The organism is Methylomonas rapida (genome assembly GCF_024360925.2).
Classification (GTDB): domain Bacteria; phylum Pseudomonadota; class Gammaproteobacteria; order Methylococcales; family Methylomonadaceae; genus Methylomonas; species Methylomonas rapida.
The window spans coordinates 1,551,406-1,666,748 of the sequence record NZ_CP113517.1; the positions used below are offsets into that span (position 1 = coordinate 1,551,406).

The window sequence follows — 115,343 nt, forward strand, 5'->3', positions numbered from 1 at the left end:
AACATTTGTATCAAATTTTTCTTGTATTTTTGCTGCTAACTCTTTTTTGCTTTTTATTACCGGAACAAATATCAATGTGTTCGTAAGGGTTACAACAATACTAAAAAAGGCCAGATGAGCAGACATATCATATTTAAACCACAATAAATCGCTGTTTGTTAGATAAGCGACTATGGAGAATACGGCTATAAAAATTACATTAAAAAACACCTGCCATTTCATATAAAACTTAGCATTGCTGTATAAGTAACGCATTGCCGCCAGACAATCTAAGTTTTCCGCTCTATTCTGCTTAAGTATTATTTCATTATCCATAAATTTTTTTATCCGTAAGTTGGGAACTCAGGGCCGAAAATTTCTCTCCATTTATTTATCGATTCTTTGTGTTTATTTTCATCTTCAAGTCTTCTCGCTTCATAAGACCTTTGGTAGTCTAAATTTGCCCTATTTTGTATTTTTATCCTATCTTCATAGCTTAATGTATTTATATTCCCTTGTATGCCTTTTGGGTCATTAACAGAATAATGAATATTATTACTTATATAAAGAAACACTTCAGGCAGGTTCACATCAACATATTGACTTGCGTCTGTTTTGTATTCGTAATGGTTCAATATCATGTTTTCAATAAGATAAGATGACATAGAAGGCATTGTTGGCCTTTTATTCCAATACTTCATAATCCTTATAACATTAAGAACATTTCCATTGTTTTTTTGATTAATATCTGATGTTCTTTTTCTATCTATTCTTGGATCTGTTTTTTTCCAGTTACCACTACCATCAGGGATCAAGTAATATGATTTTCCTAAAATATTTTCAGTTGTAAAAAAGCAAGGAACAATATCATAATTCCAGTCATAACTTGTTAAGTTTAAAACGGCGGCTTCTTGCCTTCTATTTATTTCGGCTTTTTTGTACATTGGAACATTGCTCAATCCACTTACAAACTTATTTACTACTTTTACTGAATTGAGTGTATCTGTTGACAGATTACACAATGCCTTTAGGTTCTTAGCATCAGGATTTACCGTGATTTCTATTCTATCTGAGTATTCATAATAAGTTGATCCTTTTGCATTCAAGCAAATCATCATATCAATATCATCAAGAGGCCTTTTTTTTGTTTTCCTTTCGAAAGAGCCAAAGTTTATATCCTTGTCAGAATACAAGTCTGGAAATGAGGAATCTTTTGACGGAAGTTTATGTATTTCATCTATAAGGCTATTCCTACTACTCCGTGCTGTTGAAACTTTATTGCTATCTAGATTTACTTTGTCTTTCAAAAACTCATTAAATGCTGCTGTTACAGTAGTTGCCATGTTTCCCTTGCTTAGTTAGTCGATAAAAGTTAGCGTCTTCTGTCCCTATTACTTTCTTCGTATCCATTTTTTATGACAATGTTGAACATCAAGGCAAATCTATCCCTTTTTTATTTTTGATTGCCGCAAACCCGAAATATGGAGTCTGAGGACTAGTATTCAAGAGGGCTTTGTTGCATAAAAACTCAATAAAAACCAAACACCCCCTAAGGAACCTCTGATTAATGCAGTTTTTCAAGAAAAATCGATGCGCAACCTATTGATTTAATTGATGCTGAAGTTTGGGATAACGAATTAATCAGAGGTTCCCTAACCCTAAATCTGTTAAACGTATTTAGTGCCGTAGACTGGATAGCGCAACGCGAAACCCAGAAAATACCTTGAAATAAAGTGGGCGTTGTATTCAATAAATGATTTCTGGATGACAAAACATATGAGCTTCTAAGCTGGGTTTTATAATCATTAAACCCCAACCTACTTCCACAAACGAACATTTAGCTTATTATCCATAAGCGGTCAATTGGATGTTCAACCAACTGTCGCCTTTGGGTCGTTGTTGCACTTTCATAAAACTTAACGATCAACCAGCAGCCGCCCACAACGCGTGATTCTATCGAAACTAAACACATGCTCTCGAGGACTTTCATAGCATCGACCTACCAACCTTCGCCGATAATCTGGTTCGCCTTTTTCAAGATAAACGGTGGCGCCACAAATTGGGCATGCCGCTGAATACCGAACTAACCGCACCACTCGTAAATCGCCATCCCTGAGTAATTCGAACTGTGCAGATTGTTCATAAAAATTTGTGAATAATTCATGGGCTACGACGATTCGATCGTCCAACAATAATATCCATGGCTTGATGATAGTGACCCAGGCACCATAAGGAATCACAAAAATACTTACAAGCAATGTCAGATCGCGCGTCGTAACGGGCCTTGGTTCGGATAAGGATAGCCATCCGGCATAGGCAATTAACACTGCAAGTCCGCCGATTGTCGCTAGCCAGCCCAGTAGGCACCAGACATGCCATTGGCGCAATTTGATTTGTCCATCTCTAAATAACCAACTCGCGATCCAACTCGGTTTAACCTCACCCAATTCAGTCATTTGGTAATTGGCTTTCAGTTCAGCTGTGTTGCGTATGGCCACTTGAGGCTCATCAATGGCTTGTTCATCCTCGATGATCTCTGGTACCCGCTCGGCTTTGATATAAAACGTGGTGAGTTTTCCCGGACCGCCCTTTGTACTTTTTCGTTCCGGTTTCGGGTAATCAGGTAGGCCGTGTTTACGAGCAAACTCTATAATTTGCCCCTCGCGAGTTTCGCAATATTTTTTCAAGAACCCCGGCCAATCGATCCACTTTTTCGGATCCGCACTTCCTATCGAGTCTCCAACGGCAGCGACGATTTCTTCGGCTGTGAACCGTCGCTTCGACTCATCGAAATCCGCTTTCTTTAACGATTCCTGAGCTAACGCGCGCAATATGCGGTGACCTTTTTCATCGCTTGTTTCGCTGTCCAACCAATCAATCAGGCATTGGATTACCTCACGCATAAACCACCCCAAACCAGGTAATCGGTCGTTGCAGTCTGGTTTGCGCTTTGTCGATTCATAACAATGTCCTCCATAACAATTCAAGGTTTGGGTAATACCGAAATGATTTTTAACTATGTGAATTTAGTTGGCGCACCAGAAAAAGCTTGTTCTGCAACAGCAAGTAACGCTGGAAGCAGAAGCGAGAGCAGAGAAATATCGAAATCATGCAATGGATTCATGTACGCGTTTCGCGTTTCCGCATTCATCCAGCGGTCAAAGTCCAAGAGAAGAACGTTACGACCATTAATCAATAGCAGCTCCAATGCAGAGCTATCAAGGCTTCCAGAGGTTTGTGACCCAAAACAGGTCACCTTGCGAACGGGACTTTTCTGCTTTGACCTCCTAGCATACCGACAACAGCCATTAATCAACTATGAGGCGTCTATGTCAACACTGGATGAAGATCTTAGCCGTTTGAATTTCGAATATCTCATGCTAGCCAGGGAATGTGCTCGCAGCAACCCAGCAGAAACAGCATGGCGATTTGGCTTGGACAAAAACCATATAGAAAAACTTGCAGACATGACGCTGGAGCAACTTCGGGATCAAGCTGAAAGTAGCAGAGCGGTTATTCGGCTATTGCCGATCTTCGTTCCAAGTGGCGTTTCCATGGGCACCTACGTGGATTTACTTCAACCCTTGGTTTCGGAACGGACCGATGAAAACAGTGCCATTTAAAAGAGCCTCAAATTTTGCCAACCACTGGGTTTTAGCTGAGCAATTGATCCAGCTTGGCGCTCGTCCACCTATCGTCAGTCAACTTTGTCGATTGTCACGGCAACAAAGTATCGACTTGTACAAATCAGTAAAAGGATGCTCACCCAAACAAGGCATGCTACCTCATGATCACCAATGGGTCATTCAGTCCGCGGGCCGCAATATTCACGCGTCGATATTTTTGGGCATTCTCGATGATATTCGGCGGCGATTATCTATTCAACATGCTACAGCTCAGGTATTAGTTGATGCCTTTAGCCTTTATAAAAACATCGCATCACAAATATTCATCGGGCCTAAAGCAATACCCCCTGTAACAAGACAGTTCACGTTAGACATCAATAGGGCGTGGTCTTTAAGCAGCATGCTCTTAGCCGGTGATTTGATCTTCACTGTTTGCGCACGTTGCAAAGCACGTTTTCTCAGCGTGATTCACCCGAATGCAACCTTTAGCCGATGCCCAATCTGCGATGTTTGGACCGATCGCTCGGGACGACGACGCTGGGCCTCTGCAAAATCCAAAAAACCAAATTAATTACATCACTCAGCCTGGAGATCATCCATCCGCTACTAAGGAGAAGTCGCATGCATATTGCTGTCATTACAGCCACTGATTCCCAAATACCGCAGCCCTTACATGGCAAAAACCTAGCTAGGCTCGCACGCGAGTGCTTTGCCAATCAGCAAATATTGACCATTGATTTTAAGGACGTCAGCACCATTACCCAAGGATTTTTTCAGGAATTATTTTTTCCTTTGATTGCTGAGTTTGGCGCCGATTATTTGAAATCGAAACTTATAGTCATTAACTTGAGTGACGCCAATGAAATTCGGCTGCAATCTGCATTCAAAAGCTTGGACGACTATTTCGACAAACTGACAGCGATCAATCACCAAGGGTGCGACGAAGAGATATACACCATGAATCAAACTTGGTTGATCAAGGCCAGAGAGATCGCGCGGGAAAATCCAGTATTGACGGAATTAGTGCTGGGAATTACGGATGACACCATGCGAACAGCACTCGGTCATTTGTCCTTGGAAGACATTCAGTTCATCGCTCGCTCCAATTGGCTTTGCTTCACTCCACGGTTTTCCAGTCAGTTCCTGATGAACATCAATAAAGAACAGCCGCCGATAGTGGAAGCCATGCTCGGTTTAACCGGCTCGATCTGCTGAGGGGGGGGCAATGCTGAAAAAGTATCAACAGCAAACACTCGCCATTGAATTGCTCAAACGCCATGCCAGGGTAAAAATCGTGCATCAAGTGACTGGCATTCCCATCAAGCCGTTAAGACAGACTTATCGACAATTGCATGGTCGTTCGCCCAGTCCAGGCTCAATCAAGTTTTCAACACTCGGGTTGACTGGAAGTCGGCGGAAATACAAGGACGTTACGCTGTTTGCGGTGTGCTATCGGGTGGCAGCGAGTAAGTCGGCCGATGATCAAATCCAAGCAGTGATAACCGCCTTTGATGCCTATAAGCATTCCTACCCATTCGGAAACCTTGATTTTTCAGCGGCATGGGTTATCTCTGAAGACCTCAAGGATAAAAAAGTGCAGGTTTCAACATGCCCGCATTGTCGTGCCTGGGTGCTGTTGAACGCAAGAGAAGACCAGGTGGAACGCTGCGGCGTTTGCAACAACTCATTGTAATCAGGTTATCCAGTGAACATTGAATCCGAGCAAAATACAACGGCAAAAGAAAAGGAATTTCTGAAAATTAACGACATGGTTGAAAAATTGGGCGTGACTCGGACTCAGTTTTGGCGAATGAGGAAGGCAGGCGAGGTTCCTCCACCGGTAATTCGAAATCCACAAATGTGGCTTGCAAGCCAGATCAAAGAATTTTATGAAAGGAGGGTAAAAAAAGAAGATGTCGGAACACTTTGATGACTTACAACTGCATTCAAACCTTATTTTTCGTTTGGTGCCTTATCTTTTTCGATCAAGTACGAAATTTTTTTCGGATTTGAGTGAAAAACAAAGTGACCATAAAAGTGACCACGCAATAAAAAAGGGCTTAGACATTTCTGCCTAAGCCCTTGATTTATTTGGCTCCCCCGGACGGGCTCGAACCGCCGACCTAGTGATTAACAGTCACCCGCTCTACCGACTGAGCTACAGGGGATTAATTCGGTAAGATTATCAATGGCGCGCCCGGAGAGATTCGAACTCCCGACCGCACGGTTCGTAGCCGTGTACTCTATCCAGCTGAGCTACGGGCGCCTAATTGATTTGAGCATTCTAAATGCTATTTACTTCCTTGTCAACTAATTTTTTCCTAACTGTTGGTGGCAGCAAGAGAGGGATTCAAGCCCTGGATGCGCTTTTGGCGCATTTTTTCTTGGAAGTGGCTGTCTTCGGTCACTCGTAAAAAACTGAAATCAATCAGTATTTACTTTCCTTGAATCGGTCGTCTCTATTGCTATGGACCTCAGTCAATAGCACCAACGAGGCCATATTGTGTTACACATTGGCTTTGCAAGCAAATATTTTTTACACGCTCATTTGTTACGAAGAGCCTTGTGGAGCATGAATTCAACGCTGATTAATAATGGGCGAGCAATATACCTCAGGCTTCGGCGGTCGTCGTGAAGTTCCCTCGCACGTGGGTCGGGGCTAATCAAGTTGTTTTTCCTTCGCCTTTGCCGGTGGGCAGCGATTGAACGCAAACCAGGGGTGATCGATTCGAAACTTGTTTCAACTTGCGAGCAAGTTTTTTGGTTGGCGTCAAGACAAGGATTCGAGGCGTCGTTTCATGTCTGCCAGGTTAAACACTCCGACTTTTTCCATGATGATGTTGCCGGCTTTGTCGATCAGAAACGTGGTCGGCGTCAGTTGCACGTTGCCGAAGGCTTGCGCCAATTCGCCGCTGGGGTCCAGGGCTATGGCGTAAGGCAGTTTTTTGGATTCGGCCATTTCCCGCACATGATTGGGCGGGTCGTAATGCATCGCAACCGCGATGATGTTAAGGCCTTGTTGGCTATATTGCTGATATAGGCTTACCAGCTGCGGAATTTCTTCGATGCAGCCGGGGCAATCGGTGGCCCAAAAGGTTACGATGACCGGTTTACCTTTTAAGGTCGGCAGAGACAGATTTTCGCCTTTGATGGTGGTAAAGCTCACGGCTGGCGCGACGCGTACCGTTTGGGTTTGCCAATACCAAACGGCCGCGGCTAACAGGCCGATAAACAGGAAAATGCCGGTTGCTTGTTTGATGTTCATGGGATAGTCGTACGATGGCAGATTGTTGCTGATCTGGATTACGGCGGAAATGGTAAAACTGTTAAGATGGGCATCTTATCCAATTATCCCAAGTCATGACGATGAAAAAGATACTGATCTCCGACAAGCTGGCAGACGACGGCATCAATTTTCTGAATGAGCAGGAAGGCATTCAAATACATATCCAGACCGGACTGGCCGAAGAGGCTCTGTGTGAAATCATTCCCGAGTACGACGCGCTACTGATTCGTAGCGACACTCAGGTAAGCACCAAGGTCTTGCAAGCTGCGAAGAAGTTGAAAGTAGTCGGCCGGGCCGGCATCGGGGTCGACAATGTCGATCTGGCGGCGGCGATGGAGCAGGGCGTCATCGTGATGAACACCCCCGATGCCAATGCCACTACGACCGCGGAATTGGCGATCGCGCATATGTTTTCGTTGAGCCGGAATCTGCCGCTGGCGAATCAGTCCGTGCGCGAAGGCAAATGGGAACGTGCCAAATTGATGGGTGCCGAAATCGCACATAAGACGCTGGCGATCCTGGGCTTCGGCACTATCGGTCGCATCGTGGCCCAGCGCGGCGTCGGCCTGGGCATGCGCGTGATTGCGCATGATCCTTTCGTGGCACCGGAAATCTTTGAAAAATACGGCGCCGAAATGGTCGATCTGGACACCTTGGTCAAGCAGGCCGATTATCTGACGCTGCATTGCCCGTTGCTGGAAAAAACCCGCAATATCATTGGTGCCGAACAATTGGCGATGATGAAAAAATCCGCGCGGTTGATCAACTGCGCGCGTGGCGGCTTGGTCGATGAGGCGGCGTTGTATCAAGCCCTGAAGGACGGCCGCATCGCCGGTGCGGCGCTGGACGTATATGCGCAGGAGCCTCCCAAGGATTCGCCTTTATTGGCTTTGGATAATGTCGTGTTTACCCCGCATCTGGGGGCTTCCACGAAAGAGGCTCAGGTCGCGGTCAGCGTGGAAATCGCCCGCCAGGTGGTCAAATACCTGCAAACCGGCGAAGCCGTCAATGCGTTGAATTTGCCGCGCTTGTCCGCGGAAGAATTGAAACAGGCGCAACCCTTCATGAATCTGGCACATATCTTGGGCAAGGTCATGTTCGGTTTGCTCGATCAACCTATCCAAAGGCTGGAAGTTGCGGCTTACGGAAAAGCGGCGCTGGGCAATATTCGACCCATTTCCAGCGAGGCTCTGGTCGGCTTGCTGGCCGGGCAGTTTTCGACGCCGGTGAATCGGGTCAATGTCGAGAATATCGCCAAGCGTCAAGGCATTGCCTTGGTCGAATCGCAAACCGAAGAGGCGGAAGGTTATCAATCCTTGATCGAAATTACCGGGCATTGTATCGATCAGACCATTTCGCTGACCGGAACCTTGTTGGGAGATCATCATCCCCGCTTGGTCAGCATCAATCATTTCGAAATCGAAGTGGTGCCCGAAGGAACCTTGCTGATTACACGGCATGAGGACAAGCCGGGTGTGATCGCGGCAATCAGTTCCAAGTTGGGGCAGGCCAATATCAACATCACGCGCATGCAGGTCAGCATCGCGGACGAAAATCAATTGGCGATGATGGTGATCAGCGTGTCCGATCCTTTGAGTGATGAGGTTTTGAAGGCGGTTTGTGACGTGCCGGCCGTTCAGACGGCGAGGCAGATCGTGCTATGAGTTTCGAGGTCGTTTGTTTCGATTGCGACAGCACCTTGAGTCGCGTCGAAGGTATCGATGAACTGGCCCGACGTGGCGGTTTGTTCGAAGAGGTTGCGGCCTTGACCAATGCGGCGATGAACGGCGAGCTGGCGCTGGAAGCGGTTTACGGTCATCGCCTGGATTTGATCAAGCCCGACAAGGCCGCGATCGATTGGCTGGCCGATCTGTACATCGCTGAAATGGTCGAAGGCGTTGCCGAAACCGTCAAGACGCTGCTGGATAACGGCAAACAGATTCACATCATCAGCGGCGGTTTGCGACAGGCGATTTTGCCGCTGGCGGCGTTGCTGGGCATTGCCGAAGATCATGTGCATGCGGTGGATGTGCTGTTCGATGATGCAGGGCATTATGTCGATTTTGCCCGGCAGTCGCCATTGGCGGTCAGTGGTGGCAAGGCCCGGGTCTGCCGCCGCCTCAGAATGCATCATGCTTCTTTGGTGATGATAGGTGATGGCAAGACCGATCTCGAAGCCAAGCAGGCAGGGGCTTATATGATCGGTTTTGGCGGCGTGGTCGCGCGCGCCCTGGTGCAGGAACAGGCCGATGTATTCGTGGCCGATAGCTCGTTGACGGCCATTTTGCCGCATGTGTTGTAACCGGGGTCGATAAGTCGCCATGACGATGATAAAATGCCATGTTTTTTAACGCGTTAGAGAGAGAAAATGGCAGGGCATAGTAAGTGGGCCAATATCAAGCACCGTAAAGGCGCGCAGGACGCCAAACGCGGCAAGATATTCACCAAACTGATTCGCGAGATTACCGTGGCGGCAAAAGGCTCGGGCGGCGGTGACCCGGCGAACAATCCCAGTTTGCGTTCGGCGATCGACAAGGCGCTGGGCGCCAACATGAAGCGCGATACCATCGACAATACCATCAAGAAAGCCACCGGCGCGATTGATGGCGTGGTTTATGAAGAAGTGCGCTACGAAGGTTATGGACCCGGCGGCACGGCGGTGATGGTCAATTGCTTGACCGACAATCGCAACCGTACCGTGGCCGATGTGCGTCACGCCTTCTCCAAGCACGGCGGCAATCTGGGTACCGACGGTTCGGTGGCCTATCTGTTTCGCAAAGTCGGCATCATCAGCTTTTCCAATGAGGCCGATGAAGATGTGGTGATGGAAGCGGCGATGGAAGCCGGTGCCGAGGACGTCGTCACCAATGACGACGGTTCGATCGATGTGTTCACGAGTCCGGAAGATTACCTGAACGTCAAGGAAGCCATGGTTGCCGCGGGCTTGCAGCCCGAAAACGCCGAAGTGACGATGCATGCCGACGTCAAGACCGAGCTCGATGCCGAGGCGGCGGAAAAGATGCTGAAACTGATCGATAGATTGGAAGATCTGGACGACGTGCAGGATGTCTATACCAACGCCGACATCAGCGACGACATCATGGATGCCGTTGGCGCCGGCTAAACCGTTTAATTATCGCAAACACATTGACTAGGATACTCGGAATCGATCCCGGTTCGCGCATCACCGGCTACGGCGTGTTGGAAATCACGCCACGCGGTGTACGTTATGTCGCCAGCGGCTGCATCCGGGTGCGAGCGGAGGACTTTCCGGCGCGCCTGAAGCAAATCTTCGACGGTGTCACCGAAATCATCGCCTTGTATCAACCCGGCCAGATGGCCATAGAACAGGTATTCATGCATAAAAACGCGGATTCGGCCTTGAAATTGGGCCAGGCGCGCGGCGCGGCCATTTGCGCGACCTTGAACCAGGATTTGCCGGTGTTCGAATACGCGGCGCGCCAGGTCAAGCAAGCCCTGGTCGGCAAGGGTAACGCCGATAAGGCTCAAGTTCAGCACATGGTCAAAATTCTGTTGAGCATCCAAGGCGAGATGCAGATCGACGCCAGCGATGCGCTGGCGATTGGCTTGTGCCACCATCATTACCAGCAAACCGCGTTGCGCTTGCAAAAGGCTTTGGCATGATCGGATTCTTGCGCGGCACATTGATGCAAAAGTCGCCACCCCAATTGTTGTTGGACGTCCATGGCGTGGGCTATGAAATAGAAGCGCCGATGACGACGTTTTACGATCTGCCGGCGCTGGGCGAAGAGGTCAAGTTGTACACGCATTTGGTGGTGCGGGAAGACGCGCATATCCTGTTCGGGTTTGCCAGCGAGACCGAACGCATGTTGTTTCGGACCTTGATCAAGGTCAACGGCGTCGGACCCAAGCTGGCGCTGACGATTCTGTCCGGTCAGAGCGTGGAAGAGTTTTATCGCTGCGTCAACGACAACGATACCAAGGCTCTGGTGCGTTTGCCCGGCGTCGGGCAAAAAACCGCGGAGCGCTTGATCGTGGAAATGCGCGGGCGTTTGCCGGAATTGAATACCGCGGGCGCGTCTTCGGAGCGTTCGCACGTGCCGGCGCCGCTGGGGAATAGCCCCAGGCAGGAAGCCATTGCCGCCTTGTGTGCGTTGGGTTACAAGCCGCAAGACGCATCGAGAATGGTGCAGGCCGTGGCAGCGGACGACAAAAGCTGCGAAGACATCATTCGCTTGGCGCTGCGGGGCGCGGTTAAATGATAGAAAGCGACAGGTTGATCACCGCGCAGGGCAGTAACGACGAGGAGCGTCTGGATCGGGCGATTCGGCCCAAGCGGCTGAAGGATTATGTCGGACAAAAGGAATTGCGCCAGCAGATGGAAATCTTCATCCAGGCGGCGGTCAGTCGTGCCGAGGCGTTGGATCATGTATTGATTTTCGGCCCACCTGGCCTTGGCAAAACCACGCTGGCCAACATCGTCGCCGCGGAGATGAATGTCAATATTCGCCAGACTTCCGGTCCGGTGCTGGATAAGGCTGGGGATTTGGCGGCTTTGCTGACCAATTTGCAGGCGCATGACGTCTTGTTCATCGACGAAATCCATAGACTCAGTCCGGCGGTCGAAGAAGTACTATATCCGGCTATGGAAGACTACCAGATTGATATTATAATAGGCGAAGGTCCCGCCGCCCGTTCGATCAAGCTGGATTTGCCGCCTTTTACCTTGATAGGCGCCACGACGCGGGCCGGCTTATTGACATCGCCGTTGCGCGACCGCTTCGGCATCGTCCAGCGTCTGGAGTTTTACAGCATCGAAGAATTGTCCAGCATCGTCAGGCGTTCCGCGCTGATGCTGGGTATAGGCATGGATGGCGGCGGGGCCGATGAGATCGCGCATCGATCCAGAGGCACGCCGCGTATCGCCAATCGTTTGCTGCGCCGTGTGCGAGATTTCGCCGAAGTGAAGGGCAATGGCACCGTAACCCGCGAGATTGCCCAGCAGGCGCTGGAAATGTTGAAAATCGATCAGCAAGGTTTCGACATGCTGGATAGAAAATTATTGCTGGCGATGATGGAACATTTCCAGGGCGGCCCGGTTGGACTGGATACCTTGGCGGCTGCAATCAGCGAGGAACGCGGAACGGTCGAGGATGTGCTGGAACCCTATTTGCTGCAACAAGGTTTTATCATGCGCACGCCGCGCGGGCGGGTAGTAACGCACAAAGCCTACAGCCATTTTGGCTTGCAGCCGCCCCGGCAACAAGCCAGTACCGACGATATTTTTGAACTTTGAATGATTTGCCGTTGCGGATGAAAGAATTTAGCTGGCCGGTTCGGGTCTATTACGAAGATACCGATGCCGGCGGTGTGGTGTTTTACGCCAATTATTTGAAGTTTTTCGAACGTGCGCGCACCGAAATGCTGCGCAGCGCGGGCTTCGAACAAGACCGCTTGCTCAGCGAGGAAAGCGTCATTTTCGTCGTGCGTTCGATCAGCGTCGATTATTTGAAACCGGCTCGTTTCAACGAGCAGATAGAGGTTAGCGCTAAAATCATTGAAAGCAAAAAAGCCAGTCTGGTTTTTGAGCAGTCCATCACTCGCGAGCAAGATGTGTTATGTAACGGAACGATACGTATAGCCTGTCTCGATGCGCAAAGCATGAAACCCAAACCCATTCCCATTGCCATGTTGGAGCAATTAACCTAAATGAATACCGATTTGTCCATCCTGCATCTGGTTAAAGAAGCCAGTTTTGTCGTTCAGTTTGTGATGTTTATCTTGCTTGCGGCATCCCTCGCCTCATGGACGTTCATCTTCAGCAAACGTAAGGAACTCAATCAGGCCATTTCGATTACCGACGATTTTGAAGACGAGTTTTGGTCTGGGCTTGGCTTGGCCGAGCTGTATAAAAAAATGTCCAGCGATCGCTTCGATCCGGAAGGCATAGAAAAAATTTTCCTGGCCGGCTACCGCGAGTTTGCCCGGATGCGGCAAAAAGGCGAGGTCGAGCCCGTGGTGCAAGTCGAAAGCGCGCAACGGGCCATGCGCATCGAGCTGCAACGGGAATTGGATAGATTGGATGAAACCTTGCCGTTTTTGGCAACCGTGGGCTCCACCAGCCCCTATATCGGTCTGTTTGGTACCGTGTGGGGTATCATGAATTCTTTCAGGGCGTTAGGGGAAATCAAAAACGCCACGCTGGCCAACGTGGCGCCCGGCATTTCCGAGGCCTTGATCGCTACCGCGATCGGCTTGTTCGCGGCGATCCCGGCGGTTATCGCCTACAACCGCTTTTCCACCCGCCTGGATAGGCTGGCCGGCCGTTACGAGTTGTTCATCGACGAATTCGTCGTGTTGTTACAAAGACAGGCGCACAGCAAATGAATGTCAGTGGCGGAAGCAATCGCAGGTCGCGTAAAAAGCGCGGGCCGATGGCGGAAATCAACGTCGTACCTTACATCGACGTCACATTCGTATTGTTGATGATCTTCATGATCACGGCGCCCTTGGTGCAAACCGGCGTCGATGTTGATTTGCCGCAGGCCGAGGCCGAGTCTGTCGATTTGCAAGACCAAACGCCGGTGATCGTATCGATCAAGAAAGACGGCAGCTTATATGTTGATGTGGGTAATGGCGATGAAGAAGCCGAAACGCCCGTTGACGCAGAAACGGTAAAAACCCGCGTGGCGGCGGTATTTAGAAATAATCCTAAAGCGCAGTTGTATGTCAGGGGGGATCACGAAGTCGATTACGGCAGTATCGTCAAAGTGATGGTCGAACTGAAAAAAACCGGTGCGCCCAAGATCGGTTTGATGACAGCCCCGCCACCGGAGAAATAGGTTCCTATTTGACATGAGGAAATTTGGACCTTCATTTTTTTTGGCGTTAGCGCTTCATCTCGCTATCGTTTTATTGTTTGGCTTCAGTTTCAGCAGTTCCCCGGAGCAGACGAAACCTAGCCCACAGGCCGACATTATCGAAGCCACCGTATTGGATGGTGCGGAAATCGATGCCGAGGCCGAGCGGCTGAAACAAGTCGAAGAGCGCAAGCACCAAGCCGAGGTGGATCATCAGCAGCAGTTGGAAGCTGCCAGAAAGGCCGAAGAACAAGCCCTGAAGCAAGCCAGGGAGCAACGGCAACTGGAAGAAAAAAAGGCGTTGGAAATCGCGGAAAAACGCAAACAAGAGGCACAGGAGGAGCAAAAGAAACAAAAGCAACTCGAAGCCAAACGTCTGGAAGAAGAGCGCAAGCTGCAGGAAACCAAGGAGAAACGCCTGCAGGAAGAGAAGCAAGCCAGGGAGGCGGCGGAAAAGCAAAAAAAGCTGGAAGCGGAAAAGCAGGCACAGGAACAAAAACTGCAGGAGCAAAAAGCGGCTGAAGCCAAGGCCGAAAAAGAAAAACAGCTAGCCGTCGAAAAAGCCAAGGCCGAAGCGGCCGCCAAAACTAAGGCGGAAGCCGAAGCGAAAGCCTCCGAACAGAAAACCAGGGCTGAAGCAGAAAAAAAGGCCGCCGAGCAAAAGGTAAAAGCCGAGGCCGAGAAAAAGGCGGCTGAAGAAAAAGCCAGGATAGCGGCGGAAGCCGAAGCCGAGGCAGAAAGAGCTGAAAAAATACGGGTGGCCAAATTGGCGGCCGAAAAAGCCGAAAAGCAACGTCAAGCGGCCGAAGCGCAAGCCAAAGCCGAGCAACAAAAGCAGGCCGCTGAAAAAGCCAAGGCCGACGCCGACGCCAAGGCAAAATCCGAAGCGGCGTCCAAGGCTAAAGCTGAAGCCGATGCAAAAGCCAAGGCTGAGTCAGCTGCCAAGGCCGAAGCCGAAGCCAAGGCTAAAGCCGAGAAAGCAGAAAAAGAAAGGCAAGCGGCTGAAGTGGCCGCGAAAGCCAAGGCCGACGCAGAGGCCAAAGCGAAAGCCGAGGCGGCAAAGGCAAAAGCAGAGGCCGAAGCAAAAGCCAAGGCGGAGGCCGCCGCCAAAGCTAAGGCTGATGCCGATGCGAAAGCAAAAGCCGAAGCAGCCGCCAAGGCTAAAGCGGAAGCTGAAGCCAAGGCCAGGGCAGAAGCGGAGGCAAAAGCCAAAGCGGAAGCAGATGCCAAGGCGAAGGCAGCTGCCGAGGCTAAAGCCAAGGCCGAAGCGGAGGCGAAAGCCAGAGCAGAAGCCGAAGCCGCCGCAGCGGCGAAGGCTGAACAAGAACGACAAGCGGCGGCTGCGGCAGCAGCAGAGTCCGAAAAAGCGCGTGTTGCTGAATTGATCAAAAACAAGGTCAATGGTGCCTGGACCAGACCGATGTCAGCCACGCAGGGTTTGAAATGTACAATTCAGGTAAAATTGCTGCCCAGTGGTGAAGTGATGGATGCCGTGGTCGTCAGCAGCAGCGGCGACCCGATTTTCGATCGTTCGGCGGAAAATGCAGTCAGAAAGGCCGCGCCGTTGCCCGTGCCTCAGGATAGGGCTTTGTTCAATCAGAGCTTTAGAGTGTTTACGTTCGTGTTTAAACCGGAATAACCCAAGCGGAAAAAATAGAATGAAGTTAACAAGCAAAATTTTCATCATCGGTTTGCTGATGTCTTTGGTAGGCACGGCGCGGGCAGAAGGCTTGACCATCGAAATCACCAAGGGCGCGCAAACGGCGGTGCCGATTGCGGTCGTGCCGTTTGCGCAGAAAGGTTCGGTAGGTAATGTAAAACTGTCCGATGTGATCGATTCAGATTTGGCGGGTAGCGGTTTTTTCAAGACCTTGCCGGAAGAGGACATGCTGACCAAGCCGAGCGATCCCGCGCAGGTCAATTTTCGCGATTTTCAGGCATTGGGTCAGGACTACATGGTCATCGGTCAGGTGCTTGGCAATGGCGGTAGCTTCAATATTCAGTTTCATTTGTTCAACGTACATAACGGCCAGTTGCTGATGGGCTACCGTTTGACGGCGGGCGCCAACGAATTGCGCCGCGCGGCTCATCATATCAGCGACTTGATCTATGAAAAACTCACCGGACGCAAGGGCGCTTTCAATACCCGCATCGCCTATGTGACCAGCGCTGCGCGTGGCAACGGCAAGCAATACATGCTGCAGGTCGCCGATGCCGACGGTTACAACCCGCGCACGATAGCCGAGTCGCCCGAACCCATCATGGCGCCGGCCTGGTCGCCCGATGGCTCGAAAATCGCCTACGTGTCCTTCCATACCAAACGCTCGGAAATTTGGGTGCAAACCCTGGCGACCGGTCAGCGCGAAAGCGTGGCAGCGTATCCAGGCATCAACGGTGCTCCGGCGTTTTCACCCGATGGCAGCCGCCTGGCGATTACCTTGTCCAAGGACGGCAGCCCGGATGTTTATGTGCTGAATCTGGCCAACAAAGGCTTGACCCGTTTGACCTCGGGCTTGTCCATCGATACCGAGCCGACCTGGTCGCCCGATGGCAGCACCATCGTATTTACCTCGGACCAAGGCGGCAAACCACAGCTGTACACGATTCCGAGTTCGGGTGGCCGGGCGACGCGCTTGACGTTCCAGGGCGATTACAACGCCAGGGGGCGTTTTTCACCCGACGGCAGAAGCTTGGCGATGGTCAATGGCAGCGGCGGTAGCTATCGCATCGCCGTGATGGATGTAGCCTCCCGCACCGTGAATGTACTGAGTGAAGGTGGACTGGATGAGTCACCGAGCTTTGCGCCGAATGGCAGCATGATTTTGTTTGCGGCGAACAAAGGCGGACACTCGGTGCTGTCCGTGGTGTCCACCGATGGCGCGATGCAGCAGAAATTGGATTTTCAAAGTGGCAGCGTCAGAGAGCCGGCTTGGGCGCCATAAACCGATTGAACCTATTTTTTCGTTTTGATTTTAAATTTTGGAGATGATGTATGAAATTGAATAAAACCTTTTTGGCCTTGGCAATGATGGCGATATTGGCAACGGGTTGTAGCTCCACCGAAGAGGAAGATAGCTTGACCGAATCGGCGCAAGGCACCGACGCTTCAACCAGCGGCTATAACGACGGTTCCATGTCAGGCAGCCAGTTCGGTTCCGGTAGCGGCTACAATGCCGGCGCCGGCTATGGTTCCGGTTCCGGCGCGCATTTGGGGCCAGAATTCAGCGATCCGAGCAATCCGTTGTCCAAACAAGTCATTTACTTCGAATTGGATAGCAGTCAGGTCAGACAGGAGTTCGTGCCTGTCATCGCGGCTCATGCCCAATATCTGTCCTCGCATCCGCAACAACGCGTGATCTTGGCGGGTCATGCCGACGAACGCGGCTCTAGCGAATACAACATTGCGTTGGGCGAGCAACGGGCAAAATCCGTCGAAAGAATGATGCGCGCTCAAGGTGTCAGCGCCAGCCAATTGGAAATCGTCAGCTATGGTGAAGAAAAGCCCGCGGTTTCAGGCAGTGGTGAATCGGCCTGGCAAATGAACCGCCGCGTGGAAGTGGGCTATCAATGAGAAAAACCGCGCTCTTGATGCTATGCGCGGGCCTGGGTGTCGGTACCCAGGCCCGAGCGCTGCCGGTCAATGATTCCGGCTATCAAGGAAATGCGGCTTACGGCGCGCCCGCAGCGGGTGCTTCCGATAGCGCGATTTACGAGATACTCGGCAGACTGGAGCAGTTGCAGACGGAAGTGCAGCAGTTGAGAGGGATGGTCGAAGAACAGGCGCAAACCATAGCCGATTTGGAGCGCAAGCAGGGCAACATGTACTCCGACCTGGATGAAAGAATACAGATGCTGACCAGCAATCCGGCAGCATCCGCGCAAGCGGCCCCGACACCTGCCGCGGGGGCGGAAGCCGGTCAAGCCGCAGCGCCGGCGACACCGGCAACGCCCGCGCCGCAGGCTGCGACGGCAACTCCAGCAACAGCAACAGCTGTACCGGCCGCCACGGCAGCGCAAGCGGCCGCCGAGGCCAAACCGGTTGACGCGCCGGCATCAACCGCAAACAAAGCCGGCGAGAAGGAGCGCTATCAAGAAGCCTACGATACCTTGCGTAACGGCCACAATGCGCAAGCAATCAAATTGTTCGAGGCCTTGCAAACGGATTTTCCGAACGGGGAATACGGCGATAACTCGCTATATTGGCTGGGAGAGGCTTACAAAATCAACCGCGACTTCGACAAGGCGCGCACGGCTTTCGGCAAGGTGGTCAGCCAGTACCCCAATAGCACCAAAGTGCCAGATGCCTTGTTGAAATTGGGTTACATCGAGTTCGATCAGCAGAACATGGCCAAGGCGCGCGATTACCTGACCCGCGTTACCACCAGCTATCCAAGCAGTACGGCCGCGCATCTGGCGGCGAAAAAATTGGCGCAAATGCCGCAATAGACGTGACTACAGTTGTGTCGCTGCGTATCAGCGAAATTTTTTATTCCCTGCAAGGTGAAACCAGCACGGTCGGATTGCCGACCGTGTTCATTCGCTTGACTGGGTGCCCTCTGCGTTGCAACTATTGCGACACTGAGTACGCTTTTAGTGGTGGCGAAAAGTGGACGCTGGCGGACATCATTCAAGAGGTACAACGCTACGATACCGCTTATGTGACGGTAACCGGTGGCGAACCGCTGGCGCAGCCGGCTTGTCTGCCATTGCTGGTTGAATTGCTGGATAAAGGTTATACCGTCTCGCTGGAAACCAGTGGCGCGTTGGATGTTTCGGCTGTCGATCCCCGCGTCGTCAAAGTGCTCGATCTAAAAACACCCAGTTCTGGCGAGATGCAGCGTAATCTATATGGCAACATTCAATATTTGACCGGGCAAGACCAGGTCAAATTCGTGATTGCTACCGAAGCTGATTATGCCTGGTCCAAACAGCAGTTGCTGGAACATGGATTGGCGCAACGTTGCCAAGTGTTGTTTTCGCCGGTGATGGGGGTGATGTCGCCCACCGAATTGGCTGACAGTATCCTGCGGGATCAATTGCCCGTTCGTTTTCAAATTCAATTACATAAATATCTTTGGGATGATGCGCGAGGAAAATGACCGCGAGGTCATGCATAGTGGCATGGGTAAGAATGCCATCATTTTGCTGTCGGGCGGCCTGGATTCCATTACGGTGCTGGCTTATGCAAAACAGCAAGGTTATGCTTGTTACGCCTTGAGTTTCGATTATGGCCAGCGCCATAACGCCGAATTGGCAGCAGCCAAGCAGATCGCGCGGCATTACCAGGTGCTGGACCACAAGATCATACACTTAGGCTTGGATAGCATAGGCGGTTCGGCATTGACCGATGCGCATATCGACGTGCCCATGTCGCCGCAGCAGGGCATACCGGTGACTTATGTGCCGGCCCGTAACACGATTTTTTTGTCGTTTGCGCTGGGTTGGGCCGAGGTGTTGAACGCGCATGACGTATTCATCGGGGTCAATTCGGTCGATTTTTCCGGCTATCCGGATTGTCGTCCAGAGTTCATCAAGGCCTTTCAAGATATGGCCAATCTGGCCACCAAGGCCGGCGTCGAAGGGCAGACCATCACGATTCATACGCCATTGATCGATTTGAGCAAGGCGCAAATCATCGAGCAAGGTTTGCGGCTCGGCGTGGATTATGCCGGCACGGTATCCTGTTATGCCGCGGATAGGGAAGGGCGAGCCTGTGGGCGTTGCGATGCCTGCCGCTTACGCAAGGCCGGATTCGATGCGTTGGGCGTGGCCGACCCTACCCGCTATCAAGCAGACAGCTAATGGGTGCGGACGCTTGTAATGTGGATTATGCTAATGCGCTTGCCGCTGCCTTTGTTGAGTGAAAAACCATGAATACGCCTGTCAATCAGCATAAATCGCAGTTCGTCGCGGTGGCGTCGATCGCGGCCGAATTGAGCGCCGTGATGGAAGTGGCCAAGGAAATATCGCTGGCTGCCGCCAATGCGAAGGCCATTGCGTTCAGGGCCGGCGAAAAGGCCAAGGGCTTTCAGCCGATCACGGACTTCATCAATGAATTGGCCAAAGAGACCATAGAATTGGTCAATGACATCAATGAACATGCATTGAAACTCTACCGGTTGACGGTCAAAGAGCATCGTATGTCGGAAGCCTGTCTGCGATTTGAAAAAGTGGCCGTTAACGCCGCCGGCGCGCCGTATGCCGAATCCCTAAGACATTCCCTGCAGCAGGCTCGGCAACGGCGAGAGGATTGCCGGCGGCAGTTTGGTCGGCACGTGTCCGAATTATTGGCGCAATTGGCCGATGTGATGCATCCGGCACGGGCGGCGAGGGTGATCGCCGCCAATTCCCGCATCGAAGCCTCGCAGGCGGGCGAATACCTGCAAAGCCTGCAAGCGGTGGCGGAAAGCGTCGATCATGCCGCGCAGATCATCCACGACAAAGTGCATAAATGCCGCAGCGCATTGAGTATCATCAATACCGATGACTAAAATCCGCTCAACTCGAATCCTGGCCAAGAGGTGTTGCCATCCATGAAAATGACCAAAATTTACGAAGGCGCTTACCAGTGGATCATGTATGGCCGCGACCCGTATAAGCCGGAAAAAATCATAGACACCAATCAGTATGTGGTGCGTACCCCGAACCGGTGCCTGTTGATCGATCCCGGCGGCATCGAATTGTTCGCGCCGATGCTGGCGGCCGTGCTGCACCATGCGCCGGTCGACGAAATCACCGATTTGTTCGCCTCGCATCAAGACCCGGATATCATCTCCTCGTTGGGCTTGTGGGATCAGGCCCTGCCGCATGCCAGACTGCATGCGGCAGGGTTGTGGGAAGGCTTTTTACGCCATTTTGGTTGCGAAAGCATTCAATATGTCGCGATTCCGGATAACGGCGGCGTGATCAATCTGGGGGCTGTCGAGTTGCAAATCATCCCGGCGCATTATCTGCATTCGTCAGCCAACTTCAATCTTTACGATCCGCAAGCCAAGATTTTGTTTTCCGGGGACATCGGCGCCGCGCTGGAAACGCCCAATACGCCGGTATTCGTTGATAACTTCGATGCGCATGTCGAGAAAATGCGCTTCTTTCACCAACGCTGGATGCCATCCAATCAGGCCAAACGGGCCTGGATAGAGCGGGTCAGGAGTCTGGACATCGACATCCTCGCACCCCAGCACGGGCGCATGTTCAAAGGCGATGACGTCAAGCGTTTCCTGGATTGGTTCGAGGCCTTGCAGGTCGGGATTGCCGTATAAAACAAACATTTGCCGTGAATTGGGTTTATAATCCCGCCGTTTTGAGCCCCCGTTGTGACGGGGGTTTTTCGTTGGAGAGGCGCTAGCCCGCGTTTTTCCGGAGATTGTAGTTTTGGAGTATCTCATCAAGCATGGCGCAAAAACTTTACATACAGACTAACGGCTGTCAGATGAACGAGTACGATTCCGACAAGATGCGGGACGTGCTGATGGCCTCGCATGGCATGGAATTGACCGACATCCCGGAACAAGCGGATGTGTTGCTGCTGAATACCTGCTCGATCCGGGAAAAGGCCCAGGAAAAAGTCTTTTCGGCGGTCGGACGCTGGAAAAAAATCAAGGACAAGCGCCCCGATGTGATCATCGGTGTTGGCGGCTGCGTCGCCAGCCAGGAAGGTGATGCGATACAAAAACGTGCGCCTTATGTCGACATCGTATTCGGTCCGCAAACCCTGCACCGCTTGCCGGAATTGCTGAACAAGGCCCGTAGCGGCGACAAGCATGTCGTCGACATCTCGTTCCCGGAAATCGAGAAATTCGACAACCTGCCGGAGCCGCGCGCCGTAGGCCCGAAAGCCTTCGTCTCGGTGATGGAAGGTTGCAGCAAATACTGCACCTATTGCGTCGTGCCTTATACCCGCGGCGAGGAAGTCAGCCGGCCGCTGAAAGACGTGATCGCCGAAATCGAAACCCTGGCGGCGCAAGGCGTGCGCGAGATCAATTTATTGGGTCAGAACGTCAATGCCTATCGCGGTGAAATGGAAGACGGCGACATCGCCAGTTTTGCCTTGTTGTTGCATTATGTCGCGGCCGTCGACGGCATAGACAGGATACGTTTCACGACTTCGCATCCCCTGGAATTCACCGACGACATCATCGAGGCTTTCGCCGAAATCCCGCAGTTGGTCAATCATCTGCACTTGCCGGTACAAAGCGGCAGCAACCGCATCCTGGCCGAAATGAAACGCGGCCACCAGCGCGAGGATTATCTGGAAATCATGCGCAAGATCAAGGCCGTGCGTCCCGGTATTTCCTTGTCGTCCGATTTCATCATCGGCTTTCCGGGCGAAACCGAGCAGGATTTCGAGGATACCATGGCCTTGATCGAGGAAGTGGGTTACGACTTTTCCTACAGCTTTATTTTCAGTCCGCGTCCCGGCACGCCGGCGGCCAATTTTCCGGACGATGTCAGCATGGACGTCAAGGAACAGCGTCTGCAGCGTTTGAAGCAGCGTTTGAATGAGATGTTCATGGCCATTTCGGAGTCCATGGTCGGTTCGGTGCAAAGCGTGTTGGTCGAAGGCAAATCCAAGAAAAACCCATTACATCTGACCGGGCGCACCGAAAACAACCGTGTGGTCAATTTCGCCGCGCATCCGCGCCTGATCGGGCAATTCGTCGACGTGTTGATCACCGAGGCGCTGCCGAACTCGCTGCGCGGCCGCGTGGTGGAATCGTCCATCGATAAAATTTTGCAAAAGGCCGCCAGTTGACAGTCGCCGAGTTTTCCCAAGAAATCACCCTGTTACCTGCTGATAATCAGCGTTTGTCGAATTTTTGTGGTCAGCTCGATGCGCATTTGCGCCAAATCGAGCAGCGCCTGCAGGTCGATATCGCCAACCGTAGCAATCATTTCAAGGTCACTGGGGTCGATGCCGCAGTCAAAGCCGCGTGTGCGGTGATGCAGAAACTGTTCGAAATGGCGGGACAGGAAGAAATCACCCCGGAGCAGGTACATTTGAGCTTGCAGGACGCCAGCGTCGATCAGTTGCTGCAGCCGGAGGCGACGGTCAGACTGGAGCCGGTGGCGATCAAGACCAAGCGCGGCGTGATCAAGGGCAGGGGACCGAATCAGCAGGACTATCTGCGCAAGATTCTGACGCACGACATCAATTTCGGCGTCGGCCCCGCCGGCACCGGCAAGACTTATCTGGCGGTGGCCTGCGCGGTGGAAGCGCTGCAAACCGAACGCGTCAGACGCATCATTCTGGTGCGGCCGGCGGTGGAAGCGGGCGAGAAGCTGGGCTTCCTGCCGGGTGACATGGCGCAGAAGGTCGATCCTTACTTGCGGCCCTTATACGATGCCCTTTACGACATGCTGGGCTTCGAGCGGGTCGAGAAATTCCTGGAAAAAAACGTCATCGAAGTGGCGCCGTTGGCGTTCATGCGTGGCCGCACCCTGAACGATTCCTTCATTATCCTCGACGAAGCGCAAAACACCACCACCGAACAAATCAAGATGTTTCTGACCCGGGTCGGCTTTGGTTCGACGGCGGTAATCACCGGCGACGTCACCCAGATTGACTTGCCCAACGAAAAAATGTCCGGCTTGATCCATGTCTTGAAAGTGCTGAAAGACGTCGAAGGCATCAGTTTTACCTTTTTTGGCGTGCGTGATGTGGTCAGGCATCCCTTGGTGCAGCGCATCGTCGCCGCCTATGACCGCTATGAACAGGCGCAATCCTAGCCGCGTATGAATTATCTGGATATTCAAATCGCCACCCAAAGTAGCGATTACCCCACCGAGCAGCAGTTTCAGTGCTGGGTGGACACGGTGTTGCGCGATCCGGCGCAAGACAGCGAAATCGTGATCCGCCTGGTCGATGACGAAGAAAGCGCTGCCCTGAATCAGCAATACCGGCATAAGTCAGGCCCGACCAATATCTTGAGTTTTCCGTTCGAAGCGCCCGAGGGCATCGAAATGGATTTGCTCGGCGATTTGGTGATTTGTGTGCCGCTGATTGATAAAGAAGCCGAGCAACAACGCAAATTGCCCGAACATCATTGGGCGCATATCACGATACATGGTGTCCTGCATTTACTCGGTTACGACCATATCGAAGAAAGCGAGGCCGAGGAAATGGAAGCACTGGAAATCAAGCTGCTGAATATGTTAAATATAACCAACCCATACCAGGAAGAGAGTACGCAATGAGCGACGGTAACCCCCCGAGTAGTCAGCCCCATCAGAGAAGTTTGCTGGAACGCATCAGCCATTTTCTGACCGGGGAGCCGCAAGACCAGGAAGATTTACTGGAGATTCTCAGAGAATCGGAAGAAAAGCATTTGCTGGATGCCGATTCGTTAAGGATGATAGAAGGCGTCATGCAAGTCTCGGAGCTGCGCGTCAGAGACATCATGATACCCCGTTCGCAAATGGTGGTCGTGCCCAGGGACGCCGAGCTGGAAACCATTTTTCCGCTGGTGATCGAATTCGCCCATTCCCGCTTTCCCGTCATCGAAGAAGACAAAAGCAAGGTTGTCGGCATTCTGCTGGCCAAGGACTTGCTGGCTCACGCCCTGCGCGATAAAACCATCAAAGTGGAAGCCGTCATGCGCCCCGCCAGCGTGGTGCCGGAAAGCAAACGCTTGAACGTGCTGTTGAAGGAATTTCGCACCGAGCGCAATCACATGGCCATCGTCGTGGACGAATACGGCAATGCTGCGGGATTGGTCACCATTGAAGACGTGTTAGAGCAAATCGTCGGTAAAATAGAAGACGAGCACGACGATGACGAAAACAAGGAATACATTTCCCAGCGCAGCGAACGCGAGTTCATCGTCAATGCGTTGACGCCCATCAGCGAATTCAACGACTATTTCTCCGCCGATCTGGAAGACACCGACTGCGATACGGTAGGCGGCCTGATCTTGCAGCGTCTGGAGCATTTCCCGAAAAAAGGCGAGAAAGTCGAACTGGATGATTTCTGTTTCGAAGTGCTGCGCGCGGACAATCGCCGCGTGCATCTGTTGAAGTTAAAGATTCGCTGAGGATTGGACCACGCATAGCCGCCCTTTCCGTTCCCAAACGAGGTCGTAAAATTCCCCTCTCCTCGCGGGAGAGGGGAGATTAATAATGTAAACGACCGATTTATATTCCTCATCCTAACTTTCTCCCGGCGGGAGAGCGAAGCGTAGATTGACTTTTACAATGGCCTCAAGGCGAAGGCGTTGTTTTGCGTTGGATGCCAACGCGTCAGCCCATGCGGCTGTTTATTGACCTGAAAAAAAGGCTTCCTCCTTCCCCTCCGATGCCGGCGGGATTTGAGTTGGCTGAATGGGCAGCGAGGCAGGATCGATCGTTTTGGCGTGGGCCAAAATGCTTTTTAATTCCGGTAAACACGAACCACAACCCGTTCCCGCATGCAGGCAGTTGCCTATATCTGTTACACAGTTCAAATGTCGGGTTTGAATGGCTTGCACGATGGTTTTTTCGCCGACGTTGAAGCAGGAGCAGATCGTTTTGCCGCTATCGATTTCCCCTTGAGGCGGCACGCCGCTGAGCAGGTTGAAGCGTTCCTTGCGGGTCAATCTCGGTTTGCCGAATAGGCTGGCCAGCCAGCCAGGGTCCGGCAACTCCCCATTATGAGTAATGAACATGCAGGCATGAAGGGTTTGATCCCGCATCTCGGCAAAGCGGTAATCGCCGGCGGCCAGGTCGAGATATTCCACGCAATCGTTGGGTTTGACCGACCCCCTGCCGACAATGCCGCGGCCCCACGCCGGCAAGTCTGGCCGCTGGGATTGATCCGCCAAATGATAGCGCCAAAAGCCATGGCCCCTTATTTTGACGTGGTATTCGCAATCGTCGATGTCCAATGGCATTTTCGTCAATACCATCGCTTGCCAGCAAGGTGCCCAAGCCGCGATGCGCACCGGGGTTTGCTTGCTTTCCGGTTGCCCGGACAAAGGGTCCACGACAGGGTTGACCACGGCGCCGACTCGGCCATGACTGCTGAGCTGGGCGGTCCAGTGCATGGGCACGAACACGCTGCCGGGTTGCTGAGCCTCGCTGACGTCGACCCGCGCCAACATGCCGCCCCAACGGCTTTCGATCCGGGCCAGGGCGTTTGCTTTGAGCCCCCAACGCAACGCATCCTGCGGATGAATCTCCACGAACGGTTCCGGCTTGTGTTGATTGAGCTTCGCGGACAGCGCGGTGCGGGTCATCGTGTGCCATTGATCGCGGATGCGGCCGGTATTCAAGACCAGCGGATAATCCGGTGTGGGGGCGTGCATTGGCGCGCGCGGCTCGAGTGCAATGAATCTGGCCTTGCCGGTGTCGGTAAAAAAACGACCGTCTTCGAACAGGCGCGCCGTTCCGCCTTGAGTCTTGCTTGTGACAGGCCATTGTATCGGCACTAAGGCGTCAAACTGGGCCTGATCCAGCGTTGCCAGGCCTGAAATATCAAAATCCCTGCCCCCCTGCGCTGCATCATTTTCAAAACCGGACAAGGCCGCGTGTTCCTTGAAGATTTCGGCGCTGTTTCGATAATCGAAGCCGGCAAACCCCATGCGCTTAGCAACCTGGCTGACGATCCACCAATCCGGTTTCGCCTCGCCCGAAGGCTGGAATAATGGCCGCTGCCGCGAGATGCGACGTTCCAGATTGGTGACGGTGCCGTCCTTTTCGCTCCAGCCGGTGGCCGGCAGTTTGACATGCGCCAGCTCCACGGTGTCGGTGTTGGCGATGCAATCCGATACCAGCAAAAATTCGCATTGCTTAAGTGCTTCGATTACCTTGGCGGCATCCGGCATCGATACCACGGGGTTGGTCGCCATGATCCATAAGGCCTTGATGCGGCCGTCAGCGATGGCGTCGAAAATTTCTACCGCTTTCAGGCCTGGTTTGCGGGCGACGCTGTCGGTTTGCCAAAACCGCGCGACTCTATCGACATGCGCTGGATTTTCCAAATCCATGTGCGCGGCCAGCATGTTCGCCAGCCCACCGACCTCGCGCCCGCCCATCGCGTTGGGCTGGCCGGTAAACGAGAACGGCCCGCAGCCCGGTTTGCCGATTTTGCCGCTGGCCAGATGGCAATTGATGATGGCGTTGCATTTATCCGAGCCGGAACTGGATTGGTTGATGCCTTGCGAATAAACGGTCACGACCTTGTCCAAACCGGCAAACCAGGCAAACAGTTGCGCCAGATCGTGCGCCGCCACGCCGCAACGGTTGGCCAGAACGGTAAAATCGGCGGCGCTCGCTCGCGCCGTCGCCAAGGCCTCGGCAAAACCTTCACAGTGTCGTTCGATGTAATCCTGATCCAACGCGCCGGTGTCGGCCAGATAAACCAGCAAGCCATTGAACAACAAGCCGTCCATGCCGGGCTTGATGGCCAGATGCCGATCGGCGATATCGCAGCTGCTGGTTTGACGCGGGTCTATTAGTACGATTTTCAGCGCCGGATTGTCTATCTTGGCCTGACGCATGCGCTGAAACGCAATCGGATGGCACCAGGCCGCGTTGGAACCGACCAGCACGATCAAGTCTGCCCGTTCCAGATCCTCGAAATTACAGGGCACCGCATCGGCGCCGAACGCACGCTTGTAACCGACTACCGCCGACGACATGCACAGCCTGGAATTGGTATCGATATTCGCCGACCCGATGAAGCCCTTCATTAATTTGTTGGCGACATAATAATCCTCGGTCAACAACTGTCCGGACACATAAAACGCCACCGCGTCCGGGCCGTGCTCGGCAATGATCGCATTGAATTTAGCCGCGATCCGGTCCAGCGCCGTGGGCCAATCCACGCGCCGGCCATCGATTTCCGGGTATAAAAGGCGGCCTTCCAGACCGACGGTATCACCCAGCGCCGCGCCCTTGGAGCACAGTCGGCCGAAATTGGACGGATGCTGTGGATCGCCGGCAATATTGACGACATGGTTTTCGGCATCGAGTACCCTGGCTTCGATACCGCAGCCGACGCCGCAATAAGGGCAAGTCGTCTTGATGGCAGTTTTAGACATACGCGCCCCTCAGGCCGCCAGCGCCGGCTGATTGAAAATCAGGCTGTCGCGGAACGCGGCGATATTGGTTCGATTCTTGATCAAGTTCAGATACCAGGCGCTGTCGCTGGTATCACCATAAAGAATCATGCCGACGATGACATCGTTTTTTAAGACGATTTTGCGATATATCCCTAAAGCATGATCGATCAGCACTTGCTGCTGGCATTCGGCGTCGCCGTCGAAATCACCGACCGAAAACAGATCGATGCCGGTGACTTTCAGCATGGTCGCCGCCAGCAAGGCTTGGTAGGCAACATTCGATTCGCCGGCCAGATGCCGGGCGCAGACCTTGGCCTGTTCGTAGACCGGCGCCACCAGGCCAAAGACTTCGCCGCGATGCTGCACACATTCGCCAACCGCATAAATGTGTGGATCGCTGGTTTGCAGCACATCATTCACCACGATGCCGCGTTCGCAGGTCAGGCCCATCGTCTGAGCCAGCGCGATGTTCGGTTGAATGCCGGTGGCCATCACCAGCATATCGGCTGGCAACAGACTGTTGTCGCTGAGTCTGACTTTCTGGATGTGCTGGTCACGGCCGATGATTTCGGCAATCGTCGCGCCGAGCCGAAAGCTGATGCCCTTGTTTTCCAATTGCCGTTGCAAGAAACTGGCTGCTTGTTGGTCCAGTTGACGGTTCAACAAATGCCCGGCGCGATTGACCACGGTGACCTCCATACCGCGATGGCTCAAACCGTTAGCGGCTTCCAGGCCCAACAAACCACCGCCCAGGATCACGGCATGCTGCTTGGTCTTGGCGGTTTCTATCATGGTCTCCACGTCGGCAATGTCGCGAAAACCCATCACCCCGGCCAAATCACGTCCCGGAATATCCAGCATCAGCGGTAACGAGCCGGTGGCAATCAACAGACGGTCGTATTCTGCCGTGGTGCCGTCCCTGGCGATGACCAAGCGTTTGGCCCTGTCCACAGCGACGACGGCTTTAGCGGCGCCGCAATGCAAGGTGATGCGATTACGCCGATACCAGTCGAAATCATGGATCATGATGTCTGACACACTTTTGGCGCCGAACAATACCGGCGTCAGCATGATGCGGTTGTAATTGCCGTGCGGCTCGGCGCCGAACACGGTGATGTGATATTTTTCCGGCGCACATTGAAGCAATTCGTCAACGGTACGCATGCCGGCCATGCCATTGCCGATGACCACGAGTTTCTGTTTCATCGTCTGTTACCTCTGCGGGTCTAGGCTTTGATTAAAAATATTTCGATATGGCTAAAAACTCACATTCGCCTGTAGCCAAATCTTTTGCGTATCGGTGCCAAAACCATCGGCGTTGTAATTGGCGTATTTCGCCAGCAGCGAGTAATGCTTGCCAAACTTCTTCAACAGCGAAAAATCCCATTCCTTGCCGTATTGCATGGAACCGGTATCGTCGGAAAAGTCGTGATAGACGCCGGTGACGATCAAGCTGTCGTTCATCAGCTTGTAACTGGTGGTGGCGAACACGTCGCGGATGCCGTGGCCCAAGGTATTGTTGTTCAACGGATTGATGAACAAATCGGCCCAGCCCTGGAAGGCATGGTTGGTGCCGAGCGGCGTGTTGAAGGTCTTGTTGCGGCCATAACCGTTGAGCTGTTCCACCGCGCCGGACACGGTCAGGTTATAGGCGCTCAGCCCCGCCATCAGGTTGATGCGGTCGGCCTGGTAATGGTTGGGGTTATCGGCGTAATCCGATTGCTTGCCCCATTCGGCGGTGTAAACGGCGCTGACGGTGTCGAAAAACTGCGGCGATTTGCCGTCGAAACGCAGGCCGTAAGTTTGCGAGGACTTATAAAAATTTTCCGGCTCGCGGTAGTCCAGCCAATAACCGTAACCGACCAGGTTGCCCCAGTCCCCAGCCTTGTAATTAACGTTCAAGATAGGCGCATTCAGCTTTTCCTTGGTCGAAAACATCGTCCGCGTACTGTCGAGATAACCCGCGTTGACGGTCAAACCAAACAAGGTCTGGTTGTTGTGGGTTATCAGAATCGAATCGTAGGTCGATTCCATTTGCCGCCAGCCGACATTGCCGATGAAGCGGTCGTCGTCGAATTTGATCCGTTGCCGGCCGACCTTGATCAAGGTGTCCTGTATGCCTTTGTAACTGAGCCAGGCTTGGTTCAACTCACTAAGATCCGGATCGGCGACGATGGAATACGCGGTGCGGCCATTGCGGGTGCTGTTGTAATCTTCCTGCATGGCATAGTTGCCTTCGTATTCGGCATAAGCCTGCAAGTCGTAAAACGTCGGCGACAACAAGCCCAGCCTTAGCCGCGCAGTATTGGCATTGGCGGTGTGCGGCTGACCAGCACCTTGATCCTGATCGACGTTTTCCCAGCGATAGTTCAAATCCATTTTCACCGCGCCGTTGTTACCGTAGTGGTAAAAGTTCAGCGCGTCCTCGATGTCCTTGGTCATGTCGGCCTGGACGGGACAGCCGGCTGTCGTCATTGCCAGAAAGCCGGCGGGAAGGATTCGGTTCGTTTTCGACATAATGCCCCCAATATTTGTGTAGGGTACGCATCGCGTACCCGCTTGAATTTTTAAGGCATGCGCCGCATGCCCTACCTTGCTAATGCGTGTGCTCGCACTCGGACAAAAATGTCAGCAGGCTTTCCCGATAGCGGTAATAATCCGGGTGCTCCAATAAAGCTTTTCTGCTGCGTGGCCGAGGCAGATCGATGTCCTGAATCTTGCCGATTTTGGCGTGCGGTCCGTTGGTCATCATCACCACGCGATCGGCCAACAGAATCGCTTCATCGACGTCATGGGTGACGACGATCGCGGTGACATGGGTGCGTTCCCAGACTTCCATCAACACTTCCTGCAATTCCCAACGGGTCAGGGAATCGAGCATGCCGAAGGGTTCGTCCAGCAGCAGCAGTTTCGGCGACAAGGCAAAGGCGCGGGCGATGCCGACCCGCTGGCGCATGCCGTTGGACAGGTCGGCGGCTTTCTTGAACATGGAGTCGACCAGGCCGACGCGGGTTAGGTAGTATTCGACGATGTCGTCGCGCTCGTCCTGGCTGGCGTGCGGATAGACCTTATCGACGCCGAGCATGACGTTGTCGAACGCGGTCAACCACGGAAACAAGCTGGGCGCCTGAAACACCACGCCCCTATCCGGGCCGGCGCCGTCGATTTCACGGTTATCCAGGATGATGCCGCCCTCGGAGATGTCATTCAGCCCGGCGGTCATCGACAATACCGTGGATTTGCCGCAGCCGGAATGGCCGATGATGGAAATGAATTCGCCCTTCTTCATTTTTAAATCAAAGCCGTCCACCACCTTGACGGCGCCGTTGCCGTCCGGGGTCGGGTAGATTTTCGACAGTTTGGCGAATTCCAGGTAACGCGCCTTTCCCAAGTCGCTTTGGCGCGGTTTCAACGCCGAGGTATCCAGCTTCCAGTCGTTGCTGGTGTTGGGCCGCACATCGGGCAGTTTGACCTTGTCACCGGCTTCGGCCTGAGACTTTTGCATGCCGATGTCCATCAGATAACGGGTGATGTCTGCGCGCAGGCGCTTGAATTTGGGATCGTGGTTCAATGCAGTGCGATCCCGTGGCCGCTGCAAATCGATGACGAAATCCGGACCGAAAGTCGCGTCCGGACCCGGCTTTAGCGGAATCACGCGGTCTGCCATGTAGATCGCTTCGTCGACGTCGTTGGTGATCAGAATCACCGTCTTCTTGTCCTGCTCCCAGATTTGCAGGATTTCGTCCTGCAAGTTGCCGCGCGTCAACGCATCCAGCGCACTGAGCGGTTCGTCCAGCAGCAGGATGTCGGGATTGGCGGCCAGCGCCCTGGCGACGTTGACGCGCTGACGCATGCCGCCGGACAATTCGGCCGGCTTTTTGTCCATGGCCCGGCCCAGATTCACCATGTTGACGTATTTCTCGGTGTGAGCGCGGCGCTGTTGCGGCGTCCAGTCCTTGAAGATCGCATCCACCGCCAACGCGACATTTTCGTAAACGGTCAACCAGGGCATCAGGGAATAATTCTGGAACACCACCCCTCGGTCTGGACCGGGTTCTGTGATCGATTGGCCGTTTTTCAACAGTTCGCCGCTGTCGGCATCGATCAAGCCGGCGATCAAAGATACCAGCGTGGTTTTGCCGCTACCGGAAAAGCCGACGATGGCGATGAATTCACCTGCCTCGATGTCCAGGTTGATGTCCTTCAGGATCGAGGTAAAACTATTGCCCTCGCCGTAGGATTTACAAACGTTTTTCAGTTCCAGCAGCGGTTTTGCAGCATCGTTGGCGGGTAACGGGGTCGATGATTTTTGCAGGGATAATTCAACGATCTTGGCGGCGGCGTTCATGGCGGTGTCCTTAAACTTTTTGAAACGAGAACAGGGTTTGCAGGGATTGCATGATGCGGTCCAGCACGAAGCCGATCAGGCCGATCGTGAACACCGCCACCATGATCCGGCTCAACGAATTGGAGCTACCGTTTTGAAACTCGTCCCAGACGAACTTGCCCAAACCCGGATTCTGCGCCAGCATCTCGGCGGCAATCAGCACCATCCAGCCCACGCCCAGCGACAGCCGCATGCCGGTGAAAATGAACGGCAGCGCCGACGGCAGAATGATGCGTTTGATCTGCGTCGCCCAATCCAATCGCAACACCTTGCCCACGTTGACCAAATCACGGTCTATCGACGACACGCCGACGGCGGTATTGATCAGGGTCGGCCACAGCGAGCACAAGGTGACCGTGATCGCCGAGGTGATGAAGGATTTCTCGAACCAGGAATCCTCGCTGGTCACGTAAACCGCACTGACCACCAAGGTCACGATCGGCAGCCAGGCCAGCGGCGATACGGGTTTGAAGATCTGGATCAGCGGGTTGCAGGCGGTGTTGATCACGGGGCTCATGCCGCAGAGAATGCCGACAGGCACAGCGATCAGCGTGGCAATGACGAAGCCGGCAAACACGGTGCGCAAACTGGTCAGGATTTTGTCCAGATAGGTCGGTTTGCCGGTATAGGGGCGGATTTTGATCTCGGCCTTGGGGTCTTCGGCCAATTTCTCCTTGTTGCGTTGCGCCTGGCGTTGGTAGAACTCGGCTTTCTTGGTTTGTTCGGCGGCATGCTCGGCTATCAAACCGCCGACTTCGTCCCAGACCGCCACCGGCCCCGGAATAGCGCCCAGGCTAGTGCTGACGCCGGATGCCGATACACTCCACAACCCCAAAAACAATACAAAGGCAATGATAGGCACACCCATGACCAGAAACAGCTGCCGCATTTGTTGCGTCGGGTTCTCGCCGGCGGCGATTCTGACCAGCGGCACGAACCAGGTTAAACCTGTGATGGTGAAGAATTTGATCAATTTACTGCTCATAACGTATTCCTCTCGAGTCGTAGGGTAGGCGATGCGTACTACTTACTGTCTTTGGTAGTGTCGCTATCGCGACGTCAATTCAAATGCCGGTTCGCGGACCGGCGACCGCGATACTTTTCTTTGCTTGTCCAAAGAAAAGTACCCAAAAGAAACGACACCCCGATGCCGCTTCTCCCCTGCGCTCCGAAGGCTTTGAACGGGGTTTTCCGAAGGGGCTTCCCAGCCCCTGCGTAAAACGCGATGCATCCTTGCATCGCCCCTAACGGGCTAAACCGTTCAAACCCTCCGGTGCTCGGCGCGGCATAGGGGATATATCTAAGCTCGCAACGCGCATTCATTTTTTAAAAAAGATGCGTCCCTGCACCAAACCACATCCTGTAAGAGCACCCACCAGAGTTCGTTTAATCCACGACCTTGCCGCCGGCCACGGTTTGCTTGCCTTTCAATCCGATGGCAAATTTCGCCAGGTAATCGTTGGGCTTGTTGGCATCGAACGGCACTTTGTCGATGAAGAAATTCTGCGACGGCTTGATCGAGGTATCGGCAGGGAAGTCTTCGGCCTTGGCCTTGCCTTCTGCGACCAGTTCCTTGGCTGCGGCGAGATAGATGTCCGGGCGGTAGACGTTCTTGGCGGTCTCCAGATACCAGTTGTCCGGTTTGAATTCATTGATCATGCCCCAGCGCCTTAGCTGGGTCAGATACCAGACCGCGCTGGCGTAGGACGGATAGCTGGCGCCGTGGCGGAAGAAGGTGTTGAAGTCCGGTAGCGCGCGTTTATCGCCTTTTTCGTATTCGAAGGTGCCGTTCATGCTGGCCGCCAATACCTCGACGTCCGCGCCGACGTATTGTTTTTGCGCCAGCATTTCGATGGCTTCCTTGCGGTTCTTGTTGTTGTCGGCGTCCAGCCAGATCGCGGCCCGAATCAGCGCCTTGGTCACCGCCAGATAGGTGTTGGGGTATTTCTCCGCCCATTGTTTGGTCACGCCGAAGACTTTTTCCGGCGTGTCCTTCCAGAGTTCTTCATCGGTGATCACCGGCACGCCTATGCCCTTGAACACGGCCTGCTGGTTCCACGGCTCGCCGACGCAATAACCGAAAATGGTGCCGGCTTCCAGCGTGGACGGCATTTGCGGTGGCGGCGTCACCGACAACAAGGCGTCTGCGCCGATTTGGCCGGAAATGTCCTGCGGCGGCGAATAGTAGCCGGGATTGATGCCGCCAGCCGACAGCCAGTAACGCAGTTTGATGTTGTGAGAACCGGCCGGGAAGGTCATCGCCATGTTGAACGGCTTGCCTTCGGCTTTGTATTTTTCGACGACCGGTTTTAGATAATCTGCCTTGATCGGATGCACCGGTTTACCGCCTTCCAGCGGTATGTTCGGCTTCATCTGATGCCAGATTTCATTGGACAGCGTAATCGCGTTGCCGTTGAAGCCCATGCTGAACGGCACCTCGATATCGGCCTTGGTGCCGAAGCCAACGCTGGCCGCCAATGGCGCCGGCGCCAGCATGTGCGAGCCGTCCAGTTCGCCATTCACGACCCTATCCATCACCACCTTCCAGTTGGCCTGCGCTTCCAGTTGCACGAACAGACCTTCGTCCTCGAAGAAGCCTTTTTCGGCGGCCACAGCCAGCGGCGCCATGTCGGTGAGTTTGATAAATCCAAATTTCAAATCTTCCTTTTCCAGCTTGCCAACTGCCCCGGCATCGGGCGCAATCGTCAAACCCCAAACGGCTAGCGAAGCCGATAACGTCAATAACAATTTCTTCGAGCTCGATCTAATGATGGTTTTCATGACTAGTTCCAAACAAAAACGGCGGAAAATAAAAAAGGCGTCCGCGTGTCATTGCCAAAAGCAATGCACGACAGACGCCTTCGTCCGATTTGCTCACCCGTGAGCGAAAATTCAGACTCCTACGATGGAGTGCTGATTGATACTAATAATTCAGTCAAAAATAACTTCCGCATTGTGCGTCCTCATCCTCTGTTGGATGAGTCAAAACAGTGCCTTCTCCCTCCACACCCGCGGGGAGAGGGGGATTACGACCGCCTTCTCTGGGAAAGGAGATACACAGGGAAGTTATTTCTGACATATCCCAAGCAATCGCAATGCCAAACTCGTATCTTGGAGCTAATGAATTTTATTTCAATATTTAAATCATAGGTTTATGAGTAAATTGGGCGTGGTTCGCTTGAGCGTGTCCGCCCGCCAAGCCATTTCCGATGCACTTCATTGAATCAATCCGCCCCATCAAATGCACGATACTGGTGCAAGTCGATTTGATTCTGAAAACATCATTAGTCCACGAAAAGCACGACAGACACCAAATAAAACAGAGGGTTACGTCACGTGATTTAGTATCTGCAAGGTGTCGGCTTTTTGAGCAATAACTTTTTATCGTTCCCACGCTCCGTGTGGGAATGCAGCCTGAACCGCTCTGCGGTTCGGGGGACGCTAGCGCGTCCCTGAGCAGGTTCCCGGGGAATGGGAACCATAAGTGGAAGTCGATTCGAGCCGCCCGAGCAATGCCTTGCTAACCTGCTGCTGGAGGGGCTCAGGCTATCAGCGGAATGATGCTGTCGTATAGCTGCTGGGCTTCACCGGCCAGGTTCTCGAGCATTTCGCTTTTGAATTCGAGCCGGGTCCAGGCTTCCATGGCCAGCGTTTCCGCCTTGTCTTGCTTGATGTGTCCGGCATCCAATGCATGGGCAAACAAGTTGGCGATATACACCACGTCAGCCAAGGTTCTTTCCTGGATTACTCCGGCATGGGTATGATGCAAGCCGATCGCCTGCTGTATCGCTACTGGAAAATGCCAGCGTTTTGCCACCTCGCCGCCCAGCGTCGCATGATCGAAGCCGAGCGCTGCCTGTTCCCGCTGCAACGATGCCATCGTGCAAGTGTCATCGAGCTGAAACAGCCGGGGGAAATAGACCCCTATCGCAAGCTTGCCGATGTCATGCAGCAGGCCGGCGGTGAAGGCTGTTTCCGGGTTGAGTCCTGCGTGCTTTGCCAATACCTTGGCGCAGACCGCGGTAGCGATACTGTGTCGCCAGAATGTGGTCCAGTCGAGACTTTTTTCCTGATGCGGCAACACATTGATAATCGAGGCAGCCATCACCAGGCCGCGCAAACTGTTGAAACCCAGTATGGAAATCGCTCTGGAAATCGAGTCGATTTTTCCGGACAAACCGTAAAAGGGCGAGTTGGCTACCCGCAGTATTCTCGCCACAATGGCTTGATCGTTCGCAATCTTCATGGATAGCTGGGCAATGTCGGCATCGTCATTGTTGATGCTTTCCAGGATTTCCATCACGATGCCGGGTAATGAAGGCAGCTTCTGAATCCGGTCCAGCACTTCGCTGATATTGGCGGGAGTTTTATGTTCGCTCGGTTGCATTGTTGTTATCTCAATCTGGACGATTTTATTCGCGTCTTCATGTTGGAGGTCGTCGTAAGAACCCACTCTTCGCGCGGGAGGGCGGGTGAGGAGGAATTATTTCGATGTTTGCGACAAGCCACCGGAGGGCGAGGGGGCTTGACGACCTGATGCCGGCTCGGTGGCCAAATAGCCATGTATCATTCGCCATCGATCGGCGAAATCATTAATATGTGACCTCTGGATTTGCAGGTTTCACCCATGCGACGCCAGATGACCTTTACATGACGGTCATCGGCCAGTACCGTTCCAAAGGTGACGCCAGTGGTGTTGCCTAGGCACTCCGTCAATGCCGCGGGTAGTCTGGCATGCATGTCGTAGCCCAGTAGCGACTCGCCGTCGCCGCCAACGAACAGGGATTCCGCCTGTCGGTTGGCCAGGACGATCAGGCCGTCTTCATCAATGCCGATAACCGCAATAGGCAAGTTCTCGAGCACTTCCTGCGAAACCTGTAATACCGTGATGTTGTGGCCAAGATCTTCGGTATTTTCGGCGACCCGGCGCTGTAGATCACGATTGATGTTTTGCAGTTCGCGGTTGGCGCGATTGACTTCGTGTTCGAGGCGGATGTTTTCCTGCTTTAATTCATAGCGGTGAAAGGCTTCACGCACCTGTTCGCGCAATTGATCGTCTTCCCAGGGTTTGGCGAGAAATTTGTAGATGGCGCCTTCGTTGATGGCATCCGTAATGGTTTGAATATCGGCATAGCCGGACAGTACGATGCGTAGGGTTTCGGGATAAAGTTCCTTGACCCGCCGCAGAAATTCGACGCCGGTCATTTCCGGCATGCGCTGGTCTGAAATGATGACGCCGACCTGGTGGGTGGCGAGTAATTCTAGCCCCGCCAGGCCGTTATCCGCCGTGAGAATCTGGTAGCCTTCCTTGCGAAATAAGCGTTTGAGAGCATTGAGGATGTTCACCTCATCGTCCACCAGCAGCATCGTGTGTTCCGCGGCTATCCTGCCGTATGCCCGTGGCGGGCGGCTTTGTTGCAGAAATTTCGCGCATTCTTCTTCCGGCAGCGGGCGGCTGAAATGGTAGCCCTGGATTTCTTCACAATGCTGATCGGCAAAAAAGGCCAGTTGCCCTTCGGTTTCCACGCCTTCGACGGACACGCGCAGGCGCAGGCTTTGCGCCATGGCGATGATGGCCTTGGCCAGTGCCGCGTCTTCAGGGTGGGTTGTAACATTGTTCACAAACGAGCGGTCGATCTTGAGCGTATTGACCGGCAGATGTTTCAGGTACCCCAGGCAGGAGTAGCCGGTGCCAAAATCGTCCAGCGCCAATTGAATGCCGATGTCCTTCAGTGCCTTGAGAGTGGTCATGGTTCTCTCGGTATCCTGTATCAGCAGGTTTTCAGTCACTTCCAGTTGCAAAAAGCTGGGATCAAGCTGTGTTTCGAGAAGAATGCGCTTTACGATGGCCACAAAGCCAGGGTCTCTGAAATGGGCCGCCGATAAGTTGACCGCAAGGCGTAGCGAGGACAGACCGGCGTCTTGCCACGCGCGCACTTGGCTGCATGCGGTCTTGATCACCCATTCGCCGATGGGAACGATGAGTCCCGTGTCCTCGGCCAATGGAATGAACTGGGCGGGCTGCAGCAAGCCCAGTTCTGGGTGCGCCCAGCGCACCAGCGCCTCGACGCCGACGGTTTTGTTCCGCTCTATATCGAGTTGTGGCTGGTAGTGCAGGACAAATTGATTGGCCGCGAGCGCATGCCGCAGTCCAGTTTCCAGATTGGTTTTTTCGACGGCGGCAATGTTCATGTCGGTACTGTAGAAGTGGAAACACGCGCTATAGTCATATCAACAAATTTTTGACGCTGACAATGTGGCGGGGAATGATTTTTGCCTGTAACAGACTTTGCGTTCCGTGGGCTCAATGACGGCCTCCAGGGTACATTCATGGCGAGTGCTGAATAATGCCGTGACATTCGCGGTTCCATGATAGGCCGGCGTTGATGATAAGCGCTAACGATGTTCACTAGATATTGGTTGTTCCAGGTTGGAAGACGCATATACGCAAGGGTGTTTGGTCGGAGCCGCCCGCCGATGGATGCCTCGATTCGAATTATGGCACAATGAGCTGACCCATAAACCCCCAAGTCAGCATGACACGCGAAGACGATTTATGGTTGCAGATAAAAATTTTATTTCCGCCAAACCTGAATATCCCCAGCCGTGGCAAGCTCACACGGTCGTTCGAAACGCCCCCTGTCCTGATTTTTGTGGGGCCATCGCATGCTCGGCGTCGAGTTATTCTTCGTCGTAAGAAGTCCTGTCATGTATCATCGGCAAAAACCTTATGCCGCGCGCGTATTCGATCCCTATCGGATTTTCCTTACCATCAATAGAATTGATCATTATGCACAACCGCCTCAACCAGGCAATGGATAAGACCGGCAATACCATTCTGATCGTCGATGATACGGCGGAGAACCTGGCCATTCTCAGCGAATTGCTGCTGCCGAGCTATCAGGTTCTGGCGGCCAACTCCGGTAGACGTGCTCTGGAGCTGGCCCTGGCCGATCCCAGCCCGGACCTGATTCTGCTCGACGTAATGATGCCGGAGATGGACGGTTATACGGTTTTGTCCCACCTGAAACAGAATCCGAAGACACAGGACATTCCAGTTATTTTCGTTACGGCGATGGATTCCGACGAAGACGAGCAGCGCGGCCTCGATCTCGGCGCGGCGGATTATCTGACCAAGCCCTTGCGGCCGCCGATTGTCTTGACCAGGGTGCGCATCCAGCTCGAACTCAAGGAGGCACGCGACAGATTGAGGGATCAGAATGCTTGTCTCGAAGCCGAAGTAGCGCGCCGTGCCGCCGATAACGAGCTGATTCTGGCAAGTGCCGGAGAAGGGATTTACGGCATGGATGCAAATGGAAAAATCATCTTCATCAATCCGGCCGCCGTCGCCATGTTGGGATACGAAAATGCCGAATTGGTTGGGCGGGAGGCCTGTACCAGCCTTCATCGATCCAGGACGGACGGCAGCCCTTATCTTGCCGAGGATTGTCCCTTGCACACGGTTCTCATGGCCAGGCTGGCGATCCGGAACAAGGAATGTTTGCTATGGCGCAAGGATGGCAGCCCATTGCCGGTAGAGCTTTCCTGCATGCCCATGCACAGAGAGGGCAAACTATTTGGCGCGGTGGTAACCTTTATGGACATCACCGAGCGTAAATCCTATATGGCGCAACTGGAACGGCAGTCCAACTACGATGAACTGACCGGCCTGCCGAACCGTAACCTGTTACGTGACCGACTGGCGCATGCCATCGCGCGCGGCAGGCAGAATGACTCCACGCTGGCGGTGTTGGTGCTCGATCTGGATCGATTCAAGGAGGTCAACGACACGCTCGGGCGCGCCGCTGGCGACCAGGCCTTGCAATGGGTAGCCAACCGCCTGCAGGAAATCTCGCAAGCGGTGGACACGCTGGCGCGCGTGACCAGCGACGAGTTTGTCATATTGGTGTCCAATGGAGAATCGGCGGCGCAGCCGGTAACCCGGCTTGCCCAAACGATGCTGGAAATCCTGTTGCGGCCCCAATCGATCAACGAACACGAATTTGTCCTCTCCGCCAGCATCGGCATCGCCGTGTTTCCAAAAGATGGCGACGACGGCGAAACCCTGCTGCAGAACGCTACCGCGGCCATGTATAGGGTCAAGGCGGCGGGTGGCGGCAACTTTCGTTTTTATGCCGCGGAAATGAACGCCAGCTCGCTGGATCGTCTCGATATGACCAACGACCTGCGCCGGGCTCTGGAGCGGGATGAACTCGTGCTTTATTATCAACCCCAGCTGAGCCTGAGAAACGGCGATATCATCGGCTGCGAGGCTCTGGTGCGCTGGCGACATCCGCGGCGAGGCCTGTTACCACCAGGTCAGTTCATTCCGCTGGCCGAAGATACGGGGCTGATCGTGGCCGTCGGCGAATGGGTGTTGCGTAGCGCCTGCCTCCAGAACAAGGCATGGCAAAACGCCGGGCTTCCCATCGTTACCATGTCAGTGAATGTGTCGGCGCATCAGTTTGCCAGCAAGAACTTGGTGGAAAGGGTGGCAGCCATATTGCAGGAATCCCGCATTGACCCCAACACATTGGAACTGGAATTGACCGAAAGTGCCGTGATGTCCGATGCTGATGAATTCGTGCAGGCCACAGACAGTCTGAAAGGATTGCACATCAGTCTGGCCATAGACGATTTCGGCACTGGCTTTTCCTCTCTGAGCTACCTCAAGCGCTTCGCTATCGATAGGCTGAAGATCGACATCTCCTTTGTGCGTGACATTACGCAGGACCCCAACAGTGCTTCGATCGCCCAGGCCATCATCTCGATGGCGCACAGCCTGAAGCTGTCGGTGATTGCGGAAGGCGTGGAAACGGAGGCCCAGCTCAACTTCCTGCGCAAACGGGGCTGCGACGATATTCAGGGTTTTTACTTCAGTAAACCCGTGCCCGCCGCCGAATTCGAGCAGATGCTGCGCGAGCGGCGCCAGCTGGTTTTGCCGCCTGGCGCCGAACTGCCGGAGCGGACCGTGCTGGTGGTGGATGACGAACCCAACATCCTGGCCTCCGTACGCCGGCTGTTGCGGCGCGAAGGATGCCGCATTCTCACCGCTGAAACCGGTTTGGCCGGGCTGGAGCAAATGGCCCTGCACAATGTTGGCGTCGTAATTGCCGACTCCCGCATGCCGGCAATGGGGGGTGCCGAATTTCTGGGCAAAGTGCGTACCATGTACCCTGACACGGTTCGCATCGTGTTGTCCGGCTATACCGATCTCAAGGCGGTAACCCACGCCGTCAACACTGGCGAACTGTACAAATTCATCGCCAAGCCCTGGAACGACGACGAATTGGTCACGATCGTTCGCGACGCCTTCCTCCATTACGAGTCGCGGCTAAGTCGCCAGAGGGGGAATATCGGCTAGACAAGCGATCCGGTTGCGCCCGTCACGCCGGATATGGGATACGATCGGCATGCAACCTGCTTGGGTATCCTATTGAGCCCGCCATTTCTGCTTTTCCCGAAAAAGTTGCACAGACGTTTGAAAAATTAAAATTACATAATAGGAGTGTGGTATATGGCGCTTATTTGCGTTTCAATAAGCTAACTGCGTCTGGTCTGTTACGTCGGAACAACCGGATCATTTTTGCAATGCCTGCTGTCCGTCCGGATTGATAGGCCCGAGGTATCGTGATGACTTTGCCGCTGCTGGATTTCAGTTTTTCGTTGTTGCTGAACTCGATGTTGTTATTGGGCTTGGCGCAGATCGTGGATATGGTTTTGTCACCGCATGATGGCGGTGGTCTGTCGCGGCCTGCGTGGGTCAGTGGCATGCTGGTCGGCGGGGTGGGGCTGATTTTGATCAAGCTCAGTATCAGCTTGATGCCCGGCATTATTTTCGATAGCCGCTCCGTGTTGCTGGCCATCAGCGGCTTGTTTCTGGGGTTTGGGCCGACAGCGATCGCCATGGCGATGACGGCAGCCTATCGCTGGTTTATGGGCGGGCCGGCCACGCTGACCGGCGTTCTGGTGATTCTGGTCTCCGGCCTGATAGGCGTCATTTGGCGCCGCCATTGGCACAACCGCCTGGAAGCATTGAATTGGCGCCAGCTCTATGCGATGGGTTTGATCGTGCACGGGGCGATGCTGGGCTTGATGCTGCTGATGCCCTGGCCGATGGCGCGTCAGGTATTGGCCACGATCAGCCTGCCCGTGCTGCTGCTGTTTCCGTTGCTGACCGTGGCGCTGGGGCTATCCTTGGTCGATCGCCTGCGGCACAGGCGCGATCAACAGGAGACATTACGACAACTCAGTCTGGCTAAGCAGGAAGCTTGTCGACTGATGGAGGACGCGATAACCGCCCGCAAGCAGGCCGAGGCGTCTCTGGAAGCCTTGCAAGAACAGCGCGATTTGAACCAGCGCTATCTCGATACCGTGCAAACCGTGATGGTGGCACTGGATAGCCAGGGTTGCATCACGATGATCAACCGCTTCGGCTGCGAGCTGTTGGGCTATGGCGCGGACGAATTGATCGGCCGTAATTGGTTCGCGTGTTGCCTGCCTCAGCCCGAGGGCATGACGCGGGTGTATCCGGTCTTTTGCCGCATCATGGCCGGCGAATTGCAAGGGGCGGAGTATTTCGAAAACGCCGTGCGCTGCCGGGACGGCCGCTTGCATCTGATCGCGTGGCATAACGCCCACTTGACCGACGAAGAGGGCCGTATCGTGGGCACACTGGGGTCCGGCGAGGATATTACCGAACGCAAGCAGGCCGAATTATCGCTAAAAGCGCGTAACGAGGAATTGGAACGCTTCAATCTGGCGATGGTCGATCGCGAAAATGCCATGGTCGAGTTGAAACGCCACATCAATGCCCTGCATGTCGAATTGGGCCGGAATCCGCCGTTCGATTTGAGCAGGCTGGAGCACAGCGTCGACGAGGTGAAGTGATGATCGGTAAAGGATTGGGATACAAAATAGGCGCTTATGCACTCGCTTTGCTGTTGCCGCTATTGATGCTGTATTGCCGGGATCACTTCCTGGTCGCCTTCGGTGAGCGGCCGTTGTTGATTTTGTTCATGCTGCCTATCGTTTGCCTCGCGGTATTGACCGGCAAGGGACCGGGCCTGACGGCGACGCTGACCACCGCCTTATTGACCGCTTATTTTTTGATTCCGCCCATCGGCAGTTTTGCGTTCGGAGCCCCGCACGATCTGTTCCAATGGAGCGTCTTGATTGCGAACGGGTTTTTGGTCAGTTATGCCAGCGAGATGTTGCACCGCGCCCGTTTCGACGAAGCCGAACGCAGGCGGCAACTGGAAGCGGCGCTGAACATACAGCGGCAGGATCAGGCTTTATTGTTGCGCGGCAAGGAACGCCAGCGCCATTTGGCCGGCATCGTCGAACAAGTTGCCGCGGTGCGCGACATGGACGGCTTGATGGACGTCGCCAAGCGGTCGATGCGCCAATTGATCGACGCGGACGGCGTCACGGTGGTTCTGCGCAAGGACGGTCAATGTTGCTATGTCGACGAAGATGCCATCGCTCCTTTGTGGAAGGGGCAATGCTTTCTGCTGGAGCACTGTGTTTCCGGATGGGTCATGTTGCATGCCGAGCCGGCGGTGATCGAGGATGTTTACGCGGACCCGCGCGTGCTGCAGGCCGCATATCGTCCCACTTTCGTAAAAAGTCTGAGCATGGTGCCGATTGGCCGTGGCGAACCCGTCGGCGCGATAGGCAGTTATTGGGCTGTGCCCCATCGGGCCAGCGATGAGGAATTGGAACTGCAGCAGGCTGTAGCCGACGCGGTGGCCGTCGGCTTGGATAATCTGCGGCTGTACCGGGACATGGCGCTGGCCCGGCAAGCCGCTGAACAGGCGGCGGAAGAAGTCAGGAAACAAGCCACGGCGCGGGAAGAAGAGCAGAACGCGGCGCTGGATGCGCAAATCCGATCGCGCCGGGCCGCGTTGAATCTGATGGAAGACGCCGTCAGCGCACGTCAACAGCTCGAGCTGGCCAACGCGGCGCTGCGGGAAAGCGAAACCCGCTTCAAAGAAATCTTCAACGGTGTCAGCGATGCCATTTTCATCCAAGAGTTGGAAACCGGCCGGGTTCTGGAAGTCAATTACGGCATGTGCAAGATGTATGGCTATCGCTGCGAAGACGTCACAAGCTTGTATGTGGACGACCTCAGCGCTGGCGTGCCGCCTTATACCTGGGCTGATATCCAACCCATGATTCAAAAAGCGCGCGAGCAAGGGCCGCAGACTTTCGAGTGGCAGGCCCGCGCCCGTGACGGCCGTTTGTTTTGGGTTGAAGTCAGCTTGAAAGTCGCCGAAATCGACAGCCATCTGCGCCTGCTGGTGGTCGTGCGCGACATCACCGAACGGAAGACGGCCGAGGCGGAACTCATGAAATTATCGCTGGCGATTCAACAAAGCCAGGAAAGCATCGTCATCACCGACCTTCAAGGCCGCATCGAGTATGTCAACGATACCTTCGTTCGGGCTACGGGTTATAGCCGCGAGGAGGCCATAGGCCAGAATCCGCGCATCCTGAAATCCGGCAAGACCCCGTCCGCCCGTTACGACGAACTGTGGGAAGCGTTGGCCCAAGGCCGGACTTGGCGCGGCGAATTCGTCAATCAACGCAAGGACGGCAGCGAATACGTCGAGTTTGCCAGTTTGAGTCCGGTGCGGCGGCCCGATGGCACGGTTACGCATTATTTGGCGATCAAGGAAGACATCACCGAAAAGAAACGCTTGGCGCGCGAACTGGACGAGCATCGCCACCACCTGGAGGAATTGGTCGAACAGCGCACGCGGGAATTACAGCTCGCCAAGGCGGCGGCGGAGGCCGCCAACATTGCCAAAAGCACGTTTTTGGCCAACATGAGCCACGAAATCCGCACGCCGCTGAACGCCATCGTCGGTTTCGCCCACTTATTGCAGCGCAGCCCCCTCGACGCCGACCAGCGCGACAAGCTGCGCAAGTTGACGGACGGCGCCCACCATCTTTTGGCCGTCATCAACGACATACTCGATCTATCCAAAATCGAAGCCGGCAAATTGGCCATCGAATCGATCGATTTCGAGATGGAACAAGTGCTGGAAAACGCCTGCGCGCTGATTGCGACCAAGGCTCAGTCCAAGGGAATAGAGCTGGTCATCGACATCGAGCCTGCTTTGGTCGGCGTGTTTCGCGGCGATCCGACCCATCTGGGGCAAGCCTTGCTGAATTACGCCAGCAATGCGGTCAAGTTTACCGAACACGGCGCCATCATCGTCCGCGCCCGCCTGCTGGAAGAAAGCGACGACGAGTTGCTGGTGCGTTTCGAGGTTCAAGACAGCGGCATAGGCATAGACCCGGAAAAGCTGGGCAAATTGTTTCAATATTTCGAACAGGCGGATGCTTCCACGACACGCAAATACGGCGGCACCGGGCTCGGCCTGGCCATTACCAAGCGCCAGGCCGAGTTGATGGGAGGGGAAGTCGGTGTCGACAGTGTATTGGGGCAAGGAAGCACCTTTTGGTTTACCGCGCGGCTCGGGAAGTCTAAAACGGACGGCAAGCAATGCTTGGCCGGCAGTCTGTCCAATCGCTGCGTGCTGCTGGTCGATACGGCGTCCAGCGCCCGCGATGTGCTGAAGCAGATGCTGCACACCTTGGGCGTGCGCTGCCGGATCGCGGATTCGGTCGAAAGCGCGCTGGCGGATATCGTCACGTCCGATAGCGATGGTGCGCCGTTCGATTGCATCTTGTTGGACTGGCAGGTCATGGGCCAGGACATGAAAGGCTTGAGTCGGCGGATAAGCGGCTTGCCGCTGCGGCAGCGGCCGCCTTATCTGCTGGCCTTGATTCAGGACGATGTCGAGTTGCGGCAAAAGGTACGGCGGGCCGGTTTTACCGCGGAACTGACCAAGCCGGTGACGTTGTCCGGTCTGCACGATACGCTGGTCGACGTGTTGCGCGGCCATAAACTGCCGGCCGCCTCCCGTGAGACCGGGACATCGTCGGCGGAACAGGCGTTGACGCAAAACTGCCGTGGTTGCCGCGTGCTGCTGGCCGAAGACAACCCGATCAATCAGACGGTCGCCTTGACGCTTTTGACCGATGCGGGGTTGTCGGTCGATGTGGCGGACGATGGCAAAAAGGCTCTGGAAATGTGCGAGCACGGCCACTACGACCTGATTTTGATGGACATGCAGATGCCGGTCATGGATGGTTTGGACGCGACCCGTGCCATCCGGCAATTGCCCGGCGGACAGCAGATTCCGATATTGGCGATGACGGCCAATGCCTTCGGCGAAGATCGGGCCCGCTGCATGCAGGCGGGTATGAATGACTTCCTCGCCAAACCCGTCGATCCGGATGCGTTGTTTGCGATGTTGTTGAAATGGTTGCCTGCTCAAACCACGCTGGTCGATACGCTGGAGCCGGACCGATCCGCCGAAAGTGCGCCGCAGGCACCGGCAGTGGATTTGAGCCGCGTGCCGGGCCTGGATTTGCAGCAAGGATTGAAATGTACGCGCGGCGACATCGGCAGCTATCTGAGTTTGCTCGGTCGTTTCGTGCGCGAGCATGGCAACGACGTCGCCGGGGCATGCGAACGTTATGCCGCCGCCGATTACGAGGAGGCCAGGCGCTTGGCGCATACGCTGAAAAGCGTATCGGCAACGCTGGGAGCCGGCAGCGTAAGGGCGGCGGCCGCGGAACTCGAGCAAGCGATTCTGGCGCGGCGCGAGCAGGCGGACATGGAACGATTGGCGCAAAAGCTGGAAGACGAGTACCGGCGTCTGGCCGCGGCGGTGCTCGATCTGGAATCGTTGTCAGCGGAAGCGGAAGTGGTGCCGGGAGAATTGGATTGGCCCAAACTGGATGCGATATTGGATCAGCTGGATGCGTTGCTGGAGCAAGGCAACGTGCGCAGCAACGAGGTCTTTCAGGAACACGCCGCCTTGCTGCATGCGGCCCTGGGCAAGCTTGGGCAGGAGCTGGAACGGGCAATAGACAATTTCGATTATCCGATTGCGCTGGCCAGGCTGCGCGAGGCTCGGCCTGGCTTGCCACGGTCACGATCATGAAAAAGCTGCATCACCCCGGTAAATGAACGTTTTCTGTGGGAGAAACATGATGCTAAGGAATATGCGAGAAATAAGCTCGATAATCCTAGAAAAATCATTGGGTCCACGAAACACACGAAATTTGTAAACAGTTATCATCCTAAAGGGCTGCACCGAACAGGTGAATCGATAAGGATCGATAAGCGTTCATAACGCAATGATTTCTTTCGTGTATTTCGTGTATTTCGTGCTTTTCGTGGACTATCGATGTTTTTAGGATACTGGTAGGTGCGAATTCATTCGCACTGTGCGGATAAATCCGCATCTACGCCGAAGGCTTGTATAGATTATTTCATGTGCATTCCTGACGATGCCGCGCAAAGCTTTGATGTCAGGGCTTGCCCAATAATTCGGCCATGGCAATCACGTTCCTGGCCATTTCGCCGATGGACACCTTGCGGTCCATCGCCAATTTGCGCAACGCGTGATAAGCCTCTTCCTCGCCATAGCCTTGCGACTTGATCAGAATCGCCTTGGCGCGGTCGATGTGTTTACGGTCCTCGAGCTGGGTTTTGGTCTTTTGCAGTTCGTTTTTCAAGGCTTGCTGTTCGTTGAAGCGGGCGATGGCCACTTCTATGATGGCTTTGATGCGGCGCGGCTCCAGGCCATCGACGATATAGGCGCTGACCCCGGCCTTGATGACCTTGTTGATGGTATCGGTTTGCTGGTCTTCCGCGAACATGATCACCGGCACCGCGCAGCGCTCATTCAGCGTCAGGATCATGCGCAGGATATGGTCGCCAGGCCTGTATAAATTCAGCACCACCGCATCGGGTTGCAGGTTTTGCACGACTTGAGGCAAGTCCAAGGCCTGCAGTTTCAAGGTAGCCACCTGATAGCCGTGCCGGCCCAGATGTTGTTCCAACGCCATATCGCTATCGAACTCGTCGATCAGCAACACCTTACGTGCAGTCATTCGCTTTCCAGCTCGATTTTGATGATCGTTCCGTCGGGGAGGATCTGGTTCATGAAATTTCTAGGCTCTTCCAGCCACATGATCAACCCCAGCGACAACAGACAACCGGCACCGAGCACCAGGAAAAAACTGGTCGGCGTCAGGAACGTCAGCGCGATCAAAAAGATAATGGCACCGGCATTGCCATAGGCGCCTACGATTCCGGCCACTTCGCCAGTGATCGCGCGACGGATCAGCGGCACGAAAGCAAAAATGGCCCCTTCGGCGGCCTGCATGAACACGGCGCAGAACAGCGTCACCAGCACCGCCAGGGCAATAGGCCAGTCTGTGGAAATTTGCGCCATCAATAAATAACCCAATGCCAGTCCGGTGGTAAACAGCAAAATGGATAAGCGGCGGCCGATACGGTCGCTCAACCAGCCGCCGGCCGGGCGGGCAATGATGTTGGTGATGACAAAACTGGAAGCCAACAAGCCCGCATCCAGCATGCCGATCTGTTGACTATCTCTGAAGGTGTTGAAGAAAAACATCGGCAGCATCGATAACACCGCTAATTTGGAACCGAACGTCATCAAATAACAGACCGCTAGGATGAAAACTTGTTTGTAACGGTATTGATGAATCTCGGGGACGGGCTGACTCAAACGCGCCGCATTGGTGCCAACCAGCTTATGGGCATGGCCGAAAAACAGTAGCCAAATACCTGTATGTAAGGCTGCGGCCCAAGCCGTGCTTAGTAAGGTGTTCGGTAAAGTAGACAATTTCCAGGTCAGTAGCGACAAGCTGGCGTACAGTGGCAGCAGGCTGAGCATATACAAAAACAAATCCTGCACACTGGCAACCTCCATGCTGTTGGCGTGCCTGACATTTAAGCCGGCCAGTTCCGGCGGCAGATTTTCCACGTTGCGGTAATACACCAGCGAAAACACTAAAGCCAAACAACCGGTGACGGCGACGGCATAGCGCCAACCGTTTTCCTCGCCCAAATACAGCGCCAAGCCGGGCAAGGCAATCGCCGCTGCCGCAGAACCAAAGTTGCCCCAGCCAGCATAGATGCCTTCCGCAAAACCCATTTGGCTGGACGGAAACCAGTCGCCGATGATGCGCACGCCGACGACGAAACTGGCGCCTATGAAGCCCAACAAAAATCGCGACCAGGCCAGCTCGGCAAAATCATCGGCCATCGCGAACATGAAACAAGGCAGGCTGCAAACGGCCAATAACACGCTGTAACTGATGCGGGCACCAAAACGGTCGACCAGCAATCCAGTGACAACCCGCGCCGGTATCGCCAGCGCCACATTCAGCAACAAGATGATTTCGATATCGGCGTCGCTGATCTGTAAGTCTTGCTGGATCAACATCAACAAAGGCGCGTGATTGAACCAAATCACGAAGCTGATGAAAAAGGCCAGCCAATTCAGGTGCAAGATCTTGGCTTTGCCTTGTAGGGAAAATAATTTAAACGGTGCGATGCTCATAGCGTTGTGTGCAGCAAAAGTCATCGCTGTCAAAGCAGGGAATGTGCCACGCAGTTAAAAGCCGTTTTGGTTAGGATCTGAACAGGATTTTGAATCAATTTGGTGCATTTCATGGGGCGCCATGCCTATTTGGGGTGCGTTTTTTGCGGGACCCGGTCACGAGCAAGCTCGCCAGCCCTTTAGCGGCCTGATTTTTATGTTTTGGCATTCATATTGCTTTTCCCATGACAAGTCTCCCGCTGAGCTTACCTTGTCATCATCTTGGACAAAGGCGTCCTGATTGAATGAGTCACTCGTTCAATTCAGGCCGCTTTTTTTTTGTCCAAAATTTGGCTGACGGCCGCGCGGGGAGGGTCAATTATTCCTTTTGAAGAGGTTTGACATGAATACACAACAAACCCTGGTGGTCATCGGCAACGGCATGGTTGGGCAGCATTTTCTGGCCAGCATGGTGCAAAGCCAAGCTTATCAACATTACCGCATCGTCACTTTTTGCGAGGAACCGCGTCCGGCTTACGACCGGGTACATTTATCCGAGTTCTTTGCCGGCAAGAATGCCGAGGATTTGTCCTTGGTGGCTGCGAATTTTTTTACCGAGCATGGCATTCAGATTCATTTAGGTGATAAAGCCGTCTGCATCGATCGCGCACAAAAGACGGTTACTTCGGCCAAGGGTGTATTGGTTCATTACGACAAACTGGTTTTGGCGACGGGTTCTTACCCCTTCGTACCGCCGGTGCCAGGCCACCAGCGCGCCAACTGTCTGGTCTATCGTACCATCGAGGATTTGGAGGCCATTCGAGACGCGGCCGCCAAGGCCAAAATCGGTACCGTCGTCGGCGGTGGATTGCTAGGACTGGAAGCCGCCAAGGCCTTGACAGATTTGGGCCTGGAAACCCATGTCGTGGAATTCGCGCCGCGCTTGATGGCCGTGCAGCTCGACGATGGCGGCGGGGCAATGTTGCGGCAAAAAATCGAGCAACTCGGCGTCAGGGTACATCTGAACAAAAACACCACGTTGATCGATGAGGGCGAAGCGTGCCTGCATAAAATGAATTTCGCCGATGGCGAAGCGTTGGAAACCGATTTGATTTTGTTCTCGGCCGGCATTCGGCCGCGCGATGAAATCGCCCGCAGCAGCGGCTTGGACGTCGGTCCGCGCGGCGGTATCGTCATCGACTCGCAGTGCCTCACCTCCGACCCGGACATTTTCGCGATTGGCGAATGCGCGCTATGGAATGGGCAGATTTTTGGCCTAGTGGCGCCCGGCTACACGATGGCGCGTACCGTCGTTTCGGTATTATCCGGCGAAGACGCCCGTTTTACCGGTGCCGACATGAGTACGAAATTGAAACTGATGGGCGTCGACGTGGCCAGCATCGGCGATGCTCATGCCAGAACGCCAGGCGCCATGGTGTACACTTATCAAAACGGCGCAGGCGAAATCTATAAACGCCTGGTGGTCAGTCCGGACAACAAACGTTTGCTGGGCGCTGTGCTGGTGGGCGAGGCGGGAGACTACAGCACTTTGTTGCAGTATTGCCTGAACGGTATCGAGCTACCGGCCAACCCAGAAACGCTGATCCTGCCGCGAAATGCGGAGGCGCCGGCCGGCCTGGGCCCGGATGCACTGCCGGCCTCGGCACAAATCTGTTCCTGCTACGACGTCAGTAAGGGTCAGATTTGCAACGCGATCGAAGGCGGCTGCACCACGATGGCGCAACTCAAAGCCGATACCAAAGCCGCCACCGGCTGCGGCGGCTGCGCGGCCTTATTGAAGTCGGTACTGGACTCGGAACTGACCAAACAGGGCGTGGCCGTCAGTACCGACATTTGCGAGCACTTTCCGCATACCCGCCAGGATTTGTACAACATCATCATGGTCGAGCAGATCAAGACCTTTGATCAGTTATTGGATAAACATGGGCGCGGCTTGGGCTGCGAGGTCTGCAAACAAGCCGTCGGTTCGATTCTGGCGTCCTACTGGAACGATTATATTCTGCAACAGGCCCATGTCGGCCTGCAGGACACCAACGATGCGTTCTTGGCCAACATGCAAAAGGACGGCAGTTATTCCGTGGTGCCACGCATTCCGGGCGGTGAAATCACGCCGGACATGCTGATCCTGTTGGGGCAAGTCGGCAAGAAGTACCAGTTGTACACCAAAATCACCGGCGGCCAGCGGGTGGATTTGTTCGGTGCCCGCCTGGAACAATTGCCGTCGATCTGGAAAGAACTGGTCGACGCCGGTTTCGAGTCTGGCCATGCTTACGGCAAATCGCTGCGTACCGTAAAATCCTGCGTCGGCAGTACTTGGTGCCGTTTCGGCGTCGATGACAGCGTCGGCCTGGCGATCGAACTGGAAAACCGCTATAAGGGCCTGCGCGCACCGCACAAGATCAAGTTCGCCGTATCGGGCTGTACCCGCGAATGCGCGGAAGCGCAAGGCAAGGACATCGGCGTGATCGCCACCGAAAACGGCTGGAATTTGTATGTTTGCGGCAACGGCGGCATGAAGCCACGCCACGCCGACTTGTTCGCCACCAATCTGGACAAGCAAACCCTGATCCAATACATAGACCGGCTATTGATTTTTTACGTGCGCACGGCCGCCCGTTTGCAGCGCACCTCGGTGTGGCTGGAAAACCTAGAAGGCGGGCTGGATTATCTGAAAGCGGTCATCATCGACGACACGCTCGGCCTGGGCGATGAATTGGAGCGGCAAATGCGGCACGTCATCGCTACTTATCAATGCGAATGGAAAACCACCCTGAACGACCCGCAAGCCTTGAAGCGCTTCCGCCATTTCGTCAATAGCGATCAAGCCGACGACCGGGTCGTGTTCGTCGAGGAGCGCGGCCAGATTCGCCCGGCCACGCTGGACGAGCGCAAGCATTTCAAGCTGATCGAGGAGGCGGCGTAACATGAAAGCCTGGATAGACGTATGTCCCGTCGACGATTTACAGGCCGATGCCGGCGTCTGCGCCCTGGTACGCGGCAAGCAAATCGCGATTTTTTACCTGAGCAAGTTGCCAGCGGTTTATGCAATCGGTAATTTCGATCCCTTTAGCCAGGCCAATGTGCTGTCGCGCGGCATGGTTGGCGACTTGGGCGGCAAGCCGATGCTGGCCTCGCCGATGTACAAGCAGCATTTCGAGCTTGAAACGGGGGTTTGTTTCGAGAATGCCGAGGTCAGGATCCCGGTTTATCCGTGCCGCATCGCCCGAGACCGGCTCGAAATCCAGCTCACGGAGTAAGCCATGAAATATCAATATTACATTGCCGACGTATTCACCGACCGTGTTTTCAATGGCGCGCAGATTGCTGTGTTTCCGAACGCGGACGGCTTGAATGCCGAAAAAATGGCCCTGATCGCGCGGGAACTGAATTTGTCGGAAACCGTGTTCATTTTTCATAAACTGAATGCCGACGATACCCGGCGCATGCGGATTTTTTCGCCGCTGCAGGAAATTCATTTTGCCGGCCATCCCATCATTGCCGCGGCTTATGTATTGGCGCGATGCGGCGATGTGGTTTTGCAGCAGCCGTTGACGCGGATGATCGTGGAGCAAAATATAGGGCCGATCGAGGTCAACATCTCCAGCCAGGACGGCGTGCCGACCTTCGTGCAGTTCTGCCGCGACACCAGCGCCATCGTCGATCATTTCGCGCCGCCGGATGACGAGTTATGCCAATTTCTCGGGCTGAATCTGTCGGAGCTGGATCATAAAAAATATTCGCCGCGCCTGGTCTCGTGCGGGTTTCCCTATTTGATCGTGCCGGTCTGGCAATACGAATCGGTGCGCAAGGCGCGCTTCAACTATCAGGCCTGGAGCCAATCCACGGCACCGCAAACCGCCGCGCAGGAAATCCTGTTATTCGCGCCCAAATCGCCGAATCGGGACGCCGACTTCCATGCACGCTTGCTGGGGCCCAGAATTGCACCGCACGAAGATCCCCCCATCGGCAGCGCGATGCCGGCGTTTTGCAGTTATTTGTGTTCGTTCGAGCACACGCAAAAGGGCACGCATGCGTTTGCCGTCGAGCGCGGCGAACTATCCAGCCGCCGCAGCTTGATACAGCTGGAAATGGACCATAAACAGCAGGAGAAATTGATGATCCGCATAGGCGGACAGGCGGTCATTTTTGCGGAGGGCGCCATCCATTTGCCCGATAAACCTGAAAACGGCAGTAAGTCCACGAAAATCACGAAAGAAATCGTTGCATCATGAAGTTTGCTCTTAGATGTGATGATGGTTTGACACTTTCCGTGATGTTCGTGTGTTTCGTGGAGCCAATAATTTTTCCAGGATAAATGCGCGCGTTTAACCTGGCCTTTTGGGCCTAGAAAACTATTCAAGGGCGGCGTCAATGAAGGGGCCGCGTTCAAATAAGGCTTCGAATGCCTCGGCTGGCAGCGGCCTGGAGAATAAATAGCCTTGTCCGTAATCGCAGCCGGCGTTGGCTAATAAGTCGCGTTGGACAGGGGTTTCTATGCCTTCGGCGATGACCTTCATGCCCAGTTTGTGCGCCATCACGATGATGGCTTCGCAGAGCGCGATGTCGTTGCTGTCGCTGGCCAAATGACTGACGAAGGAACGGTCTATTTTGATGTAGTCGATGTCGAATTTTTTCAGATAGGCCAGCGATGAATAACCGGTGCCGAAGTCGTCCAAGGCTATCTGCATGCTGGCATTGCGGAAGGACCGTAGCGTCTCGTTGACCTGCTCGCTGGCGTCCAGCAGCAAGCCTTCGGTGATTTCGACGACCAAACCGTCGGCGGATAATCCCAATTGCCGTAAATGCTTCAACCACGATTGTTCCAGGCTACCGCTGTCATGAAACTGTACCGGCGATATGTTGATGCCGATTTTAAAGGTCGGATGGTATTGTCTGCGCCAGTTAGCCAGTTGTTGGCTGGCTTGCCGAAACACCCAATCGCCAATCTGGTTGATGATGCCAATATCCTCCGCGATCGAGATGAACTCTTCGGGACCGCGAAGTTCGTGGCCGGGATGCCGCCAACGCAACAAGGCTTCGGCTTTCGGGATATTGCCGGTCGTCAGGTCCACAATCGGCTGGTAATGCAATTCAAATTGCCCGTCGGACAACGCCTGGCGCAAATCTTCGGCGGTCTGCATCCGGCGCAAGGCTTCTTCCTGCATCGACGGCGTGAAATAACTGTAACGGTTGCGCCCCTGATGCTTGGCCGCATACATGGCCTGATCGGCATTCTTGATCAGCGTCTCGATGTCATTGCCATCCCTGGGGTAAAAGGTGATGCCGATACTGGCCGAGACATAAGCCAGTTTATCCTTCAATTGAAACGGTTCGGCCAGTTTCAGCAGGAGGTTCTGCACGATGCGTTCCACGTCCCCAATGTCGGTCAATTCATTCAGGATCAGGGTAAATTCGTCGCCGCCCAAACGGGCCACGGTGTCGGTTTCTCGCACGCACTTGGTCAGGCGCTGGGCGGCATCCTGCAGCAATAGGTCGCCCATGTCATGGCCCAGGGTATCGTTGACTTCCTTGAAGCGATCCAGATCGAGGAATATCAAGGCCATCGGCAAGCCGCAGCGGTGGGCTTTTTTGACTTCCTGGCGCAGACGGTCGTGGAACATGCGCCGGTTGGGCAGGTTGGTCAACGGATCGAAATTGGCATGCGTCCAGATCAATTCCTCCGATTGTTTTTTCTGGGTGATGTCGGAAAACAGCGCGACGCGGCGGTACGGCGTGCCATCGGGGTTGAAGATGGTGTTGATGGTCAATAGCTCTGCAAAGAGCTCGCCGTTTTTTCGCCGGTTCCACAGTTCGCCTTTCCAATAGCCCGCGCTATTGATCGCCGCCCACATGTTTTGATAGAAGCTCTGGTCCTGGTGATTGGATTTCAGGATGTTGTGGTTTTTGCCGACCACCTCGTTCAGGGTATAGCCCGTCAATTCGGTGAAAGCGGGGTTGATCGTGATGATGGTGCCCTGGGCATCGGTGACAGCCATCGCTTCACTGCTATTTTGATAAACCAGCGAGGCCAGTTGCAGCTCGGTATTGGCGCGGTAGCGATCGATCGCAATGCCGGCCAGGTTGGCGGCTTGCTCGATGCGTTGCAGCTCCTTGAGGCAGGGCGACGCCGGTTCGCGGCGATAGATCGCGAAAGTTCCCAACAATGCGCCGGAAGCACTGCGGACGGGTTCCGACCAGCAGGCGGCCAGACCGGCCCGGGCCGCCAGGTCCTTAAACGCCACCCAGTACGGGTGTTGCTGGATGTTTTCGACGATCACGCGCTGGCCGGTATGGGCCGCGGTGCCGCATGAACCGGCACCGGGTCCGATTTTTAAGCCGTTTACCGCGTCATTGTAAAAAGCGGGTAGATGGGGCGCCGATCCGGTCAGCAGATGTTGACCTTCGCTGTCCACCAGCAAGATGGAGCATAGTTGCGCGGGGTTTTGCGCTTCCACGCCGAGCACGATGGCGTCAAGAATGTCCGACAAGTCGGCATCCTTGGCCAATAATTCCAGCACATGATTGTAGGCGCGCACCCGCTCCGTCGCCTGTTGGCGTTCGCTTACGTCCATGGCCATGCCGATGATGCCAATGATTTCACCGTCGATACCCTGCAAGGGTGTCCGGCTAATTTCCATGGTATGTGCTTCACCGTCGGCCAATATCAGCGTTTCCTGGCATCGATGCAACTCCTGGGGATGTTCCAGACAGGCTTGATCGGCCTGTAGGAAACGCTGTGCGTATTCTCGCCCCAATAAGTCCTCCAGGGCATCGCCGGCCTGAAAGCGACTTTCCTCCATGCCCAGCGCGTTGCAAAAGGTGTGGTTGACGAACAGATAGTGACCGTCGGTGCCGACCAACCAGATGCCGACCGGGGCATTGTCGAGGATCGCATGCAATTTGGCTTCCGAGGCATGCAATTCCGCGACCTGGGCATTGAGCTGTTGCGCCATGGCCTGGAAGCTGTGCGCCAAATAGCCGATTTCGTCATTGCGTTCGGAGGGGACGCCCAGCAGCGGTTGACCCAATTCGAACTGACTGACGGAGTGGGCTATCGCTTTCAAGGGTTTGGCCAGAATCCTGGCCAGCGATAGGGAGATCAAGGTTGCCAGCAAGCTGAACAGCAAAGTGAGTTGGACGACTTGCCGGCCCAAGGCCTGGCTTTCCATCAGCACGTTTTCCATGGCCGTGTAAAGACCCAGCAGGATGAAACGCGGCTCTGATACCGGGCCAAAGCCTTGCTTGACGAAAGCCGCCAGGAAGGCGTTGCCGAACAAGTCGCCATCGTGGCCGGCAAATACCAACCAGTCGGTGTCGCCTTCCAGCATTTCGCGGGTGGCGGCGATGTCGTCCTGGATCAAAAACGAGCGCCCCCGCTCGAAGCCGAAGGTCTTGGCGGGATCAGGATGCAGCAGATAGTCGCCGCGATGATTCGTCAGCAGTAGATGGACGTTGTGCGGTAATTCCTTGCTGATTTGTCCGAACAGTTCATCCAGATTGGTATCGATGACGATGATGGCGGCGGGCTTGTTGTCGGGCGAGGGTAACGATGCCGCGATGCGTATCGTCGGCTTGCCGAAGCCTTGATGCGCGCTCAGTTCCTGATTCAGATTGATATTCGAGATATAAAATTGGCCGATGGGCAGGCGCAGGGTTTCGAACACATAGGGAAAATGGCTTTTTTCCTGGAGCTGGTCATCCGGGGTGAGATTGATCTCGTTATGGTCACGGTCGACCCGCACCAGTTCCTTGCCGTAATGCTGGGCATCGATCAGGCGAATCTGGCTGTATTCGGGATGGGCGCGCAACAAAGCCGCAAAAATGTCCGCCAGTTTCAGGCGTTGCTCATCGCTTAACGCCTGCGCGCTTGCCGCCTGTTCGGCAAGACTGCGGCTGAGGCTTAACTGGCTCAAGAAATCAACGTCGCTGGCGATGGCGGCCAAGGTGACATTGAAGCGATGGGCCAAACCACGGGTTGCCGTCAGTAATTTTTCCTGAGATTCTTCGATCAACAGCGTGTGACTGCGGTCGTAAACGTAATAGCCGGTCAGGCCCGTGGACACCGTGCCGAGCAGTGCCAGCCAGAACCCCAGTTTCAAGCCAATACCCGGACGCATCAAAAAGCCTCTGGCGCTTCGCCGGATATGATGCGATCCCACAACCGCTTGCGTTCCAGCGGGGCGCGCATGGGTTCCAGCCAAATGATTTTGTCGCCGTGGCGTTCTTCCGGAAACGGCGTGATGGTATTGGCCAGGCCGTGTTTGTCGGTCAAGCGTTGACTGACGGCACGCTCCAGGGTGTAATTGATCCATTGCTCGGCCAAGCGCTTGTTTTTGGCTTCCTGGGTGATGGCCCAGCAATCCAGCCAGGCCAGGGCTCCTTCACGTGGAATGACGTAGCCGATGTCGGCGCCGGCTTCGCGCAGCGCCTTCACCTGCTGGTTACCGTAATTGCCGAAAATCAGCGCGATGTCGTGGCGGGAAAATAGCTTGGCCGCTTCGTCGGCGGTGCTGTAAAAGGTCAGCACGTTACGGCGCAGCCTGACCAGCTCGCGGGCGGCTTGCCGCAACTGCTCGTCGGTCAGTTGAAATGGGTCGGCGCCCATCAGCAAGCCGACCAGGGAGAAGTTGTGGTTACTGGCATTGAACGCCAATACCTGACCGCGATAGCGAGGGTCCCACATCGCGGCCATCGATTGCGGGATTTCCTTGACCAGCTTGCGGTTGTAGATCAGGCCCATTTCCGCGTAGGTATAGGGAATGGCGTAGAGTTTGCCGTCATGCAGCAGGCCTGGAATGGCGCCTGGATTTTGGAAGCGCGGCAGTTGCGCGGCATGGTTGGGGATGTTCGCCAGATCGAGAGGTACTACCAAATCGTTCTCTATGTAGCGTTGCAACTCGGCGGTGTTGACCGCAAACACATCGAAGCCCGCGCTATTGATTTTGTCCCATAAATCGTCATCGGAGCCGACAAAGGTCACTTCGATATCGGCATCGAAGCGCTGTTGAAACCGATCAACCAAATCGGCGTCGGCATAGCCGGCCCAGGCGGCGACGCGCAGGGTCTCCCGCGCGCTGATCGCCTCGTTGTAGCAGAACGTCAGCGCTAGCAGGCAGAAAAGACCGATAAAGGTATTCGACGGTTTTGGCTTCATGTCGCCTATGGTAGCTAACCGTGACCTTGCAAGGAATTTAGCCTTGCAAAGTCGCCATGTCGATCACAAAACGATATTTTACATCGCCTTTCAACATTCTTTCGTAAGCCTGATTGATAGCCGGCATCGGAATCAGTTCAATGTCGCAGACGATATTGTGCGCGGCGCAAAAATCCAGCATCTCCTGGGTTTCGCGAATGCCGCCGATCAACGAGCCGGCCAGCTGCCGGCGGCGGAAAATCAGATTGCCGGCACTGGGGGCGGGATGCGTATGGTCCGGCATGCCGACCATGCAGAGGGTACCGTCGCGTTTCAACAGGGTCAGATACTGATCCAGATCGTGCGCCGCCGCGACCGTGTCGAGAATGAAATCAAAGCTTTGCAGATGCTGCTGCATGCGTTCGGGCTGGGTCGAGATCACGACCTCGTTTGCGCCCAGGCGTTTGGCGTCGTCGGCTTTATGCGGCGATGTGGTGAACAATACGACATGGGCGCCGAAGGCGTGGGCGAATTTGACCGCCATGTGCCCCAGGCCGCCCAGGCCAACCACGCCGACTTTCTGCCCCTTGCCCACCCGCCAGTGGCGCAGCGGCGAATAGGTGGTGATGCCCGCGCACAGCAAGGGTGCCACGGCCGCCAATTCCAGTTTGTCCGAAACGCGCAGCACGAAGCGCTCGTCGACGACGATTTGGTTGGAATAACCGCCGTAGGTCATCTTGCCGGTATGCTTGTCCGGGCTGTTGTAAGTAAACACGGTGGCGTCGCAATATTGTTCCAGGCCATCCCGGCACTCCGGGCAAACGCCGCAGGCATCGACCATGCAGCCAACCCCGACCAGATCGCCGGCTTTGAACCCATTCACCTCCTTGCCCACCTGTATCGCACGGCCGACGATTTCATGACCCGGCACGAGGGGGTAGTTGGTGCCGTTCCATTCGTTGCGGGCCTGATGAATGTCGCTATGGCAGACGCCGCAAAACAGGATTTCGATCAGGACGTCGCGCGGGCCGGGACTGCGGCGCTTGAATTGATAGGCGCGCAATGGCGTCAGTGCGTTGTAGGCGGCATAACCGTAACTTTTCAGCATTGCTAAGACTCCCTTGGAAGATGCCTGGCCGATCAGGCCGGGCTGGGCCAATCGGTATAACCCTGTTCGTCGCCGCCGTACCAGGTTTCTTTTGGCGCAACGGCCAGCTCGGCTCCGGTTTGCAAGCGTTCGACCAAATCGGGATTGGCCATGAACGGCCGGCCGAAGCAGATCAAATCCGCGCTTCGGTTTTGCCGGGCCGCGTAAGCCAGTTCGCGGGTATAAAGGTTGTTGGCCATATACGGGCCTTTGAACAGAGCGCGCAATGGCTGCAAGTCGATGCCGTTCGGTATGTCGCGCGACACGCGGGTCGAGCCTTCGACGAAATGGAGGTAAGCCAGGTCGAATTGATTGAGTTGTTCGATCAGGTAGCCATACGTCGCCATCACGTTGCTGTCCAAAGGCGTGTTGCCGGCGGCCGGCGTCACGGGTGACAGCCGAATGCCGACCCGGTCGCCGCCCCAGACGGCGGTGACCGCGGCGACCACTTCCAGTACCAGGCGGGCGCGGTTTTCAATGCTGCCGCCATACTGGTCGGTGCGATGATTGGTGCTGTCGCGGAGGAATTGTTCCAGCAAATAGCAATTGGCCGAGTGGATTTCGACGCCGTCGAAACCGGCATGTTTGGCGCACAGCGCGGCGTGACGATATTGCTCGACGATGCCGGGAATTTCTGCGCTGTCCAATGCGCGCGGAGTTGGCACCGCTTGCATGCCGAATTCGGTAAAGGTTTCGCCGTCGGCGGCGATGGCCGAGGGCGCGACCGGTAATTGGCCGTCCGGTTGCAGCGAAGGGTGCGAAAAACGCCCGACGTGCCAGAGCTGGCAGACGATTTTGCCCTGCTTCTCATGCACGGCATCGGTGACGAGTCGCCAGCCGTCGGTTTGGGCATCGGTATAAATGCCGGGGGTATAGGCATAACCGCGGGCTTGCGGCGAGATATTGGTGGCTTCGCTGATGATCAGGCCGGCGCTGGCGCGTTGCGCGTAATAGGTGGCCTGAAGTGGGCCCGGTATGCCGTCGTGCTTGATGCGGCAACGGGTCAATGGCGCCATCACGATGCGGTTTGCCAATGACCAGGCGCCTATCTTGACCGGTTGAAATAAGTCGGTATGGGCTGGATTGCTCATAGGGATCGCTCCTGCGAAGGTTGAAGATTCAATGGAAGGGGCGTCAGTTTGCCAGATCGATTTTGACCAGAATCCGTGTGGCCCGGTTTTGCGTGCTGTAATTCCAGGCAGATAGACCGCGTTGGTCAGCCTGTTGCCGTTCGGCGATACCGCCTATTTCTATCCATTCGCCGAGCCTGGCCCGCACCGAGGTATGCGCGCTTTGGCTGTCGATGCGGCCGCCATGGCGGAAGCGTTCGGCCCAGGGAGCGATGTCGAGCATGACTTCATCGTTGGCTTGCAGGCGCGGAATCACCGCAAAGCCCGTGCTGGCCTGCTGGAATTGGGTGCTGCTGGCGACGCCGGGGTAACCGAAGCCGGAATCGTAAATCGTGACATACTCGTAAGGCCGGAGCTGGCCGATTTCTATCCGCGCCGGCTGGCCTTCCAGGGTGCGTAACTGTTGCATCGCGCGCTGCTCTCCGGCGTCGCGGGTATCGCCAGCCATGCCCTGCATCCGGATCGCGTTGGGGTAAACCGCGATGGCGGCTTCGGCATTCAATTGTTCGGCTGTTTTATAGCTGCTTTGCAGCACCGAAACGAGCAGATTGCGCTGAGGTTTATCGAGTTGCTGGATCAACTGGCCAATCTCTTGCAGGCGGGCCGGGCTGGCTTTGACGATCAAATCAAAGCCGTTACCGGTGACGACTTCGTTGGCTTCCAACAATGGCATCAACAAAGGCTGGATTTCGGCGGCAGGGCGGTTTCGTAATGGAATCATGTCCATCACCGTTTCTTGCGCGGCAACGACCTGCAGCCAAACCAGGCCAAGGCCGGCAATCAAGCCCCATGGCGCGCCTGGCCCAATCCATCGGCCAATCCAGGCCTGTGAACGACGAATGGAGCCTTTAGATTTCACGATATAACGCCAGATACTGATTGGCGCTGTTTTCCCAGGAAAAATCCTTGCGCATCGCGTTGCGCTGCAGCTCTTGCCAGAGCTTGGGATTGGCGTGCACCACCAGCGCGCGCTTGATGGTTTCCAGTAACGCACCGGGCACGGCATCGTTGAAGACGAATCCGCTCGCGGTGCCGTTTTTGATCGTGTCGGGCAATGTATCGACCACGGTGTCGGCCAGACCACCGGTTTTTCTGACGACGGGCAGGGTGCCGTAACGCTGGCTATACATCTGGTTCAAACCGCAGGGTTCGAAGCGCGACGGCATCAGAAACAGGTCGGAGCCGGCTTCGATCTGGTGGGCCAGATTCTCGTCGTACCCGATGGTCACCGAAACCTTATCCGGATACAGGCGGGCGAAGTCCTGCAGCCTAACCTGTATGCTGTTGTCGCCGCTGCCGAGCAAGGCGAACTGCAAGGGCATGTTGACCAATTCCTTCAAGCAGCTCAGCACCAGGTCTATGCCTTTCTGATCGACCAGTCGGCCGATCAAGCCCAGCAGCGGCAAATCCGCGTTGACCGGTAATCCCAAACGGGCCTGCAATGCGGTTTTGTTCAGCACTTTTTTGCCGAGAGTCTTGCCGCTGTAGGTTTGCGCTATGAAGGGGTCAGTTTCCGGATTCCAGACTTTGGTGTCAATCCCGTTGATGATGCCGGACAAGGTCGGCTGCCGGTGGGCCAGCAAGCCTTCCAGGCCGTAGCCGAATTCCGGGGTCTGGATTTCCTGAGCATAGGTCGGGCTGACGGTGGTGATCCAGTCGGAATAGCTCAAGCCGCCCTTGATGAATGACAGCATGCCATGGTATTCCAGACCGTCCGGATGCCAGAGCTGGCCAGGCAGATTCAGCAAAGTGTAGGCATTGCTGGGAAAGACACCCTGGTAAGCCATGTTATGTATCGTAAACACCGTGGCCGGCCTATGTTCTTCCAATGACAGCAGAGCGGGGACCAGGCCGGTTTGCCAGTCGTTGCAATGCACGACGTCCGGTTTCCAGTCCAAGTAGGCCCGGTTCATCGCTACCTCGACCACGATGCGGCAAAACAGCGCGAAACGGTCGCCGATGTCGGGCCAAGGTATGCCGTTTTCATCATGGTATGGATTGCCTGGATGGTTGAAATACGGCGGATAATCGACCAGCCAAACGACGACATCGCTTTCGGGTAAATGCGTTTCCAGCAGGTTGACGTCGCAATTGTTGACCCGCACCGTGCACAAATAACGACCGGGCTCGCAGTTTTTGATGCCTTGATAATGGGGCATGATGACGCGCACGTCCTGGTCTAGGTTGGTCAGCGCAATCGGCAGGCTGCCGGCGACATCGGCCAACCCGCCGGTTTTGATCAAGGGATGGGTTTCGCTACTGGCGAACAGGATTTTTTTCATGTTTCAAATCTTACATTTTCAGGATGATACCGGCCAAGGGAGGCAGGGTCACGGTAACGGAATGGTTCATATTCATCCAGGGCAATGGCTCTGAATGCACGTAACCATTACCGATGTTGCTGCCATCGTAATATTCGGAGTCCGAGTTGAAGATTTCATGATAAACGCCTTCGCGCGGCACGCCAATGCGATAGTTCTCGCGTGGAACCGGCGTGAAGTTCAGTATCACGATCAAGTCCTCGTTGGCGGATTTACGCCGATAGCTGATGATCGATTGCTGATAGTCATGGCAATCGATCCATTCGAAACCGTGATGATCGAAATCGAATTGATACAGGGCCGAATGAGTGGCGTAGAGTTTGTTCAGGTCCTTGACCAGGGTTTGCACGCCGCGGTGATGGGGGTAATCGAGCACATACCAGTCCAGGTCGCGGTTCACGCTCCACTCGGTGCCCTGGGCGAATTCGCAGCCCATGAACAGCAGTTTCTTGCCGGGGTAAGTGAACATCAAGGTGTACAGCAGGCGCAGATTGGCGAAACGCTGCCATTCGTCGCCCGGCATTTTGTTTAATAGGGATTGTTTGCCGTGCACGACTTCGTCATGCGAAAACGGCAGTACGAAATTCTCGGTGAAGGCATACAGCAGACCGAAGGTCAACGAGTCGTGGTGATAGGAACGATGGATGGGTTGCTCCTGCATGTAGTGCAGAATGTCGTGCATCCAGCCCATGTTCCATTTCATCGAGAATCCCAGGCCGCCGGTCCAGGTCGGCCGGGTGACTTGCGGCCAGGAGGTCGATTCTTCCGCCATGATCACCGTGCCGGGATGTTGTTCGTGGGTGACGGTGTTCATGTGGCGCAGGAAGTCGATGGCTTCCAGGTTTTCGTTGCCGCCGTACATGTTCGGAATCCATTCGTTGGCTTCGCGCGAGTAGTCCAGATACAGCATCGAGGCCACCGCATCGACCCGCAAGCCGTCCAGATGGAATTCTTCCAGCCAGAAGAAGGCGCTGGACAGCAGGAAGTTTTTCACTTCGTTGCGGCTGTAGTTGTAAATCAACGTACCCCAGTCCCGATGTTCGCCTTTGCGCGGGTCTTCGTGTTCGTACAGCGGCGTGCCGTCGAAGCGGGCCAAGGCGAAAGCGTCCTTGGGAAAGTGCGCGGGTACCCAGTCCAGAATCACACCGATGTCGTTTTGATGGCAAAGATCGACGAAGAAGCGAAAGTCGTCGGGTGTGCCGAAGCGGCTGGTCGGGGCGAAATAGCCGGTGGTTTGATAACCCCACGACAAGTCCAGCGGATGCTCGGTGATCGGCAGCAACTCGATATGCGTGAATCCCATCATCTTCACATAGTCCACCAAGCGGGTCGCCAGTTCGCGGTAATTCAGGAAATTGCCGCGGCTATCGCGTTGCCAGGAACCCAGATGCACCTCGTAAACCGACATCGGCTGGTGCAGCCAATCGTGGTTCGGCCGTTTTTCCATCCATTCGCTGTCTTGCCAGTCATAGCTGTCTTCATGCGTAACGATGGCGGCCGTTTGCGGGCGGAATTCGAATTGCTGGCCGTAGGGATCGGTCTTGACCAATACTTGGCCGGTATGCGCGTTGCGAATCTCGAATTTGTACAAACAGCCTTCTTTCAATCCTGGGACAAAGATTTCCCAAATCCCGCTGCCGCCCAGGTTGCGCATGGGGTGGCAACGCCCATCCCAACGGTTGAAATCGCCAATCACGCTGACGCGCTCGGCATTGGGCGCCCAAACCGCAAAGTAAACACCGGCAATGTCGTCCACGGTTTGCAGATGTGAACCCAATTTCTGGTAGATATGCCAATGCCGGCCTTCGCCGAACAGATGTTGATCGAACTCGGCCAGCAAGGGGCCGAAGGTATAGGGATCGACATCTAGATGGTCGTGGCCGTCCTTGTCCGTCCACGACAGCTGATAATGCTGTGCTATGTTTTCCTTGGTTGGGCGATATTCGAATAAATCGGTGCCGGGAACCCGCTGCATTAACGGGCCATCTTTGCCAATGCGAACATCTTCCGCGTAAGGTAAAAAAGCTCTGATCACGGTTTTGCCATCGATTTCGTGGCGGCCCAAAACGGAAAATGGGTCGTGATGTTTGGCTTCCATGATTCGCACGAGATTGGAATCAAGCGGATTCGGTTTGCTTGGCTTGTTCATTTTGCAAGGCCTCGGTTATAGTTGAATTTCTAAAAAAACGGTAGGTGGCAATCGTTAGGATGTCAGGATCACGGGAATAAAAAATTTGAATTTTTACTTTTCCGTGAAGAGTAACGATAATGGGCGGAAGCGGCAAGTGGAAGTCAAAACAAATCTGCCGAATGCGGTCTATCGTACCCATTTAAGGCAGTGGCAATAAGTCTATTTGGAGAAAAACAATGTTAGTCGGCAATACCCAGCAACCGCATTTACGCATCAACGAATTAACCAGAAACACCATTGCCTTGATCCTTGCTGGCGGGCGCGGGTCGCGACTCAAGCAAATGACAGACTGGCGCGCAAAACCAGCGGTTCCCTTTGGCGGCAAGTTCCGCATCATCGATTTTCCCCTGTCGAACTGCATCAATTCCGATATACGCAAGATTGGCATCCTGACACAATACAAAGCCGATTCGCTGATCAGGCACATTCAAAAGGGTTGGGGGTTTTTGCGGGGCGAATTCGGCGAATATGTCGATTTGATGCCCGCGCAGCAGCGGCATGACGAGAACGACTGGTATCAGGGCACGGCCGATGCCGTATTCCAGAATATCGACATTTTGCGCGCGCGCAATCCGGAATTCGTGCTGGTGTTGGCGGGCGATCACATTTACAAGATGGACTACTCGGCGATGTTGGCCGACCACGTGATCAATAAGGCCGATCTGACGATAGGCTGCATCGAGGTGCCGTTGGAAGACGCCAAGGCTTTCGGCGTGATGGATGTCGACGATGAAAGACGGGTCAGAGCCTTCGTCGAGAAACCCGAAAACCCGCCGCTGATGCCGGGCCGCGAGAATACCGCGCTGGCGTCCATGGGTATTTATATCTTCAACGCCGGCTTCTTGTTCGAGCAATTGATCAAGGACGCGGACACCAAAGGCTCCAGTCGCGATTTCGGCAAGGACATCATTCCTGCCGTGATTGACAAATATCGGGTCAACGCCTATCCGTTTTTGGACTTGCAAAGCGGTCAGCAAAGTTACTGGCGCGATGTGGGAACCATCGATGCCTATTGGGCGGCCAACATGGAGTTGATCGGCGTCAAGCCTGATCTGAATCTGTATGACAATACTTGGCCGATCTGGACCTACCAAGAACAAACGCCGCCGGCAAAATTCGTCTTCGACGACGACGACAGACGCGGTCAGGCCATCGATTCGATGGTGTCGGGCGGCTGTGTGATTTCAGGTTCGACCGTGCGGCATTCCTTGTTGTTTTCACAAGTCCGGGTCAATTCCTATACCGAGGTCAACGACTCGGTGATCCTGCCGGAAGTCAACATTGCCCGCCATTGCCGCATAACGAAGGCAATCATCGAAAAAGCCTGCCAGATTCCTGAAGGCACCGTGATCGGAGAAGACAGGGCGGAAGATGAAAAACGCTTTTATGTCAGCGAAGGCGGCGTAGTGCTGGTGACGCCGGAGATGCTTGGCCAAAGACGGCACTATGTCAGATAGGACGCTCAAGCTGGTGCTGTGCTGGCACATGCACCAGCCTGAATACCGAGACAGGCATGCCGGCGAATTCATGTTGCCTTGGACGTATCTGCATGTCATCAAGGATTACGTCGATATGGTGGCTCATTTGGAAGCCGTGCCAGAAGCCAGGGCGGTCGTGAACTTTGCGCCGATATTGCTCGAACAGATAGAAGACTATTCCAATCAGGTGAATAACTATTTGCTCGAACGCACCCCATTGAAAGATCCGTTGCTGGCGGCGCTAGTCGCCCCCGAAATTCCGCTTGATCCGGAATATCGGTTGAAATTGTTGCATGATTGCCGCAAAGCCAATCGGGAGCGCCAAATCCATCGCTATCCGATATTTCGCAAATTGACCGAAATGGCGGAATGGGTAGAGGCGCATCAGGAGTCCATAAACTATGTCAATTCCCAGTTCGTCGGCGATATTTTGGTCTGGTATCACTTGGCCTGGATGGGCGAAACGGTCAAGCTGAACGATGGCCGGGTGCAGCGTTTGATTGAAAAAGGTTGCGCGTTTTCGCCGAACGATAGAATGGAACTGCTCGAAATCATTCGCGACTTGTTGTCCACGGTGTTATATCGCTACAAGTCTCTGGCCAGAAAGGGGCGGATCGAGTTGTCGGTCACACCGTACGCTCATCCTATTATGCCACTGATGCTAGACATTAATTGCGCCTTGGACGCCATGCCTAACGCGCGTATGCCGGCTTTGGAGCAATATCCCGGTGGGGAAGCCCGCGCACGTTGGCATCTGGACAAAGGCATGGCGACCTTTAAGCACTTTTTCGGCATTGAACCCCAGGGTTGCTGGCCTTCGGAGGGTGGTGTCAGCGAAGCAACGCTAAAATTGTTATCCGAGTACGGATTCAAATGGACGGCCAGTGGCGGTAACGTGTTGCAAAACAGTTTGCTCGCGTCGGCAGTGGACGAAACAGGGACCATCTACCATCCATTTCAGTGGCAATCGGCGGATATCGCCTGTTTCTTTCGCGATGACGGTTTATCGGATTTGATCGGTTTCGAGTATTCCAAGTGGCATGCCGATGACGCCGTGGCCGACCTGATTCGGCATCTGGAAAATATTGCCGGGCATGTGGACGAAGAATCCGTGGTCTCCATTATCATGGACGGTGAAAATGCCTGGGAATATTTTCCGGATAACGGCTATCATTTTCTGCAGGCCTTGTATCGGCGCTTGGCAGAGCATCCGAAAATCGAATTGACGACTTTTTCCGAGTGCCTGAATCAGGATATCCGGATAAGACCTCTGGCCAGGCTGGTTGCCGGGAGCTGGGTGTATGGCACTTTTTCAACCTGGATAGGGGATGTCGATAAAAACTGCGGCTGGGATATGCTTGGCGACGTGAAAAAGGTCTTTGACAATGTGGCATCTTCTGGAAGACTGTCCGAGTTGGAGCTGACGAAGGCCGAAATGCAACTGGCGGTCTGCGAGGGTTCCGATTGGTTTTGGTGGTTCGGCGATTATAATCCAGGCGAGGCGGTCAGTGACTTTGAAAGACAATATCGCTTGAACCTGACTAATCTGTATCGCCTGTTGGGAGAAGAGCCCCCGCCTTATCTGGCCTTGTCGTTTACCCAAGGCAGCGGGGCCCCCGCAATGGGCGGCGCGATGAGGCGTGGTAATGAAATTTAATCTACTATAGGAATTTATGAGTGCTTGTTTAAATAAACGCCGTGCCGGGGTATTGCTACACATTAGTTCATTACCCGGTGGTGGAGACTGTGGTGATTTAGGACAAGAAGCATTCAATTTCGTCAATTTTCTGCACGATGTCGGCGCAACGGTCTGGCAGACCTTGCCGCTCGGCATGCCGCATGGAGACGGCTCGCCGTATCAGTGCCTTTCCGCGCACGCGGGTAATCCGGCTTTCATCAATGTTCAGTGGTTATATGACAAGGGCTGGATTCCTGAGGAAGATCAATGTCTCGATTGCAATCGAGGGCGACTGTTTTGGAAGACCTGCGTCGTCAATAAAGCCTATTATGGTTTTTTGGAACGCGCCAAAAAGGAAGACCGGCAGGATTTTAGAGACTTTTGCCAGAAGCACGTCGGCTGGCTGGATGACTTTGCCCTATTCATCGCGCTGAGAAATGTATTTGGGCAAAAATGCTGGAACAAATGGCCGGAAGCCTTGAAACAGCGGCAACCGTTGGCAATAAAGGAATCCAGGCAGCTGCTGAAGGAAGCGATAGAAGCCATCAAGTTCGAACAATATGTATTTTTCAAGCAGTGGCACGATCTGAAAGTTTACGCGGCCGAGAAAGGCGTGTTGCTGTTCGGCGACATACCTATTTTTGTTTCCTACGATAGCGCGGATGTGTGGGCGAATAGGGAAGTATTCAAGCTGAATCAAAACGGCGACATGGAAGTCGTGGCGGGCGTTCCGCCCGATTATTTCTCCGAGTTCGGGCAGCGTTGGGGTAATCCGCATTATGATTGGGATTATTTGCGTAAAACCGATTATCAATGGTGGTTGGATCGCATCAAAAGCCAGTATGAAATGTTCGACATATTGCGCATCGATCATTTTCGTGGGCTGGAGGCGGCCTGGGAAATTCCGGCCGTTGAGGACACGGCGATCAACGGGAAATGGGTCAAGGCGCCCGGCGTTGAATTGTTGAAGGCCATCGAAGACAAATTTCCCGCCTTGTCGTTGATTGCGGAAGATCTGGGTATCATCACTCAAGAAGTCGAGGCGTTGCGCGACGATTTTGATTTGCCGGGCATGAAGATTCTGCAATTCGCTTTTGATGGTCATCCGGAAAATCCCTATTTGCCGATGAACTTTACCCAAAACTGTGTCGCCTATACCGGCACCCATGACAATGACACGACCTTGGGTTGGTTTAACGGCTTGAGTGATGCCGAAAAACAGCGGATTTATGATTATCTCGGCTGGTCGACCCTGCCCATGCCCGATGCGCTGATGCACGCCGTGTTGGGCTCTGCCGCTAATCTGGCGATTATCCCAATGCAGGATGTTTTGCGGCTGGGGTCGGCGGATAGGATGAATACGCCGGGGACTACCAGCGGTAATTGGCGCTGGCGCTTTGATTGGTCTCAATTAAGCGAAGAAAACGCTGGGCGTTTCGCTCATTTCATAGGATTGTTCGGTCGGCGTTCGTAGTCTGCGCTTACTGCTCTAGTCGCCGTTCGTGTTTGCGGACTGAACAAAAATCCGCCGCATTGCTGGGTGCCCGCATTATTAAAACCTGTCCACGAGCGGTGTGCGTGGACAGTCGTTTGATAACAAAACTTATGGCATGGATGCCCAGAGTGCAGGTGCCATCAATCGTCGTCATCCTTGGCAGGATTCTGCTTGGGGATGGGTAGCAGAGGAATGCCGTAACTGCCGATAATGCTATGGATTTCAGGCAGATTTTGTTCTATCAGGGTGTTCAATTGTCTTTTGCGTTCGTCGTCGCCCTGGCGTACGCCCATCGCAATCGAAAAATCGAATTTGATATCCGGGGTTGATTGCATGGGGATGGCAATGAAGCTGGCTGGCGGGTTTTGTGATAATACATATGCGGCCATGGGGCCCCACAAGATCGCCATGTCGATGACGCCGTCGCGCAGATCCTTGTCGATTTGCATCGCTACGTTGTGTTCACTGTCGCCGGTCATGCTTTGATACGGCACGCCTTGTTCCAGCAAGCCGCTCTTTTGCAACCATTCCGTGCCTGGCCCGCGATCGAACATCGCAATTTTCAGTCCTTCCTGACGCTGTAGTGGTAGAGATGCCAGTTGCGAGGATTCGGATATATCGTCCCATCCCCGCCCTTTGGCGATCAGCAAGACGTAAGTAGAATGAAAATAAGGCTGGGTCGTTTCGGTCAAATCGTAGCCGGCTGGCACGCCCATCACCACGTCGCATTTAAAACCTTTCCCGTCTTCATTTTCGGCTTTCAGTGTGTTGCGTATGAAACCAATGCGTTCGGGTAGCCAGGTATATTCGACTTCCTGATTCAATTGTTTGGCAAACAAAGCGGCAATTTTGTTTTCATAACCCGTCAATTGCTTGGTTGAGTAGGGCGGATTCATCGGGTCGGCGCAGACTCTGAATTTATCGTCAGCCTGGATGTTGGCGGCGGCAAAAGTCAGGCCTGCCAGCATCAGGCATTGCGGCAGCTTTGGGTTAATTTTCATCGCGGTTTCCTTTAGCGTAATCAGTGTACATAAAAAAGCCTTGGCCGATTGCTCGGCCAAGGCTCGCTGACATCAATCCAACAGGCTAGATATTAGTCTGGCAGAGCGAACACGGTCAGTGTACCACCCAACTTGGTGTAAGAGCTCAAGCTTCTGTAAGCACCAACCGCACCCAAACCTTCGGAGTTGGTTGATGCTTCGCCTGAATCCAGGCCAGCCGCGATACCGATACCTGCCCAGCCACCGATACCTGACAGAACGCCAACGTATTGTTTGCCTTCGAATTCCCAGGTATTGACGTTGCCGATGATGCCGGATGGGGTTTTGAATTTGTACAATTCCTTACCGGTTTTGGCGTCAACGGCTTTCAGGTAGCCTTCCAGGGTGCCGTAGAATACTACGCCACCCGCGGTTGCGACAGAACCTGACCAAACGGAGAATTGTTCTTTGTTCGACCAAACGATTTTGCCGGTTTTTGCGTCAAATGCGGTGAATTGACCCAGGTTGGTGCTGTCGTCTTTTTTGCCGGTCAGCACGTCAGCGCCAGCAGGCATCATGGACAGGGTCGCACCTACGTAGGGCTGACCTGCGGTGTAGCTAACTTCGAACGGTTCGTACTCCATGCACAAGTGGTTGCCGGAGATGTAGAACAAGCCGGTTTGTGGAGAGTAAGACACAGGTGCCATGTTTTTGGCGCCCAACGCTGCAGGGCAGGTGCCTACAGTATTGACGTCTTCGCCGTTATGTTCGGTAGAGAACTCGGGCACGACTTGCGGACGGCCGGTTTTCATGTCGACGTGGCTAGCCCAGTTGACGGATTTGTCGAATTTCTCGGCAACCAACAGTTCACCGGTTTCACGGTCCAGGGTGTAACCAAAGCCGTTACGGTCGAAATGCACGATGGTTTTATGCATTTTGCCTTTGACTTCTTGGTCAACCAGGACGGTTTCGTTGATGCCGTCGTAGTCCCATTCGTCGTGTGGAGTCATTTGGTAAACCCATTTGACTTCACCGGTGTCGGCGTCACGCGCCCACAAGGACATGGACCATTTGTTGTCGCCTGGACGTTGTACAGGGTTCCAGGTGGATGGATTGCCTGAACCGTAGTAGACCAGGTTCAATTTAGGATCGTAGGAATACCAGCCCCAGGTGGTGCCACCGCCGATTTTCCATTGGTCGCCTTTCCAGGTGGCCAAGCTTGATTCCGGTTTCAGCGGGGTAACTTTGCCGTCTTCCCAGGTGGTGGATTTGCCCGGTTTGATCAGGGTGTCCTTGTCAGGACCCATGCTGTAGCCTTTCCATGCCAATTGGCCGGTACGGATGTCATAAGCCGCCAGGAAGCCGCGCACACCGAATTCACCGCCGGAGATACCGGTCAGTACTTTGTCTTTGACGACCAATGGCGCCTGGGTGTTGGTCATGCCCAGTTTCGGGTCGCCGTTTTGTACGCTCCATACGCGTTTACCGGTTTTGGCATCCAGGGCAGTCAGTACGGTGTCTGATTGTTGCAGGAAGATTTTGCCATCGCCGTATGCCAGACCGCGGTTGACGGTGTCGCAGCACATGACAGGAATGGTGACATCGGCATCCATGGTTGGGGTGAATTCCCAGATGACCGCTTTGGTTTTTTGGTCGATCGCATAAACGGTGTTAGGGAACGGAGTATGAATGTACATAATGCCGTTAACAACCAAAGGACCGCCCTCATGGCCACGCAGAACGCCGGTGGAGAAAGTCCAGGCCGGTTGCAGGTTTTTTACGTTTTGAGTGTTGATTTGTGACAGTTTACTGTAGCGAGTACCGGCATAGTCACCACCCCAGGTTGCCCAGTTGGCAGGGTTTTGGGTCAGTTTTTCAACATCACTGTTGGCAGTGGTTACTGCAGGTGTAGCAAGAATAGTTGCTATAGTCGAAGCAAGCAGCCAGTTTTTTACAGGCTTCATATGTTTCCTCCCGGTAATCTGCTGATAAAGACAGAGTACGTTTTTGTATTGTTAAGACTAATATTAGTGTTAAAGCTCTTAGTTTGGATGACTGTCTTCTGTAGCATTACCGGCGGGAGCCGAGTGCAGTTGGATAGCCAAACCAGATGCGTAAATTGAAGGATTTTTTCCTAAAAGTCAACCCGAAAAAGTCTCGTCCACGCGGGGCAAGGCAATAAATTCAAGGCTGATAAGCGTTTATCAAAATCACCGTTTAAATATGGGTAGTCCAAATGCGCTAATTTGCTCGGGGCGTTGTCGTATCGATTCGCTTCTTTTATGGGGTAAAAGATTATCTGGATCGGTTTTCCGGGTGCGCTGCCTGTCGCAAGGCATCTTGTTTTTCCGGTTTGGTGTTACACTTTCAGCGTCAATTTTCGAGCAAATTTTTTATGCAGCTTGCAATCACGGTTTTGGGTAGTAGAACGGATACCTTCGTCGCGGAATTATTGTCGGCGATCAATAGTTGTCAATGTAGCGTGTTGGAGCTAAGAACCTCCAACCTGACTGAAATCACGGCGGTTTATGTTCTGCTCGACGGCAACTGGAATCATGTGGCCAAGCTGGAAGGCTTGCTGGATATTCTGCGCAATCGCTTTCAAATGCAGATCAGTCTGTTGCGGCCAGAGGAATTGGCTGTTGCGCAAGACGTACAGGAAGGCGTGCCCTATACGCTGGAAACCATATCAATGGAGAAAAAGGATTTGCTGTATGCCGTGACATCGTTTCTGCTGGATCGCGGTGTCGTCATCGATGAAATCAGCGCGAATCTGCATCCGGCATTGATGTTCAGCAACCAGATTTTTTCGACCCGTTTCACGCTGCTGGTTCCGCCGAACGTGCGTATTTTGTCGTTGCGCGAGGAGTTTCTGGATTTTTGCGACGGCTTGAATATCGATGCCATTCTCGAACCCATCAAACGTTGATCCCATGACTGCAATCGCCATTGGCCAGACCATTCCCGATTTTGAGTTGCCAGCGACAGGTGACAAGACCTTGTCACCGGGTGATTTTGAAGGCAAAAAACTGCTGCTGTATTTTTACCCCAAGGACAATACGCCCGGATGTACCCAGGAAGGCCAAGCCTTCAGGGACAACATCGAAGCGTTTGAACGCTTGAATACGGCCATTTTGGGCGTTTCCAGGGATAGCATGAGGATGCACGAAGGCTTTAAATGCAAACAAAACTTTCCGTTCGATCTGCTCTCTGATCAGGATGAGCAGTTGTGTCAGTTGTTTGATGTAATCAAGCTGAAAAACATGTACGGCAAGCAAGTACGCGGTATCGAACGCAGTAGCTTTTTATTCGATGAAAAAGGTGTCTTGATCCATGAATGGCGCAAAGTCAAAGTCAAGGATCACGTTCAGGACGTCTTGCACGTTTTGCAACAACTTTGACCAAACCCTTCAGCGGCCGCAGCAGTGCTTGAATTTCTTGCCGCTGCCGCAGGCACATAAGGCATTGCGACCGGCATTTGCGGTGCTTGCAACCTTGCCGGCCGCTTTTATCACGCCATCCAGATACAGCCAGCGTTGATTGGTTTTGACGAAACGGCTGATTTCATGCATGAAATAGCTTTCACCGTCCTGGCTGTAATAGGCTTTGAATTCGACGATGCCCTTGCTGTCTTTGGCGCCGCCTTTTTTACAGTCGATGATCTGTAGTGTTTGCCAAGCGGCCGTTTCCTTGGAAAAGTCTATCGATGCAGGGCGTTTGCTCGTATCCCAACTGGCCAGCAGATAGTCGACGTTTCTTAGCGCATAAGCCGTAAAGCGCGAACGCATCAATTGCTCGGCGGTGGCGGGCAATTTTTCGCCAGCGTGATAGGGGCCGCAGCAATCGGAATAATTCAGGCCCGAGCCGCACAAACAGGTTTCGGTATGGGATGTCATGGTCGTCATGGCTGAATAGTTTACCGAAATTCCATCGGCCAAGGCGAACAGACAGGCTATCATGGTCTTTATCCTAAAAACATCAGTAGTCCACGAAAAGCACGAAAGACACGAAATAAAACAGATGGTTACGTCACTTGATTTAGTTACCCGCAAGGTGTCGGCTTTTTGAGCAATAACTTTTTGAAACTGTTCGTGATTTTTGTGTGTTTCGTGGACCAAATGATTTTTATAGGTTTATTGGTTGTTGCTCATAAGCTCAAGGGGGCGTCGTGCGTATTGCGTTGAATACTCAAATCCTGGTTGGCGCCTTATCGGGTGTCGCGCTGGGTTTGCTGTTTGCTCGTCTGGGGCCCGATGCCGGCGGCGTCAAACAAGGGATATTTGTTTGCAGCCTGATCGGTAACTTGTTTACCGACTTGTTGAAAATGGTGCTGGTGCCATTGGTATTTACCTCGATAGCCGTTGGCGTCGCCAATTTGCGTCAGCATAGACAACTGCATAGGGTCTGGGTGTCGACACTCGGCTTCTTCGTGCTGTCCATGGCATTGGCCATTGCGTTGGCCTTGCTGGCCTCTAATTGGTTTGAGCCGGGCAAGGGGCTGAGTCTCGATTTATTCCAACAAGCCGATCGCAACATCGCCGCCAAGCACATGAGTTTTGCCGAATTCATCGCCGGTTTTCTGCATGGTTTGTTTGTCAATCCCTTTGCAGCGCTGGCGCAGGGCAATGTATTGGCGATCGTGATGTTTGCCTTGTTGCTGGGGATTGCATTGGTGATGGGCGGCGAGCGCTATCGTAATATTCTGCAACTGTTGCAGGAAGGCCTGGAGCTGATGCTGCGCATGGTCGGCTGGGTCATGCGCCTGGCGCCGTTTGGCATACTGGCCTTGCTGGCTCAACTGCTGGCGACGCAAAACCTCGCGGTGTTGAGCAGTCTGGCGGCATTCGTCGGCGTGGTATTGGGGACGACTTTGCTGCATGGTTTCGTCGTGTTGCCGCTGCTGTTGTTCTTGCTGACGAAAATGTCGCCGCTGCGTTTTTTCCGCGCTTCCCGTGAAGCGTTGATCACGGCATTCGCCACCAGTTCCAGTTCCGCCACCTTGCCGGTTACCTTGCGTTGCGCCGAGCAGCATCTGCATGTCAAGCCCAGCATCGCCGGTTTCGTGATTCCGCTGGGCGCCACGGCGAACATGGATGGGACGGCGTTATATGAAGCGGCCGCGGCCTTGTTCGTGGCCAATCTGGCGAATATCGAGCTGGATTTGGCTCAGCAAATGATCGTGTTCTTCACGACGATGCTGGCCGCGATCGGCGCGCCAGGCATTCCGAGCGCCGGCATGGTGACGATGGTCATGGTGTTGCAGTCTGTCGGCTTGCCGGCCGAAGCCGTGGCCATCTTACTGCCTATCGATCGCTTGCTGGATACCTTTCGTACCATGGTCAACGTCGAAGGCGACATGGTGGTGAGTTTGCTGGTGCAGCGGGTTTTGCAAGACAAGGCTTGAATCGGGATCAGGCCAAGCGACGCGATGTTTCGAGTTGCTTGGCCTGTTTCGGCTTAATGGCTCAGGCCTTTGATGATGTCCAATACTGCTTGCGCATGGCCTTCATGGTTGACGCCGTACATCGCTTCGATCAGCAGGCCGTCTTTGCCGATGATGAAGGTGGAGCGGACGATTTTCCATTTCTTGACCCCGTCTTTCTCGACTTCCTGCCAGACGCCATAGCTATCGCACAGCTCGCCGGAGGTGTCGGCCAACAATTGCACGTTCAGGCCATATTTATGGATGAAAGCCCGGTGACTTTCGCAATCATCTTTGCTGACGCCAATGATGACGGTATCCAGCGCGGCAAACTGGTCGGCGAGACTCGTGAAATCGTTGGCTTCTATCGTGCAGCCAGGCGTGTCATCCTTGGGATAGAAGTATAGCACCACGTTTTTTTCGCCCTTGTAATCGGACAAGTACAGCAGTTTGTTGTCTTGATTGACGGCGCGGAAAAACGGCGCTGCCTGGTTTTTTTCTAATAATTGTGACATTGGATTCTCCTTTGATTCGGCCTTGAAACAGCGGGGCAATAGCATATTGCCGACTCCCCGCCGACGTTCAGGATAAGCCCGGATGGGTCGTAATGCCAATAGTCGAAAGCGGAATCAGGCCAGCTCGGGCAAGAAAAGAACCCAAACGAGATGGCTTTTAAGCCTGGTATTCGTCGACGTTGCCGTCGCGGCCGCAAAACACCGTGGTGGCCAAACCCTTGAAGATGCCATGCTCGACGATGCCCGGTATGGCGTTCAGGCGGTCGTTCAGCGTTGCAGCATCCATGGCCGGGGCGAAGGTCGTATCCAGCACCAGGCTGCCGTAAGACGTCACGAAAAGACCGTCTCCGTTGCGCCGCAGCAATGCCTCGCCACCGATGTCCGCCAGGCTGCGTTGCACGAGTTGCCAGGCGAAGGGCATCACTTCGATTGGAATGGGGGAATTCTGTCCGATACGTTGAACTTGTTTGCTGGGATCGATCAGCACCCAGAAGGCTTCGCTGGCTTTGGCCAGCAGTTTTTCTCGCACCAAATCGGCACCGCGACCCTTCAGCAAGGTCAGGTCGGTTGTGACTTCGTCGGCGCCATCTACATAAACGTCCAGCCGTGAGACCTGTTCGATGCCGCGCAAGGGAAGGCCCAGGTCTTGAGCCTTGATCGCGCTGACGACCGAGCTGGCGACTACCTGTACCTGTAACGAATCCTGGCGGCGTGCCAGCGCCTCGATGAAGAAATTGGCCGTGGAGCCCGTACCAAGCCCGACCAGCATGCCTTTTTCGATCCGTTGGGCGGCGTGTTCGGCGACGCGTTGTTTGTCGTTCATGGCGGATTCCTCGTCAAAGTTAAAGATGCGTGATCCACAAAAAATGAGAGCCAGAGCCTATGCGAAGTTAAGCGCTTTTTCAAAAATAGCCAAACCGCGCTTTTTAGCTCAAAGGCCTATTTTTCCAGTTTATCCAGGCGGTTTTCCAGGTTTTTGATTTTTTGTATCAGCTCCGGTAATTTCGCCAAAGCGGCCAGTTCGCGCCAGATGACTTTTCTGTCCTTGGCCGGACTGCCCCAGACTTGCGCGCCTGAGTCTATGTTCTGCGATACGCCGCTCCGGGCCATCACGACGGCGCGGCTGCCGATTTTGACATGATCGGCCACGCCGACGCTACCGGCCAGAATGGCGCCGTCCTCAATCGTGCAGGAACCGGAGATGCCGCATTGGCCGCAAATGATGACATTGCGGCCGACCACGTTGTTATGGCCAAGCTGTACCAGATTGTCGATTTTGCTGCCCCAGCCGATGCGCGTCGAGCCCAGCGCGCCCCGGTCGATACAGGTATTGGCGCCAATCTCGACATTGTCTTCTATCACCACGTTGCCGACATGGGGGACCTTGACGTGCTGGTTGTTGCGATATTTGTAACCAAAGCCGTCCGCGCCGATGATACTGCCGGCATGAATGATGACGTTGTTGCCGATCACGCTGTTATCGTAAATCACCGCGTTGGGGTGAATGCGGCAATTGTTGCCGATACTGACGTTGTTTCCGATTTGAACGCTGGCTTCTATCGTACTGTTGTCGCCGATGCGGCAGCGCTCGCCTATGCTGGAAAAGGGACCGATATGGACATCTTGACCCAAGGTTACATCGTCCGCCAGTACGGCTTGTGCGGAAATTTGTCTTTTCCGGGCAGGTTCTGGATGCAGCGCGCCGACGGCTTTCAGAAAGCTCATTTCCGGGTCTTTGCAAACCAACAGGGTCATGTTGGCCGGGATGTCGGCCTCCAGCAATTGTTCGGAAATAAAGCAGGCCGAAGCCTGGCAGCTCTGCAAATATTTTTTGTATTTGCCATCGCTTAGTACCGTAACCTGATGGGCTTGCGCGGACATGATGTCGGCGGCCGAATCGATGCCGAGAGCAGGATCGCCGCCCTGAGGCCGAGCGTCGCAAAGTTGAGCCAATTCCGTGATCTGCATGTTGAATCCTATTTCCAGATGCCAATGATATGGGTGAAGTCGTCTGTCCAGGTTTGCAAACCGAAAGTGATCGGTAGCTTCTGCCAATGGCCGAGCCGGCTTTGGCGCAAACGTTCCAGGCGCTCGGGGTGTTTGGCAATCACCACCCAGTCGGTGGCGACCACTAACGGAGCGGCATTTTCCGGTCTGAATTCCTGCAGCAAACCCGATAGATGCATGCTTTCGACATGGTCGGCCAGCACTTTTTTCAACGCCAGATGGCGGTTGGTGATATGGAACGCCAGCAGGCCATCCTCCTTCAGTTTGCTAAAGTATAGCTGCATTGCTTCGCGTGTCAGTAAATGAGTCGGCACGGCATCGGAACTGAAGGCATCCATGATCAGCAAGTCAAAACTGGTATCGGCTTCCTGGGTCAGGGACAGGCGCGCATCGCCCACGATCATCGCCGCACTTTTGTTGCAACGCTCCAGATATTGAAACCATTGGGGATCTTGGGCGATTTTTACCACCAGTGGGTCGATTTCATAAAAGCGCCAATCCTGTCCGTCTTTGTGGTAGCAGGCCAAGGCGCCGGCACCCAAACCTACCGCGCCTATGCGCCAGTTTTGGCTTTCGGCGTCAAATTCGCTAAATAGCTGACCGATAGGGCCGGGACGGCTGTAATAGGTCAAAGGGGTCGTGATGTTGGCGGGCGTCAAACGCTCGGCGCCGTGCTTGGTGGTGCCGTGATAGAGTTCGCGCACTTTTTCGGGCTTTTGATTTTCGTCGGCCATCACCGTATCGCGTACCGACAATACGCCGAAAAAGGTGCGTTCTTGATAGAGTGTGCTGGATGCCAGGCCATGTAAGCCAATGGTGAAGATCAAAATCACACCGGTCAATAAACCTAGACCCAATGGGTTTTGTCTTGCCGAATAGGTTAAGCCCGCCAACAAAATCAAGGCACCGCCAATGATGTCCAGATAATCCCATAAGGATTCAGTGCTTAGATAAATGCCAAATCCCAGTACCAGCAGCAGTAGCGGGAAAATGGGTTGCAAGAACCAGCGGCCATTGAAAAAACCGGGGCGTAATAACAAGGCGGCGACGATCATGATCGGATATTCGTAGACCGCATTGAAGACAAAAGGCGCGACGAAGGTATTGAACAGGCCGCCTAGCATGCCGGCAAACGACATGATCAGGTAATAGCGGGTCAAATGTTCCGCATGCGGGCGGTTTTTGGCTAATTCGCCGTGGCAGACCATGACAGCCAGGAAAAAGGCTAAGCAATGTAAAATCAAATCGAGCCAGAATGGTAATACGGCCGGATTGATGAAGGAATACGCGATAAAAACCAACAATACAGCGGGTTGCGCGATGACCATGGCGGGGTGAATGCGGTCGGCCCATTTGGAAAAAACCAGAATGAACGACAGCAAATATAAGGTCAGCGGCAAAATCCACAACAACGGCACGGCGGCGATGTCGGTGCTGATGTATTGAGTCAAGCCCAGCAATAAGCTGGACGGCACCAGGGCCAATGCCAGCCAGTGTAACTGTTGGCGCATCGGTGGCGCCTCGATGGGTTCGATGTCGGAAATCTCTGCCGGTTCGTCGTTATCTGTCTGGCTGCGCCATAGCGCCATGGCGCAGATCAGGATCAGCACGCAGAGTACGCCGTAGCCGATGCTCCAAAACAAACGCTGATGCGCCAAACCGATGTTGGGTTCGATCAGAAAGGGATAACTCAGTAGCGCCAACAGGCTGCCGGCATTGCTGGCGGCATATAAATAATACGGGTCGTTGCTGCTGCGATGACCCAGGTGCGAGAACCATTTCTGCAGCAACGGGGCCGTGGTCGATACCACGAAAAAGGGTAAGCCAATCGCCAGAAACAAGGTCCAGAGCAACCAGAAGGTTGGATTGCTGTCGACGGGCGGATTGGCATTCGCCGGAAGCGCCACCGGTAGCGCGAACAGGCTAAATATCAACAATGCGGTATGGATTTGAATTTGCCTCTGATGGCCGGTGCGTGTAGTCACCCAATGCGCGTACCAATAGCCGCCGAAAAGCAGGGTTTGATAAAACACCATGCAGGTGTTCCAAACGGCCGGCGTGCCACCCAGCAGCGGTAGCAGAATCTTGCCGAACATCGGTTGTAGCATGAACATCAACAAGGCGCTGGCGAACAAGGTGCCGGCAAATAAGATCACCGGAGAAAACCGTGGCGTTTGGGTGGCTGTCTGCGTGGTGTTGTTCATTAGTGTGCTGTTGTGATGTTGAATCAGGCCGGGTTAATGGTTATGGGTGTTTTCCAGCGCCTGGCGACGTATTCGAGTGCTTCCTGTATGTTCAAGTCGCGCGTGCCGCCGCCCGTGCGGACGAAAAATTTTGGGGTATTGCCTTGAGTCAAAAACACGGGACGCATGGCGGGGGAAATGATCACGCGGCATACGTCTTTATTGTCGATGACATGAAACAGGATATGAATAAACGGGCAAAGATCGGCGCCCAAATTCGTGGAAATGGCCGTCATCAGGGTTTGTTCGAAGCCGTCCTGGTTGGGTCTTTTTAAGGTTTGGTAGTCCTTTTCCAGGCCTATGATTTCGCCATCGTCGCGAACGCCGATCAACAAGGTGCCGCCGATATGGCTATTGAAAAAACCGGCGACCGTTTTCATGATGACGGTTTCCAGATTCCGGTTGATGCGTTCTTCCTGCAGGTCCCAGCGTATTGAGGATTTGAATTCCAGTAAGGGGCCTTCGCCCTGGCGGATGATCGAAGGCAGGTCTTTATCCAGCTCTGCTTTCAATGATTCCAGGTAGGACAGGCGTCTATGCAGGAGTTTGTAGAATCCGAGCGACAACAAGCCCAGCATCGCGCCGATTTCGGCATAAAACAACAACAGGCTGTTCTGGTTGATATGGCCGGTTGCTATTTCCCGGATTTGGGTAAAGACATATTCCAGCGAGGAAATGGGATCGGCGTTGTTCTCGCGTGAGCTGATGTAATCGTAGCTGGGAGCGAGCAGAAATACCCCGACGGCGGCGCCGATCAATGCAGCCATGACGTAAATCTTTAGCTGTTGTTTCCAGATTGAAATGATCAATAAGAAAAATCGTTTCATCGGATCAAGGTTGTGGCGAGTTTGGTAACGTGGGGCTGGCGGGCATCATTGTTTAAAACTGGCGGTTCCCATAGGGCAGGTGGCTGTTACCGCTTGGCTAAGTGGTGGTTCAATCTGGAGTCGTCGATAGGCCAGGCCAATTTGATGATCTGGACGTCCAGTGTTTGATTGGGCAAGGGCCCTTCCATGCGTTCAGGCCTTGTCTCCGTTTGAAGCGAAATTGCCTTCCGAACACCCACAGGCCGAGTCGAGCTATGGATTTGGTTGAAAATAATTTTCCGCACTTCGGGCGCATCGCTCCCATGCTCCGCGTGGGAATACAGCCTGAACCGCTCTGCGGTTCGGGGTGCTAGAGCGTTCCTGAGCAGGTTCCCGCGCGGAGCATGGTAACCATAAGCGGAAGTTATTTCTGACGAAATCCTGTGTGGCTCGGCGACCAATGATAAAGGCTCGCTGGGAGCGGGGTGCCCGCTGGATTTTTTGAATCCCTGTATTGCGTATTCAGTGTTTAAAATGTATCCCAGCCGCTGGAACGGCGACGCCAGCTGATTTTCGGCAGGATGAAGCCCAGCAGCACGCCAAATAAGGCCAAACCACCGCCGTATAAGAACCAATCCTGGTTGGTGCTATCGGCCAAGGCCTGGTTTTCGCGTTTGAGTTGTTGCAGTTCGCGCTCGACCGTCACGACGCGCTCCTGCAACTGATCGCGTTGTTGCTTCATTTGTATCGCGTTCGCCGCCGTTTGTTGGAGTTCGCTCAATTCCGCACTGAGTTTGTCCCGCTCCTTGCCGACTTCTTGGTGGTTGACCTGCGAGGCTTTCAATTGCTTGTTTTCTTCTTGTAGCGTTTCGAGCTTTTTGACCGCGGCTTCCAATTGATTGCGGGCGCTCGGTTCGTTGCTGATGTAGCGGGTCAGGATATAACCTTCGGCGCCGTTGGCAGCTTGAACGTAGGTGTAGCCGTTTTCGGTGTTGTCGCCGAGTACGTTCAGCGACATGCCGTTGGGGAGCATTTTGACAATTTTGCTGCGTTCGCTTTCGCCGCTGCGCAAGGGCACGTCGATGCTGTCGGTCACATAGCCCACTCTGGCTTCTGCCAGACTACAGGTGGCGAGCAACACAAGAATACTGACAAGGGCTTTTTTCACGGCGGGATACTCTTTCTCGACAAATAGTGGGCGACGATTCTAGCGAAATTATCGGCAGATGAGAAATTCGAGCAGAGCTTTTTGGGCGTGCAGTCGATTTTCAGCTTCCGGAAAAACCACGCTTTGCGGGCCGTCGATCACGGCGGCTGCCACTTCTTCACCGCGATGGGCCGGCAGGCAATGCATGAACAACGCGTCCGGATGCGCGGCTTGCATCACTTGCGTCGTCACCTGAAAATCGCGGAAGGCGAATTCGCGTTTTTTCTGCTCGTCTTCCTGGCCCATGCTGGCCCAGACATCGGTGACGATCAAGTCTGCGTTGCGCGCGGCTTGTTCCGGCGAATTGAAAAATGCCACTCTGTCCGCGGCCGGATCGACGATGCTTTGCAGGGGGCGGTAGTCGACGGGGCAGGCAATATTCAGTTTGAAATCGAATTGGCGCGCGGCGTTGATATAGGAATGACACATGTTGTTGCCATCACCGATCCAGGTAACCGTTTTACCCTGGATGTCGCCGCGGTGTTCGAAGTAGGTTTGCATGTCGGCCAGTAACTGGCAGGGGTGCAACAGGTCGGTCAGACCATTGATGACCGGCACGCGAGAATGCTTGGCGAAAGTGGTGACCATTTCATGGGCGTGGGTGCGCAGCATGATGCAATCGACCATGCTGGAGATCACTTTCGCGCTGTCTTCGACGGGTTCGCCACGTCCCAGTTGGGTGTCGCGAGGTGACAGGAATATGGCGCTGCCACCAAATTGCACCATGCCTGCCTCGAAGGAAATCCGGGTGCGCGTCGATGATTTTTCAAATACCATCGCCAGAACTTTACCTTTGAGCGGCTGAAAATCAGGGTCGCGGTTGTTCTTGAGTTCGATCGCCCGATGAATCAGGTCGCGTAATTCTCTGCTGCTCAAGTCTAGCAGGCTGATAAAGTGTCTGGGTTGCATAAGGGAGCTTATTGGGTGTGTTCTTGTATGAGCGCCGACAGCGTCTCGGTCAATAGGTCGATTTGTTCGTCGCTGATCACAAGAGGTGGCAACAAACGTATCGTATTTTCGGCGGTGACATTGATCAGCAGGCCTTTTTCCAGGGCTTTTCCGACCAATTCCGAGCACGGCGCATCCAGTTCTATGCCTATCATCAAGCCTTTATGGCGTATGGATACGACATGAGGGTTGTCTGCAGTCAGTCGTTCAATGCCGCTGCAAATCGCCTGGCCCTTGGCTTCGGCTTTGGCTATCAAGTCCGTGTTGCTCAAGGTGTCCACAACGGCCATGGCCGCGCTGCAAGCCAATGGATTGCCACCGAAGGTCGAGCCGTGATTGCCGGCCGTCAAAATAGTTGCGGCCTTGCCGCGTGCCATGCAGGCGCCCATCGGCACGCCATTGCCCAGCGCTTTGGCCAGCGTGCAGACGTCCGGCAACAGGTCGTTGTGCTGGAAGGCCAGGAATCGGCCGGTACGGCCCATGCCGGTTTGAATTTCATCCAGCATCATCAGCAGATTGTGTTCATCGCAGAGCGCGCGGACTTTGTTCAAGTAATCGCTGGCGGGGATGTTGACGCCGCCCTCGCCCTGAATCGGCTCGACCAATACCGCGACGATGTTGCTGTCCGCTGCAATGGCGGTTTGCAGCGCGGCGATGTCGTTATACGGAACATGCACGAAACCCGATAGCAACGGGGCAAAGCCTTGTTTTACCTTGTTGTTGCCGGTCGCGGCCAAGGCGCCCATCGTGCGACCGTGAAAGCTCTTGTCCATCGTGACGATGACGGGCTCTTCGATTCCTTGTTGGTGACCGTATTTACGCGCCAGCTTGATTGCCGCTTCGTTGGCTTCCGTGCCGGAGTTGCAGAAAAAGACATTTTCCATACCGCTCAATTGGCATAGCCTGTCGGCCAACTCTTCCTGCAATTTGACGCCGTATAAGTTGGAGGTATGGATCAGCTTTTGGCTTTGCTGGCTGATGGCCTGGTGTATGGCAGGGTGGGCATGGCCCAGGTTGCAGACTGCAATGCCCGCCAATGCATCCAGGTAACGCTTGCCGTCTATGTCCCAAAGCCACGCACCGTCGCCGTGATCAAAGGTAACCGCCTGCCGGGCATAAGTGGGCATGATGTGGGTAGTCATTTTTCTAGGCTTATTGGCTGGTTGTCTAGTGCGGACAAGTTTAAAAAAAAGCGGTGATTATATTTTTTTGCGGGTGGGTAGGCAATAAGATTGTTTCCTGCATGATCCCATGCCGCGGAGTGTCAGCCAGGTGCGGAGCCGCCAGCGGTTAATACCTTGTCATTGTCAGAGAGAGGGAGTTTTCCGAGTGTTTTGGCCAAGGTAGCATCGTGTTCATAGATGTCGCTGTAAAAGTGTACCTGGTTGTCATGATCGACAAATGCCGTGCTGTATAAAAACAACACCGGGATGGTATTTTTCAAGCTGACGCGGCGGGTTTTCGAGCCTGACATCGCTTGTTGAATCGCGCTCAAATCCCAATTGGTGTCTGGTTGATGACTCAGAACGAACTCGGCTAGGCGTTCGGCATCCTCCACGCGCACGCAGCCATGGCTAAAATCGCGCCGACTGCGGTTAAACAGGCTAGGCGTGGAAGTATCGTGCAGGTAGACGTCTTCCTTGTTGGGGAAAATGAATTTGACCTTGCCCAACGGGTTCTTCTTGCCGGGGCGTTGGCGCGCGCGCACTCGTCCGCGGCGAATGTCCTCGAAAATGCCATCCCACGATTCGGCGTCGCTCCTATAGACCTGAACCAGTTCGATGTCCTGGCTTTGTAAATAGCTCCAATCGTTATAAAGCTTGGGCAGAATTTCCTTTTTCATGATGCTGGTTGGGATGTTCCAATAAGGCATGAATTCCAAATATTTCATTTCTTCGAATAATACCGGCGTCTGGTTTTGCAGGGCTTTGCCTACGATGACTTTCATGTTCAGCGATTCGTTGACTTCCGGCGAACTAAATGCCCACAGTTGAAACGCGGGGATATTCACGATAATCAAGGGGCCGCTCAAATTATCAGGCAGCCAGCGCAAGCGTTCCATGGCTAGTTCGATTTGATGAATCCTGTGTTCGAGCGATTGATTGAGTTTGGTTGTCGTTTCTCTGCCAATAATGCCGTCGGCTTGCAGGCCGTTTTGACGTTGAAATTCCTTCACGCCCGCCTCAAGTGTTTCTGAATAAAGGTCGCTGCGATCATCCGTGTCATTCGGGTTGCCGGCATTCGCGGGCAACGCGCCCCAGGCAATCAGGCGTTCGCGCAATTCGGCGATTTGCGGGTGGCGATCGCCCGGTCGTAAGGATTTTTGCAAAACAAGCGGATCGCCACGAGTTTCGCGTGGTCTTTGTCGATAATCGTGCAGCGCTTTTTTAAGTTGTTGATATTGTCTGATTCTGGGTGCCGCAGTTTCCGCCAGTTGGGCGAGGGTGCCTGCCGAGATCGCTTGCTTTATCAGATTGGCGGAATCGATGCTTTGTTTGCTGCCGAATTGACTGGGATAGTTGAGTTGGCGCGGTTTTACCCGGCCATGATGTAGATCGTTGATAAAGCGAATCAACGAGATCGATAGTGCAGTGTCGAATTTTGCCAGTTCCGTAATGGCGTTGCGCGGCATCGCCAAAGCCATTTTGAAATCGTTAGTCAAAACTTCGGTATCGTAGTCAAGCGGGTCGAGACCATCGGCGCTGGCGTTGCGTAACAGTTTTAAGGCGTCGTCAATCAGTGATTCGGAACGATTTTCGCCGAGCCAGAGCAGTTGGTCGGCATGCATGCGGTAAAGAGCGCTCACTTGCTCTGCTTGTGCGCTAAAGTCGGGTTGGGTCAGTAATGGGTTTTGCTTTGTGGCGATAAGCGAGGCAATCGCGGCGGCAACGTCGTCGCTGTTTGGGCTGACATCGGCGGTGGTGTTGTTTTGCGCGAAGAAAAATAGCAGCACGAAAGCCGGTAGCGTTAAACCAATATTCACAAGGTATCTTTTGAGGCGAGTGTCTCGCATCAGGGCAATCAAGGGATTAGCGTTCATGGAGCATCCATTGGTTCGAGGCGATGTTGCAGGCTGTCATCGCTGAGTTGTTTTTACCGTTATACCTCAAATTAAACGGTATTCGCCAAGCCGACAACAAAATGATGCATTCATGGGTTTGATAGCGCATTTTGCATCGGCCATGGCGGGTCTGATTGTATTGATTCCCACTGGTTCCTTGAATGGAAATAAATTGTCTTTGCGGGGGTGGGGGAAAAATTAAAAACCAAGTGCTTTACTTGGTTTTTAAATGGTACTAAAATGGTCCCAATTGAACGAGGGCATGAGTTGAAATTAAGCAAATTGACCGATTACGCCACGGTGATCTTGAGCGTCATTGCCAAGGATCAATGCCGCGTGCATGGGGCGGTAGAAATCGCCGAAACCACCGGTATTGCCTTGCCTACCGTCAGCAAGATTCTGAAGATTCTGGCCAAGGCGGGTGTGTTGTGTTCCGTGCGGGGGGCCAAAGGTGGCTATGCCTTGGCCAGAGAGCCGGAAAAAATCACCGTGGCGACCGTGATCAGTGCGCTGGAGGGGCCAATTGCGTTGACCGAATGCTCGGCCTCGCATAAAGGCTGCGATCAGGCCAGTGGCTGCCAAATTCAGGGCAATTGGCATTTGATCAATCAAAAAATCGCTCAGGCCTTGGAATCGGTGACCTTGGCGGACATGATCATGCCGTTCAAGCAGCCGGATGAGGTTAGTATCCCGGTCAGCCGCCTGTACCGTTAATTTATCGAGAACGTTTATGTCAGCAACCGCACAAGAAATCGAACATCTGATCAGTCAGGAATACAAGCAAGGTTTTGTGACCGAACTGGAAGCCGACACTTTTCCGCCTGGCCTGGACGAAGAAGTGATCCGCCGCTTGTCCAAAGTCAAGAACGAACCGGAATTCATGCTGGAATATCGGCTGAAGGCATTCCGCCATTGGCAGACCATGCCGTCACCGAACTGGGCGCAGCTTAAAATCGACCCTATCGATTATCAAGCCATCAGCTATTACTCGGCGCCCAAGTCGAAAAAAGAAGGTCCCAAAAGCCTGGACGAAGTCGATCCGCAATTGCTGGAAACCTATAAGAAGCTGGGTATTCCGCTGGACGAACAAGAGCGCCTGGCCGGCATTGCCGTCGATGCGGTATTCGACAGCGTCTCGGTCGCGACGACTTTCAAGGGCAAACTGAAGGAAGCCGGCGTGATTTTTTGCCCGATTTCCGAGGCTTTACAGGAATATCCCGAACTGGTGCAGCAGTACTTGGGTACGGTCGTGCCGCCCGGTGACAACTTTTTCGCCGCGTTGAACTCCGCGGTGTTCACCGACGGTTCGTTCGTTTATATCCCGAAAGGCGTGCGCTGTCCGATGGAATTGTCGACCTATTTTCGTATCAACGCCGCCAACACAGGCCAGTTTGAACGCACCTTGATCATCGCCGACGAAGGCTCGCATGTGTCCTATCTGGAAGGCTGCACCGCGCCGATGCGCGACGAAAACCAGTTGCATGCGGCCGTTGTCGAACTGGTGGCGCTGGAAAACGCCCAGATCAAATATTCGACCGTGCAAAACTGGTATCCCGGTGACAAGGACGGCAAGGGCGGGATCTACAACTTCGTCACCAAGCGCGCCGAATGCCGTGGTCGTCATTCAAAGGTATCGTGGACCCAAGTCGAAACCGGCTCGGCGATCACCTGGAAATATCCCAGCTGCGTGTTGCTGGGCGACGATTCGGTCGGCGAATTTTATTCGGTGGCGCTGACCAACAACCTGCAACAGGCCGACACCGGCACCAAGATGATCCACATCGGCAAAAACACCCGCAGCACGATTGTTTCTAAAGGGATTTCCGCTGGCAAGGCGCAAAATACTTACCGCGGCCTGGTCAAAGTCGCCAAGTCCGCTGAAAACGCGCGCAACCATACCCAGTGCGATTCCTTATTGGTCGGCGACAAATGCGGCGCGCATACTTTTCCCTATGTCGAAGTGAAACAACCTTCCGCGCAAGTCGAGCACGAAGCGACGACGTCCAAGATCAGCGAGGATCAATTGTTCTTCTGCCAGCAACGCGGTTTGTCGCCGGAAGACGCGGTGTCGATGATCGTCAACGGCTTTTGTAAGGAAGTATTCAAGGAATTGCCGATGGAATTCGCGGTCGAGGCGCAGGCGTTGTTGGGGATTAGTCTGGAGGGGGCAGTTGGCTGATGGCCCAACTGAATACCAATTATTTCGCGCGTTGCATTGCCACTTTGGAACGCGCGCAAGCTTATCTGATGGAACATGTCGGCGACGAGGCAATGTACGACATTTACCGCGCCGCTTGCGTCAAGGAATTCGAGATTATTCTTGAACAATCGGGCAAGTTGCTGAAGAAGTGTTTGAAACCCTATTTCGCGTCGCCCAAACAGGTCGACGCGCTGACTTTCAAAGATGTATTTCGCCATGCGGCCAAGCACGACTTGATTTCATTGGATGCCGCGGAGCGTTGGTTGCTCTATCGCGATAACCGAAACGACACGGCGCATGATTACGGTGAAGGTTTTGCGGAAGAAACTTTGAATTTGTTGCCGCAGTTTATCGCCGATGCCAAGCAACTTAACGACGTCATCGCCAAGCAGTCATGAGCTCGGCCGGATTGTTGTTACGGGAACAGGATAAACGCCGCTTATTGCAATTATTGGCTGAGTATCTGCCCGGCGTAACGGCTTGGGTTTACGGGTCACGAGTCAATGGCGACGCGCACGACGCCAGCGATTTGGACATCGTGTTGCGGTCGGCTGATTTGAGCAAAATTCCATTGGAGGCTTTGGAACGTTTTCAGGAGGCCGTTAGGGAGTCGAATATCCCGATTCTGGTCGAAGCCAGGGATTGGGCAAGGTTGCCGGAGTCGTTTCACCAGGAGATTTTGCGGGGTTATGTGGTGTTGGGGGTGTGAGTTTTCGTAGCTTGGGTTAGGCGATAGCCGTAACCCAACACGACGGCTTTTGACATTTAAGGTGTCGCTATTGCGAAGGGTTTTAGAAGTCGGCTGTCGGGCCGAAACCCGACTTAAAAAACTTCGCAATAGCGAAACATGAAAAAAAATTTTAACGCTAGGTTTAACAACCTAGCCAAGCCATTCGTGACGCAAGAGCGTCAAAGGCTGCATTCCCACGCCGGAGAATGGGAACGATAAAGTTCGGAATTATTTAAAATTTAGGTAAAAACACATGCTCAGCATAAAAAATTTACACGTTTCCATCAACGACAAACCCATCCTGAAAGGCCTTAGCCTGGACATCAAGCCCGGCGAGGTTCATGCCATCATGGGGCCTAACGGGGCCGGGAAAAGCACACTGTCGCACGTGTTGTCCGGCAAGGCCGGTTATAAGGTGACCGACGGCAGCGTGACTTACACCGGCAAGGATTTGTTAGAGATGGAACCCGAAATCCGCGCCCGCGAAGGCGTGTTTTTGGCCTTTCAATATCCGGTCGAAATTCCGGGCGTCAGCAATATTTACTTGCTGAAGGCCGCGTTGAATGCGATGCGCAAGCACAAGGGCCTGCCGGAAGTCGATGCGATGGATTTTCTGACGCTGGTCAAAGGCAAGGTCAAATTGTTGCAGATGGACGAGAAGTTCTTGTACCGCGCGGTCAACGAGGGCTTTTCCGGCGGCGAGAAAAAACGCAACGAGATTCTGCAGGCGGCGGTGTTGGAACCCAAGCTTTGCATATTGGACGAAACCGATTCCGGTCTGGACATCGATGCGTTGCGCATCGTCGCCGAGGGTGTGAATTCCCTGCGTTCGCCGGAGCGGTCTTTCTTGATGATTACCCATTACCAGCGCTTGCTCGATTACATCAAACCGGATGTCGTGCATGTGCTGGCCGATGGCCGCATCGTCAAGACCGGCGGACCGGAGCTGGCGCTGGAGCTGGAAGAAAAGGGCTACAGTTGGCTGGAAGGGCAGGCGGCATGATGACTGCAGAACAATCTACGTATTCTTATCTGACGGCCTACCAAGCGGTTGCGCCGGCGTTGCCGGGCAACGATTTGCCGTGGTTGCAAGAATTTAGAAACGAGGGCTTGAAAGCGTTCGAGGCGCATGGTTTTCCGAATTTGCGCGACGAGGAGTGGCGATACACCAACCTGGCGCTGCTGAACAAGACGGTTTTTGCGCCGGTGGACGATAGCACGGTCGCTAGCGCTTGGCTTGACGGCTATCGTCTGGACAACGCCTGGAGCGTGGTTTTGCTCAATGGCCGTTTCGCGCCGCAGTTGTCGAATCTTGCCGGCTTGCCGGCCGAGGTCAGCATAAAAAGCCTGCGCGATGAGCCGGACGCCGCACAACAGCATTTGGGTCAGGCGGTCACGAACGCCGAGCATAGCTTGGTAGCGTTCAATAGCGCCTGGTTTGGCGACGGCGTGATCATAGAAATCGCCGCAAACCATCAAATGACTCAGCCTTTGCAGATCTTGCATGTGGTGACGGCCAACGAGGCCTTGGCCGCCAGCCGCAATCTGATCGTGCTGCACGACGGCGCCGAAGCCGAGGTCGTGGAAACCTACATCGGCAGTGCCGACAGCTATTTTTCTGCGGTAGTCAACGAATGCTTTCTGGCGGCCAATGCCGGTCTGACCTTGCACAAGCTGCAGGCCGAGGCGGAAAAGGCCTGCCATTTCGGCGGCACTTACATCAAACAAGCCCGCGAAAGTCGCTTCGTCCATCATAATTTCGGTTTTGGCGCCGTGCTGGCGCGCAGCGACATTCACAGTAACCTGGATTTGGCGGCGGAATGCCATTTAAATGGTTTGTACTTGGGTACGGGCCGCCAACATTTGGACAACCATACCCGCATCAACCATTTACAGCCCCAAGGCATCAGCCGCGAATTTTATAAAGGCGTGCTGGATAAACGGGCGCGCGGCGTGTTTCAAGGCCGGGTCATCGTCGTCGAAAATGCCCAGCAAACCGATTCGGAGATGAACAACCGCAATCTGTTGTTGTCGGCCGACGCTGAAGTGGATACCAAGCCACAGCTCGAGATCTATGCCGATGACGTCAAGTGCTCGCACGGCGTCACGGTCGGGCAATTGGAGGAAAAGTCGGTGTTTTATCTGCAATCGCGCGGGGTGGACGCAGAGTCGGCGCGGAACATTCTGACCTTTGCCTTCGCCAACGAAATGGTCGACAAAGTCGATAATGCCGGGCTGAAGGCGCTGCTATTGGAGCAGCTGGCGATACGCTTTCCGGCGATGGAGCTTTAGCGCGATTTCGATAGCCTGCGAGTTACAGAATGTCGGCGACTGCGACTCGAGCCTCCGGCAAGGCGGCCAAGTTCAGGCTGTCGGCTTTGGTGAGTAGCGTTTTGCTCAGATAGTCGTCGTGTTGCGGTTGCCGATAGACTTCCAGGCAGTTGTCGATCAGGTTGACGATCCAATATTCCGGGATGTTGTGGGTAGCGTAAAGCCGGCGTTTTTGCTCGCGGTCGAAGCGCAGTGTGGTGTCCGAGACTTCCACCAGCAACAACACGTCTGCGGCTTGGGGATGCCGGGTCGTGTAAAAATCAGGATCGGGACGGAGTAATAAGAAATCCGGCTCCGGTTCGGATAGGTCGCCGAGTTGTACGGGATTTTGCGCGTTGACGATCGCTTTTCCGTGCAAAATTGGCGTTAAGGCATGAATAAGACGGGCAACATGCCCGGCGTGGTTAAATCCAATCGGGGCCATATGCAAGATTTCTCCATCAATCAATTCGAGGCGTGCGTCGGGCGGAAAAATGCCGGCCTCGCCCATGCGATGCCATTCGGCGATGTCGGTCAGGTGTTTTTGCGGAAAGACGGCGACCATGGCGGTATCCAGTTAAAATAAGCGATATTCCGATTCTAGTTAGTACAGTTAAACAAATCAACGAAACCCAGTTTAAGCAATGACTTCATTTCCGATAGAACAAGTCCGCGCCGATTTCCCGATATTGCAGGAAAAGGTTCGTAACAAGCCTTTGGTGTATTTCGACAGCGCGGCTTCCAGTCAAAAACCCAAGGCCGTGATCGACGCGATCAGCCATGTCTATACGCACGATTACGCCAATATCCATCGCGGCGTGCATACCCTGAGCGTGCGCGCCACCGACAAGTTCGAAGCGGCGCGGGAAAAGGTCAGAGCCTTTATCAACGCCAACAGCACCAAGGAAATCATTTTCGTGCGCGGCGCGACCGAGGCGATCAATCTGGTCGCGCAAAGTTACGGGCGCTCGCAGCTCAAGGCCGGTGATGAAATCGTCATCAGCGCGATGGAACATCACGCCAACATCGTGCCGTGGCAGATGCTGTGCCAGCAGATAGGCACGGTGCTGAAAGTGGCGCCGATGAACCAACAGGGCGAACTGATTTTCGAGGCATTCGAAGAACTGCTCGGCGAAAACACCAAGTTGGTGGCTATCACTCACATGTCCAATGCACTGGGCACGATCAATCCGGTCAAAAAAATCGTTGCCGCGGCCCATGCCAAGAACATTCCGGTGTTGTTGGACGGCGCCCAAGCGATACCGCATACCGCCATCGACGTGCAGGCTTTGGATTGCGATTTTTACGTGTTTTCAGGGCACAAATTGTACGGGCCGTCCGGTACCGGCGTGTTATACGGCAAGCAAACCTTGCTGGAAGCCATGCCGCCCTATCAAGGCGGTGGTGACATGATACGCATGGTGACTTTCGAAAAAACCGAATACGCCGGTCTGCCGCATAAATTCGAAGCCGGCACGCCGGCGATTGCCGAAATCATCGGTTTGGGCGCGGCCATCGATTACGTCAGCGGCATAGGCATGGCGAACATCGCCGCTTACGAACATGAACTGCTGGTCTATGCCACCGAGCAAGCCGAACAGATCAAGGGTTTGAACATCATCGGTCAAGCCGAGCATAAAGGCGGGATTTTGTCGTTTACCTTGGATCATATCCATCCGCACGACATCGGCACCATGCTGGACAGTCTGGGCATCGCCATCCGCGCCGGCCATCATTGCGCGATGCCGGTGATGGACTTCTACGGCGTGCCTGCCACCGCGCGCGCCTCGTTCGGCATGTACAATACCCGGCAAGAAATCGATATCTTGATGCAAGGCATCAAATCCTTAATAGAGGTGTTTGGCTAATGTTTGATGAATTACGCGACCTGTACCAAGAGGTCATCTTCGACCACAACCGCAATCCGCGCAATTTCAGGGTCATGGACGACGCGAATCGACGGGTGAACGGTTTCAATCCCTTGTGCGGCGACAAGCTGACCTTGTTTTTGAAAATAGAAGATCATCTGATCAAGGACGCGAGTTTCCAAGGCTCGGGCTGCGCCATTTCGACGGCGTCGGTGTCGCTGATGACCGAAATCGTCAAGGGCAAAACCGAAGAAGAAGCCGAAGCCTTGTTCAAGCAATTCCACGAAATGACCACCGGCCAGACCGAAGACATCAACCTCGAGGCCATCGGCAAGCTGGCGGTATTGGCGGGCGTGCGTGAATACCCGGCACGGGTCAAATGCGCGACCCTGGCCTGGCATACCCTGGATGCGGCCTTGAAAAACCAAGAGGAAGCGGTTTCCACGGAATAAGCTTGTAGCCTGAGTGGAGACCCGGCGGCATGCGATGACTACTATTGCCATTCTGCACACCGATCAGTCGGCCAGTGTCTCCCACGGGCTCGCCGAGCAATTGGCTTTGCCCGTCTTGCCGCTGGAGGAAGCCGCCGAAAGCGCTTGCGATTTTTTTCTGTGCTATCGCGACGGCTGTTTGAAGTTGCTGGACAAGCAAACGCTGAAAAAGGGCGGTTTGTTCGTCGAAGTCGATCCGCGTCCCGGCGAACAACATTCTTATCCGGCGCCGAAAAAAGATTTGCTGGCGCACGCCATCGGCAAAAAATCCCATACCGTCATCGATGCCACCGCCGGTTGGGCGCAAGATACTTTGGCTTTATTCCGGATGGGCTATGAAGTGACGTGTATCGAACGTTCGCCGCTCATGGCGGCTTTGATACAGGACGGTTTCGAACGCCTGGCGCAAAAGGATTGGGTCATCAGGCGGCAGTTGACGCCGCCTAAATTATTGACCGGCAATGCCATCGAACTATTGGCCAGCCTGGCGGAAAAGCCTGATTGCATCTATCTCGACCCGATGTTTCCACCCAAGCGCAAACAGTCGGCGGCGACGCGTAAGTCGATGGCAATCTTGCGCGATATTCTAGGCGACGACCTGGACAGGCAAGCCTTGTTCGAGGCCGCTTTTGCCGCCACCGGCAGGCGGTTGGTGGTCAAGAGCCCCGATTATGCCGAGCCGCTGGGAGGAAAGCCGCAAGAATCCTATCAGGGCAAGTTGTTGCGTTACGATGTCTATCTGCGCTGAGGCTATTGCCGTTTGCCGCGCCTTTTTCGCTAATCCTAAAAACGGCAGTAAGTCCACGAAATAAATCATTGTGTTATGAAACTTATCGGTCCTTATCGATTCACCTGTTCGGTGCTGCTCTTAGATGTGATAACGGTTTGAAACTTTTCGTGATTTTCGTGTGTTTCGTGGACCCAGTGATTTTTCTAGGCTAATCCAGGCTGTTCCAGAAATCGGCTTGTATGGGCATGTTCAAAATGGCTTGTGCCGCCAGTTGAGCCGAGATACTGACGCCGGCGACGCCGCCGCCCGGACGCGTCCAGTGGCCGGTGTGGAACAAGCCCGGCAAGGCTCCGCGAATGTCCGGACGGTTTGGGCCGATTTGATCGGGAGTAGGGGCAAAGCCGTAGGCCGCGCCTTGGTGGTTGAGGGTGTAGCGTTCCAGCGTGCGCGGCGAGCCGGATTCCACCAGTAACAAATGTTCGTTCAGGCCCGGAAAATGTTGTTCGGCTTGCGCCAATAACCGTTGCTCAAAGTCTGGTTTGGCCTGTCGCCAGCTTTGCCCTGTGTCAAACGGGCATAAGGTGGTCAACAGCAGGGTGTGTTGACCGGCCGGTGCCAGCGAGGCATCGCTCAGCGTCGACAGGGTGGCCGAGAACCAATTGGGCCGGCCCCTTAGCGTGGATGCAAACCCGGCTTCGTGATCGAAGGTTTGGTAAAAAAACGATTCGTGGCTATGAACGCGGGTGTCGATGGCCAAATCGGTTGCGATGTAGCTGGCGAAAATCGACAGCGACGGGGCCAACTTTTCCAGCTTGTCGCAATAGCCAGCCGGCCAATGCTCGCGACCGACCAGTAATTCGGCGGTTTGCTGGGCGGCGACATTCGAAACCACGGTCTTTGCGCGTATCAGTTGACCATTTTCCAGCATGATGCCGCTGATGCCGCCGTTTTCCACGCAAATCCGCCGCACGCTGGCGTTCAACAACACCTCGCCGCCGCGCTTTTCGATTGCTTGCGCCAGCCGGTTGGCATAGGTTTGAAAACTGCCACGGCAATAATACGCACCTTCGTAGGTGTAGCCCGCCATCATGCTGGCCCAATATAAGAAAGACAGTTGCGAAGGCGGTAGGCCCAAATAAGGCCATAGTGCGGCGCAGGCACTTTTAAGATGTGGGTCGAGCAAAAATTCATCCAGGGCTTCCGCCAAGGTGGCGCGGCGGTAACGAAACAAATTGGCCAGCGCTCGCGTGGGCGGTACGCGAGTGATCTTGCTCTGTTCCAGAATTTCTTCCGCCAGCATGGCTTCTTCCGCCAGGGTTTTGCAGAGCCGAATCAAGCGGAGCAGATTGTCCTTTTCCTTTGGGAAATGCACGCATAACGCGCCGACGAATGCCTCCTCGCCGGCATGCAGGCTCAGTTCGAGCCCTGGAAACACCGCGCGGGCGTAAGACGGGATCGGAAGGAAAACATCCTCGGGGTTTATGCCCACGGCCCGGCAAATCCTGTAAATCGTGCTGCCGTTTTCATAGCCGCCGGCACCGCAGCCGCTGACCAGATGTACCCCTGAATCGAAATGGTAATTGCGCCGCCGGAAACCGTGGGCATAACCGCCGGGACGGTCATGCCTCTCCACCAACAGCACGGCTTTTCCGGCTTTCGCCAATAGCGCGGCCGTACTCAAGCCGCCGATGCCGGCGCCAATGACGATCACGTCATATTGTTCGTGTCTGGATTCTGAGTGAATGCCGCGCATGTTGGCTGATGGCAGAATGGCTTTAGATCGCGAAAAGAGTGGGCAGGGTAGCAGATTGCCAGGACAGGCTCAATTGCAAGCGTTTAAAACGGCCAACAGGGATTCCCGAGCGGATTTACTGAGTTTGCCGGCCTCATTACGCGGAATATGGTCGACGAAATGAATTTTTCGCGGCATAAACACCTCATCGACAGTGGCTTTCATGCTTCGCCGGATGTCTTGGCCATTGAGGTGGCTTACGACCACGGCGGCCAAGCGGGCGCCGTGGTCATGCTGCTGCAGAAAGCAAAAACCGTCTTCCACACCCTCTATGGCCTTCAGCCTGCGGTTGAGTTCCGACAGCGAAATGCGTTTGCCGCCGACCTTGATCATGTCATCGTGCCGCCCCAACGCCTCGAAGCGGCCGTCCTGGTGTATTCTGATAGCGTCCTGCAATGTTATCGAGTTTGGCAGGTGCGGCGATGCCAGCCAGACCTGTCCCGCGTGATCTTGAGTCAGCCGGCTGCCTGGATAAGGGCGCCATAGAGGGTCTTGCAAGATTTCCCGGCTGGCGAAGGACAAGGTTTCGGTGCTGCCATAGATTTCGCGCGGGGATTGGCCTAGAATGGCCGCCATCTCGTTGGCGAGTGTCGACGGCAGCGTGTCGGTTGCGGAAAGAATGCCTGTCAGATTCGGCCAGTCTCCTTCGGCGCCGACCATGGAGCGCAAGTGCGTGGGCGTGGATGCCAGGATCGCGGGCCGGGGCGCGGTCGCAACGGCTAGGCGGATGTCTTCCGGAAAGAACGGCCGGCCGTCGTAAAGCACCAGGCTGGAAAACAGTGGCCAGAATACCGAAGTTTCCAAGCCGTACATATGTTGTGGCGGCGTGGTCGAGATCATCACCCGGCATTGGCCGGACAAGCCAAGCGCGCCGATGGCCATTTGGGCCGAAAGGGCGAAAGTCCTCAAGCTATGGGCGCAAGGCTTGGGGTGGCCGGTGCTGCCGGAGGTGAAGGCGATCACGGCGGGTCGGTCCCAATCGAGTTCCACGGCAGCGGAAGACGGAGGCAGGCTGGCTGCTTGAATGTCGATGTATTCTAGATTACCCGGCAGATTTTTGTCGCTTGCCAGATACGCAGCGGGATACGTCTGTCTGATTTCTTCGATGACGGCCGATTGATTCGAGGGCGGCAACAGGCAAGTCTGTTTACGTGCCGCCGCCGCCAGCAGGCAAATGCAAAACAAATAACGGTTTTCGCACAAGTTGAACAGATAAGGCTGTTCCGGCAGTTGCCTTGCCAGTGCCGCCACGTCTGCCCATAACTGGCCGCGGCTGATCACCCGGCCATGGTAAATGGCAAAGGGTTCATCGGTCGCGGCCATTCGCGGGGTTTCGTTGACTGGGCTGTTGTGCATGGTGCAAGTGTTGGATCGGCGTTTTACAGTTTGAAGAGCATTTTAACCGGATATAGAGGGTCTTAGATTAAATGGATGCGGATGTATTGATCATCGGGGCGGGACCCGCGGGCAGCCTGGCGGGCAGCATGCTGAAAAAGCGGGGTTATCGCGTCGTCATTCTGGAGAAGGAACAGTTTCCACGGTTTTCCATCGGTGAAAGCCTGCTGCCCCAATGCATGCCTTTTCTGGAGGACGCGGAATTATTGGCGGCCGTCGAGGCGGAGGGTTTTCAATTCAAGAACGGCGCGGCGTTTTCGCATGCCGGCAAACTCACCGAATTTGATTTCACGCAGAAATTCACGCCGGGGTGGGGCACGACTTTTCAAGTGCCGCGGGCGCGCTTCGATCAGATTCTGGCCGAAACGACCGCAAAATCGGGCGTACCCATCCATTATCGGCACAGTATCAGCGCGGCGGATTTCGATACTCCAGGATGTGTTCGCTTGACCAGTGTCGATGCCGAAGGGGTAAAACGCGAGTGGACGGCGTCTTTGGTGTTGGACGCCAGTGGTTTTGGCCGGGTGCTGCCGCGCCTGTTGAATCTGGAAACGCCTTCCTCGTTGCCGCCGCGCCTGGGGCTGTTCACGCATATCGAAGACCGCATCGATACCCCTGATTATGACCGCAACAAAATCCTGATCGCGATACATCCCAAGCATCATGAGGTTTGGTATTGGCTGATACCGTTTAGTAACGGCAGAAGTTCCTTGGGCGTGGTGATGCCGCAAGGGTTTCTGGAAGACAGAACCGGAACGCCGCTGGAGGTGCTGCGGGAACTGGCGTTCGAAGAACCCCGTCTGGCCGAATTGCTGCAACAGGCCCGCTTCGACACCCCGGCCAATCACATTGGCGGTTATTCAGCCAATGTCACGCATTTGCAGGGACCGGGTTTCGTCTTGCTCGGCAATGCCGGCGAGTTTCTCGATCCGGTATTTTCCTCGGGCGTGACGATTGCGCTGAAGTCCGCTTCCCTGGCCGTTCCCTTGGTGGACAGGCAATTGCGTGGCTTGCCGGTGGATTGGCAGACCGATTACGAACAGGCCTTGCGCCGCGGCATCGACGTGTTTCGGGCCTATGTCACGGCCTGGTACGACGGCAGCTTTCAACGCATCATTTTTGAAGAGCGCCAGTTGGCCAGCATCAAAGCGATGATTTGTTCCATCCTGGCCGGCTATGCCTGGGATGACACCAATCCGATGACGCAACGCTGCACCAAAAAGATCGAGGCGATTGCGGAGCTCTGTCCTTTGTTATGACAGGTTTCCGGGAGCTGGTCGTTGTTTTTGCATGATTTGGGCATCGTTTGCGCGCTGGGCGGCAACAAGGATGAGGTTTTGCGGACTTGGCTATCCGGGTGCTGGCCTCAACCGGGAAATGTGCCTTGGCTGGCTACCGATATTTCGGCCTATGCGGCTTCGAATGAGTTGCCGGGCATTCCGCCCCATCTGAAACGCTATGACTGCCGCAACAACCGCTTGTTATTGGCGGCATTTGCCCAGATTGAAGCCGCGTTTGACAGGGCCATCAGGCGATACGGTTCCGAACGTATTGGCTTGGTGCTTGGAACCAGCACTTCCGGCATCGCCGAGGGCGAGCAGGCAGCCGTAGTGCTGCAAAAGTCGGGCAGCCTGCCTGATGTATATCATTACAAGCAGCAGGAACTGGGCGGGGCCGCGGAATTCTTGGCGGCATATCTGGGCATTCAGGGCCCGGCTTACACGGTATCGACGACCTGCTCGTCCAGCGCGAATGCCTTGGCGTCGGCCAGGCGTTTATTGCGGCAGGGGCTTTGCGATACGGTGGTCGTTGGTGGTAGCGACGCGCTATGTCGGACCACCCTGGAAGGTTTTTCGGCGCTGGGCGCGATCAGCCGCAGCCGCTGCAATCCCTTCAGTAAGAACCGGGATGGCACCCTCATCGGCGAGGGCGCCGCCTTGTTCTTGATGAGCAATGAGCCTTTTGACATCGCCTTGCTCGGCGCGGGTCTCAGCGCCGATGCTTATCATATTTCCGCGCCGCGTCCCGATGGCGCTTGCGCATTCCTGGCGATGCAGGCCGCCCTCGCCAATGCCGGTTTGAAACCGGAACAAATTGACTACATCAATTTGCACGGCACGGGAACCTGGCAAAACGATGCGATGGAAAGCCGGGCGGTCGATCGCTTGTTTTCCGTCCGGACGCCGTGCGGCTCCAGCAAGCCGGCAACGGGCCATTGTCTGGGCGCAGGCGGCGCGATTGAAGCGGGTTTGTGTTGGTTGTTGCTGTCGGCGCTGAATGAAGCAAAATACTTGCCGCCCCATGTTTGGGATGGGCAAGGTGATCCCGAATTGCCCCGATTGGGCTTCGTCGCGCTGGAAAAAACGCGCTCTAAACGACTACAATACTGCCTTAGCAATTCTTTTTCGTTCGGAGGTAACAATGTGTCCTTGCTCATCGGGAGTCCCTGAGTCGTCAGCGGATTTCCCGTATGCGGTCGAAACGCTGGTGCCTCAATCCCAGCGCATGGTGCTGGTCGATAAGGTGGTCGAGGCGGGCGAGGCGCATATCGTGGTCGAGTTGAGCGTGCGCGATGACGGTTTGTTTTCCGGTCCGGATCATACCGTACCTGCCTGGGTGGGCTTGGAATACATGGCGCAAGCGGTGGCGGCATTTTCCGGTTATCAACGCAAACGCCGCGGCCAAGAGATCGATTTGGGCTTTTTGTTGGGGACACGCTACTACGAATGCTCGGCCGGCCAATTTATCTGCGGTACCCGCCTGACCGTGCGGGCGGAAAAAATCATCGAAGCGGCGAATGATATGGTCGTCTTCGACTGTCATCTTCAGGGCGATCAGATCCAAGCCACTGCCAAATTGAATTTGCTGATGCCGCAGGACTCGAAAAAATTTCTTGCTGGAAAAGGAATATGAAGCAAAAAACCATCTTGGTCACGGGGTCCAGCCGTGGCATAGGCAAAGCCATTGCCTTGCGGCTGGCCCGCGAAGGCTATGACGTCGTCGTGCATTGCCGAAATCGTCTGGATGAGGCCGAACAGGTGGTCGCCCAGGTCAAGCAGATGGGCGCGCAATCCCGCGTGCTGAGTTTTGATTTGGCCGATCGGGAAGCCGCGAAAACCAATCTGGAAGCGGACATCCAGGCCCATGGCGCGTATTACGGTGTGGTCTGCAATGCCGGCTTGGCGCGCGACAATGCCTTTCCGGCGCTCAGCGGCGAGGATTGGGATCAGGTCTTACGCAGTAATCTGGATGGCTTTTACAATGTGCTTTACCCCTTGGTGATGCCGATGATACAACGGCGCCAGCCTGGGCGTATCGTCACCCTGTCGTCAGTATCCGGCCTGATCGGCAATCGCGGTCAAGTCAATTACAGCGCGGCCAAGGCCGGCATTATCGGCGCAACCAAAGCCCTGGCGGTGGAGCTGGCCAAGCGCAAGATCACGGTCAATTGCGTGGCGCCGGGACTGATTGAAACCGATATGTTGGAGGGCTTGCCGCTGGAGGAGGCCATCGCGGCGATTCCGGCCAGACGCATGGGGACGCCGGATGAAGTGGCCGCGTTGGTGGCGTTTTTGATGTCCGACGATGCGGCTTACATTACCCGCCAAGTCATTTCGGTCAATGGAGGCTTGTGTTGAACCGCCGCGTCGTCGTTACCGGCATGGCCGGTTTTTCCCCGATCGGCAACGATTGGCATGAAATCCGCGCTCGGTTGATGGCCGGCCGCTCAGGCATTTGTTATCTGCCGCAATGGGAAAAATATAACGGTTTGCTGACCCGCTTGGGCGGGCCGGTGCAGCAGTTCGAGCTGCCCAGTCATTACACCCGCAAAAATACCCGCAGCATGGGCCGCGTTTCATTGATGGCAACGCGAGCCAGCGAACTGGCCTTGATCGATGCCGGCTTGCTGGGCGATGCCGTTATCAGTTCCGGGCGCACGGGGGTGGCGTATGGCTCCTCGGTCGGTTCGACGGCGGCAATCGCCGATTTTGGCAAGATGTTGCTCCAGCATGACATCGGCAATTTGAACGCCACGACCTATTTAAAGATGATGGGACATACGACGACCGCGAACGTCGCCGTGTTTTTTCAGGTGCGGGGGCGGGTGATTCCGGCGGTCAGTGCCTGCACCTCCGGCAGCCAAGGTATCGGTTTTGCTTACGAGGCGATCAAATTTGGCCAGCAAGACGTGATGTTGGCCGGTGGCGCGGAAGAGCTTTGCCCGACCATGGCCGCGCTGTTCGATGCCTTGTATGCCGCCAGCACGCGCAACGATGAGCCGGAGCTCACGCCGCGCCCCTTCGATCGCGATCGCGATGGTTTGGTGATAGGAGAGGGTGCTGGTACCTTGGTGTTGGAAGAGCTGGAACATGCGTTGGCGCGTGGCGCCAAAATCCATGCCGAACTGGTGGGATTTGCCACCAATGCCGACGGCGCGCATATCACCCAGCCCAATGCGGACACGATGCAGGTCGTGATGCGCATGGCCTTGCAGGATGCGGACTTGCAGCCGGCTCAAATCGACTACGTCAGCGCCCACGGCACCGCCACCGAGCAAGGCGATATCGCCGAAAGCCACGCCACTGCCGCGGTATTCGGCGGTAATACTCCGGTCAGCACGCTGAAAGGCTATACCGGGCATACCTTGGGCGCCTGCGGAGCCTTGGAGGCCATGGTGGCGATTCAAATGATGCGGGATGGCTGGTTTCATCCCAATCTCAATCTGGAAAATCTCGATCCGCGTTGCGCGGCGCTGGATTACCTGACCGGCGACGGTCGCAAAATCAATGCCGAATACATCGTCAGCAATAATTTTGCTTTCGGCGGCGTCAATACCTCGTTGGTGTTTCGCCGTTGGGACGCTTGATGTGAGCGGTGATTCAGCCGGCAGGGCCGGTCGCCCGGAAAGCCGATTCGGTTTTACGCTGGAACATTGGGCCTTGTGGCAATCCGAAGCTGTTTCGTCTACAAATGCCTGGCCTTCTGGTTCGGTATTGCCTGCCAATGGCGGTCTGGCCGAGGTCGGTTTTCTGCCGATGCTGCAGCGGCGCAGGTTATCCAGTCTGGCCAGGGCGGCGTGCGCGGTGGCCTGGCACTGCCGGCGAGCGGCGGGTGGCGACATGCCGGCGATTTTTCATTCGAACCACGGCGAGAGCCAATTCTATCTGGATACGCTACAGGACATGGCCGCAGGGGAAGCCGTGTCGCCGAGCCGCTTCAGTTTGTCGGTACATAATGCCATCGCGGGCTTGTTTAGTTTGCAGAGTGGAAGCTTTTTGCCTTATGTGGCGCTTGCCGGGGGAACGGAAGGTATTTTCGGTGCCTTTGTCGAAGCCGCAGGCTGGTTACAGGACGTGCGCCGGGTGATGATCGTCTGCTATGAACAGCCCTTGCCGGCGATTTATCAAAACTATGCGGCGGCTTGCCCTCATATCTGGGCATTGGCCATGGTTCTGTCACGGCCGGCTGAATCGGGGCAGCAACTGAGTTTGTTCAGGGAGCCGCTGGTCGGACAGGGCTCATGCGAAACAGGACAGCCCAAATTGCTGCAGGCTATGCTCAACGGGCAGCAAACTGGATGCGATCAACTGGAACGCGTGCGTTGGTGGTGGGCTTTGGGGCATGATTGAGCGCATCAATTATTACTGGCGTCTGTTCGGTACGGGACTCAGCTTTTTCATGTTCGGCGCCGGTGGCGTGTTTACCTGGGGTGTATTGTTTCCGTTGTTGCAGAAATTTCTGGGCGAGGGCGTCGAAAAAAAGCGCCGCGCCCGTTTGTTGATGCACAGGATTTTTCAAAGTTACATGGATTTCATGCGTTTCATCGGTATCCTGAACTACCAGGTGCAGGGCCGTGAACGCCTCGGCGTGCCGGGCCGGGTCGTGGTGGCCAATCATCCGTGTTTGCTGGATATCGTATTTCTGATTTCGCAGATTCCCAACGCGACCTGTATCGTCAAGCCGGCCTTGATGAATAATCCCTTCATGCGCATTCCGATCAGGGCCATGGGTTATATCTATGCCGAAGATCCGGAACTTTTGATGGCGCGTTGTGAAGCCGAATTGCGGGAAGGCGGCTCATTGATCATTTTTCCCGAAGGTACGCGCACGACACCGGGAAAACCGATCAAGTTTCAGCGCGGCGCGGCAGCCATTGCCTTGCAGGCGAGGGCGAAAATCCTGCCGATCACGTTGCGCTGCTGGCCGACGACGCTGACCAAGCAGGAAAAATGGTATCAAATCCCGGAAAAGAGGTTTACTTTGAGCTTGAATGTAGGCGATCATATTGAGTTGACCTCGGCTCACGTAAACGGCAATCGTTCGCTTGCAAGCCGGCAGATTACTCGGCGGTTGGAAGCCTATTTCTTAGAGCAATTGGCACAGCATGAAACATATTGAAGCCGAACTTAAGCGACTGATCATTGATATATTCGAGCTGGAAGGCATTCACCCCGAAGACATCATTTCGGACGCGCCCTTGTTTGGTGCTGGATTAGGACTGGATTCGATCGATGCGCTGGAACTGGGTCTGGCCTTGAAGAGAAAATACCATATCAAAATCGACGCGTATTCCTCGGACTTGATCGAACATTTTGCTTCGGTGAGAAACCTGGCCGCGTTTATCGCCTCGCAACAGGAAACACAGATTGTATGAAAACCCAAGAAGAAATATTCCACAGCATTAAAGAAATCATGTCGGAGATGTTCGAATTGGCCCCGGATGACATCGTCATGAGCGCCAGCTTGCGGCAGGATTTGGATATAGACAGCATCGATGCGGTGGATTTGATGGTCAAATTGCGGGAAATTACCGGCACGCGCATCAATCCGGAAGATTTCAAGAGTGCCCGCACGATACAGGATGTCGTGGAAACCGTACATAGAATCAGCGCGGCCTAGCCGCATGCCAAAATGCTTTCAGTATCGTTGGCTACGGCTCGGCTTGAATGCGCTGATCGCGGCGGCAACGGTAAGTTATCCGTTTTTAATCTGGTTTTCGTTGGATTTCGTCCAGCCGCGCGTACTGGCTTTGCTGCTGGCTGGGCTGTTTTGGCTGCGCTTTTTGCTGAGAGAGTCGCAAGCCTCCAATCAAGGTTTGATGCTGATGATACCGGTCAGCATCCTGCTCTTGCTGGCCATAGCCTGGTCCAATCGAGGCGAGTGGTTGCTGGCTTATCCGGTTTTGGTCAGCTTGGCATTTTTTGCGTTATTTTTTAGCAGTTTGCTTTATCCCCCTACCATGATCGAGCGGCTGGCGCGGTTGGAAGATCCTGATTTGCCGCCCAAGGGCGTGGCCTACACGCGCAAGGTGACGCAAGTCTGGAGTGTGTTTTTTCTATGCAATGCCGCCGTTTCACTAGCGACCATTCTTTATGGCGATCGCTGGTTATGGGGTTTTTACAATGGCTTTGTATCCTACATATTGATGGGCCTGTTGATGGCTGCGGAAATGGCGGTACGCCGTAAAGTCAGGGCAAGTTATTGAATCAATTTACACAAGCAGATAGTCCGGTCCTGTTGCCGGATGTCCTGGCGCGGAAAGCGAGCGCCGATGGCATCGTCCTGACGATATGCATTCCGGAAACGCTGGCTTATTTTGTAGGGCATTTCGATGCCATTGCGATCGTGCCGGGCGTCGTGCAAATTCAATGGGCGGTGCATTTCGCCCGGCAGTACTTGGGGGTTGAGCCTGTCTTCAGACACATGGAAGCGGTCAAGTTCAAGGAATTGTTATTGCCCGGCCAACCGCTCGAATTACAATTGCGCTACAGCGATCAGGCCGCCAAGTTGGAGTTTTGTTATCGCTCGCAGCATTCAGAATATAGCTCCGGCAGGATTTATTTCCATGACCCCCGCGTTTGATCCTTGCATCCTGATTCCGGTTTACAACCATGAAGACCCTTTGGCGAGCATCGTCGAGCGGCTGGCATCCAGGCAATTGCCCTGCATCCTGGTGGACGATGGCAGTCATCCCAGCTGCGCCGAGGTCATTCGCGCCCTGGCCGAGCAGTATCCGTGGGTTGAGGCGGTGCGGCTCGAGCTCAACCGCGGCAAGGGCGGCGCGGTCAAAGCCGGCATTTTGCGGGCGCACGCACGCGGTTATTCCCATGCACTGCAAATCGATGCCGACGGACAGCACGATTTGAATGACCTGGATACATTTCTCGCCGCCGCGCAAGCCAATCCCGAGGCCGTCATCATCGGACGGCCATTGTTCGACGACTCGATTCCCAAACTCCGTTTTTATGCCCGGTATTTGACCCATGTCTGGGTCTATATCAACACCTTGTCGTTAGAGATTCGCGATGCGATGTGCGGCTATCGGGTCTATCCGCTTGCCGCCTGTGCCAATTTGATCCAAAACGTTGCACTGGAAGAACGCATGGCCTTCGACGTCGAGATTCTGGTTCGTCTGTATTGGCAAGGGTTATCCATGGTGTCCATTCCTACCCGCGTCGGTTATCCGCAAGATGGCATTTCACATTTTCGCGGCTGGGAGGACAATCTGCGCATCAGCCTGACCCATGCCCGCTTGTTTTTGGGCATGCTGATACGCCTGCCGCGTTTATTGGCGAGACATTTTCGATGAGCGGGAGTAACTCGGCAACGCATTGGGCCGCGCTGGAAGAAACCAGCCTGATCTGGGGCATACGCCTCTTGGTCTGGATTCATCGGGTATTTGGGCGCTGGGCCTTTCGTCTGGTCTTGCGGCCGGTCGTGAGCTATTACTTTCTCAGCGGCCGCGTCGCTCGCGAAGCCTCGAAGGACTATTTGCGCCGTTTGTCCGAATATTGTCCCGAACTGAATCTACACGCAGGCTGGTGGCTGAGTTACCGGCATTTTTTGAGTTTCGGCGAAACCCTGCTGGATAAAATCATCGCCTGGATGGGCTGTATTAATCCCAATCAGGTCGATTTTCCCAATCGCCCGCTGTTGCTGGAACTAATGGCGCAAAAACGCGGCGCCTTGATACTCAGTGGCCATATCGGCAACCTGGAATTGTGCCAGGCGATCGCGAATTTGCGCGCCCAAGTCAGATTAAACATTTTGGTGCATACCCGGCATGCCGAGAAATTCAACCGCTTGCTGGGCCGGGGCGAGGGCAGTGCGACCATCAGACTGATACAGGTCACCGACCTGAATCCGGCGATTGCGATTGAACTGCAAGAAAAAATAGAGCGCGGTGAATTCGTGGTGATGGTAGGCGATCGCATTCCGGTGCAGGGTAGTCGTACCATCAAGGCCCAGTTTTTGGGAGCAGATGCCGATTTCCCGCAAGGCCCTTATTTGCTGGCCTCGTTGTTGCGTTGTCCCGTATTTACGTTGTTTTGTTATCCGACCCAGGGGCGTTACCAGGTGCATTTACAGCCTTTTGCCGACAGTATTCGTATCCCGCGCAAGGAACCCGAACGCCAGCAAATGCTGGAAGCGTTGGCCGGGCGCTACGCTGAATGCCTGGAGATGCATTGCCGCGCCGAACCCTTGCAATGGTTTAATTTTTATCCCTATTGGAGCACATTGCCCGCGCAGGAACATGAGCATTCAGGAGCGGAGGCGAGGCAATGACGATACGCGCCGAAGTAGAAATCAAAGTGCCGTTTTTTGATATCGACATCCTCGGTATCGCCTGGCACGGCCATTATTGCAAATATCTGGAAATTGCCCGCTGCGCGATGTTGGACAGCATAGATTATGGCTATATGACGATGCGTGAGACGGGTTATGTGTGGCCCATCGTCGATTTGCAGTTGCGCTACGTGCGGCCCGCCAAATTCGAACAGCGCCTGCGCGTGTCAGCCGAATTGGTCGAATGGGAATACCGGATGAAAATCAAATACCGCATCACCGACGCCGAAACCGGCGAAGTGCTGGCCAAGGGCCACACGGTGCAAGCGGCGGTGGATAGCGCGAGCGGCGAGATGAGTTTCGCCTCGCCGCCGATTTTTCTGGAAAAGTTGGGCATCGAATCGGCATCCTGAGCGCATGGAACCCGATGTTTTCATGAATTTCCACTAAAATCAGCAAGCTGCGCCCGGCTTTTTGTAGTGCCTGTCTAAATAAACAACGGGTCGCCGCGAATAATCCGAGTTGATTTTTTGCCTTGAGGAGATGCCGATGTTTAAAAAATCCGTGATTTTCTTTGTGCTGGCCCTGATGACGTTACTATTGGGTTGTCAAAAACAACTGAAAACGACTGATGCGGCGGCGAGCACGCAATCCAGTCAGATTTATTACACCCAATTCAGCTTGTTCCAGGAAAAGAACACCTTTCGCACGACCAATTACCGTAAGGGTATTCTGATTCCGATCAATACCGCCGTTACCCTGCAAGCCATGAAGTCCGACGAAGCGGTGCTCAGGCTGGTGGATAGCGGACAAACCTTGACGATAGAAAACGTGCCCAAACACACGCTCGATGACATGCAAACCGCGTTCAATAAAATCGCTGGCCTGAGCAAAGTCGATCTGAGTCTGTTTTCTGCTGAGGAGCGTGATGCGATCATGGCCGGACGGGTCATCAAGGGCATGAGCCGCAAAGCGGTATTGGCGGCTATCGGTTATCCGCCACGGCATGAAACGCCGTCGCTGGATGTCAACGACTGGAGCTATTGGAGCAACCGTTTCAACCGCTTCGTGGTGCATTTCAAGAACGACAAGGTGGACAGCATTGCAGAATAACACCCCCATTCCCGAACGCTGCGACGTCGTGGTCATTGGCGGCGGGCCCGCCGGTTCCAGTGTCGCCGCGTTGCTGGCCAAACAGGGCATCGACGTGGTCCTGCTGGAACGAGCCCTGCATCCGCGCCCCCAAGTCGGAGAAAGCCTGATACCGCACGTCTGGAAATACGCCGATCTGACCGGGGTTACGCCGCTGATCGAGCAGGAAGGCTTTGTCGCCAAGGCTGGCGGGATCACGGTCTGGAACGACAAGATACACAGGATCGCCTTTGCCGAATTCGGTTTCAGCCGGCCGGCTCTGCACGTCGAGCGCGACAGGTTCGATGAAATCTTGCTGCAACATGCGGCCAGTCAGGGCGCGCAAGTGTTTCAGCAAGTCAGCGCGCGCGAGGCGGATTTGTCGGGCGATTGGCCGGCGGTGAGTTATCAGGACAGGCGCGGCGGCGAAAGCCAGGCAGGCAACATCCGTTGCCGCTTCGTGATCGATGCCAGCGGCGCAGCGGGCGTATTGGCCGGCCAGTTCCAATCCAAACGGCTGGTCGATTCCAGCATGCGCTTTTTGTCGCTGTGGGGACATTTTCAGAATTCGCGCTATGTGGCCGCTGACGGCCGCAGCCATGCCGCGGATCAGGTCAGCCTGGTCAAACCCGTCACGTTCGTGACCTCGTTCGAGGACGGCTGGATCTGGCATATCGCGATGCGCAAGGTTACTAGTGTCGGCCTGGTCATCAACACCGACAAGGCTCGCGGCATGGATAAGGCCGGGCGCGAGCGTTTCTATCTGGATACCTTGAAAACCGCGCCTTATATCGGTCGGCTGCTGGAAAACGCCGACTATCTGCCGGATTCGTTCAGCCAGCGGCCGGATTACTCCTATTATTCGACCCGGCTGTGCGGGGAGAATTTTTACTGCATAGGCGATGCGGCTGCCTTCGTCGATCCGATTTATTCGCATGGCGTATTGAACGCGTTCTATAACGCCTCCATCGTCGCGCTGGCGGTGGCGGAATCCTTGAAGGCCCCGGCCTATCGTGCCCGCCATGCGCAGATTTGCGAGAATCGCATCCGGCAGTTTTACGGTTTTTCCCGGTCGCTGGCGCTTGGGGAATTCGGCGGTGACGGCGTCGAGGCCGAGCTGGTCAGACGCTTCATGCGCCAAGTGCCGCCCGTCGAGCTCGAATTGATGCTGGCGGCTTCGTTCATGTCCGAGCGTTCGCGGAATTTTCACCGGATGGCAGTGGATGCAGGACTGGCTTTGCATCTCGGTAGGGCCAAGGCGCATGCCATGGATGCTTTGGCAATTTAAAAACACAATCTTGATCCTCGGACGAGGAGACTGCCGTGAATGCATTATCCGAGTTTGCGTCCTTTGTACCGTGGCTTGCCGCCTTGTCCGCGCTGCTGGGCGTTGTGCTGCTGATCAGCAGCATCCGCAATCTGTTGCCGATGCTCAAGGCCGCCGAGTTGCTGAGGTTGCCGTTGCAGGAAATCCAGGAATTGACTTTTGCCTCGGCGGGACCGGTGGTGTTGTGCGTGGAAGGGCCGTTGCTGACGCGCCGTTTTGTATCCCTGAGCTATAAGTTGCGGACGGAGTACGGTGCCGATGTCCCGGCCAGCAAGCATTGGTTTCGCGCCAAATCGTCTGGATTTTCCAAGGCCCGGATAGAACTGCAAACCTACCACTTACCGCATCCGGGCCGTTATCGCCTGCATATCGAGTCGTTGGGGCAGCCTCAGCCAAATGACGCCGAACACGCCGTGGTTTTTGCCAAGCCCCATTTGATGGCTACGGTCGGCTATATCCTGCGCATTTTGCTGGCTTCGTGGTTGTTGATCGGTGGCTTGGTGCTGTTTGCGTTATCGGTGTTGGGCTAGGCTTTCGCCAGCCCAACCCAGCAAATGTGAGCGAGGCCGTCAGCAACCTTCCATTTTGTAAATGAAATAACCCTGCTGGTTGATGCTGTCGATTACATCGGCCGGGGCTTGCTGGCTGTGGCAAAAGCGGCATTCCTTGCTGGAAACCGTGGCATTGTCTTCGCCGATAGACACCAGCCATTCCTTGGCGTAGGCGATGGCTTTTTGATCGTCTTTTTCCGCCGTGAACACGTCAAAATGCATGGTGTGGCCGTCTTTGGCGGTTACATAGGTATCGTAGACATGAATTTGCATTTGAACTCCTGCGGGGTTGATAAAAAATTGTGTTGCAGCATTTGGCGATTCGTTCCAGTGCGCGGTCTAGCGACATGGCGCTTTCTCGCCGATTGCTGCGTCCTTATTCGAAAGCGAAGCCGGCTTGACGCCAGGCCTTGCTGCCGCCATCCAGATTGAATAATTTCTGGTAGCCCAAGTCATGCAGAGCGCGGGCGGCGGCATTGCCCATCGGACCGCCTTCGCAGTAAAGATAAATCGGCGTGGACTTATCCTGGGGTAGTTTGTCCTGATATTTTTCGACTTCGTCGTAGGGTATGAACAGATCCGTGCCTTTGATGTGCTGCTGTTGGGGGGTATGCACGTCGACCAGGAAAATATCCTGGTTTTGCATGATTTGGTTCAATTCAGCCGGGCTCAACATTTGCAAATACTCGGGTTGCTGAAATTTACAGCCACCGATCAGGATGCTGAAGGCCAGGAGGTAAGCGTATTTTTTCATGGCGAAGATTTCCAAAATTACAAGGTAGGGGGCTGATTGCTCAGGCCGAACGCAGACTTTAGTCGCCGGTAAAAGTTTTCGCAATCGATATTGAATCAGAGGCCGCCTCGGTAGGCATCGCCGGTGCCGAGCAGCGCGGCTATCAGGTTCTTTTGCACTTCCGAACTGCCGGAAAACAAACGACCGGCCATGGCGTCCTGGACCAGGGGCGACATTACGCCGCCGGTTTCCAGGCCCGCCGCGCCCAGGATTTGCACCGTGTCCAGGCAGGATTGCAAGAATGCTTCCGCCGCGTAGAGTTTGGTTTGCGCCGAGGCCAAGGTCAGGCGTTTGCCGGTATTGCAAATTCTGACGCATTCGTTCAGCCATAGGTCGATCGTGTCCAGGCGCAGCTTCATATCGGCGATGCGGTGGCTGATGGCTTGATGCCGGCCCAAATGCGTGGCGCCCGAACGGCGCTGCCGGCTGTGCCGGATCGCTTCATCGAGCTGCCACTCCATGATGCCGGCGATCCCGGCGAATACGAAGGCGCGTTCGTATTCCAGCGCTTTTTGCATCATCTGAGCACCCGCGCCGGGTTTGCCCAATAAACGTTCGGCACCGATTTGGCAATTTTCCAGACGCACGCCGCCGGTGGCGCTGCCGCGGCAGGCATTCAGCTTGCCGTCGGCGTTGAATGCGCAACCAACATCCTCGCGACCAAGCAAAAATGCCGAAACCTTGTCGTCCAGTTTGGCGTAAACCACCAGCCAATCCGCCAGCGGTGCATTGGTGATATAGCGCTTCTCGCCGTTCAAGACGAATCCGCTGGCGTTTCTTTCGGCGTGGGTGTTCATGGCCTGCACATCGCTGCCGCAAGCAGGCTCGGTAATTGCATGGCCGCCTAGCCATTGGCCTGCTATCAACTTGGGCAGAAAACTTTGTTTTTGCGCATCGCTGCCATAAAGCAGCAGCGGAAATACCGCTCCCCATAAGTGGGCATTCAGCATCAAGAGTAAGCCTGGATCGCGGCTGGTTTCGCCGAGTCGGCGATGGGTCTGGCACAGGGCGCCGAAATCATCGTCCAGGCCGCCATAAACGCCGGGCAAGGCATGGCGCAAGGCGCCTTGTCTGGCAATGGCGCGAAAGCGCGACAGAATCTCCGTATCGTCCAGCGGGACGGTATAAGGTGCTAGTTCAGGAAAGTCCGTGGTATCAGCCATGAGAATGGAAGCAGTGGATGGTGGATTCCCGCTCGTGCGTCGATTGGCTCGAGTCATTACTCTGAAAGCTATTGTGGGAGCGACACACAGTCGCGATGCGAAGTCTATTGTCGCAACGAGGCGTCGCTCCCACAGAAAACTTTCATTTTCCGGGGTGTTGCCGAATTTTCATGATCGTTAGGAAGACGAAATCACGCTTTCTGGCTGCTGCGCCAGCCGTACCTTGCAGGTGTCCTGAATTGGCAACGAACACCTGCAAGGCGCCAAGACTATTGAGGGTTGTAAACCTTCACTTCGCCCTGTCTGTAATTGGTGCCGTAAGTGGTGGGTTTGCCAAAGTCGTCCCAAACATAGGCCGGTTCAACCAAACTTTTGGTTGGAATCGGGCTGGTGATGACGTCGAAGATGCCCGACGCGGTACGGCCCAGTACGTCGAGCGTGCCGCCTACGATGCCACCCGTAAATCCAACGGTGGGGTTGGTTTCGCCGCTGGCCCAAACGATGTTTTTGGGAACTTCGCCCATGCCAGTAAACAGATTGGCGCCGCCGCGCAGGAATTTTTCCGATACTTCCGAGAAATAACCGTCGGCCTGTGCTGGAGAAAATGCGCTGATGGCCAGCAACGAGGTAAATAGCAATGTTTTTGTTTTTGACATGTTCATATCCAGGTTATGGGTTATTTGGAATTATGCTATCGAGTCGCTATTGATAGCCAAGAAAAGTGTATCAAGCTTCATGGTAAATTGCGACTCAAACATGACCGCCGTCAGGATTGCTTGATGGCTTTGGCTGGGAATCAGCCAAACCAGCAACAAACATACTTTGTAATTGCCGAAAGTCCAATTTTTCATTGGCCAGTCTGGGCAAGGCCGGCAAGGCATGGTAGCGGCTAGGCTGCATATAGGCTGGCAGCCTTGGCAGCAAGGCCTTGCGTATTTCGCCGATGTCGCGGCCGGGTTCCAAAACCACGGCCAAAGCCGGACGCTGCCCGGCCGCTTCGTCTTCGATGCCGATTACCGCGCATTCCTTGACGCCCGGCAAGGCATTCACGATGGCTTCGATTTCGGCGGGTTCGACCCGGTAACCCGAGCATTTCAACATGCGGCTCAGGCGGCCATAAAAATGGTATTCGCCATGTTTCAGGCTGACGCGATCGCCGGTCGCATACCAGCCTTGCTCGTTCAAAAAGGGGTGCAAGCCGCCTTGGCTCCAATAGCCGCTGGCCAGTGTCGGCCCGCGTACCCAGAGTTCGCCGGTTTCGGGATCGATCCGCAATGTGCAACCTGCGGCGGGTTTGCCGATAGGAATGTTTTGCGTCGCACTCAATTGTGAGCGCTTCACCGGCCAATAGCAGCAGACATTGGTTTCAGTGGGGCCGAAAAAATTGAAGAGCTCGGTTTGCGCTAGATTCCGGGCTAGGTTCATCAGGGCCGGGCTGGGGAAGGCCTCGCCGGCAAAGAACAAAAACCGCAATGAAGGCAGCGGTGTTTGCGCCAGATTGCCTTTATACGCCAGAAAAGCCAGCAACGACGGCACCGTATACCAGCCGCTGATGGCTTGTTCGGCCAGCCACGCGCTCAGTCTGGCGGGGGCCATGGTCAATGCGGCGGGCAGGAAATGCAGGCTGGCGCCACGGCCCGGCACGGCGTAGAGGTCGAAAGTCGATAAATCGAAAAAAAATGGCGTGCTGCTGGCGATGCGATCGTTCGAGCTCAGGTTCACGCGCGTGGCCGCCCAGTCGGCAAAGGCCTTGATGGCCGCATGGCTCAGAGCCACCCCGCGCGGTTGGCCCGTGGAGCCGGAGGTGTACAGGATGGCCGCCAGTGCATCAGGCCGAATTTCGACGGGCGCCGGCTTTTTGTCCGGGGAAGAGGCGATATTCAGCCACAAGCCCTGTTTCCGCCAGGCAGGGGCA

105 protein-coding genes and 2 tRNA genes (2 of these 107 only partly in view) are annotated in these 115,343 nt (G+C 54.6%); 64 read left to right on the top strand and 43 right to left on the bottom strand.

Annotated elements, in window-relative coordinates; translation table 11 throughout:
• The 3 genes from NM686_RS07365 to NM686_RS07375 all read right to left on the bottom strand — a co-directional run.
• Window positions 1–315: the 5' portion of an S-4TM family putative pore-forming effector gene (locus tag NM686_RS07365; protein ID WP_255187226.1), read on the bottom strand. Its footprint begins 609 nt before the window's first position; only the first 315 of its 924 coding nucleotides appear in the window; it begins with the start codon at window positions 313–315; the stop codon falls past the left edge of the window.
• 8 nt (window positions 316–323) lie between these two features.
• Window positions 324–1,322, bottom strand: coding sequence for a hypothetical protein (locus NM686_RS07370; protein WP_255187227.1), 999 nt, complete (start codon window positions 1,320–1,322; stop codon window positions 324–326).
• Window positions 1,323–1,895: 573 nt separating this feature from the next.
• Window positions 1,896–2,882 carry a hypothetical protein gene (locus NM686_RS07375; protein ID WP_255187228.1) on the bottom strand — a complete coding sequence of 329 codons (987 nt, stop codon included), beginning with the start codon at window positions 2,880–2,882 and terminating at the stop codon, window positions 1,896–1,898.
• Window positions 2,883–3,308: 426 nt separating this feature from the next.
• Here NM686_RS07375 and NM686_RS07380 point away from each other — a divergent pair, with 426 nt between their 5' ends.
• The 5 genes from NM686_RS07380 to NM686_RS07400 are packed head-to-tail and all read left to right on the top strand — an operon-like array spanning window position 3,309 to window position 5,535.
• On the top strand, window positions 3,309–3,602 hold the full coding sequence (locus tag NM686_RS07380) for a flagellar transcriptional regulator FlhD (RefSeq protein WP_255187230.1): 294 nt from the start codon (window positions 3,309–3,311) through the stop codon (window positions 3,600–3,602).
• Complete coding sequence (locus NM686_RS07385) at window positions 3,583–4,176, top strand: FlhC family transcriptional regulator (RefSeq protein WP_255187231.1); 594 nt, start codon at window positions 3,583–3,585, stop codon at window positions 4,174–4,176. The genes NM686_RS07380 and NM686_RS07385 overlap by 20 nt, the downstream gene beginning before the upstream one ends.
• Window positions 4,116–4,820, top strand: coding sequence for an STAS-like domain-containing protein (locus NM686_RS07390; protein ID WP_269022650.1), 705 nt, complete (start codon window positions 4,116–4,118; stop codon window positions 4,818–4,820). Before NM686_RS07385 ends, NM686_RS07390 begins: the two co-directional genes overlap by 61 nt.
• A 10-nt stretch (window positions 4,821–4,830) precedes the next feature.
• A complete protein-coding gene (locus NM686_RS07395; RefSeq protein WP_255187233.1) occupies window positions 4,831–5,298 on the top strand; it encodes a FlhC family transcriptional regulator in 468 nt (155 codons plus the stop codon).
• A gap of 12 nt (window positions 5,299–5,310) precedes the next feature.
• Entirely contained in the window at window positions 5,311–5,535 is a 225-nt protein-coding gene (locus tag NM686_RS07400) for a helix-turn-helix transcriptional regulator (protein WP_255187234.1), read from the top strand.
• A gap of 162 nt (window positions 5,536–5,697) precedes the next feature.
• On the opposite strand, the gene NM686_RS07405 is transcribed toward NM686_RS07400, so the two are convergent.
• The 3 genes from NM686_RS07405 to NM686_RS07415 all read right to left on the bottom strand — a co-directional run bounded on the left by NM686_RS07405 (window position 5,698) and on the right by NM686_RS07415 (window position 6,870).
• Window positions 5,698–5,773: transfer RNA gene (locus NM686_RS07405), tRNA-Asn, on the bottom strand.
• A gap of 21 nt (window positions 5,774–5,794) precedes the next feature.
• A tRNA-Arg gene (locus NM686_RS07410) sits at window positions 5,795–5,871 on the bottom strand.
• A gap of 504 nt (window positions 5,872–6,375) precedes the next feature.
• Window positions 6,376–6,870 carry a peroxiredoxin family protein gene (locus tag NM686_RS07415; protein WP_255187235.1) on the bottom strand — a complete coding sequence of 165 codons (495 nt, stop codon included), beginning with the start codon at window positions 6,868–6,870 and terminating at the stop codon, window positions 6,376–6,378.
• Between the two features lie 101 nt (window positions 6,871–6,971).
• Between NM686_RS07415 and serA the strand changes: the two genes are divergently transcribed.
• The 21 genes from serA (at window position 6,972) to NM686_RS07520 (ending at window position 24,766) form a co-directional block, all read left to right on the top strand.
• Window positions 6,972–8,555 carry a phosphoglycerate dehydrogenase gene (serA, locus tag NM686_RS07420; RefSeq protein ID WP_255187236.1) on the top strand — a complete coding sequence of 528 codons (1,584 nt, stop codon included), beginning with the start codon at window positions 6,972–6,974 and terminating at the stop codon, window positions 8,553–8,555.
• The gene (locus tag NM686_RS07425) at window positions 8,552–9,193 is read left to right on the top strand and encodes an HAD-IB family phosphatase (RefSeq protein WP_255187237.1); all 642 of its coding nucleotides are present in this window, start codon (window positions 8,552–8,554) and stop codon (window positions 9,191–9,193) included. Before serA ends, NM686_RS07425 begins: the two co-directional genes overlap by 4 nt.
• 66 nt (window positions 9,194–9,259) lie before the next feature.
• Window positions 9,260–10,015, top strand: a complete 756-nt coding sequence (locus tag NM686_RS07430) for a YebC/PmpR family DNA-binding transcriptional regulator (protein WP_255187238.1) — start codon at window positions 9,260–9,262, stop codon at window positions 10,013–10,015.
• 23 nt (window positions 10,016–10,038) lie between these two features.
• The gene (gene ruvC / locus NM686_RS07435; RefSeq protein ID WP_255187239.1) at window positions 10,039–10,536 is read left to right on the top strand and encodes a crossover junction endodeoxyribonuclease RuvC; all 498 of its coding nucleotides are present in this window, start codon (window positions 10,039–10,041) and stop codon (window positions 10,534–10,536) included.
• The gene (ruvA, locus tag NM686_RS07440; protein ID WP_269022654.1) at window positions 10,533–11,135 is read left to right on the top strand and encodes a Holliday junction branch migration protein RuvA; all 603 of its coding nucleotides are present in this window, start codon (window positions 10,533–10,535) and stop codon (window positions 11,133–11,135) included. Before ruvC ends, ruvA begins: the two co-directional genes overlap by 4 nt.
• Window positions 11,135–12,169: a Holliday junction branch migration DNA helicase RuvB gene (gene ruvB / locus NM686_RS07445; RefSeq protein ID WP_269022927.1), complete on the top strand. Its 1,035-nt coding sequence runs from the start codon at window positions 11,135–11,137 to the stop codon at window positions 12,167–12,169. The genes ruvA and ruvB overlap by 1 nt, the downstream gene beginning before the upstream one ends.
• A gap of 17 nt (window positions 12,170–12,186) precedes the next feature.
• Window positions 12,187–12,582 carry a tol-pal system-associated acyl-CoA thioesterase gene (gene ybgC, locus NM686_RS07450; RefSeq protein ID WP_255187242.1) on the top strand — a complete coding sequence of 132 codons (396 nt, stop codon included), beginning with the start codon at window positions 12,187–12,189 and terminating at the stop codon, window positions 12,580–12,582.
• Window positions 12,583–13,260: a protein TolQ gene (gene tolQ / locus NM686_RS07455; RefSeq protein WP_255187243.1), complete on the top strand. Its 678-nt coding sequence runs from the start codon at window positions 12,583–12,585 to the stop codon at window positions 13,258–13,260.
• Between the two features lie 47 nt (window positions 13,261–13,307).
• Window positions 13,308–13,715, top strand: a complete 408-nt coding sequence (gene tolR / locus NM686_RS07460; protein WP_269022656.1) for a protein TolR — start codon at window positions 13,308–13,310, stop codon at window positions 13,713–13,715.
• Window positions 13,716–13,755: 40 nt separating this feature from the next.
• On the top strand, window positions 13,756–15,372 hold the full coding sequence (gene tolA / locus NM686_RS07465; protein ID WP_255187245.1) for a cell envelope integrity protein TolA: 1,617 nt from the start codon (window positions 13,756–13,758) through the stop codon (window positions 15,370–15,372).
• Window positions 15,373–15,391: 19 nt separating this feature from the next.
• A complete protein-coding gene (tolB, locus tag NM686_RS07470) occupies window positions 15,392–16,675 on the top strand; it encodes a Tol-Pal system beta propeller repeat protein TolB (RefSeq protein WP_255187246.1) in 1,284 nt (427 codons plus the stop codon).
• A 50-nt stretch (window positions 16,676–16,725) separates the two neighbouring features.
• On the top strand, window positions 16,726–17,304 hold the full coding sequence (gene pal / locus NM686_RS07475) for a peptidoglycan-associated lipoprotein Pal (protein WP_255187247.1): 579 nt from the start codon (window positions 16,726–16,728) through the stop codon (window positions 17,302–17,304).
• Window positions 17,301–18,179, top strand: coding sequence for a tol-pal system protein YbgF (gene ybgF / locus NM686_RS07480; RefSeq protein ID WP_255187248.1), 879 nt, complete (start codon window positions 17,301–17,303; stop codon window positions 18,177–18,179). Before pal ends, ybgF begins: the two co-directional genes overlap by 4 nt.
• Before the next feature lie 2 nt (window positions 18,180–18,181).
• Window positions 18,182–18,832: a 7-carboxy-7-deazaguanine synthase QueE gene (queE, locus tag NM686_RS07485; RefSeq protein ID WP_255187249.1), complete on the top strand. Its 651-nt coding sequence runs from the start codon at window positions 18,182–18,184 to the stop codon at window positions 18,830–18,832.
• A 22-nt stretch (window positions 18,833–18,854) separates the two neighbouring features.
• Window positions 18,855–19,535 (top strand): 7-cyano-7-deazaguanine synthase QueC, encoded by a 681-nt coding sequence (gene queC / locus NM686_RS07490; protein ID WP_269022660.1) that lies wholly within the window; start codon window positions 18,855–18,857, stop codon window positions 19,533–19,535.
• Between the two features lie 68 nt (window positions 19,536–19,603).
• Entirely contained in the window at window positions 19,604–20,224 is a 621-nt protein-coding gene (locus NM686_RS07495) for a hypothetical protein (RefSeq protein ID WP_255187251.1), read from the top strand.
• 42 nt (window positions 20,225–20,266) lie between these two features.
• Entirely contained in the window at window positions 20,267–20,995 is a 729-nt protein-coding gene (locus tag NM686_RS07500) for an oxygen-binding di-iron domain-containing protein (RefSeq protein WP_255187252.1), read from the top strand.
• 131 nt (window positions 20,996–21,126) lie between these two features.
• Window positions 21,127–22,488 carry a tRNA (N6-isopentenyl adenosine(37)-C2)-methylthiotransferase MiaB gene (miaB, locus tag NM686_RS07505; RefSeq protein ID WP_255187253.1) on the top strand — a complete coding sequence of 454 codons (1,362 nt, stop codon included), beginning with the start codon at window positions 21,127–21,129 and terminating at the stop codon, window positions 22,486–22,488.
• On the top strand, window positions 22,485–23,462 hold the full coding sequence (locus NM686_RS07510; RefSeq protein WP_255187254.1) for a PhoH family protein: 978 nt from the start codon (window positions 22,485–22,487) through the stop codon (window positions 23,460–23,462). Before miaB ends, NM686_RS07510 begins: the two co-directional genes overlap by 4 nt.
• A 6-nt stretch (window positions 23,463–23,468) precedes the next feature.
• Window positions 23,469–23,930, top strand: coding sequence for an rRNA maturation RNase YbeY (gene ybeY / locus NM686_RS07515; RefSeq protein WP_255187255.1), 462 nt, complete (start codon window positions 23,469–23,471; stop codon window positions 23,928–23,930).
• The gene (locus NM686_RS07520) at window positions 23,927–24,766 is read left to right on the top strand and encodes an HlyC/CorC family transporter (RefSeq protein ID WP_255187256.1); all 840 of its coding nucleotides are present in this window, start codon (window positions 23,927–23,929) and stop codon (window positions 24,764–24,766) included. The genes ybeY and NM686_RS07520 overlap by 4 nt, the downstream gene beginning before the upstream one ends.
• A gap of 222 nt (window positions 24,767–24,988) precedes the next feature.
• Here the strand turns inward: NM686_RS07520 and NM686_RS07525 are convergent, their stop codons facing one another.
• The 8 genes from NM686_RS07525 to NM686_RS07560 all read right to left on the bottom strand — a co-directional run bounded on the left by NM686_RS07525 (window position 24,989) and on the right by NM686_RS07560 (window position 38,351).
• Complete coding sequence (locus tag NM686_RS07525; protein WP_255187257.1) at window positions 24,989–27,751, bottom strand: nitrate reductase; 2,763 nt, start codon at window positions 27,749–27,751, stop codon at window positions 24,989–24,991.
• A gap of 9 nt (window positions 27,752–27,760) precedes the next feature.
• The gene (locus NM686_RS07530) at window positions 27,761–28,978 is read right to left on the bottom strand and encodes an NAD(P)/FAD-dependent oxidoreductase (RefSeq protein WP_255187258.1); all 1,218 of its coding nucleotides are present in this window, start codon (window positions 28,976–28,978) and stop codon (window positions 27,761–27,763) included.
• A 51-nt stretch (window positions 28,979–29,029) separates the two neighbouring features.
• Window positions 29,030–30,289, bottom strand: a complete 1,260-nt coding sequence (locus NM686_RS07535; RefSeq protein WP_255187259.1) for an alginate export family protein — start codon at window positions 30,287–30,289, stop codon at window positions 29,030–29,032.
• 79 nt (window positions 30,290–30,368) lie between these two features.
• Window positions 30,369–32,120 carry an ABC transporter ATP-binding protein gene (locus NM686_RS07540; RefSeq protein ID WP_255187260.1) on the bottom strand — a complete coding sequence of 584 codons (1,752 nt, stop codon included), beginning with the start codon at window positions 32,118–32,120 and terminating at the stop codon, window positions 30,369–30,371.
• Window positions 32,121–32,130: 10 nt separating this feature from the next.
• On the bottom strand, window positions 32,131–33,144 hold the full coding sequence (locus tag NM686_RS07545; RefSeq protein ID WP_255187261.1) for an ABC transporter permease: 1,014 nt from the start codon (window positions 33,142–33,144) through the stop codon (window positions 32,131–32,133).
• Window positions 33,145–33,545: 401 nt separating this feature from the next.
• A complete protein-coding gene (locus tag NM686_RS07550; protein WP_255187262.1) occupies window positions 33,546–34,940 on the bottom strand; it encodes a CmpA/NrtA family ABC transporter substrate-binding protein in 1,395 nt (464 codons plus the stop codon).
• Window positions 34,941–35,700: 760 nt separating this feature from the next.
• Window positions 35,701–36,546 (bottom strand): HDOD domain-containing protein, encoded by an 846-nt coding sequence (locus tag NM686_RS07555; protein WP_255187263.1) that lies wholly within the window; start codon window positions 36,544–36,546, stop codon window positions 35,701–35,703.
• A gap of 179 nt (window positions 36,547–36,725) precedes the next feature.
• Entirely contained in the window at window positions 36,726–38,351 is a 1,626-nt protein-coding gene (locus tag NM686_RS07560) for an EAL domain-containing protein (RefSeq protein ID WP_255187264.1), read from the bottom strand.
• A gap of 598 nt (window positions 38,352–38,949) precedes the next feature.
• On the opposite strand from NM686_RS07560, the gene NM686_RS07565 reads away from it, so the two are divergent.
• The 3 genes from NM686_RS07565 (at window position 38,950) to NM686_RS07575 (ending at window position 47,182) form a co-directional block, all read left to right on the top strand.
• On the top strand, window positions 38,950–41,523 hold the full coding sequence (locus NM686_RS07565; protein ID WP_255187265.1) for an EAL domain-containing protein: 2,574 nt from the start codon (window positions 38,950–38,952) through the stop codon (window positions 41,521–41,523).
• Between the two features lie 269 nt (window positions 41,524–41,792).
• On the top strand, window positions 41,793–43,049 hold the full coding sequence (locus NM686_RS07570; RefSeq protein WP_255187266.1) for a LytS/YhcK type 5TM receptor domain-containing protein: 1,257 nt from the start codon (window positions 41,793–41,795) through the stop codon (window positions 43,047–43,049).
• On the top strand, window positions 43,049–47,182 hold the full coding sequence (locus tag NM686_RS07575) for a PAS domain S-box protein (protein ID WP_255187267.1): 4,134 nt from the start codon (window positions 43,049–43,051) through the stop codon (window positions 47,180–47,182). Before NM686_RS07570 ends, NM686_RS07575 begins: the two co-directional genes overlap by 1 nt.
• A 370-nt stretch (window positions 47,183–47,552) precedes the next feature.
• Here the strand turns inward: NM686_RS07575 and NM686_RS07580 are convergent, their stop codons facing one another.
• Both NM686_RS07580 and NM686_RS07585 read right to left on the bottom strand, forming a co-directional pair.
• Entirely contained in the window at window positions 47,553–48,137 is a 585-nt protein-coding gene (locus tag NM686_RS07580) for an ANTAR domain-containing response regulator (RefSeq protein ID WP_255187268.1), read from the bottom strand.
• The gene (locus tag NM686_RS07585; RefSeq protein ID WP_255187269.1) at window positions 48,134–49,618 is read right to left on the bottom strand and encodes an MFS transporter; all 1,485 of its coding nucleotides are present in this window, start codon (window positions 49,616–49,618) and stop codon (window positions 48,134–48,136) included. Before NM686_RS07585 ends, NM686_RS07580 begins: the two co-directional genes overlap by 4 nt.
• Window positions 49,619–50,000: 382 nt before the next feature.
• Between NM686_RS07585 and nirB the strand changes: the two genes are divergently transcribed.
• From nirB to NM686_RS07600, 3 genes are read left to right on the top strand one after another with little or no spacing between them, the layout of a single operon-like run.
• On the top strand, window positions 50,001–52,541 hold the full coding sequence (gene nirB, locus NM686_RS07590) for a nitrite reductase large subunit NirB (protein ID WP_255187270.1): 2,541 nt from the start codon (window positions 50,001–50,003) through the stop codon (window positions 52,539–52,541).
• 1 nt (window position 52,542) lies between these two features.
• Complete coding sequence (gene nirD, locus NM686_RS07595) at window positions 52,543–52,875, top strand: nitrite reductase small subunit NirD (protein WP_255187271.1); 333 nt, start codon at window positions 52,543–52,545, stop codon at window positions 52,873–52,875.
• A 3-nt stretch (window positions 52,876–52,878) separates the two neighbouring features.
• Entirely contained in the window at window positions 52,879–53,850 is a 972-nt protein-coding gene (locus tag NM686_RS07600) for a PhzF family phenazine biosynthesis protein (protein WP_255187272.1), read from the top strand.
• Window positions 53,851–53,970: 120 nt separating this feature from the next.
• On the opposite strand, the gene NM686_RS07605 is transcribed toward NM686_RS07600, so the two are convergent.
• Genes NM686_RS07605 through glgB form a run of 7 tightly spaced genes read right to left on the bottom strand, consistent with a single transcriptional unit; the run spans window position 53,971 to window position 65,498 of the window.
• Window positions 53,971–57,735, bottom strand: coding sequence for an EAL domain-containing protein (locus tag NM686_RS07605; protein WP_255187273.1), 3,765 nt, complete (start codon window positions 57,733–57,735; stop codon window positions 53,971–53,973).
• On the bottom strand, window positions 57,735–58,772 hold the full coding sequence (locus NM686_RS07610; RefSeq protein ID WP_255187274.1) for an extracellular solute-binding protein: 1,038 nt from the start codon (window positions 58,770–58,772) through the stop codon (window positions 57,735–57,737). Before NM686_RS07610 ends, NM686_RS07605 begins: the two co-directional genes overlap by 1 nt.
• 37 nt (window positions 58,773–58,809) lie before the next feature.
• Window positions 58,810–59,859 (bottom strand): NAD(P)-dependent alcohol dehydrogenase, encoded by a 1,050-nt coding sequence (locus NM686_RS07615; RefSeq protein WP_255187275.1) that lies wholly within the window; start codon window positions 59,857–59,859, stop codon window positions 58,810–58,812.
• Window positions 59,860–59,891: 32 nt separating this feature from the next.
• Window positions 59,892–60,989 (bottom strand): alkene reductase, encoded by a 1,098-nt coding sequence (locus NM686_RS07620; RefSeq protein WP_255187276.1) that lies wholly within the window; start codon window positions 60,987–60,989, stop codon window positions 59,892–59,894.
• A gap of 43 nt (window positions 60,990–61,032) precedes the next feature.
• A complete protein-coding gene (locus NM686_RS07625; RefSeq protein WP_255187277.1) occupies window positions 61,033–61,887 on the bottom strand; it encodes a secretin N-terminal domain-containing protein in 855 nt (284 codons plus the stop codon).
• Window positions 61,877–63,310, bottom strand: a complete 1,434-nt coding sequence (gene glgA, locus NM686_RS07630; protein ID WP_255187278.1) for a glycogen synthase GlgA — start codon at window positions 63,308–63,310, stop codon at window positions 61,877–61,879. Before glgA ends, NM686_RS07625 begins: the two co-directional genes overlap by 11 nt.
• A 10-nt stretch (window positions 63,311–63,320) precedes the next feature.
• A complete protein-coding gene (glgB, locus tag NM686_RS07635; protein WP_269022670.1) occupies window positions 63,321–65,498 on the bottom strand; it encodes a 1,4-alpha-glucan branching protein GlgB in 2,178 nt (725 codons plus the stop codon).
• Window positions 65,499–65,716: 218 nt separating this feature from the next.
• On the opposite strand from glgB, the gene glgC reads away from it, so the two are divergent.
• From glgC to malQ, 3 genes are read left to right on the top strand one after another with little or no spacing between them, the layout of a single operon-like run.
• Window positions 65,717–66,997 (top strand): glucose-1-phosphate adenylyltransferase, encoded by a 1,281-nt coding sequence (gene glgC / locus NM686_RS07640; RefSeq protein ID WP_255187281.1) that lies wholly within the window; start codon window positions 65,717–65,719, stop codon window positions 66,995–66,997.
• Window positions 66,987–68,675, top strand: coding sequence for a glycoside hydrolase family 57 protein (locus NM686_RS07645; protein WP_255187282.1), 1,689 nt, complete (start codon window positions 66,987–66,989; stop codon window positions 68,673–68,675). Before glgC ends, NM686_RS07645 begins: the two co-directional genes overlap by 11 nt.
• A gap of 16 nt (window positions 68,676–68,691) precedes the next feature.
• A complete protein-coding gene (malQ, locus tag NM686_RS07650) occupies window positions 68,692–70,170 on the top strand; it encodes a 4-alpha-glucanotransferase (protein WP_255187283.1) in 1,479 nt (492 codons plus the stop codon).
• A gap of 161 nt (window positions 70,171–70,331) precedes the next feature.
• On the opposite strand, the gene NM686_RS07655 is transcribed toward malQ, so the two are convergent.
• On the bottom strand, window positions 70,332–71,192 hold the full coding sequence (locus NM686_RS07655; protein ID WP_255187284.1) for a quinoprotein dehydrogenase-associated putative ABC transporter substrate-binding protein: 861 nt from the start codon (window positions 71,190–71,192) through the stop codon (window positions 70,332–70,334).
• A gap of 92 nt (window positions 71,193–71,284) precedes the next feature.
• Window positions 71,285–73,135, bottom strand: coding sequence for a methanol/ethanol family PQQ-dependent dehydrogenase (locus NM686_RS07660; protein ID WP_255187285.1), 1,851 nt, complete (start codon window positions 73,133–73,135; stop codon window positions 71,285–71,287).
• Window positions 73,136–73,566: 431 nt separating this feature from the next.
• On the opposite strand from NM686_RS07660, the gene NM686_RS07665 reads away from it, so the two are divergent.
• Together NM686_RS07665 and NM686_RS07670 are read left to right on the top strand one after the other, a co-directional pair.
• Window positions 73,567–74,100 carry a glycine cleavage system protein R gene (locus NM686_RS07665; protein WP_255187286.1) on the top strand — a complete coding sequence of 178 codons (534 nt, stop codon included), beginning with the start codon at window positions 73,567–73,569 and terminating at the stop codon, window positions 74,098–74,100.
• A gap of 4 nt (window positions 74,101–74,104) precedes the next feature.
• Window positions 74,105–74,572, top strand: a complete 468-nt coding sequence (locus NM686_RS07670; RefSeq protein WP_255187287.1) for a peroxiredoxin — start codon at window positions 74,105–74,107, stop codon at window positions 74,570–74,572.
• Window positions 74,573–74,581: 9 nt separating this feature from the next.
• On the opposite strand, the gene NM686_RS07675 is transcribed toward NM686_RS07670, so the two are convergent.
• Window positions 74,582–75,130, bottom strand: coding sequence for a YchJ family protein (locus NM686_RS07675; protein ID WP_255187288.1), 549 nt, complete (start codon window positions 75,128–75,130; stop codon window positions 74,582–74,584).
• Window positions 75,131–75,339: 209 nt separating this feature from the next.
• On the opposite strand from NM686_RS07675, the gene NM686_RS07680 reads away from it, so the two are divergent.
• Window positions 75,340–76,575, top strand: a complete 1,236-nt coding sequence (locus NM686_RS07680) for a dicarboxylate/amino acid:cation symporter (protein ID WP_269022674.1) — start codon at window positions 75,340–75,342, stop codon at window positions 76,573–76,575.
• 53 nt (window positions 76,576–76,628) lie between these two features.
• Here NM686_RS07680 and NM686_RS07685 read toward each other — a convergent pair whose 3' ends face one another.
• The 9 genes from NM686_RS07685 to NM686_RS07725 all read right to left on the bottom strand — a co-directional run bounded on the left by NM686_RS07685 (window position 76,629) and on the right by NM686_RS07725 (window position 87,302).
• Window positions 76,629–77,108, bottom strand: coding sequence for a peroxiredoxin (locus tag NM686_RS07685; protein ID WP_255187290.1), 480 nt, complete (start codon window positions 77,106–77,108; stop codon window positions 76,629–76,631).
• A 157-nt stretch (window positions 77,109–77,265) separates the two neighbouring features.
• On the bottom strand, window positions 77,266–77,931 hold the full coding sequence (rpiA, locus tag NM686_RS07690; protein ID WP_255187291.1) for a ribose-5-phosphate isomerase RpiA: 666 nt from the start codon (window positions 77,929–77,931) through the stop codon (window positions 77,266–77,268).
• 116 nt (window positions 77,932–78,047) lie between these two features.
• On the bottom strand, window positions 78,048–79,076 hold the full coding sequence (gene lpxD, locus NM686_RS07695) for a UDP-3-O-(3-hydroxymyristoyl)glucosamine N-acyltransferase (RefSeq protein ID WP_255187292.1): 1,029 nt from the start codon (window positions 79,074–79,076) through the stop codon (window positions 78,048–78,050).
• 8 nt (window positions 79,077–79,084) lie between these two features.
• Window positions 79,085–81,319, bottom strand: a complete 2,235-nt coding sequence (locus NM686_RS07700; RefSeq protein ID WP_255187293.1) for a fused MFS/spermidine synthase — start codon at window positions 81,317–81,319, stop codon at window positions 79,085–79,087.
• Window positions 81,320–81,342: 23 nt separating this feature from the next.
• Complete coding sequence (locus tag NM686_RS07705) at window positions 81,343–82,125, bottom strand: AlbA family DNA-binding domain-containing protein (RefSeq protein WP_329959173.1); 783 nt, start codon at window positions 82,123–82,125, stop codon at window positions 81,343–81,345.
• 568 nt (window positions 82,126–82,693) lie between these two features.
• On the bottom strand, window positions 82,694–83,332 hold the full coding sequence (locus NM686_RS07710; protein ID WP_255187295.1) for a TIGR04211 family SH3 domain-containing protein: 639 nt from the start codon (window positions 83,330–83,332) through the stop codon (window positions 82,694–82,696).
• 48 nt (window positions 83,333–83,380) lie between these two features.
• Window positions 83,381–84,280 carry an ornithine carbamoyltransferase gene (gene argF / locus NM686_RS07715; protein ID WP_255187296.1) on the bottom strand — a complete coding sequence of 300 codons (900 nt, stop codon included), beginning with the start codon at window positions 84,278–84,280 and terminating at the stop codon, window positions 83,381–83,383.
• A gap of 8 nt (window positions 84,281–84,288) precedes the next feature.
• Entirely contained in the window at window positions 84,289–85,461 is a 1,173-nt protein-coding gene (locus tag NM686_RS07720; protein ID WP_255187297.1) for an acetylornithine transaminase, read from the bottom strand.
• A gap of 122 nt (window positions 85,462–85,583) precedes the next feature.
• A complete protein-coding gene (locus tag NM686_RS07725; protein ID WP_255187298.1) occupies window positions 85,584–87,302 on the bottom strand; it encodes a L,D-transpeptidase family protein in 1,719 nt (572 codons plus the stop codon).
• A gap of 318 nt (window positions 87,303–87,620) precedes the next feature.
• Between NM686_RS07725 and NM686_RS07730 the strand changes: the two genes are divergently transcribed.
• The 6 genes from NM686_RS07730 (at window position 87,621) to sufD (ending at window position 92,602) form a co-directional block, all read left to right on the top strand.
• Window positions 87,621–88,094 (top strand): SUF system Fe-S cluster assembly regulator, encoded by a 474-nt coding sequence (locus NM686_RS07730; protein ID WP_269022678.1) that lies wholly within the window; start codon window positions 87,621–87,623, stop codon window positions 88,092–88,094.
• 16 nt (window positions 88,095–88,110) lie between these two features.
• Window positions 88,111–89,559, top strand: coding sequence for a Fe-S cluster assembly protein SufB (gene sufB, locus NM686_RS07735; protein ID WP_255187300.1), 1,449 nt, complete (start codon window positions 88,111–88,113; stop codon window positions 89,557–89,559).
• The gene (locus NM686_RS07740) at window positions 89,559–89,978 is read left to right on the top strand and encodes a nucleotidyltransferase substrate binding protein (RefSeq protein WP_255187301.1); all 420 of its coding nucleotides are present in this window, start codon (window positions 89,559–89,561) and stop codon (window positions 89,976–89,978) included. Before sufB ends, NM686_RS07740 begins: the two co-directional genes overlap by 1 nt.
• Window positions 89,975–90,289, top strand: a complete 315-nt coding sequence (locus NM686_RS07745) for a nucleotidyltransferase family protein (protein WP_255187302.1) — start codon at window positions 89,975–89,977, stop codon at window positions 90,287–90,289. Before NM686_RS07740 ends, NM686_RS07745 begins: the two co-directional genes overlap by 4 nt.
• A 283-nt stretch (window positions 90,290–90,572) precedes the next feature.
• Window positions 90,573–91,313 carry a Fe-S cluster assembly ATPase SufC gene (gene sufC / locus NM686_RS07750; protein WP_407942386.1) on the top strand — a complete coding sequence of 247 codons (741 nt, stop codon included), beginning with the start codon at window positions 90,573–90,575 and terminating at the stop codon, window positions 91,311–91,313.
• On the top strand, window positions 91,313–92,602 hold the full coding sequence (sufD, locus tag NM686_RS07755) for a Fe-S cluster assembly protein SufD (protein WP_255187304.1): 1,290 nt from the start codon (window positions 91,313–91,315) through the stop codon (window positions 92,600–92,602). The genes sufC and sufD overlap by 1 nt, the downstream gene beginning before the upstream one ends.
• A 22-nt stretch (window positions 92,603–92,624) precedes the next feature.
• On the opposite strand, the gene NM686_RS07760 is transcribed toward sufD, so the two are convergent.
• Window positions 92,625–93,185, bottom strand: coding sequence for a Uma2 family endonuclease (locus NM686_RS07760; protein WP_255187305.1), 561 nt, complete (start codon window positions 93,183–93,185; stop codon window positions 92,625–92,627).
• 79 nt (window positions 93,186–93,264) lie between these two features.
• Between NM686_RS07760 and NM686_RS07765 the strand changes: the two genes are divergently transcribed.
• From NM686_RS07765 to NM686_RS07775, 3 genes are read left to right on the top strand one after another with little or no spacing between them, the layout of a single operon-like run.
• Window positions 93,265–94,488, top strand: coding sequence for a cysteine desulfurase (locus NM686_RS07765; RefSeq protein WP_255187306.1), 1,224 nt, complete (start codon window positions 93,265–93,267; stop codon window positions 94,486–94,488).
• Complete coding sequence (gene sufU, locus NM686_RS07770) at window positions 94,488–94,940, top strand: Fe-S cluster assembly sulfur transfer protein SufU (RefSeq protein ID WP_255187307.1); 453 nt, start codon at window positions 94,488–94,490, stop codon at window positions 94,938–94,940. The genes NM686_RS07765 and sufU overlap by 1 nt, the downstream gene beginning before the upstream one ends.
• A 34-nt stretch (window positions 94,941–94,974) precedes the next feature.
• A complete protein-coding gene (locus NM686_RS07775; protein ID WP_255187308.1) occupies window positions 94,975–95,727 on the top strand; it encodes a class I SAM-dependent methyltransferase in 753 nt (250 codons plus the stop codon).
• 190 nt (window positions 95,728–95,917) lie between these two features.
• Here the strand turns inward: NM686_RS07775 and NM686_RS07780 are convergent, their stop codons facing one another.
• Complete coding sequence (locus NM686_RS07780) at window positions 95,918–97,462, bottom strand: phytoene desaturase family protein (protein ID WP_255187309.1); 1,545 nt, start codon at window positions 97,460–97,462, stop codon at window positions 95,918–95,920.
• Window positions 97,463–97,531: 69 nt separating this feature from the next.
• Window positions 97,532–98,857: a class I adenylate-forming enzyme family protein gene (locus NM686_RS07785; protein ID WP_255187310.1), complete on the bottom strand. Its 1,326-nt coding sequence runs from the start codon at window positions 98,855–98,857 to the stop codon at window positions 97,532–97,534.
• A 71-nt stretch (window positions 98,858–98,928) separates the two neighbouring features.
• On the opposite strand from NM686_RS07785, the gene NM686_RS07790 reads away from it, so the two are divergent.
• The 17 genes from NM686_RS07790 (at window position 98,929) to NM686_RS07870 (ending at window position 111,451) form a co-directional block, all read left to right on the top strand.
• Window positions 98,929–100,155: an NAD(P)/FAD-dependent oxidoreductase gene (locus NM686_RS07790; RefSeq protein WP_255187311.1), complete on the top strand. Its 1,227-nt coding sequence runs from the start codon at window positions 98,929–98,931 to the stop codon at window positions 100,153–100,155.
• A 21-nt stretch (window positions 100,156–100,176) separates the two neighbouring features.
• Window positions 100,177–101,346: a beta-ketoacyl-ACP synthase gene (locus tag NM686_RS07795; RefSeq protein ID WP_255187312.1), complete on the top strand. Its 1,170-nt coding sequence runs from the start codon at window positions 100,177–100,179 to the stop codon at window positions 101,344–101,346.
• A gap of 37 nt (window positions 101,347–101,383) precedes the next feature.
• Window positions 101,384–101,809 (top strand): ApeP family dehydratase, encoded by a 426-nt coding sequence (locus tag NM686_RS07800; RefSeq protein WP_269022684.1) that lies wholly within the window; start codon window positions 101,384–101,386, stop codon window positions 101,807–101,809.
• Window positions 101,806–102,534 carry a 3-oxoacyl-ACP reductase FabG gene (gene fabG, locus NM686_RS07805; protein ID WP_255187314.1) on the top strand — a complete coding sequence of 243 codons (729 nt, stop codon included), beginning with the start codon at window positions 101,806–101,808 and terminating at the stop codon, window positions 102,532–102,534. The genes NM686_RS07800 and fabG overlap by 4 nt, the downstream gene beginning before the upstream one ends.
• The gene (locus tag NM686_RS07810; RefSeq protein ID WP_329959174.1) at window positions 102,528–103,763 is read left to right on the top strand and encodes a beta-ketoacyl-ACP synthase; all 1,236 of its coding nucleotides are present in this window, start codon (window positions 102,528–102,530) and stop codon (window positions 103,761–103,763) included. Before fabG ends, NM686_RS07810 begins: the two co-directional genes overlap by 7 nt.
• A gap of 1 nt (window position 103,764) precedes the next feature.
• Entirely contained in the window at window positions 103,765–104,526 is a 762-nt protein-coding gene (locus tag NM686_RS07815; RefSeq protein WP_255187316.1) for a beta-ketoacyl synthase chain length factor, read from the top strand.
• The gene (locus NM686_RS07820; protein ID WP_255187317.1) at window positions 104,519–105,295 is read left to right on the top strand and encodes a lysophospholipid acyltransferase family protein; all 777 of its coding nucleotides are present in this window, start codon (window positions 104,519–104,521) and stop codon (window positions 105,293–105,295) included. The genes NM686_RS07815 and NM686_RS07820 overlap by 8 nt, the downstream gene beginning before the upstream one ends.
• Window positions 105,282–105,551: a phosphopantetheine-binding protein gene (locus NM686_RS07825; protein WP_255187318.1), complete on the top strand. Its 270-nt coding sequence runs from the start codon at window positions 105,282–105,284 to the stop codon at window positions 105,549–105,551. Before NM686_RS07820 ends, NM686_RS07825 begins: the two co-directional genes overlap by 14 nt.
• Window positions 105,548–105,796, top strand: coding sequence for an acyl carrier protein (locus NM686_RS07830; RefSeq protein WP_255187319.1), 249 nt, complete (start codon window positions 105,548–105,550; stop codon window positions 105,794–105,796). The genes NM686_RS07825 and NM686_RS07830 overlap by 4 nt, the downstream gene beginning before the upstream one ends.
• A gap of 4 nt (window positions 105,797–105,800) precedes the next feature.
• Window positions 105,801–106,382: a COG4648 family protein gene (locus tag NM686_RS07835; protein ID WP_255187320.1), complete on the top strand. Its 582-nt coding sequence runs from the start codon at window positions 105,801–105,803 to the stop codon at window positions 106,380–106,382.
• On the top strand, window positions 106,379–106,759 hold the full coding sequence (locus NM686_RS07840) for an ApeI family dehydratase (protein ID WP_255187321.1): 381 nt from the start codon (window positions 106,379–106,381) through the stop codon (window positions 106,757–106,759). The genes NM686_RS07835 and NM686_RS07840 overlap by 4 nt, the downstream gene beginning before the upstream one ends.
• Window positions 106,743–107,486, top strand: coding sequence for a glycosyltransferase family 2 protein (locus NM686_RS07845; RefSeq protein WP_255187322.1), 744 nt, complete (start codon window positions 106,743–106,745; stop codon window positions 107,484–107,486). Before NM686_RS07840 ends, NM686_RS07845 begins: the two co-directional genes overlap by 17 nt.
• Window positions 107,483–108,463, top strand: a complete 981-nt coding sequence (locus NM686_RS07850; RefSeq protein WP_255187323.1) for an LpxL/LpxP family acyltransferase — start codon at window positions 107,483–107,485, stop codon at window positions 108,461–108,463. The genes NM686_RS07845 and NM686_RS07850 overlap by 4 nt, the downstream gene beginning before the upstream one ends.
• Complete coding sequence (locus NM686_RS07855; protein WP_255187324.1) at window positions 108,460–108,876, top strand: acyl-CoA thioesterase; 417 nt, start codon at window positions 108,460–108,462, stop codon at window positions 108,874–108,876. Before NM686_RS07850 ends, NM686_RS07855 begins: the two co-directional genes overlap by 4 nt.
• A gap of 136 nt (window positions 108,877–109,012) precedes the next feature.
• Window positions 109,013–109,576: a hypothetical protein gene (locus NM686_RS07860; protein WP_255187325.1), complete on the top strand. Its 564-nt coding sequence runs from the start codon at window positions 109,013–109,015 to the stop codon at window positions 109,574–109,576.
• Window positions 109,566–110,882: an NAD(P)/FAD-dependent oxidoreductase gene (locus NM686_RS07865; RefSeq protein WP_255187326.1), complete on the top strand. Its 1,317-nt coding sequence runs from the start codon at window positions 109,566–109,568 to the stop codon at window positions 110,880–110,882. Before NM686_RS07860 ends, NM686_RS07865 begins: the two co-directional genes overlap by 11 nt.
• 35 nt (window positions 110,883–110,917) lie before the next feature.
• A complete protein-coding gene (locus NM686_RS07870; RefSeq protein WP_255187327.1) occupies window positions 110,918–111,451 on the top strand; it encodes a PDDEXK family nuclease in 534 nt (177 codons plus the stop codon).
• A 39-nt stretch (window positions 111,452–111,490) separates the two neighbouring features.
• On the opposite strand, the gene NM686_RS07875 is transcribed toward NM686_RS07870, so the two are convergent.
• The 5 genes from NM686_RS07875 to NM686_RS07895 all read right to left on the bottom strand — a co-directional run.
• A complete protein-coding gene (locus tag NM686_RS07875; RefSeq protein WP_255187328.1) occupies window positions 111,491–111,745 on the bottom strand; it encodes a DUF2024 family protein in 255 nt (84 codons plus the stop codon).
• Between the two features lie 103 nt (window positions 111,746–111,848).
• The gene (locus NM686_RS07880; RefSeq protein WP_255187329.1) at window positions 111,849–112,226 is read right to left on the bottom strand and encodes a rhodanese-like domain-containing protein; all 378 of its coding nucleotides are present in this window, start codon (window positions 112,224–112,226) and stop codon (window positions 111,849–111,851) included.
• Between the two features lie 95 nt (window positions 112,227–112,321).
• Window positions 112,322–113,428 carry an acyl-CoA dehydrogenase family protein gene (locus NM686_RS07885; RefSeq protein ID WP_255187330.1) on the bottom strand — a complete coding sequence of 369 codons (1,107 nt, stop codon included), beginning with the start codon at window positions 113,426–113,428 and terminating at the stop codon, window positions 112,322–112,324.
• 269 nt (window positions 113,429–113,697) lie between these two features.
• Window positions 113,698–114,084, bottom strand: coding sequence for an exosortase system-associated protein, TIGR04073 family (locus NM686_RS07890; RefSeq protein ID WP_255187331.1), 387 nt, complete (start codon window positions 114,082–114,084; stop codon window positions 113,698–113,700).
• 94 nt (window positions 114,085–114,178) lie between these two features.
• Window positions 114,179–115,343, bottom strand: partial view of an amino acid adenylation domain-containing protein gene (locus tag NM686_RS07895; RefSeq protein WP_255187332.1) — the 3' portion only. 317 nt of this gene lie beyond the right edge of the window; the window shows 1,165 of its 1,482 coding nt (coding positions 318–1,482); its start codon lies off the right edge, out of view; its stop codon occupies window positions 114,179–114,181.

What these genes read in the sequence shown, in the direction of transcription:
- NM686_RS07370 (WP_255187227.1), bottom strand. Translation starts at nt 1,322, where the DNA reads ATGGCAACTACTGTAACAGCAGCATTTAATGAGTTTTTGAAAGACAAA.
- NM686_RS07375 (WP_255187228.1), bottom strand. Translation starts at nt 2,882, where the DNA reads ATGCGTGAGGTAATCCAATGCCTGATTGATTGGTTGGACAGCGAAACA.
- NM686_RS07380 (WP_255187230.1), top strand. Translation starts at nt 3,309, where the DNA reads ATGTCAACACTGGATGAAGATCTTAGCCGTTTGAATTTCGAATATCTC.
- NM686_RS07385 (WP_255187231.1), top strand. Translation starts at nt 3,583, where the DNA reads ATGAAAACAGTGCCATTTAAAAGAGCCTCAAATTTTGCCAACCACTGG.
- NM686_RS07395 (WP_255187233.1), top strand. Translation starts at nt 4,831, where the DNA reads ATGCTGAAAAAGTATCAACAGCAAACACTCGCCATTGAATTGCTCAAA.
- NM686_RS07415 (WP_255187235.1), bottom strand. Translation starts at nt 6,870, where the DNA reads ATGAACATCAAACAAGCAACCGGCATTTTCCTGTTTATCGGCCTGTTA.
- serA (WP_255187236.1), top strand. Translation starts at nt 6,972, where the DNA reads ATGAAAAAGATACTGATCTCCGACAAGCTGGCAGACGACGGCATCAAT.
- NM686_RS07425 (WP_255187237.1), top strand. Translation starts at nt 8,552, where the DNA reads ATGAGTTTCGAGGTCGTTTGTTTCGATTGCGACAGCACCTTGAGTCGC.
- NM686_RS07430 (WP_255187238.1), top strand. Translation starts at nt 9,260, where the DNA reads ATGGCAGGGCATAGTAAGTGGGCCAATATCAAGCACCGTAAAGGCGCG.
- ruvA (WP_269022654.1), top strand. Translation starts at nt 10,533, where the DNA reads ATGATCGGATTCTTGCGCGGCACATTGATGCAAAAGTCGCCACCCCAA.
- ybgC (WP_255187242.1), top strand. Translation starts at nt 12,187, where the DNA reads ATGAAAGAATTTAGCTGGCCGGTTCGGGTCTATTACGAAGATACCGAT.
- tolQ (WP_255187243.1), top strand. Translation starts at nt 12,583, where the DNA reads ATGAATACCGATTTGTCCATCCTGCATCTGGTTAAAGAAGCCAGTTTT.
- tolR (WP_269022656.1), top strand. Translation starts at nt 13,308, where the DNA reads ATGGCGGAAATCAACGTCGTACCTTACATCGACGTCACATTCGTATTG.
- tolB (WP_255187246.1), top strand. Translation starts at nt 15,392, where the DNA reads ATGAAGTTAACAAGCAAAATTTTCATCATCGGTTTGCTGATGTCTTTG.
- pal (WP_255187247.1), top strand. Translation starts at nt 16,726, where the DNA reads ATGAAATTGAATAAAACCTTTTTGGCCTTGGCAATGATGGCGATATTG.
- ybgF (WP_255187248.1), top strand. Translation starts at nt 17,301, where the DNA reads ATGAGAAAAACCGCGCTCTTGATGCTATGCGCGGGCCTGGGTGTCGGT.
- queC (WP_269022660.1), top strand. Translation starts at nt 18,855, where the DNA reads ATGGGTAAGAATGCCATCATTTTGCTGTCGGGCGGCCTGGATTCCATT.
- NM686_RS07495 (WP_255187251.1), top strand. Translation starts at nt 19,604, where the DNA reads ATGAATACGCCTGTCAATCAGCATAAATCGCAGTTCGTCGCGGTGGCG.
- NM686_RS07500 (WP_255187252.1), top strand. Translation starts at nt 20,267, where the DNA reads ATGAAAATGACCAAAATTTACGAAGGCGCTTACCAGTGGATCATGTAT.
- miaB (WP_255187253.1), top strand. Translation starts at nt 21,127, where the DNA reads ATGGCGCAAAAACTTTACATACAGACTAACGGCTGTCAGATGAACGAG.
- ybeY (WP_255187255.1), top strand. Translation starts at nt 23,469, where the DNA reads ATGAATTATCTGGATATTCAAATCGCCACCCAAAGTAGCGATTACCCC.
- NM686_RS07520 (WP_255187256.1), top strand. Translation starts at nt 23,927, where the DNA reads ATGAGCGACGGTAACCCCCCGAGTAGTCAGCCCCATCAGAGAAGTTTG.
- NM686_RS07525 (WP_255187257.1), bottom strand. Translation starts at nt 27,751, where the DNA reads ATGTCTAAAACTGCCATCAAGACGACTTGCCCTTATTGCGGCGTCGGC.
- NM686_RS07530 (WP_255187258.1), bottom strand. Translation starts at nt 28,978, where the DNA reads ATGAAACAGAAACTCGTGGTCATCGGCAATGGCATGGCCGGCATGCGT.
- NM686_RS07535 (WP_255187259.1), bottom strand. Translation starts at nt 30,289, where the DNA reads ATGTCGAAAACGAACCGAATCCTTCCCGCCGGCTTTCTGGCAATGACG.
- NM686_RS07540 (WP_255187260.1), bottom strand. Translation starts at nt 32,120, where the DNA reads ATGAACGCCGCCGCCAAGATCGTTGAATTATCCCTGCAAAAATCATCG.
- NM686_RS07545 (WP_255187261.1), bottom strand. Translation starts at nt 33,144, where the DNA reads ATGAGCAGTAAATTGATCAAATTCTTCACCATCACAGGTTTAACCTGG.
- NM686_RS07550 (WP_255187262.1), bottom strand. Translation starts at nt 34,940, where the DNA reads ATGAAAACCATCATTAGATCGAGCTCGAAGAAATTGTTATTGACGTTA.
- NM686_RS07555 (WP_255187263.1), bottom strand. Translation starts at nt 36,546, where the DNA reads ATGCAACCGAGCGAACATAAAACTCCCGCCAATATCAGCGAAGTGCTG.
- NM686_RS07560 (WP_255187264.1), bottom strand. Translation starts at nt 38,351, where the DNA reads ATGAACATTGCCGCCGTCGAAAAAACCAATCTGGAAACTGGACTGCGG.
- NM686_RS07565 (WP_255187265.1), top strand. Translation starts at nt 38,950, where the DNA reads ATGCACAACCGCCTCAACCAGGCAATGGATAAGACCGGCAATACCATT.
- NM686_RS07570 (WP_255187266.1), top strand. Translation starts at nt 41,793, where the DNA reads ATGACTTTGCCGCTGCTGGATTTCAGTTTTTCGTTGTTGCTGAACTCG.
- NM686_RS07575 (WP_255187267.1), top strand. Translation starts at nt 43,049, where the DNA reads ATGATCGGTAAAGGATTGGGATACAAAATAGGCGCTTATGCACTCGCT.
- NM686_RS07580 (WP_255187268.1), bottom strand. Translation starts at nt 48,137, where the DNA reads ATGACTGCACGTAAGGTGTTGCTGATCGACGAGTTCGATAGCGATATG.
- NM686_RS07585 (WP_255187269.1), bottom strand. Translation starts at nt 49,618, where the DNA reads ATGAGCATCGCACCGTTTAAATTATTTTCCCTACAAGGCAAAGCCAAG.
- nirB (WP_255187270.1), top strand. Translation starts at nt 50,001, where the DNA reads ATGAATACACAACAAACCCTGGTGGTCATCGGCAACGGCATGGTTGGG.
- nirD (WP_255187271.1), top strand. Translation starts at nt 52,543, where the DNA reads ATGAAAGCCTGGATAGACGTATGTCCCGTCGACGATTTACAGGCCGAT.
- NM686_RS07600 (WP_255187272.1), top strand. Translation starts at nt 52,879, where the DNA reads ATGAAATATCAATATTACATTGCCGACGTATTCACCGACCGTGTTTTC.
- NM686_RS07605 (WP_255187273.1), bottom strand. Translation starts at nt 57,735, where the DNA reads ATGCGTCCGGGTATTGGCTTGAAACTGGGGTTCTGGCTGGCACTGCTC.
- NM686_RS07610 (WP_255187274.1), bottom strand. Translation starts at nt 58,772, where the DNA reads ATGAAGCCAAAACCGTCGAATACCTTTATCGGTCTTTTCTGCCTGCTA.
- NM686_RS07615 (WP_255187275.1), bottom strand. Translation starts at nt 59,859, where the DNA reads ATGCTGAAAAGTTACGGTTATGCCGCCTACAACGCACTGACGCCATTG.
- NM686_RS07620 (WP_255187276.1), bottom strand. Translation starts at nt 60,989, where the DNA reads ATGAGCAATCCAGCCCATACCGACTTATTTCAACCGGTCAAGATAGGC.
- glgA (WP_255187278.1), bottom strand. Translation starts at nt 63,310, where the DNA reads ATGAAAAAAATCCTGTTCGCCAGTAGCGAAACCCATCCCTTGATCAAA.
- glgB (WP_269022670.1), bottom strand. Translation starts at nt 65,498, where the DNA reads ATGAACAAGCCAAGCAAACCGAATCCGCTTGATTCCAATCTCGTGCGA.
- glgC (WP_255187281.1), top strand. Translation starts at nt 65,717, where the DNA reads ATGTTAGTCGGCAATACCCAGCAACCGCATTTACGCATCAACGAATTA.
- NM686_RS07645 (WP_255187282.1), top strand. Translation starts at nt 66,987, where the DNA reads ATGTCAGATAGGACGCTCAAGCTGGTGCTGTGCTGGCACATGCACCAG.
- malQ (WP_255187283.1), top strand. Translation starts at nt 68,692, where the DNA reads ATGAGTGCTTGTTTAAATAAACGCCGTGCCGGGGTATTGCTACACATT.
- NM686_RS07655 (WP_255187284.1), bottom strand. Translation starts at nt 71,192, where the DNA reads ATGAAAATTAACCCAAAGCTGCCGCAATGCCTGATGCTGGCAGGCCTG.
- NM686_RS07660 (WP_255187285.1), bottom strand. Translation starts at nt 73,135, where the DNA reads ATGAAGCCTGTAAAAAACTGGCTGCTTGCTTCGACTATAGCAACTATT.
- NM686_RS07665 (WP_255187286.1), top strand. Translation starts at nt 73,567, where the DNA reads ATGCAGCTTGCAATCACGGTTTTGGGTAGTAGAACGGATACCTTCGTC.
- NM686_RS07670 (WP_255187287.1), top strand. Translation starts at nt 74,105, where the DNA reads ATGACTGCAATCGCCATTGGCCAGACCATTCCCGATTTTGAGTTGCCA.
- NM686_RS07675 (WP_255187288.1), bottom strand. Translation starts at nt 75,130, where the DNA reads ATGATAGCCTGTCTGTTCGCCTTGGCCGATGGAATTTCGGTAAACTAT.
- NM686_RS07685 (WP_255187290.1), bottom strand. Translation starts at nt 77,108, where the DNA reads ATGTCACAATTATTAGAAAAAAACCAGGCAGCGCCGTTTTTCCGCGCC.
- rpiA (WP_255187291.1), bottom strand. Translation starts at nt 77,931, where the DNA reads ATGAACGACAAACAACGCGTCGCCGAACACGCCGCCCAACGGATCGAA.
- lpxD (WP_255187292.1), bottom strand. Translation starts at nt 79,076, where the DNA reads ATGCAGATCACGGAATTGGCTCAACTTTGCGACGCTCGGCCTCAGGGC.
- NM686_RS07700 (WP_255187293.1), bottom strand. Translation starts at nt 81,319, where the DNA reads ATGAACAACACCACGCAGACAGCCACCCAAACGCCACGGTTTTCTCCG.
- NM686_RS07705 (WP_329959173.1), bottom strand. Translation starts at nt 82,125, where the DNA reads ATGGCTGCATTGATCGGCGCCGCCGTCGGGGTATTTCTGCTCGCTCCC.
- argF (WP_255187296.1), bottom strand. Translation starts at nt 84,280, where the DNA reads ATGCAACCCAGACACTTTATCAGCCTGCTAGACTTGAGCAGCAGAGAA.
- NM686_RS07720 (WP_255187297.1), bottom strand. Translation starts at nt 85,461, where the DNA reads ATGACTACCCACATCATGCCCACTTATGCCCGGCAGGCGGTTACCTTT.
- NM686_RS07730 (WP_269022678.1), top strand. Translation starts at nt 87,621, where the DNA reads ATGGTCCCAATTGAACGAGGGCATGAGTTGAAATTAAGCAAATTGACC.
- sufB (WP_255187300.1), top strand. Translation starts at nt 88,111, where the DNA reads ATGTCAGCAACCGCACAAGAAATCGAACATCTGATCAGTCAGGAATAC.
- NM686_RS07740 (WP_255187301.1), top strand. Translation starts at nt 89,559, where the DNA reads ATGGCCCAACTGAATACCAATTATTTCGCGCGTTGCATTGCCACTTTG.
- NM686_RS07745 (WP_255187302.1), top strand. Translation starts at nt 89,975, where the DNA reads ATGAGCTCGGCCGGATTGTTGTTACGGGAACAGGATAAACGCCGCTTA.
- sufD (WP_255187304.1), top strand. Translation starts at nt 91,313, where the DNA reads ATGACTGCAGAACAATCTACGTATTCTTATCTGACGGCCTACCAAGCG.
- NM686_RS07760 (WP_255187305.1), bottom strand. Translation starts at nt 93,185, where the DNA reads ATGGTCGCCGTCTTTCCGCAAAAACACCTGACCGACATCGCCGAATGG.
- NM686_RS07765 (WP_255187306.1), top strand. Translation starts at nt 93,265, where the DNA reads ATGACTTCATTTCCGATAGAACAAGTCCGCGCCGATTTCCCGATATTG.
- sufU (WP_255187307.1), top strand. Translation starts at nt 94,488, where the DNA reads ATGTTTGATGAATTACGCGACCTGTACCAAGAGGTCATCTTCGACCAC.
- NM686_RS07775 (WP_255187308.1), top strand. Translation starts at nt 94,975, where the DNA reads ATGACTACTATTGCCATTCTGCACACCGATCAGTCGGCCAGTGTCTCC.
- NM686_RS07780 (WP_255187309.1), bottom strand. Translation starts at nt 97,462, where the DNA reads ATGCGCGGCATTCACTCAGAATCCAGACACGAACAATATGACGTGATC.
- NM686_RS07785 (WP_255187310.1), bottom strand. Translation starts at nt 98,857, where the DNA reads ATGCACAACAGCCCAGTCAACGAAACCCCGCGAATGGCCGCGACCGAT.
- NM686_RS07790 (WP_255187311.1), top strand. Translation starts at nt 98,929, where the DNA reads ATGGATGCGGATGTATTGATCATCGGGGCGGGACCCGCGGGCAGCCTG.
- fabG (WP_255187314.1), top strand. Translation starts at nt 101,806, where the DNA reads ATGAAGCAAAAAACCATCTTGGTCACGGGGTCCAGCCGTGGCATAGGC.
- NM686_RS07820 (WP_255187317.1), top strand. Translation starts at nt 104,519, where the DNA reads ATGATTGAGCGCATCAATTATTACTGGCGTCTGTTCGGTACGGGACTC.
- NM686_RS07825 (WP_255187318.1), top strand. Translation starts at nt 105,282, where the DNA reads ATGAAACATATTGAAGCCGAACTTAAGCGACTGATCATTGATATATTC.
- NM686_RS07830 (WP_255187319.1), top strand. Translation starts at nt 105,548, where the DNA reads ATGAAAACCCAAGAAGAAATATTCCACAGCATTAAAGAAATCATGTCG.
- NM686_RS07835 (WP_255187320.1), top strand. Translation starts at nt 105,801, where the DNA reads ATGCCAAAATGCTTTCAGTATCGTTGGCTACGGCTCGGCTTGAATGCG.
- NM686_RS07845 (WP_255187322.1), top strand. Translation starts at nt 106,743, where the DNA reads ATGACCCCCGCGTTTGATCCTTGCATCCTGATTCCGGTTTACAACCAT.
- NM686_RS07850 (WP_255187323.1), top strand. Translation starts at nt 107,483, where the DNA reads ATGAGCGGGAGTAACTCGGCAACGCATTGGGCCGCGCTGGAAGAAACC.
- NM686_RS07855 (WP_255187324.1), top strand. Translation starts at nt 108,460, where the DNA reads ATGACGATACGCGCCGAAGTAGAAATCAAAGTGCCGTTTTTTGATATC.
- NM686_RS07860 (WP_255187325.1), top strand. Translation starts at nt 109,013, where the DNA reads ATGTTTAAAAAATCCGTGATTTTCTTTGTGCTGGCCCTGATGACGTTA.
- NM686_RS07875 (WP_255187328.1), bottom strand. Translation starts at nt 111,745, where the DNA reads ATGCAAATTCATGTCTACGATACCTATGTAACCGCCAAAGACGGCCAC.
- NM686_RS07880 (WP_255187329.1), bottom strand. Translation starts at nt 112,226, where the DNA reads ATGAAAAAATACGCTTACCTCCTGGCCTTCAGCATCCTGATCGGTGGC.
- NM686_RS07885 (WP_255187330.1), bottom strand. Translation starts at nt 113,428, where the DNA reads ATGGCTGATACCACGGACTTTCCTGAACTAGCACCTTATACCGTCCCG.
- NM686_RS07890 (WP_255187331.1), bottom strand. Translation starts at nt 114,084, where the DNA reads ATGTCAAAAACAAAAACATTGCTATTTACCTCGTTGCTGGCCATCAGC.